At 67.7% G+C, this 112,337-nt stretch carries 100 protein-coding genes, 1 tRNA gene and 2 pseudogenes (2 of these 103 only partly in view); 43 read left to right on the top strand and 60 right to left on the bottom strand.

The window, feature by feature from the left end:
- From ACYQ7X_RS07235 to ACYQ7X_RS07180, 12 genes and pseudogenes are all read right to left on the bottom strand, one after another.
- Positions 1-431 carry the 5' end (the start) of a sugar-binding transcriptional regulator gene (locus ACYQ7X_RS07235; RefSeq protein ID WP_459696247.1) on the bottom strand. Its footprint begins 529 nt before the window's first position, so the window shows 431 of its 960 coding nt (coding positions 1-431); the start codon lies at positions 429-431; its stop codon lies beyond the left edge, outside the window.
- 10 nt (positions 432-441) lie between these two features.
- Positions 442-1,203 carry an SDR family oxidoreductase gene (locus ACYQ7X_RS07230; RefSeq protein WP_459696246.1) on the bottom strand — a complete coding sequence of 254 codons (762 nt, stop codon included), beginning with the start codon at positions 1,201-1,203 and terminating at the stop codon, positions 442-444.
- A gap of 40 nt (positions 1,204-1,243) precedes the next feature.
- Positions 1,244-2,779 carry a sugar ABC transporter ATP-binding protein gene (locus ACYQ7X_RS07225; protein WP_459696245.1) on the bottom strand — a complete coding sequence of 512 codons (1,536 nt, stop codon included), beginning with the start codon at positions 2,777-2,779 and terminating at the stop codon, positions 1,244-1,246.
- Positions 2,780-2,792: 13 nt separating this feature from the next.
- Positions 2,793-3,743 (bottom strand): substrate-binding domain-containing protein, encoded by a 951-nt coding sequence (locus ACYQ7X_RS07220; protein ID WP_459696244.1) that lies wholly within the window; start codon positions 3,741-3,743, stop codon positions 2,793-2,795.
- 74 nt (positions 3,744-3,817) lie between these two features.
- Positions 3,818-4,810: an ABC transporter permease gene (locus tag ACYQ7X_RS07215; RefSeq protein ID WP_459696243.1), complete on the bottom strand. Its 993-nt coding sequence runs from the start codon at positions 4,808-4,810 to the stop codon at positions 3,818-3,820.
- 11 nt (positions 4,811-4,821) lie between these two features.
- Positions 4,822-6,315: an FGGY family carbohydrate kinase gene (locus tag ACYQ7X_RS07210; RefSeq protein WP_459696242.1), complete on the bottom strand. Its 1,494-nt coding sequence runs from the start codon at positions 6,313-6,315 to the stop codon at positions 4,822-4,824.
- Between the two features lie 3 nt (positions 6,316-6,318).
- Positions 6,319-7,278: a transketolase family protein gene (locus tag ACYQ7X_RS07205; RefSeq protein ID WP_459696241.1), complete on the bottom strand. Its 960-nt coding sequence runs from the start codon at positions 7,276-7,278 to the stop codon at positions 6,319-6,321.
- Positions 7,275-8,150, bottom strand: coding sequence for a transketolase (locus tag ACYQ7X_RS07200; RefSeq protein WP_459696240.1), 876 nt, complete (start codon positions 8,148-8,150; stop codon positions 7,275-7,277). The genes ACYQ7X_RS07205 and ACYQ7X_RS07200 overlap by 4 nt, the downstream gene beginning before the upstream one ends.
- 403 nt (positions 8,151-8,553) lie before the next feature.
- Positions 8,554-9,513: an alpha/beta fold hydrolase gene (locus ACYQ7X_RS07195; protein ID WP_459696239.1), complete on the bottom strand. Its 960-nt coding sequence runs from the start codon at positions 9,511-9,513 to the stop codon at positions 8,554-8,556.
- Positions 9,514-9,677: 164 nt separating this feature from the next.
- Complete coding sequence (locus ACYQ7X_RS07190; RefSeq protein ID WP_459696238.1) at positions 9,678-10,541, bottom strand: alpha/beta fold hydrolase; 864 nt, start codon at positions 10,539-10,541, stop codon at positions 9,678-9,680.
- An 84-nt stretch (positions 10,542-10,625) separates the two neighbouring features.
- Positions 10,626-11,396, bottom strand: a complete 771-nt coding sequence (locus ACYQ7X_RS07185) for an enoyl-CoA hydratase/isomerase family protein (protein WP_459696237.1) — start codon at positions 11,394-11,396, stop codon at positions 10,626-10,628.
- Between the two features lie 99 nt (positions 11,397-11,495).
- Positions 11,496-12,392: pseudogene (locus ACYQ7X_RS07180) on the bottom strand (LysR family transcriptional regulator).
- 106 nt (positions 12,393-12,498) lie between these two features.
- Between ACYQ7X_RS07180 and ACYQ7X_RS07175 the strand changes: the two are divergent.
- The 4 genes from ACYQ7X_RS07175 to ACYQ7X_RS07160 all read left to right on the top strand — a co-directional run bounded on the left by ACYQ7X_RS07175 (position 12,499) and on the right by ACYQ7X_RS07160 (position 18,576).
- Positions 12,499-13,119, top strand: a complete 621-nt coding sequence (locus tag ACYQ7X_RS07175) for a glutathione S-transferase family protein (RefSeq protein ID WP_459696236.1) — start codon at positions 12,499-12,501, stop codon at positions 13,117-13,119.
- A gap of 29 nt (positions 13,120-13,148) precedes the next feature.
- Entirely contained in the window at positions 13,149-13,823 is a 675-nt protein-coding gene (locus ACYQ7X_RS07170) for a peroxiredoxin-like family protein (protein WP_459696235.1), read from the top strand.
- 65 nt (positions 13,824-13,888) lie between these two features.
- Entirely contained in the window at positions 13,889-14,605 is a 717-nt protein-coding gene (locus ACYQ7X_RS07165; RefSeq protein ID WP_459696234.1) for an SDR family oxidoreductase, read from the top strand.
- Between the two features lie 500 nt (positions 14,606-15,105).
- Positions 15,106-18,576 (top strand): heavy metal translocating P-type ATPase, encoded by a 3,471-nt coding sequence (locus ACYQ7X_RS07160; RefSeq protein WP_459696233.1) that lies wholly within the window; start codon positions 15,106-15,108, stop codon positions 18,574-18,576.
- Between the two features lie 325 nt (positions 18,577-18,901).
- Here the strand turns inward: ACYQ7X_RS07160 and ACYQ7X_RS07155 are convergent, their stop codons facing one another.
- From ACYQ7X_RS07155 to ACYQ7X_RS07130, 6 genes are all read right to left on the bottom strand, one after another.
- Positions 18,902-21,172: an acetamidase/formamidase family protein gene (locus ACYQ7X_RS07155; protein WP_459696232.1), complete on the bottom strand. Its 2,271-nt coding sequence runs from the start codon at positions 21,170-21,172 to the stop codon at positions 18,902-18,904.
- Positions 21,173-21,212: 40 nt separating this feature from the next.
- On the bottom strand, positions 21,213-22,283 hold the full coding sequence (locus ACYQ7X_RS07150) for an acetamidase/formamidase family protein (protein ID WP_459696231.1): 1,071 nt from the start codon (positions 22,281-22,283) through the stop codon (positions 21,213-21,215).
- A gap of 33 nt (positions 22,284-22,316) precedes the next feature.
- A complete protein-coding gene (locus ACYQ7X_RS07145) occupies positions 22,317-22,718 on the bottom strand; it encodes a RidA family protein (protein ID WP_459696230.1) in 402 nt (133 codons plus the stop codon).
- On the bottom strand, positions 22,715-24,307 hold the full coding sequence (locus ACYQ7X_RS07140; protein ID WP_459696229.1) for an amino acid ABC transporter permease/ATP-binding protein: 1,593 nt from the start codon (positions 24,305-24,307) through the stop codon (positions 22,715-22,717). Before ACYQ7X_RS07140 ends, ACYQ7X_RS07145 begins: the two co-directional genes overlap by 4 nt.
- On the bottom strand, positions 24,307-25,221 hold the full coding sequence (locus ACYQ7X_RS07135; protein WP_459696228.1) for an ABC transporter substrate-binding protein: 915 nt from the start codon (positions 25,219-25,221) through the stop codon (positions 24,307-24,309). The genes ACYQ7X_RS07140 and ACYQ7X_RS07135 overlap by 1 nt, the downstream gene beginning before the upstream one ends.
- 335 nt (positions 25,222-25,556) lie before the next feature.
- Positions 25,557-25,632 (bottom strand) — tRNA-Glu (locus ACYQ7X_RS07130).
- Positions 25,633-25,843: 211 nt separating this feature from the next.
- Between ACYQ7X_RS07130 and ACYQ7X_RS07125 the strand changes: the two genes are divergently transcribed.
- Positions 25,844-28,672, top strand: coding sequence for a phosphoenolpyruvate carboxylase (locus ACYQ7X_RS07125; protein WP_459696227.1), 2,829 nt, complete (start codon positions 25,844-25,846; stop codon positions 28,670-28,672).
- A 97-nt stretch (positions 28,673-28,769) separates the two neighbouring features.
- Here ACYQ7X_RS07125 and ACYQ7X_RS07120 read toward each other — a convergent pair whose 3' ends face one another.
- The 3 genes from ACYQ7X_RS07120 to ACYQ7X_RS07110 all read right to left on the bottom strand — a co-directional run bounded on the left by ACYQ7X_RS07120 (position 28,770) and on the right by ACYQ7X_RS07110 (position 31,501).
- The gene (locus tag ACYQ7X_RS07120; protein ID WP_459696225.1) at positions 28,770-29,099 is read right to left on the bottom strand and encodes a ferredoxin family 2Fe-2S iron-sulfur cluster binding protein; all 330 of its coding nucleotides are present in this window, start codon (positions 29,097-29,099) and stop codon (positions 28,770-28,772) included.
- 123 nt (positions 29,100-29,222) lie between these two features.
- Positions 29,223-30,335: a cysteine desulfurase family protein gene (locus tag ACYQ7X_RS07115; RefSeq protein WP_459696407.1), complete on the bottom strand. Its 1,113-nt coding sequence runs from the start codon at positions 30,333-30,335 to the stop codon at positions 29,223-29,225.
- 53 nt (positions 30,336-30,388) lie between these two features.
- The gene (locus ACYQ7X_RS07110) at positions 30,389-31,501 is read right to left on the bottom strand and encodes a cysteine desulfurase family protein (RefSeq protein WP_459696224.1); all 1,113 of its coding nucleotides are present in this window, start codon (positions 31,499-31,501) and stop codon (positions 30,389-30,391) included.
- 464 nt (positions 31,502-31,965) lie between these two features.
- Between ACYQ7X_RS07110 and ACYQ7X_RS07105 the strand changes: the two genes are divergently transcribed.
- Complete coding sequence (locus ACYQ7X_RS07105; protein ID WP_459696223.1) at positions 31,966-32,631, top strand: alpha/beta hydrolase; 666 nt, start codon at positions 31,966-31,968, stop codon at positions 32,629-32,631.
- A gap of 84 nt (positions 32,632-32,715) precedes the next feature.
- Here ACYQ7X_RS07105 and ACYQ7X_RS07100 read toward each other — a convergent pair whose 3' ends face one another.
- Positions 32,716-33,864, bottom strand: a complete 1,149-nt coding sequence (locus ACYQ7X_RS07100; protein ID WP_459696222.1) for an alpha-hydroxy acid oxidase — start codon at positions 33,862-33,864, stop codon at positions 32,716-32,718.
- Entirely contained in the window at positions 33,848-34,801 is a 954-nt protein-coding gene (locus tag ACYQ7X_RS07095) for a LysR substrate-binding domain-containing protein (RefSeq protein WP_459696221.1), read from the bottom strand. The genes ACYQ7X_RS07100 and ACYQ7X_RS07095 overlap by 17 nt, the downstream gene beginning before the upstream one ends.
- A 385-nt stretch (positions 34,802-35,186) precedes the next feature.
- Between ACYQ7X_RS07095 and ACYQ7X_RS07090 the strand changes: the two genes are divergently transcribed.
- The 4 genes from ACYQ7X_RS07090 to ACYQ7X_RS07075 are packed head-to-tail and all read left to right on the top strand — an operon-like array spanning position 35,187 to position 40,762.
- Positions 35,187-36,851: an ABC transporter substrate-binding protein gene (locus ACYQ7X_RS07090; RefSeq protein WP_459696220.1), complete on the top strand. Its 1,665-nt coding sequence runs from the start codon at positions 35,187-35,189 to the stop codon at positions 36,849-36,851.
- 23 nt (positions 36,852-36,874) lie between these two features.
- Positions 36,875-37,834 (top strand): ABC transporter permease, encoded by a 960-nt coding sequence (locus ACYQ7X_RS07085; protein ID WP_459696219.1) that lies wholly within the window; start codon positions 36,875-36,877, stop codon positions 37,832-37,834.
- Positions 37,831-38,724 carry an ABC transporter permease gene (locus ACYQ7X_RS07080; RefSeq protein WP_459696218.1) on the top strand — a complete coding sequence of 298 codons (894 nt, stop codon included), beginning with the start codon at positions 37,831-37,833 and terminating at the stop codon, positions 38,722-38,724. Before ACYQ7X_RS07085 ends, ACYQ7X_RS07080 begins: the two co-directional genes overlap by 4 nt.
- A complete protein-coding gene (locus ACYQ7X_RS07075) occupies positions 38,717-40,762 on the top strand; it encodes an ABC transporter ATP-binding protein (RefSeq protein WP_459696217.1) in 2,046 nt (681 codons plus the stop codon). Before ACYQ7X_RS07080 ends, ACYQ7X_RS07075 begins: the two co-directional genes overlap by 8 nt.
- Here ACYQ7X_RS07075 and ACYQ7X_RS07070 read toward each other — a convergent pair.
- Positions 40,759-41,577 (bottom strand): bestrophin-like domain, encoded by an 819-nt coding sequence (locus tag ACYQ7X_RS07070; protein ID WP_459696215.1) that lies wholly within the window; start codon positions 41,575-41,577, stop codon positions 40,759-40,761. The two genes, ACYQ7X_RS07075 and ACYQ7X_RS07070, sit on opposite strands and share 4 nt — an antisense overlap.
- 143 nt (positions 41,578-41,720) lie before the next feature.
- Between ACYQ7X_RS07070 and ACYQ7X_RS07065 the strand changes: the two genes are divergently transcribed.
- Both ACYQ7X_RS07065 and ACYQ7X_RS07060 read left to right on the top strand, forming a co-directional pair.
- Positions 41,721-42,425 (top strand): MarC family protein, encoded by a 705-nt coding sequence (locus ACYQ7X_RS07065; RefSeq protein ID WP_459696214.1) that lies wholly within the window; start codon positions 41,721-41,723, stop codon positions 42,423-42,425.
- 29 nt (positions 42,426-42,454) lie between these two features.
- Positions 42,455-43,165, top strand: a complete 711-nt coding sequence (locus ACYQ7X_RS07060; protein ID WP_459696213.1) for a MarC family protein — start codon at positions 42,455-42,457, stop codon at positions 43,163-43,165.
- Between the two features lie 6 nt (positions 43,166-43,171).
- Here the strand turns inward: ACYQ7X_RS07060 and ACYQ7X_RS07055 are convergent, their stop codons facing one another.
- Complete coding sequence (locus ACYQ7X_RS07055) at positions 43,172-44,092, bottom strand: DUF72 domain-containing protein (protein WP_459696212.1); 921 nt, start codon at positions 44,090-44,092, stop codon at positions 43,172-43,174.
- A gap of 102 nt (positions 44,093-44,194) precedes the next feature.
- On the opposite strand from ACYQ7X_RS07055, the gene ACYQ7X_RS07050 reads away from it, so the two are divergent.
- Complete coding sequence (locus ACYQ7X_RS07050) at positions 44,195-46,036, top strand: AsmA family protein (RefSeq protein ID WP_459696211.1); 1,842 nt, start codon at positions 44,195-44,197, stop codon at positions 46,034-46,036.
- Between the two features lie 12 nt (positions 46,037-46,048).
- Here ACYQ7X_RS07050 and ACYQ7X_RS07045 read toward each other — a convergent pair whose 3' ends face one another.
- Positions 46,049-46,777, bottom strand: a complete 729-nt coding sequence (locus tag ACYQ7X_RS07045) for a FadR/GntR family transcriptional regulator (RefSeq protein ID WP_459696210.1) — start codon at positions 46,775-46,777, stop codon at positions 46,049-46,051.
- 142 nt (positions 46,778-46,919) lie between these two features.
- Here ACYQ7X_RS07045 and ACYQ7X_RS07040 point away from each other — a divergent pair, with 142 nt between their 5' ends.
- The 4 genes from ACYQ7X_RS07040 to arfA all read left to right on the top strand — a co-directional run bounded on the left by ACYQ7X_RS07040 (position 46,920) and on the right by arfA (position 51,530).
- Positions 46,920-48,212: an extracellular solute-binding protein gene (locus ACYQ7X_RS07040; RefSeq protein WP_459696209.1), complete on the top strand. Its 1,293-nt coding sequence runs from the start codon at positions 46,920-46,922 to the stop codon at positions 48,210-48,212.
- A 79-nt stretch (positions 48,213-48,291) separates the two neighbouring features.
- Positions 48,292-49,170 (top strand): carbohydrate ABC transporter permease, encoded by an 879-nt coding sequence (locus ACYQ7X_RS07035; RefSeq protein WP_459696208.1) that lies wholly within the window; start codon positions 48,292-48,294, stop codon positions 49,168-49,170.
- On the top strand, positions 49,167-50,000 hold the full coding sequence (locus ACYQ7X_RS07030; protein ID WP_459696207.1) for a carbohydrate ABC transporter permease: 834 nt from the start codon (positions 49,167-49,169) through the stop codon (positions 49,998-50,000). The genes ACYQ7X_RS07035 and ACYQ7X_RS07030 overlap by 4 nt, the downstream gene beginning before the upstream one ends.
- 9 nt (positions 50,001-50,009) lie before the next feature.
- A complete protein-coding gene (arfA, locus tag ACYQ7X_RS07025) occupies positions 50,010-51,530 on the top strand; it encodes an arabinosylfuranosidase ArfA (RefSeq protein ID WP_459696206.1) in 1,521 nt (506 codons plus the stop codon).
- 33 nt (positions 51,531-51,563) lie between these two features.
- On the opposite strand, the gene ACYQ7X_RS07020 is transcribed toward arfA, so the two are convergent.
- Genes ACYQ7X_RS07020 through ACYQ7X_RS07005 form a run of 4 tightly spaced genes read right to left on the bottom strand, consistent with a single transcriptional unit; the run spans position 51,564 to position 55,646 of the window.
- Complete coding sequence (locus ACYQ7X_RS07020; protein WP_459696205.1) at positions 51,564-52,508, bottom strand: flavin reductase; 945 nt, start codon at positions 52,506-52,508, stop codon at positions 51,564-51,566.
- Entirely contained in the window at positions 52,508-54,430 is a 1,923-nt protein-coding gene (gene dxs / locus ACYQ7X_RS07015) for a 1-deoxy-D-xylulose-5-phosphate synthase (protein WP_459696203.1), read from the bottom strand. Before dxs ends, ACYQ7X_RS07020 begins: the two co-directional genes overlap by 1 nt.
- A gap of 5 nt (positions 54,431-54,435) precedes the next feature.
- A complete protein-coding gene (locus tag ACYQ7X_RS07010) occupies positions 54,436-55,347 on the bottom strand; it encodes a polyprenyl synthetase family protein (protein WP_459696202.1) in 912 nt (303 codons plus the stop codon).
- A gap of 29 nt (positions 55,348-55,376) precedes the next feature.
- Positions 55,377-55,646: an exodeoxyribonuclease VII small subunit gene (locus ACYQ7X_RS07005; RefSeq protein WP_459696201.1), complete on the bottom strand. Its 270-nt coding sequence runs from the start codon at positions 55,644-55,646 to the stop codon at positions 55,377-55,379.
- A gap of 240 nt (positions 55,647-55,886) precedes the next feature.
- Here ACYQ7X_RS07005 and ACYQ7X_RS07000 point away from each other — a divergent pair, with 240 nt between their 5' ends.
- The gene (locus ACYQ7X_RS07000) at positions 55,887-57,770 is read left to right on the top strand and encodes a DEAD/DEAH box helicase (RefSeq protein WP_459696200.1); all 1,884 of its coding nucleotides are present in this window, start codon (positions 55,887-55,889) and stop codon (positions 57,768-57,770) included.
- Positions 57,771-57,825: 55 nt separating this feature from the next.
- Here ACYQ7X_RS07000 and ACYQ7X_RS06995 read toward each other — a convergent pair whose 3' ends face one another.
- The 3 genes from ACYQ7X_RS06995 to ACYQ7X_RS06985 are packed head-to-tail and all read right to left on the bottom strand — an operon-like array spanning position 57,826 to position 60,596.
- Complete coding sequence (locus tag ACYQ7X_RS06995) at positions 57,826-58,824, bottom strand: ABC transporter substrate-binding protein (protein WP_459696199.1); 999 nt, start codon at positions 58,822-58,824, stop codon at positions 57,826-57,828.
- A gap of 60 nt (positions 58,825-58,884) precedes the next feature.
- A complete protein-coding gene (locus tag ACYQ7X_RS06990; protein WP_459696406.1) occupies positions 58,885-59,688 on the bottom strand; it encodes an ABC transporter ATP-binding protein in 804 nt (267 codons plus the stop codon).
- Positions 59,685-60,596 (bottom strand): ABC transporter permease, encoded by a 912-nt coding sequence (locus tag ACYQ7X_RS06985; RefSeq protein ID WP_459696197.1) that lies wholly within the window; start codon positions 60,594-60,596, stop codon positions 59,685-59,687. The genes ACYQ7X_RS06990 and ACYQ7X_RS06985 overlap by 4 nt, the downstream gene beginning before the upstream one ends.
- A gap of 303 nt (positions 60,597-60,899) precedes the next feature.
- Here ACYQ7X_RS06985 and ACYQ7X_RS06980 point away from each other — a divergent pair, with 303 nt between their 5' ends.
- Complete coding sequence (locus ACYQ7X_RS06980; RefSeq protein WP_459696196.1) at positions 60,900-61,790, top strand: MBL fold metallo-hydrolase; 891 nt, start codon at positions 60,900-60,902, stop codon at positions 61,788-61,790.
- Between the two features lie 82 nt (positions 61,791-61,872).
- Here ACYQ7X_RS06980 and ACYQ7X_RS06975 read toward each other — a convergent pair whose 3' ends face one another.
- Together ACYQ7X_RS06975 and ACYQ7X_RS06970 are read right to left on the bottom strand one after the other, a co-directional pair.
- A complete protein-coding gene (locus tag ACYQ7X_RS06975; protein ID WP_459696195.1) occupies positions 61,873-62,886 on the bottom strand; it encodes a zinc-binding alcohol dehydrogenase family protein in 1,014 nt (337 codons plus the stop codon).
- A gap of 29 nt (positions 62,887-62,915) precedes the next feature.
- Positions 62,916-63,728 (bottom strand): Cof-type HAD-IIB family hydrolase, encoded by an 813-nt coding sequence (locus tag ACYQ7X_RS06970; RefSeq protein WP_459696194.1) that lies wholly within the window; start codon positions 63,726-63,728, stop codon positions 62,916-62,918.
- A 245-nt stretch (positions 63,729-63,973) separates the two neighbouring features.
- Here ACYQ7X_RS06970 and ACYQ7X_RS06965 point away from each other — a divergent pair, with 245 nt between their 5' ends.
- The gene (locus ACYQ7X_RS06965; RefSeq protein ID WP_459696192.1) at positions 63,974-65,794 is read left to right on the top strand and encodes a glycoside hydrolase family 15 protein; all 1,821 of its coding nucleotides are present in this window, start codon (positions 63,974-63,976) and stop codon (positions 65,792-65,794) included.
- 98 nt (positions 65,795-65,892) lie between these two features.
- On the opposite strand, the gene cyoD is transcribed toward ACYQ7X_RS06965, so the two are convergent.
- The 4 genes from cyoD to cyoA are packed head-to-tail and all read right to left on the bottom strand — an operon-like array spanning position 65,893 to position 69,849.
- Positions 65,893-66,276, bottom strand: a complete 384-nt coding sequence (gene cyoD, locus ACYQ7X_RS06960) for a cytochrome o ubiquinol oxidase subunit IV (protein ID WP_459696191.1) — start codon at positions 66,274-66,276, stop codon at positions 65,893-65,895.
- Positions 66,276-66,899, bottom strand: coding sequence for a cytochrome o ubiquinol oxidase subunit III (cyoC, locus tag ACYQ7X_RS06955; RefSeq protein ID WP_459696190.1), 624 nt, complete (start codon positions 66,897-66,899; stop codon positions 66,276-66,278). Before cyoC ends, cyoD begins: the two co-directional genes overlap by 1 nt.
- Positions 66,889-68,889, bottom strand: a complete 2,001-nt coding sequence (cyoB, locus tag ACYQ7X_RS06950) for a cytochrome o ubiquinol oxidase subunit I (protein WP_459696189.1) — start codon at positions 68,887-68,889, stop codon at positions 66,889-66,891. The genes cyoC and cyoB overlap by 11 nt, the downstream gene beginning before the upstream one ends.
- Before the next feature lie 27 nt (positions 68,890-68,916).
- Positions 68,917-69,849, bottom strand: coding sequence for a ubiquinol oxidase subunit II (gene cyoA, locus ACYQ7X_RS06945; protein ID WP_459696188.1), 933 nt, complete (start codon positions 69,847-69,849; stop codon positions 68,917-68,919).
- Positions 69,850-70,278: 429 nt separating this feature from the next.
- Here cyoA and ACYQ7X_RS06940 point away from each other — a divergent pair, with 429 nt between their 5' ends.
- On the top strand, positions 70,279-71,388 hold the full coding sequence (locus ACYQ7X_RS06940) for a potassium channel family protein (protein ID WP_459696187.1): 1,110 nt from the start codon (positions 70,279-70,281) through the stop codon (positions 71,386-71,388).
- A 23-nt stretch (positions 71,389-71,411) separates the two neighbouring features.
- Here ACYQ7X_RS06940 and ACYQ7X_RS06935 read toward each other — a convergent pair whose 3' ends face one another.
- The gene (locus ACYQ7X_RS06935) at positions 71,412-72,188 is read right to left on the bottom strand and encodes a gamma-glutamyl-gamma-aminobutyrate hydrolase family protein (protein ID WP_459696186.1); all 777 of its coding nucleotides are present in this window, start codon (positions 72,186-72,188) and stop codon (positions 71,412-71,414) included.
- Positions 72,189-72,410: 222 nt separating this feature from the next.
- On the opposite strand from ACYQ7X_RS06935, the gene ACYQ7X_RS06930 reads away from it, so the two are divergent.
- Positions 72,411-72,962, top strand: coding sequence for a DUF2934 domain-containing protein (locus tag ACYQ7X_RS06930; RefSeq protein ID WP_459696185.1), 552 nt, complete (start codon positions 72,411-72,413; stop codon positions 72,960-72,962).
- 36 nt (positions 72,963-72,998) lie between these two features.
- On the opposite strand, the gene ACYQ7X_RS06925 is transcribed toward ACYQ7X_RS06930, so the two are convergent.
- From ACYQ7X_RS06925 to rplM, 7 genes are all read right to left on the bottom strand, one after another.
- Positions 72,999-74,102 (bottom strand): hypothetical protein, encoded by a 1,104-nt coding sequence (locus tag ACYQ7X_RS06925; protein WP_459696184.1) that lies wholly within the window; start codon positions 74,100-74,102, stop codon positions 72,999-73,001.
- A 21-nt stretch (positions 74,103-74,123) separates the two neighbouring features.
- Entirely contained in the window at positions 74,124-74,639 is a 516-nt protein-coding gene (locus ACYQ7X_RS06920) for an adenine phosphoribosyltransferase (RefSeq protein ID WP_459696183.1), read from the bottom strand.
- A 98-nt stretch (positions 74,640-74,737) separates the two neighbouring features.
- Positions 74,738-75,307, bottom strand: coding sequence for a hypothetical protein (locus ACYQ7X_RS06915; RefSeq protein WP_459696182.1), 570 nt, complete (start codon positions 75,305-75,307; stop codon positions 74,738-74,740).
- A 282-nt stretch (positions 75,308-75,589) separates the two neighbouring features.
- The gene (locus ACYQ7X_RS06910; RefSeq protein WP_459696181.1) at positions 75,590-76,138 is read right to left on the bottom strand and encodes a gamma carbonic anhydrase family protein; all 549 of its coding nucleotides are present in this window, start codon (positions 76,136-76,138) and stop codon (positions 75,590-75,592) included.
- Positions 76,135-77,049 (bottom strand): N-acetyl-gamma-glutamyl-phosphate reductase, encoded by a 915-nt coding sequence (argC, locus tag ACYQ7X_RS06905; protein WP_459696180.1) that lies wholly within the window; start codon positions 77,047-77,049, stop codon positions 76,135-76,137. The genes ACYQ7X_RS06910 and argC overlap by 4 nt, the downstream gene beginning before the upstream one ends.
- A gap of 53 nt (positions 77,050-77,102) precedes the next feature.
- Positions 77,103-77,585 (bottom strand): 30S ribosomal protein S9, encoded by a 483-nt coding sequence (rpsI, locus tag ACYQ7X_RS06900; protein WP_459696179.1) that lies wholly within the window; start codon positions 77,583-77,585, stop codon positions 77,103-77,105.
- A gap of 2 nt (positions 77,586-77,587) precedes the next feature.
- On the bottom strand, positions 77,588-78,052 hold the full coding sequence (gene rplM / locus ACYQ7X_RS06895) for a 50S ribosomal protein L13 (RefSeq protein ID WP_459696178.1): 465 nt from the start codon (positions 78,050-78,052) through the stop codon (positions 77,588-77,590).
- 182 nt (positions 78,053-78,234) lie between these two features.
- On the opposite strand from rplM, the gene ACYQ7X_RS06890 reads away from it, so the two are divergent.
- Both ACYQ7X_RS06890 and ACYQ7X_RS06885 read left to right on the top strand, forming a co-directional pair.
- A complete protein-coding gene (locus ACYQ7X_RS06890) occupies positions 78,235-78,699 on the top strand; it encodes a CoA-binding protein (RefSeq protein WP_459696176.1) in 465 nt (154 codons plus the stop codon).
- A 123-nt stretch (positions 78,700-78,822) separates the two neighbouring features.
- On the top strand, positions 78,823-79,725 hold the full coding sequence (locus ACYQ7X_RS06885; protein WP_459696175.1) for a DUF2076 domain-containing protein: 903 nt from the start codon (positions 78,823-78,825) through the stop codon (positions 79,723-79,725).
- 71 nt (positions 79,726-79,796) lie between these two features.
- Here the strand turns inward: ACYQ7X_RS06885 and ACYQ7X_RS06880 are convergent, their stop codons facing one another.
- The 8 genes from ACYQ7X_RS06880 to ACYQ7X_RS06845 form a co-directional block, all read right to left on the bottom strand.
- Positions 79,797-80,402 carry a hypothetical protein gene (locus ACYQ7X_RS06880; protein WP_459696174.1) on the bottom strand — a complete coding sequence of 202 codons (606 nt, stop codon included), beginning with the start codon at positions 80,400-80,402 and terminating at the stop codon, positions 79,797-79,799.
- A complete protein-coding gene (locus ACYQ7X_RS06875; RefSeq protein ID WP_459696173.1) occupies positions 80,399-80,989 on the bottom strand; it encodes a hypothetical protein in 591 nt (196 codons plus the stop codon). Before ACYQ7X_RS06875 ends, ACYQ7X_RS06880 begins: the two co-directional genes overlap by 4 nt.
- Positions 80,990-81,000: 11 nt before the next feature.
- Entirely contained in the window at positions 81,001-82,134 is a 1,134-nt protein-coding gene (gene dapE / locus ACYQ7X_RS06870) for a succinyl-diaminopimelate desuccinylase (RefSeq protein WP_459696172.1), read from the bottom strand.
- Positions 82,131-82,985, bottom strand: a complete 855-nt coding sequence (gene dapD / locus ACYQ7X_RS06865; protein ID WP_459696171.1) for a 2,3,4,5-tetrahydropyridine-2,6-dicarboxylate N-succinyltransferase — start codon at positions 82,983-82,985, stop codon at positions 82,131-82,133. The genes dapE and dapD overlap by 4 nt, the downstream gene beginning before the upstream one ends.
- Positions 82,986-83,038: 53 nt before the next feature.
- Positions 83,039-83,893 carry a hopanoid biosynthesis-associated protein HpnK gene (gene hpnK / locus ACYQ7X_RS06860; RefSeq protein WP_459696170.1) on the bottom strand — a complete coding sequence of 285 codons (855 nt, stop codon included), beginning with the start codon at positions 83,891-83,893 and terminating at the stop codon, positions 83,039-83,041.
- A 92-nt stretch (positions 83,894-83,985) separates the two neighbouring features.
- Complete coding sequence (gene hpnJ / locus ACYQ7X_RS06855) at positions 83,986-85,416, bottom strand: hopanoid biosynthesis associated radical SAM protein HpnJ (RefSeq protein WP_459696169.1); 1,431 nt, start codon at positions 85,414-85,416, stop codon at positions 83,986-83,988.
- A 2-nt stretch (positions 85,417-85,418) separates the two neighbouring features.
- A complete protein-coding gene (hpnI, locus tag ACYQ7X_RS06850) occupies positions 85,419-86,630 on the bottom strand; it encodes a bacteriohopanetetrol glucosamine biosynthesis glycosyltransferase HpnI (protein WP_459696168.1) in 1,212 nt (403 codons plus the stop codon).
- A 15-nt stretch (positions 86,631-86,645) separates the two neighbouring features.
- Positions 86,646-87,272, bottom strand: coding sequence for an ABC transporter substrate-binding protein (locus tag ACYQ7X_RS06845; protein WP_459696167.1), 627 nt, complete (start codon positions 87,270-87,272; stop codon positions 86,646-86,648).
- 382 nt (positions 87,273-87,654) lie between these two features.
- On the opposite strand from ACYQ7X_RS06845, the gene ispH reads away from it, so the two are divergent.
- Both ispH and hpnH read left to right on the top strand, forming a co-directional pair.
- On the top strand, positions 87,655-88,584 hold the full coding sequence (gene ispH / locus ACYQ7X_RS06840; protein ID WP_459696166.1) for a 4-hydroxy-3-methylbut-2-enyl diphosphate reductase: 930 nt from the start codon (positions 87,655-87,657) through the stop codon (positions 88,582-88,584).
- Positions 88,585-88,605: 21 nt separating this feature from the next.
- Positions 88,606-89,781 carry an adenosyl-hopene transferase HpnH gene (hpnH, locus tag ACYQ7X_RS06835; protein ID WP_459696165.1) on the top strand — a complete coding sequence of 392 codons (1,176 nt, stop codon included), beginning with the start codon at positions 88,606-88,608 and terminating at the stop codon, positions 89,779-89,781.
- On the opposite strand, the gene ACYQ7X_RS06830 is transcribed toward hpnH, so the two are convergent.
- Together ACYQ7X_RS06830 and aspS are read right to left on the bottom strand one after the other, a co-directional pair.
- Positions 89,707-90,390, bottom strand: a complete 684-nt coding sequence (locus ACYQ7X_RS06830; RefSeq protein ID WP_459696164.1) for a phosphorylase family protein — start codon at positions 90,388-90,390, stop codon at positions 89,707-89,709. The two genes, hpnH and ACYQ7X_RS06830, sit on opposite strands and share 75 nt — an antisense overlap.
- 202 nt (positions 90,391-90,592) lie before the next feature.
- Positions 90,593-92,380 carry an aspartate--tRNA ligase gene (gene aspS / locus ACYQ7X_RS06825; protein ID WP_459696163.1) on the bottom strand — a complete coding sequence of 596 codons (1,788 nt, stop codon included), beginning with the start codon at positions 92,378-92,380 and terminating at the stop codon, positions 90,593-90,595.
- Between the two features lie 208 nt (positions 92,381-92,588).
- On the opposite strand from aspS, the gene ACYQ7X_RS06820 reads away from it, so the two are divergent.
- Complete coding sequence (locus ACYQ7X_RS06820; RefSeq protein WP_459696161.1) at positions 92,589-92,888, top strand: hypothetical protein; 300 nt, start codon at positions 92,589-92,591, stop codon at positions 92,886-92,888.
- Positions 92,889-92,960: 72 nt separating this feature from the next.
- Positions 92,961-95,243 carry a glycogen debranching protein GlgX gene (glgX, locus tag ACYQ7X_RS06815; RefSeq protein WP_459696160.1) on the top strand — a complete coding sequence of 761 codons (2,283 nt, stop codon included), beginning with the start codon at positions 92,961-92,963 and terminating at the stop codon, positions 95,241-95,243.
- A 173-nt stretch (positions 95,244-95,416) separates the two neighbouring features.
- Here the strand turns inward: glgX and ACYQ7X_RS06810 are convergent, their stop codons facing one another.
- Positions 95,417-95,734, bottom strand: coding sequence for a hypothetical protein (locus ACYQ7X_RS06810; RefSeq protein ID WP_459696158.1), 318 nt, complete (start codon positions 95,732-95,734; stop codon positions 95,417-95,419).
- A gap of 160 nt (positions 95,735-95,894) precedes the next feature.
- On the opposite strand from ACYQ7X_RS06810, the pseudogene rnd reads away from it, so the two are divergent.
- A pseudogene (rnd, locus tag ACYQ7X_RS06805) lies at positions 95,895-97,076 on the top strand (ribonuclease D); the annotation flags it as partial.
- A 155-nt stretch (positions 97,077-97,231) separates the two neighbouring features.
- Here rnd and ACYQ7X_RS06800 read toward each other — a convergent pair.
- On the bottom strand, positions 97,232-97,681 hold the full coding sequence (locus ACYQ7X_RS06800; protein ID WP_459696157.1) for a hypothetical protein: 450 nt from the start codon (positions 97,679-97,681) through the stop codon (positions 97,232-97,234).
- 139 nt (positions 97,682-97,820) lie between these two features.
- Complete coding sequence (locus ACYQ7X_RS06795; RefSeq protein WP_459696156.1) at positions 97,821-99,047, bottom strand: MFS transporter; 1,227 nt, start codon at positions 99,045-99,047, stop codon at positions 97,821-97,823.
- A 139-nt stretch (positions 99,048-99,186) separates the two neighbouring features.
- Here ACYQ7X_RS06795 and der point away from each other — a divergent pair, with 139 nt between their 5' ends.
- The 14 genes from der to tilS form a co-directional block, all read left to right on the top strand.
- On the top strand, positions 99,187-100,584 hold the full coding sequence (der, locus tag ACYQ7X_RS06790) for a ribosome biogenesis GTPase Der (protein ID WP_459696155.1): 1,398 nt from the start codon (positions 99,187-99,189) through the stop codon (positions 100,582-100,584).
- A 258-nt stretch (positions 100,585-100,842) separates the two neighbouring features.
- On the top strand, positions 100,843-101,619 hold the full coding sequence (lexA, locus tag ACYQ7X_RS06785; protein WP_459696153.1) for a transcriptional repressor LexA: 777 nt from the start codon (positions 100,843-100,845) through the stop codon (positions 101,617-101,619).
- A gap of 183 nt (positions 101,620-101,802) precedes the next feature.
- Complete coding sequence (locus ACYQ7X_RS06780) at positions 101,803-102,555, top strand: YebC/PmpR family DNA-binding transcriptional regulator (RefSeq protein ID WP_459696152.1); 753 nt, start codon at positions 101,803-101,805, stop codon at positions 102,553-102,555.
- A gap of 33 nt (positions 102,556-102,588) precedes the next feature.
- Entirely contained in the window at positions 102,589-103,104 is a 516-nt protein-coding gene (gene ruvC, locus ACYQ7X_RS06775) for a crossover junction endodeoxyribonuclease RuvC (protein ID WP_459696151.1), read from the top strand.
- Positions 103,101-103,715, top strand: coding sequence for a Holliday junction branch migration protein RuvA (gene ruvA / locus ACYQ7X_RS06770; protein ID WP_459696150.1), 615 nt, complete (start codon positions 103,101-103,103; stop codon positions 103,713-103,715). Before ruvC ends, ruvA begins: the two co-directional genes overlap by 4 nt.
- Positions 103,712-104,818: a Holliday junction branch migration DNA helicase RuvB gene (gene ruvB / locus ACYQ7X_RS06765; protein WP_459696149.1), complete on the top strand. Its 1,107-nt coding sequence runs from the start codon at positions 103,712-103,714 to the stop codon at positions 104,816-104,818. Before ruvA ends, ruvB begins: the two co-directional genes overlap by 4 nt.
- Positions 104,815-105,303, top strand: a complete 489-nt coding sequence (gene ybgC, locus ACYQ7X_RS06760) for a tol-pal system-associated acyl-CoA thioesterase (RefSeq protein ID WP_459696147.1) — start codon at positions 104,815-104,817, stop codon at positions 105,301-105,303. Before ruvB ends, ybgC begins: the two co-directional genes overlap by 4 nt.
- A 13-nt stretch (positions 105,304-105,316) precedes the next feature.
- The gene (tolQ, locus tag ACYQ7X_RS06755; protein WP_459696146.1) at positions 105,317-106,033 is read left to right on the top strand and encodes a protein TolQ; all 717 of its coding nucleotides are present in this window, start codon (positions 105,317-105,319) and stop codon (positions 106,031-106,033) included.
- An 8-nt stretch (positions 106,034-106,041) separates the two neighbouring features.
- Complete coding sequence (tolR, locus tag ACYQ7X_RS06750) at positions 106,042-106,554, top strand: protein TolR (RefSeq protein ID WP_459696405.1); 513 nt, start codon at positions 106,042-106,044, stop codon at positions 106,552-106,554.
- 101 nt (positions 106,555-106,655) lie between these two features.
- Complete coding sequence (locus tag ACYQ7X_RS06745) at positions 106,656-107,846, top strand: hypothetical protein (RefSeq protein WP_459696145.1); 1,191 nt, start codon at positions 106,656-106,658, stop codon at positions 107,844-107,846.
- A gap of 22 nt (positions 107,847-107,868) precedes the next feature.
- Complete coding sequence (tolB, locus tag ACYQ7X_RS06740) at positions 107,869-109,257, top strand: Tol-Pal system beta propeller repeat protein TolB (RefSeq protein ID WP_459696144.1); 1,389 nt, start codon at positions 107,869-107,871, stop codon at positions 109,255-109,257.
- 195 nt (positions 109,258-109,452) lie between these two features.
- Positions 109,453-109,962 (top strand): OmpA family protein, encoded by a 510-nt coding sequence (locus ACYQ7X_RS06735; RefSeq protein WP_459696143.1) that lies wholly within the window; start codon positions 109,453-109,455, stop codon positions 109,960-109,962.
- 282 nt (positions 109,963-110,244) lie between these two features.
- Complete coding sequence (locus ACYQ7X_RS06730; RefSeq protein WP_459696142.1) at positions 110,245-111,099, top strand: tetratricopeptide repeat protein; 855 nt, start codon at positions 110,245-110,247, stop codon at positions 111,097-111,099.
- A gap of 71 nt (positions 111,100-111,170) precedes the next feature.
- Positions 111,171-112,337, top strand: partial view of a tRNA lysidine(34) synthetase TilS gene (gene tilS / locus ACYQ7X_RS06725; RefSeq protein WP_459696141.1) — the 5' portion only. The gene runs 150 nt beyond the window's last position; the window shows 1,167 of its 1,317 coding nt (coding positions 1-1,167); it begins with the start codon at positions 111,171-111,173; its stop codon lies off the right edge, out of view.

Here is a 112,337-nt window from a genome sequence, read left to right as displayed (position 1 = left end):
AGGATCTGCACCACCCGGCCGCCGCTGCCCTTGCGCTGCGGATGGATGTTCTCGACCGTGTGCAGCAGGGATTCGCTCCAAGAGGAGATGCCGATGATCTCGCCCGGCTGCAGCGTCGTCTCCAGATAATGCGCCGCCGCCTCCCCCATCCGACGGAGGATCTGTCCCTCACGCTCCTCGGCGCATTCGGCGATGATGACCTCCCGCAGGCCGAATTTGCGGCAAAGGCTCTCCTCACATTCCGGGAAGGTGCCGGATGGCGTCTGCACGCTGATGCGGACGATATTCTCCTCCCGCGCGCGGCGCAGGAGGCGGGAAATCGTCGCCTGCGAGATCATCAGCCGTTCGGCGATATCGGCCTGCCTCATCTCCTCCAGGTGATACATCCGGGCGACGCGCGCGATGAGGCGAAGTTCATCGGGTCTCGGCAAGATCGGTCCTTCACCAGCAGACGAAGCCGCCATCGACCAGGAGATCGACCCCTGTCACGAACGAAGCGGCGCGGCTGACAAGAAATACGGCCGGACCGACCAGTTCGTCCACCCGCGCCATGCGGCCAAGCGGCGTATCGGCCTCGAACTGCTTCACCTGATCGGCGACTTCAGGGCGGATGTTCATCGGCGTCGCCGTATAGCCAGGGCTGATCGAGTTCACCCGAATGCCGCGGTCGCTCCATTCCATCGCGAGCGACTTGGAGAGATGGATCACTGCAGCCTTGGCGCTGTTGTAATGGGCTTGCAGCAGGCCGCGATTGACGATGACGCCAGACATCGACGCGATATTGACGATCGCGCCGCGCCGCCGAGGGAGCATGACGCGCGCTTGCGCCTGGGCGGAGAGGAAAACACCGGTGACGTTGACATCGTACATGCGCTGCCATTGCGCCTGCCCCATCTCCTCCGCCGGAGCGGCATTGGCGATTCCTGCGCAATTGAGGCCGATCGAGAGGGGGCCGAGCGCCTCGGCGGCCTGCACCGCCGCCGCCAGATCTTCCGCGCGCGTCACGTCCCCGGTGGCGACTGCGGCGCGGCCCCCAAGCGCCCCGATCCGCCCGGCCGTCTCGGCCAGCCCCTGGCTTGTTGGCAGATCAAAGCAAAGAACGTCAGCACCCGCTTGGGCGAGCCCCACCGCCAGGCGCTGGCCGATGCCGCTGCCGGCACCCGTTACGAGCGCCACCTCACCTGTCAAATCGAACAGATCCATCCTTGCCCTCCCCTCCCCTCTCTCGTCCCGCGCCCACGCTTCACGCCGTCGCCAGCGCCATGACCGCGATATTGTTGGCGTCCTTGCGGTCGAGCACGCCCATCTGCCGCCCGCGCGCCAGTACCATCACCCGGTGCGACAGCCCGAGCACTTCCTCAAGGTCCGAACTCACCACGATCACCGCCATGCCGCTCCGCGCGAGATCGGCGATCACCTCGTAAATCGCCGCCCGCGCGCCAACATCGATGCCGCGCGTCGGCTCATCGAGAATGAACACTTTGGGCGCGCGGGCCACCCAGCGGGCGATCACCACCTTCTGCTGGTTGCCGCCCGAGAGATAGCGCGCCTGCTGCCCTGCCCGCCCCTTCACGCCGAGCCGTTCGATCAGCGCGGTTGCGAAGTCCCGCACCCGGCGTGGCCCGATCCAGCCGTGGCGGCCGACGCGGTCCATATTGCCGAGCGCCAGATTGTCCCCGATCGTCTGCTCCAGCAGCACGCCCTGGCCCTTGCGATCCTCCGGCACCAGCACGATGCCGGCAGCGATCGCCTCGGCGGGGCTGCGCAGCGGCACGTCCCGCCCATCAAGCGTAATGCGGCCCGCGGCAATGGGATCGGCGCCGGCGATGGCGCGCACAAGCTCCGTCCGCCCAGCACCCACGATGCCGGCGATGCCGAAGATCTCGCCCTCCCGCACGCTGAAGCTGATATCGCGAAAGGCCCCGTCGGCAGCTGTCAGTCCGCTCAAGGTCAGCACTTCGCGTGGGCGCGGCGGCGCCATGGTGGGAAAGAGCCGGTCGATACTGCGGCCCACCATGTCTTGCAGCAGAAGATCGACCGGCACCTGCGCCGTCTCGTGCTCGGCCACCTTCCGGCCGTCGCGCAACACCACCACGCGGTCGGCGATGCGGGCGATCTCTTCCAGCCGGTGGCTGATGTAGATGAAGGAATAGCCCTCCGCCTTCAGCCCCGCGATCTGGGTGAAGAGCCGGTCGGTCTCTCCGCCACCCAAGGCGGCTGTCGGCTCGTCGAGGATCAGGAGGCGCGCCTTCAGCGTCAGCGCCTTGGCAATCTCCACCTGCTGCTGCGCCGCGACCCACAGCTTGCGCACCGGCGTCTCAGGCGAGATATCGAGGCCAAGGCGGCGCAACTGCTCGGCCGCCTCCGCCCGCATGGCGGCACGATCGATGCGCCCGGCCCGCATCGGCAGGCGCCCGACGAAGACATTCTCGGCGATCGTGAGGTCCGGCAGCAGCCGCATTTCCTGGTGGATGAGGCCGACGCCATGGGCCATGGCATCGCCCGGGGAGGCCGGGGCATAGGCGCCTCCCTCCCAGGTCATGCTGCCGGTATCGGGCTGGATGAGGCCCGCGATGATGGCGGAGAGGGTCGATTTGCCGGCGCCATTCTCCCCGAGGAGGGCGACGACCTCGCCCTCCCGCACCGTCAGATCGACATCCTGCAGCACCTGGGTGCCGACGAAGCTTTTGCCCACACCGCGGACGGAAAGGCGCACCGCGCGCCCCTCCGCCGGCCGGAGCCTCGTCGCCTCGCCCGGCGCCGCCATCATCGCTTCCATGATCTGCTTACGATCAGGGATGTTGCGCGATGAGCGGCGCGACATTGGCCTTGGTCGTTAGGATCGCCGGCTGCAACTGCTGGGCCGGCACCGTCTTGCCATCCATCAAAGCGATTGCGGAATCGACCGCCATGCGGCCCATCTTCTGCGTCTGCTGCGTCATCGTGGCCGCCAGCACGCCATCCTGCACCGCCTTCAGCCCGGCGGTATCACCATCGAAGCCGACCACGATGACGGAATGGTTGAGGTTCGCGACCTTCACGGCCTGGGCCGCGCCCAAGGCCAGCGCATCGGCCCGGCCGAAGAAGATCGAGATATTCGGATGCCGCTGCAGCATATCCTGCGCGATGTTGAAGCCTTCCGCCTGGGACCATTCCTGGCTTGCCTGCTTGGCCACGAGCTTGATGCCAGGACAATTTTCCATCGCCTCGTTGAAGCCCTTGTTACGGTCGATCTCCGGCGTCGTCCCGAGCTGACCCTGGATGATGGCGAGTTCGCCCTTGCCGCCTGAGATCTTGCAGACATAGTCGCCCAGCGTATGCGCGGCCTGGACGCTGTTGGTCGCGATGAAAGTGGTCGCCGGCGCATCGGGCGGGTTGCGATCGACCGCGATCACCGGGATATGCGCAGCCTCCGCAGCCTTCACCGGCACGCCCGCCGCGGTCGCACCGGCCGGGATGTAGATCAGCGCCTTGACGCCCCGTGTGATGAGATCCTGGATCTGGTTGACCTGCGTCGCGCTATCGCCATGGGCATCAACGACGATGACCTTTAGCCCCTTGGCCTTGGCTTCCGCCTCGACCGACTGCTTGATCTGGTTGAAGAAATTCGCCTGCAGATTGGCGACCGCGAGGCCGATGGTCGGCTCCGCCGCCTGGGCGCCGGGCGCCATCAGCGGGCTCGCGGCAAACCCGAGCGCGGCAAGCGCCGACATCGCCAGAAGACGCCGTTTTGTCTTGAACATTCTCTTTCCTCTCCGTTTTTGTTTATCGTGCAGGCACGTCCATCCGCCGGCCCGGGCGGGGCGCAGATGCGCCCTCAGCTTCCCTGGCGGCGAAATTTGTCGATGGTCACGGCCGCGGCGATGACGCAGCCGATGATGATCTGCTGGATGAAGGGCGAGACGCCGACAAGGTTCAGCCCGTTGTGCAGCACGCCGATGATGAGCACGCCGACCACCGTGCCGCCGATGCTGCCGATGCCGCCTGATAGGCTCGCGCCTCCGATGACGACGGCGGCGATGGCATCAAGCTCGTAGCCGAGGCCGGCACTCGGCTGCGAACTGTCCAGCCGCGCCGAAAGCACGAGCCCGGCGAGCCCGGCGAGCACGCCGGAGACGATATACACCCAGATGGTGAGCCGCCGCACCTTGATGCCAGCAAGCCGCGCGACCTCGGCATTGCCGCCAATCGCATAGAGGCTCCGCCCCGTCGCCCGGTAGCGCAGGAAGATCGCGCCGCCGATCGCAAGCAGGATGAAGAGCGCGACCGTGACGGAGAGGAAACCCAGGTGGCGCACGGTCGCAAGCCTGGTGAACCAGTTCGGATAGCCCACCACCTGCTCACCGCCGGTGGTGAGATTGGCGAGCCCGCGCGCGACCGACATCACGGTCAGCGTCGCAATGAAGGGCGGCAGTTTGGCGCGGGTAATCAGCAGGCCGTTGATAAGGCCACAACCGCCGCCGGCGATGAGCGCGAGCAAAACGGCGAGCGGATAGGGCACGCCGTAATCCTGCGGCAGCCAGCCGAAGACCATGCAGGAGACGGCAAGAATGGAGCCGACAGACAGATCGATACCGCCGATGATGATAACGCCCGTCATGCCCAGGGCCAGGATGCCGAGCACCGTCACCTGGTCGATGACATTGAGAAAATTGCGGGTGGCGAGAAACACGTCGCTCGTCAGCGAAAACACGATGCAGAGCAGTACGAGGCCGATCAGCGGGCCCTGGCTGCCCGTCATCAGCCGGGTGAGCAGGGCGCGGCTGACGCCCTGTGCGCCGCCGCCTGCGGCTGAGGTGGAGGTGGACATCGCTCTTCCCTTCATGCGGCTCTTTCGGCCGTCTTGGTAAGCGGCACTGGGGCGCGGGCGCGGCTGACTGCATCTGCCCAAGCGGCGCGCGCATCTTTGCGGGCTGCATCCGACAGGCTGGGTGCCACGGCCTCATGCCGGCGATCGAGTGCGGCGAGTTCGTCTAGCGACCAGAAGCCCGCGCCGAGCCCCGCCATATGGGCCACGCCGAGCGCCGAGAGTTCGGCCGCTTCCGAGCGCAGGATGGTGCATCCAGCGAGATCGGCCTGCATCTGCATCAGGGCCCTGTTGCGGCTCGGCCCACCATCGGCGAAGAGGCGCGCAACACTGGCCTTGCCGCCGATCGCCTCCACCACATCCGCGACCTGATGGCCGACCGCTTCCATCGCCGCGCGTGCAAGATCGGCGGGCCCCATGTCGAGCGTCAGATTGGCGATGAGCCCGCGCGCATCTTGATCCCAATAGGGCGCGCCGAGGCCGGTGAAGGCCGGCACCAGCACGGCACCACGTCCCATCGCTGCTGCGCCAAGATCGGCCATCGCATCGACGCTCATGCCGAGCATGCGCGCCATCCAGCGGAGCGCCGCCCCCGTCGCACGAATATTGCCTTCGGCGGCGAGCGCGGGCGCCGCCTCGCCGATCTGCCAGCCGATGGTGAGGCAAAGCCCGTCGCCCAGCGCCTCCGCCTGTGGGATCAGCCCCATGACCGAGGAGCCGGTGCCATAGGTCGCCTTCACCGTGCCGGGCGCGAAGCCGCCATGGGCAAAGAGCGCCGCGTGAGAATCTCCCATCACCGCCAGCACCGGCGTGCCATCGGGCAGAGGATGGAGGCCGCGCGTCGCGGGATAAGGCCCGGTCGAAGCGCGGAGTGCCGGCAGCGCCGCGGCGGGGATGCCGAAGAGATCGCTGAGCGTCTCGTCCCACACCCCATCGGCCGTGCGCAGCAATTGTGTGCGGGAGGCATTGCCGATCTCGGTCACCGGCTCACCGCCGAAGCGGCTGAGCAGCCAGGCCTCGACGGTTCCACAGACCAGCCTGCCAGCGCGTGCAGCCGCCGCGACACCCTCATGATGACGCAATGCCCAGGCGAATTTGGCTGCCGAGAACATGGGATCGAGCGGCAGGCCGCTCAGCGCCTCTACCCGAGCGCCTGCAGGCCGGGCGGCGAGCTCCGTGCAAAGGCCGGCGGCACGCCGATCCTGCCAGCTCAAAACCGGCATCAAAGCCTCGCCGGTCATCCGGTCCCACATGACCGCCGATTCACGCTGCGCACTGAGGCCGACCGCTTCCACCGCGAAGCCCGGTGCGGCGGCCAGACAGACGCTGACAGCACTCTGTACGCTCTGCCAGATCGCGCCAGGCGACTGCTCGACGAAGCCGACTTGCGGATGCATCTCCTCCAGAGGCGCGAAACCTTTAGCCAGGATCTCGCCGGCTGGGCCCACGAGGATGGCCTTGGTGCCGCTCGTCCCCTGGTCGATCGCGAGGAGGGCGCGCCCTGTCATCGCCTAAGCCACCAATTCCCGCGCCGCGGCGGCCAGGCCTTCGGCGTTGAGGTGGAAATGATCGAGCAGGAAGTTCGTGCTGCCGGTCGGCGCAAAACCCGGCATGCCGAGGATGCGCATGGGCACGGGGCAATGACGAACCACACACTCGGCGACCGCCGAGCCGAGGCCGCCATGGATGATCGCCTCTTCCGCCGTCACGATCCGCCCCGTCTCGCGCGCGGCCGCAATCACCGCCTGCTCGTCGAGCGGCTGGATCGTCGCCATGTTCAAGACCCGCGCCGCGATGCCATCCTGGGCAAGCAGTTCGGCCGTTGCCAGCGCGCGGGAGACCATGGTGCCACAGGCAATCAGCGTCACGTCCCGGCCGTCGCGCAGCAAGCCGGCGCGGCCCGGCGTGAAGCCTGCGCCCTCCGGCGTCACGCTCGGCACCTTATGGCGGCCGATACGCATGAAGATCGGCCGCGCGGCGTCGGCCGCCCAGGTCAGCGCCGCGCGCGTCTGTTCGGGGTCCGCCGGCACCAGGATCGTCATATCCGTCAGCGCCCGCATCCAGGCGAAATCTTCCAGCGAATGATGCGTCGGCCCCAGCTCGCCATAGGCCATGCCGGGGCTCTGGCCGCAGAGCACGACGTGGTAGTTATTGTAGGCGATATCGGCCTTGATCTGTTCCAGCGCGCGGCCGGTGAGGAACGGCGAAGCACAGCTCACGAAGGGAACGAAGCCGGCATTGGCGAGGCCAGCGGCGACGCCTACCATATTCTGCTCGGCGATGCCGACATTGATGAGGCGATCCGGGAATTCTTTCTGGAATGCACCGAGATTGCTTGAACCTACTGAATCGTTGCAGACGGCGACGATCCGCTCGTCTGTCCGCGCGAGGGCGATCAGCGTTTCGGCGAATGTCGCCCGACAGTCAAAGCTCGGCGCGGCTCCTGGCGCCTCGATAACCTCCGCGCTCATGCGGACAACTCCTTCTCTGCCTGCTCAACCTGTGCAGGCGTTGGCACCTTGTGATGCCATTCCACGCGGTCTTCGATGAAGGAGACGCCCTTGCCTTTGATGGTATGAGCGATGATGCAGCGTGGCTTGTCGTCGGGCGCCGCCGTGAAGGCTTCGTAGAGTGCGGCGAGATCATGCCCGTCGATCTCGCGCACCTCCCAGCCGAAGGCGGCCCATTTATCACCGAGCGGATCGAGGCGATTGGTCTCCTCCGTGCGCGCGCCTTGCTGAAGCCGGTTGCGATCGACGATCGCGGTGAGATTGCCGAGACCACGATGCCCCGCGGCCATCGCCGCCTCCCAGTTGGAGCCTTCCTGCAACTCGCCGTCGCCGAGAACGACGACGGTGCGCCACGTCTGCCGCTTGAGGCGTGCAGCGATCGCACAACCAAGACCGATCGGCAGGCCATGGCCGAGCGGCCCTGTATTGGCCTCAACACCCGGCACTTTCCGGCGGTTGGGATGGCCGTTGAGGGCCGAGAGCGGCGCCATGAAGGTTTCGAGCGCTTCCACCGGCATGAATCCGCGCAGCGCCAGCACCGCATAGAGCGCGGCGGAGCAATGGCCTTTGCTCAGGATGAAGCGGTCTCGCTCCTCCCAGTTCGGGTTTGCGGGATCGAGCTTCAGGACACCGAAAAACAGCGTCGTCAGAATATCGGTCACAGAGAAGTCGCCGCCGATATGCCCGGCGCGCGCGCGGTCGATCGTTTTCAGGATGAGCAGGCGGACATCGCGGGCCACGCCCGCCAGCAGGGCACGCCTCTCCTCCATGGGGGCGCTGGCAAGCAGGCTCCGCAGATCCGCGCTGGGCCGCGTTATCGCATAATCCGCCATCTGGATCCGCCGCTTTCCTCGATATTAGAATAATTATTCATTGTCGAATTGAAATTCAGGATGCGCAGTCTCACCGCGCCCGTCAAGCGAAAAATCCGTATGGGGTAAGCAGCCTTCGGTTCGCCGGCGGTTTTCGGTCGCGCCGCGGTCCTTGGGCAGGATCGCGCTCGGAGAGGGGCGCGCGGGCACCGTCTCGCCCTCGCCGGGGCTTTCGGGGCCGGGCCCGGACGGTCATCAGTCGCGGCGGGACGAGTTTGAGGGTGCGCGAGGGCGGGTGGCGGCCTGACCGCCCGGCACCCCGCCGGTTGCGCGCGAGGTCCCGAGCGGTTCACCTCCACTCACGCAGCTTCTTTGCGCAAGCATCGTCGCCTGGTCGGATTATTCCATCCGACCAGGATCTGGTTTAGCGTCGGCCTGCGATGGCTGGCGCTTCAGCGTAGCGCGCGAGGAATTCCCGCGTGAGGAAAGCTACCTCGTCGGCCGCTTCATCCAACGCGAAATGGCCGGCATCGAGACGATGAAGTTCCGCGCTCGGCACATCCAGCAGATAGGCTTCCCCTCCCGGCAGGATGAAGGACGGGTCGTAGCGCCCCCAGAGGACCAGCATCGGCAATTGTCGGGCGCGCATCCACGCCTGCCAAGCCGGGTAGGAAGCGATGTTGGTGCGATAGTCGTTCAGCAGTGCCGCCTGGATCTCTTTCTGGCCAGGACGCATCAGGCTGGCATATTCGTCGGTCCAGCTATCCGGGTTGTACCGCTCGGGGTGGGGGCTGTCACCGAGATGGCGCTCGCGCGCGGCTTTCAAGGACATGAAGGCCTCGAGCTGCGTGGGATGCGCCTGCGGGTCAGCCCAATACTCGGCGATACCGCGCCACTTGGCACCGAGGCCCTCCTCATAGGCATTGGCATTCTGTACGATGAGCGATGTCACCCGTTCGGGATGCGCGATCGCCAGGCGAAAGCCGACCGGGCCGCCATAATCCTGCATGAAGAGCGCATATCGATTGAGGCCGAGCTGGCGGACCAGCCCGTCCATCGTCCTGGCCAGATTGTCGAAGCTATAGGTGTAGTCAGCCGGTGACGGCGCATCGCTATGACCGAAGCCTGGATAGTCCGGCGCGATCACGCGATAGCGATCGGCGAGGAGCGGCAGTAAAGCGTCCCACTGGCGCGAAGAAGAGGGATAGCCATGCAGCAGCAGAATCGCAGGCGCATCGCGCGGCCCGGCTTCGCGGTAGAAGACGCCCACGCCATTGATCTCGACGCGATGATAGCTGGTGGTGGATGAGACGGAGCGGAGCGCCGTCGCCTCCACACTCGCCATCGCGCGCCTGCCGGCAGGCTGCTCTTGTTCTGGTATCATTATTCTTCCTCCGTTGCGCGCAGGCTTCGCGTAGATCCCCGACAGACGAAGCAGGCTGAGCGGGAGAGATCCGCGGCAGAGCACGGCGCAGAGTCATCAACATGCACGACGATCGCGCCGGAGCGGATCGAAGGGCGCGCAAGCGACCACGAACCGCTCCCGCCTCAGGCCGCCTGGTTGCCCAGCACCTCGACGATGGCGGCCGCGATGTCGCCCGCATGCGTCTCCAGCGCGAAGTGGCCGGTATCGAGGAAGCGGATATCCGCCTGCGGCAGATCGCGGCGGAAGGCCTCGGCGCCGGGCGGCAGGAAGAAGGGATCGTTCTGCCCCCAGATCGCCAGGAACTTCGGCTGGTGCTCGCGGAAATACGCCTGGAACGCGGGATAGAGGGCGAGGTTGGTGGCATAGCTGCGGAAGAGATCGAGCTGGATTTCGTCCACCTCCGGCCGGGCGATGTACCAGGCGTCGAGCGCGGAGCCGTCCGGCGACACGGCGCTGACGTCAGCCACGCCATGCTCGTACTGCCAGCGGATCGAGGCCGGCGTCAGCAGCGCCCGCAGCGCCTCGCGGTTGGCCTCGCTCGGCTCGCGCCAGTAGCGCTGGATCGGATCCCAGCCTTCGCTCAGCCCTTCCTCATAGGCATTGCCGTTCTGCGAGACGATCGCCGTCACCCGCTCGGGGTGCGCGATCGCGAGGCGAAAGCCGGTCGGCGCGCCATAGTCAAAGACATAGAGCGCGTATCGGGCGAGGCCGAGCACCTCGGTGAAGCGGCCGATCACGCGGGCGAGGTTGTCGAAGCTATACTCGAAGTCTCTGCGGGGCTTGATCTCGGAGAGGCCGAAGCCCGGCAGGTCGGGGGCGACGAGGTGGAAACGCTCGGCGAGTAGCGGGATGAGATCCCGGAACATGTGGCTGGAAGAAGGGAAGCCGTGCAGCAGCAGAAGCGTCGGGCGGGCGCGGTCTCCGGCTTCGCGGTAGAAGATCTTGAAACCATCGACATCGACAGTGCTGTAGCGAATCTGGGTCATGGGATGCCCTCGCGGAAGAAGGAGACGGGGTCGGCGCCGCCCGGTGACATGAGCCGGGCGACGCGATTGGATCGGTCGCTCAGTCTAGCCTTGGGCTGCCATCGTGCGCGCAACCTCGGCGGCGCTGATGCCTTCGAGGGCGAGACCATAGCCGGTGCCTTCCTCGACCAGCCGCCGCAGGCGCTGCGTCAGCGCGATACGCGTATAGCTGGCGGTGAGCGGCGGCAGCGCGGCAATACCATCCGCGATCTCATGGGCGCGGGCGAGCAGGCGATCGGCCGGCACGATCTCGTTGACAACGCCCCATTCCTTCGCCGTCGCCGCATCCAGCACCTGGCGAGTGAGCAGGAAGTAGCGCCCGCGGATGGAGCCGATGACCTCGGGCCAGAGGATATGCATGCCATCGCCTGGCACAATGCCAAACTCGAAATGCGGCTTGTCCTGGAACACGGTGTCGGAGGTGGCGAGCACAATATCGGTGAGCAGGGCGTATTCGCTATGCAGCAGCACCGGCCCGTTGAGCGCCGTGATCATCGGCACCTCGATATCGAGGATATTGGTCAGCACCTTGCGGCCCTCGCGGAAGATCTTGTCATAGCCGCGGGGGGTAAAGAAATCGAAGCCCTCGGGGCTGATCGCATCCATGAAGGCATCGCCCGAGCCGGTGAGGATGACCGCGCGATTAGCGTGATCCTCGCCGATCTGGTGGAAGAGGTCCACGAACTGCTCATGCGTGTGGCCGTTGAAGACGAGCTTGCCGCCATCGGTGTGCAGCCTGACTTCCAGCACCCCGTTCGCCTTGCGGGTCAGACGGGCATTCGGGAAGGCATCGCGATAGGTTTCGAACTCGGCCATCAGGGTGATCCTTGATCTCGTGCCGGCCTCCAATGACCGGCGTGAGGATTTGCTACCCGGTTCGGCGCAGGAGCGGAGGAGATCGGGCGGCGATAAGGGTTATTCCGCGGTGGAATAGCGCCGGGCCATGGCTGCTTCCACGAAGCGGGCAAACTCCCGCGCCTTGGCGCTTGCCATGCGGCCGGCGGGGAAGACCGCCCAGAGGTCGATCGGCGGCAGCGCCCAGCCCTCCAGCACACGGCGCACCGCGCCGCTCGCGAGTTCGGGGCCGAACATTCAGTCGGACGCGATCGTCAGCCCCATATCGGCCAGCACCGCAGCACGCAGCCCCTCCGCCGCGCTGACCCGGACCCGACCGCGCACCGAGACCGAGGCTGCCGCGCCATCACGGGTGAAGGACCAGGCATCGGGAAGCTGGCTATAGGTCACCGCCTCATGGCCGGCGAGGTCGGCGGGGCTTTGCGGCTCCCCCGCACGCGCGAGGTAAGCGGGGGTTGCCAGCACCGAGCGGCCGCCCGTCGCCAGCTTACGCGCGACGGCGGAGCTGTCAGGCAGCGCACCCATTCGCAACGCAACGTCAACCCCCTCCGCAATCAGGTCGATCACCCGATCATCGAGGATCACGTCGATCTCGAGATCAGGATACTGGTCGAGGAAGTGCGGCAGCAGCGGCACGATATGCAGCCGGGCAAAGGTGGTCGCCGCCGAGACGCGCAGGCAGCCCGAGAGGCCGGCCCCCGCGCTGCGGGCGGCAAGCTCGGCCGCGTCGGCTTCCTGAATGGCGGCTTTGGCGCGCTCGTAATAGCGCTGGCCCGCCTCGGTCGGGCTCAGCCCGTGGGTCGAGCGGATGAGCAGGCTGACCTGCAGCCGGCCCTCCAACTGCGCGATGGTCTTGGAGACGGCGGGCTGGCCGATATGGAGCTGGCGGGCGGCCGCGGAGAAGGAGCCCGTCTCCACCACGCGCACGAAGGTCGCCATCGCCTGATATCGGTCCATCGCCATTCCTCCGCGGAATGAACGTTATTGCTCAGGGCCTGCTGCCGTGTCGAGCCGGCCGGCGGCATCTGATCCCCACACCATACGCAGTCCAGGGAACAAAGCCATGCTCGAGGTTTACGCTTTCGCCACGCCTAACAGCATCAAGGTGCCGATCGCGCTGGAGGAGCTTGGACTCGACTACGCGCTGCACGGCGTCAACATCCGCAAGGGCGAGCAGAAGGCACCGAGCTTCGTGGCCCTCAACCCGAACGCCAAGCTGCCTGTGCTCGTCGATGGCGATCTGGTGCTGACCGAGTCCGCCGCGATCCTCGTCTATCTCGCGGAGAAAACCGGTCGCCTGCTGCCCGCCGCCGGCGAGGCCCGGGCGCGGGTGTTCGAGCAGCTCTTCTTCCACGCCTCGGGCCTCAGCCCGGCTTTCGGCCAGTCTGGCTTCTTCCAGCGTTTCGCGGCCGAGCCGCAGCCGATCGCGATCGAACGTTTCTTGACAGAAGCGAAACGCACCGTCGGCTTGCTCGATGGGCGGTTGGCCACACACCGCTTCATGGCCGGCAATGACCTCACCATCGCCGATATCGCGCATTTCGGCTGGCTCTGGCGGCGCGACTTCGCGGGCGTCGGGCTCGACGAGGCGCCCCACCTCGCCCGCTGGTACGCCGAGATGGAAGCGCGACCCGCCGTCCAGCGCGCCGTCGCCCGCGTCAGCACGCTCGTGCCTGCCGCCTGAAAACGCCTTATCTACAAAGGACCATAACGATGATGCTGCAAGCCAAGCTCGACGCCTTCAAGGCCGATTTCGAAGCGGGCAAGCCACCCTACAACGTGCCGCCGGCGGTGATAGAGACGATGCACCGGGCGACGGCGGAACTGATCGCGAGCGGCGCCGTCACCCGCGCGCTCAAGGCAGGTGACAAGGCACCCGCCTTCACGCTCGAGGATCCGGACGGCCAGCCCGTTTCCTCGGCGGAGCTCATCGCCCAAGGGCCGCTCGTGGTGAGCTTCTACCGCGGCGTCTGGTGCCCTTACTGCAACATGGAGCTGCAAGCGCTGCAGGCGGCGCTGCCGGAGTTCCGGAAGCTCGGCGCGAACCTGCTCGCGATCTCGCCGCAGACGCCGGTGAACAGCCGCAAATCGGTCCGGCAGAACGCGCTCGATTTCGCGATCTTGTCGGACAGCCATAACACTGTCGCCGCCGCCTTCGGCCTACGTTTCGAACTGCCCGATTACCTGATCGATCTTTACAAGAGCCTGAAAAGCGATCTGCCCGCCTTCAATGGCGACCCGAGCTGGACGCTGCCGATGCCCGGCCGCTTCGTCATCGCGCAGGACGGCACCATCCTCTATGCCGAGGTCAATCCGGACTATACCCGCCGCCCCGAGCCCGAGGACATGCTGCCGGCGCTGCGCCGGGCCGCCACCATCACCGCCTGAGCCCCCTTGGCAGCCGAGCCCCGGCCACCCCGGTGGCCAGGGTTCGCACGCGAGAGATCCCCCTGATGCCCCGCACCTTCCTCGTCACCGGCGCCAGCAAAGGCATCGGCCTCGCTCTCGCCCATCGGCTGAACCGGCAGGGGCATGCCGTCATCGGCCTCGCCCGCAGCCCTGCGCCCGGCTTCCCGGGCATGCTCGTGCCCGTCGATCTGGCCGATACGCCGGCGACCGACGCCATCTTGGCCGACCTCAGGACGCGGTTCCGCTTCGATGGCGTGGTCAACAATGTCGGCCTCGTGCGCCCGCAGCGGCTCGGCGCGGTCGAGCTTCCGGCCCTTGAAGAGGTGATGCGCGTCAACCTGCATCCCGCCGTCCAGACCGCGCAGGCGCTGCTGCCAGGTATGGTGGAACGCGGCTGGGGGCGGATTGTCAACATCTCCAGCCTCACGGTCCTCGGATCGGTTGAGCGTACCGCCTATGCTGCAGCCAAGGCGGCGCTCGTCAGCTTCAGCCGCAGCTGGGCGCTTGAACTGGCAAGCACGGGCATCACGGTCAACGCGGTCTCGCCGGGCCCCACGGAGACGGAGTTGTTTCGCGCCAACAACCCGCCGGGCAGCGCCGGGGAGCGGCGCTACCTGGCGGCGGTGCCGATGGCACGCTTCGGCCAGCCGGAGGAGATCGCCGCGGCCATCGCCTTCCTGCTCTCGGAGGAGGCCGGCTTCATCACCGGCCAGACGCTGCATGTCGATGGCGGCGCGTCGATCGGCAAGGCGGCTTTCTGACCGCATCCCGCCGAAGGGAGCGCCGAAGCACAAGGCCATGTCGAAACCATCCGCCACGAGATCGCCGACATGGTCGCGCCTCACGAATTCAAGCCGCAGATGCCGATGTTTGGCCAAAAAGCCGGCGAGTGCCCGCGCGAGGATCGGAAGCTTTCGACAGATATGCGCGTCGCTACCGGGCGGAGCGGCATGCGCTGCTGCGGCTGGCGCCCGGCTGGGTCCGCACCGAGACGGGCGGCTGGGGTAAGCCGGGGCTGCGATCTGGATCGGTTCAACACACCGACACCGTGGGGATGCCGAGGGAGACGATGCCGGACATTCCGTTGCCAGAACGTCTCCGCTGCGCGCCTCGCTGTTGATCTGGAGCTGGCCGCCAGGGCGGCCGGGCCGAGGAAACTGCAAGGGCCCGCGCCAAGGCTGGCCGATTTTGATCGGCATCAATGCGCCTCGATCCCGTCCGGGAACAGTCTTGCTTCATCCCCGCAGCGTCGGACGGAAGCATGGATACCCAGACCGCCCCGCCCAGCACATCAGGCCTTACGGCCTTCGCGGGGCGCGCCCTGGTCATCCTGCTCATCGGCGCGCTGGCGCTGGCGGCCTGGCGGCTTGCCGATCTCGGCTTGCTCCTTTTCGCGGCCGTGCTGATGGCGACAGGGCTTCGCGGGGCCGCCAAGGCGCTGGTACGGGTCGCCCCGATCGGGGAGGCCGGGGCGCTCGGCATCGTCGTGCTGCTCCTCCTGGCGATGCTTGCCGGATGCTTCTGGCTGTTCGGGAGCGTCGTCGCCGCCCAGCTGGACGAGTTGGCACGGCAGATCCCGCTCGGCTTGCGCGCCGTCACGGATCGGCTCGGCGCGCAGCCCCTCGGCCGCTTCGCACTGGAGCAGGCACAAGGGATCGACCTCGGGAACCTGTCGGCATGGATGGCGGCGGCGCTCGGCCGGGCGGCGCGGATCCTGGTGCGCGACCTTGCATATGGCGTGCTGACCTTCTTCGTCGCGATCTATCTCGCGGCCCAACCGGATCTCTATCGCCAGCTTTGCCTGCGCATGGTGCCGCCCGGCGCGGGCAGCCGCGTCAGCACGTTATTCGACCGGATCGCCCATGTCCTCAGACGCTGGCTGCTCGGTCAACTCGTGGTCATGGCCACGATCGGCATTCTGTCGGGCGTGGGCCTCTGGGCGCTCGGGATCGAGGCGGCGGCCGCTCTCGGCCTCGTCGGCGGCTTGCTGACCTTCATCCCCTATGTCGGCGCAGTTCTCGCCGCCGTCCCGGCAACGCTCGTCGCCTTGACACAGAGCCCGACAGACGCCGCTCTCGTCATCCTGATGTACATGGGTGTGCATTTCGTCGAAGGGAATTTCATAACGCCCCTGGTGCAGGCGGAGGCGACCGCCATGCCGCCGGTATTGTCGCTGCTCTCGACGATCGCGTTCAGCATCCTCTTCGGCCCCGCCGGGGCGCTACTCGCCGCTCCGCTCACGCTCTTGCTCCTGCTGAGCGTGGAGGTGTTCTCCAATCAACCGGTGGTGGCGGCTCCGGCCGCAGGCGTGCGGAAATCCGAGCCCGAACCCGGGCGGCCCGCCCGACCACCGGCGCCGAAGCGCACCATCGCTGCGGCCACCCTGCCGCGCCTCGTCGATCTGCTGCTGCTTGCCATCGCGGGGGCGGGGCTTGCGGCCGGCCTGGCCGCCCGCTGGGCAGGCTGGGCCGCCTGGGCGGAGTGGCTGCTGCTGGGCGGAACCGCCCCGGTGCTTGCCGCCGTGCTGCTCGACAGCCTGACCTCTCTTGCCCGGCGCGAGGTGGGGCTCGATATCATCGCGCTACTCTCCATCGGCGGCGCCCTGGCGCTCGGTGAGAATCTGGCGGCCGCCGTGATCGCGCTCATGTTGGCGAGTGGCCGGGCGCTTGAGGACTTTGCCGAAGCCCGCGCCAAGCGCGAGATGTCCGCGCTGCTGGCACGCGTCCCCCGCAGCGCCAATCGCTACGCGAACGGCACGCTCGCGACGGTGCCGCTCGAAAGCATCCTACCCGGAGACCGTCTCCTGGTGCGCGTGGGGGAGACGGTGCCGACGGACGGGACGGTGCTTGACCGGGCCGCGGTGCTCGACGAATCCGCGCTCACGGGCGAGCCTATTCCCGTCACCCGCGTCGCCGGCACCGCGCTCCGCAGCGGCGCGGTCAACCTCGGTGCGCCCTTCGACATGGAAGCCCGGTCACGCGCCGCCGAGAGCACCTTCGCGGGCATCGTGCGGCTGGTGGCGGCGGCACAGGCGGAGAAGGCGCCTTCGAGCCGCCTTGCCGACCGCGCCGCCTTCCTCTTCACGCCCCTCGCCGTCGGGCTCGCGGGGGCGGCCTGGGCCTGGAGCGGCGACCCGGTGCGGGGCCTTGCCGTCATGGTCGTTGCCACCCCATGCCCGCTGATCCTCGGCGTGCCGGTGGCGATCGTCTCCGGCCTGTCGCGCTGCGCCAGACGTGGCGTGCTGGTGAAGGGCGGCGGCGCGCTGGAGGTGCTGGCGCAGGTCCGCACGCTCTTCCTCGACAAGACCGGCACCCTGACCGCCGGCCACGCACGCATCCTCGCGGTCGAAGCCGCGCCGGGCGCCGATCCCGACGAGGTGCTCCGCCTCGGCGCCAGCCTCGACCAAGGCTCGCAACATCCGATCGCGCAGACCATCGTCGCCGCGGCTCACGCCCGGGGGCTCTCGCTCGCCCTGCCGACGGAGGTGGAGGAGGAGGCCGGCGCGGGCGTGAGTGGCCTTGTGGAGGGCCGGCGCGTGGCTATCGGGAGCCATGCCTACGCGCTCGCCCATGCGCCCGCCGAGGGCTGGACCGACCGCCTGCTCCGGCGCATGGCCTATGAGGGGGCGACGGGCGCGTTCGTCCTCGCGGAGGGGCGGCTGCTGGGCGCCGTCCTACTCGCCGACGAGATCCGCCCCGATGCGGCCCGCGCGCTCAGGATGCTGCGCCAGGCGGGGGTCCGTCGCACGATCATGCTAACGGGTGATCGGCGCGACACGGCCGAGGCGATCGGGGCGGCGCTTGGCGTGGATGATGTCCGGGCGGAGCAAGGGCCGGGAGACAAGCTTTCGGTGATCGCCGCGTCCCGCAAGGCGGGCGAGATCTGCGCGATGGTGGGGGATGGAGTGAACGACGCCCCAGCGCTCGCCGCCGCGAATGTGGGTATCGCGATGGGCGCACGCGGCTCGGGCGCGTCTTCGGAAGCGGCGGATGTCGTGCTGCTGGTGGACCGGCTTGACCGCCTTGCCGAGGCACTGGCGATCGCACGCGGAACGCGGCGGATCGCGGTGCAGACCGTCGGCATCGGCATGGGGCTTTCGGCGGTTGCCATGATCGCCGCCGCGCTCGGCCTTCTGCCGCCGGTGGCGGGCGCGCTGCTACAGGAGGTAATCGATACGGCGGCCATTCTCAACGCGCTCCGCGTGCTGCGGCTGCGCGTCCCGGGCCGGCCGCATGCCACGCTTGCCTTGGCCGAGGTGGCGCGCCTGCAGGCTGAACACGAGCGCCTTGCCGGGCCGCTCGCGCGGCTGCGGATTGTCGCGGACCAGCTCGCCACGCTGCCCCCCGCCGAGGCGGCGGCCTCCCTGATCGCGGTGGACAAGCTGGTGCGCGAGCAACTTCTGCGACACGAGCGGGAGGACGATACGCAGCTCTATCCGCCGATCGAGCGGGCGCTTGGCGGAAACGATCCAATCGCCGCGATGCACCGGGCACATCGCGAGGTGCAGCAGCTTGGCAGCCTCCTCGCCCGGATGACGGCCGACCTGCCGGCGGAGGGGCCGGGCCCGGAAGAAGCGAGCGACTTCCGCCGCGTCCTCTACGGTCTCGATGCTATTCTGCGTCTTCATTTCGCGCAGGAGGACGAGCTCTATCACAGCCTTGCGGAAGCCGAGGCTGGAGAAGGCTCCACGAGGAGGAGCCAGGTGACGAACCCGCGCTCCGCGACGGATTGACGGGTGGGAAAGGTCAGAAGCCGGCGCGCCACCCCGCGTCACCTTGGCACAGATGCGCGATGCATCGACATGGTCTCTTGCCATGACACGAAGCTTTTGATCGTGTCGCCGGGCGTGATGTCGCCGGCCCCATGCGAGATACCGGGCGACCATCCATCCGCATCGATCGCCTGACGGTTTTTGGCTCCCGATTGGCGCCAATCCCGCCAGCCAGGATCCCGCGGTGGGGTCGGGGATGTCGGCACCACGGGCGCACGGCCGGAGGCTGGCTTACCTTCATGGAACAACTGGCAGCGCCTGCGCGTCCAGCGCGTGCGGCGTCCGCCTAAGGCTGAAACAGGGCTTTCGGTATGCTCGCATGCACGCCCCAATTCCCGTCCACCACCTGGGTGATGCCAAAATCGACTGCGACCGAGAGCAATGAAATCGCCTCGTCCTCGGTTAACGTCTGCGCCGTCATCAGGAAGCGCCGTGCCTTGCGGAAGGCATCGCGCATCGCAGCGTCAAGCGAGGATCGCTTATAGACCTCGCTCTGCGCCGTCTCTCCGAAATCGGCGAGATAATCAGGGTGGCTGAAACCCTGGATGATCCAGTGCTCCTCGGTCTCGATCAGCGGATAGGAGAGATCGCGCAACATCGGCCCTGCCGTCTCGCGCGGATGCAGCGTCAAGCGCAGCTCGCCCGTCATCGAGCATTCGATGGCGGTGCCCGCAACTTCGCCATCGCCTTGCGCCGCATGCGGGTCTCCAAGCGAGAGCAGCGCACCGGGCACCGAGACCGGCAGGAAAATGCGCGTGCCCGCGCCCAGGCGCCAATTGTCGATATTGCCGCCGAAAGCCGAGGGCGGCACGGAATCGAGCAGTCCGGGGTGATCTGGCGCAAGCCCGATGGTGCCGAAATGCGGCCGTACCGGCACATGCACGCCCGCAAGCACGCCGCCCAAACGCTCGATGGTTGAGGGATCGACCGGCACGCCGGGATAGTCGATCGTCGGGTGCAGCACGCCGGAAGGATCGCGCTGCGGGGTCCAGCGGAAGCTGTACTCGGCATGGGCGCACAGCCGGTTGCCGCAGCTCAGCACCTCGTAGAGCGTCACGACCTCGCGCGGGCGCGGCCCTGTCAGCAGTTCGTCGTAATGCCGTCCCCACCAGACCGCGGCATTGCTGCCGAAGCTCCGCCCCTCATACCCCGGGGCGCGGCTCGGCCGCGGCGTGATGGCGAGAATCTCGACCTCCAGCACGTCGCGCGGGCGCGCAGCTTCCACCGCGATGGGTCCGGTCAGGATATGCACGCCGAAGCCCTCGCCCGCGCCCCTGCCGTAGATTGAGGCATCAAGCGGCCCGGCGCCGCGCCGGTCGACCGCCTTTCGCTCAGCCGTCCAGTGAAACACGGCCTCGGCATCGGCATCCCCCAGGATCATGCGCGCCGGATCGTCGGAGGCATGTTGCGTCAAGGTCTCGACGGTGACGGTATCGCCCGAGCGGACGGTGAGTGCAGGCGCAAGGGCGCGGCTGAAATAGCCCCAATGAATGGTCTCCGGCCTGGCCCGCAGGTGGTGATGCGCTGGGCCCGTGGCGCTCGGCCTGCTCGCCTGGGCCGAGGCGGGCGGTGGCGGCGCCGGAACCTTGGCCCCCGCCTGCGGACGGCCACGGCTGCGCAGAGGCGCGGGGGCGGAAGCCGCCGCCTCGCCTTGAGCACGGTGTTGCGCGGGTGACAGGCCAAAGCGCTGTCGGAAGGCGCGGCTGAAATGCGTCGGGTCTTCGAAGCCGCAGCGGAAGCCGATTTCGGCCACGGCAAGCGCCGCTTGCGTCGGATCGCGCAGGGCATCGGCTGCGCGCGTCAGCCGCCGATGGCGCAGATGCTGGCTGAAGCTTCTCCCCTCACCCTCCAGCAGCTTCTGCACGGCACGCTCCGACATGCCTTCCTCAGCCGCAAAGCGGGAGAGGTTGAGATGCGGCTCGGCCAAGCGCCGCTCGATCGCGGCGAGGATGCGTTGGCGAAGTGCTGCGCGCTGCGCCGTGCCACCGCTCAGGGCGCCGAGGATCGTGGGCAGGATCTCGCCGAGTGCCGTCTCCAGCGCGGAGAGCACCGCCTCTGTCCCGCTGTCCAGCGCGTCCCCGATGGTGCTGAGCAGGCCAGCAAGCACCGGCTGATCGGCAAGGCGCAGCGGCTCGGCCGTCTCCGCCAGGCCCTCGGCGAGGGCCGCCCAGCGCGGGTCCCGCCGCGGCAAGTGCAGCAGGAACAGCCGGCACGGCACTCCCGGCCGCAGCAAGGGGCCAGGGCCCATGGGCCAGCAGAGAAGGTCGCGCGGGCCTAAGGGCGCCCCGCTCTCCAGCCGCGCCGTGCCGCTGAGCAGAAGGCCGAGCAGAAGAATCTCCGCGCCGGTTTCGCCCAGCCGGCCCAAGCCTTGCGCGTCCGTCGCGAGCAGCGAGAAGGCTGTGCCCCGCGGCGCCTGCCAGTGGAGCAAGCGGCCCATCGGCGGCGGCCCTTCCCCCGGCGCGCTGAGGCTGAGGCCGATGCCGCGCAGCGCCTCGCTCCAGGCCGCGTGCCGACGGTCCAGCGGAAAGGGATCGGTGGTGAAGCGCAGGATAGCCATGGCCCGTCCATCTGCAGGATGGCCGGGGCCATGCAAGAACTCAGCCCGGCGGGAAAACCGCCCGGCAGATGCGGGCATGCACGCCCTGCCGCCCATCCACCACCTGCGTCACGCTGAAATCCGTCGCCACGCTCATCAGTGAATAGGCATCATCGCGGCTCAAGCCCCGATGCTCCGTCAACAGCCGCAGCATCTCGAGGCTCGCATTCTTCATGGCGAGGTCGAGGTCCTCGTCGAAGCCATGCGTTATCCAGTATTTCGGCGTCTCGAGCAGCGGCGAGGGAAAGGCGAAGTCCCGGCGCAGGAAGATCTGCATGGTCACGTCGAGCGAGGCTTCGATCGCGGTGCCGCTGATCTCGCCATCGCCTTGGGAGATATGCGGGTCACCGATGGAAAAAAGCCCGCCATCGACCTGCACGGGGTAGAACATCGTCGCCCCCGCGCCGATCCGCCAGTTGTCGATATTGCCGCCATGCTTGCCGGGCGGCACGGTGGAGACGCGCCCTGCCTCGTCGGGGGCGACCCCCGCGGTGCCGAGATGCGGGCGCACGGGGATGCGAATGCCGGCGAGCGCAGGCTGGCGGCAGCAATTCCGCGCCTCCGTGATCGTGCCGGGGGTGAGATACTTGCCCGGGAAATCATAGGCGAAGACGGCTTCGGCCGTCTGCCCCGCCTCGTCCATTTTGTAGACCGTCACTCGCTCCTTCTCGCCAAACTCCTTGTAGAGATGGCCCCAATGGGCGGCGAGATTGGAGCCATAGCGCAGCCGCGGCGTCATCTGGAGATAGCGCACCTCCAGCATGTCGCCCGGGCGCGCGCCGTCCACGAAGATCGGCCCCGTCATGATATGCACGCCGGGATTGCGATCGGCCTCCGGCACTTCGCGGAAGATACGCTCGACCCCGGCATCGAACATGAGGTCCGGCGCATCGCCCGCATGATGGGTGATGGCCTCGGCGCGGATGATGTCGCCGCTCTTTACGGTGAGCGCGGGCGCGAGGGCGGCATCGAAATAGCCCCAATGCACGGTCTCGGGCGTCGCCGGCAGCGCGTGCAAACTGGGCTGCAAGCGCTCCCGCTCGGCCGCATGGTCATTCTGGATCAGGCTCATCTGCATCTTCCGTCAAAGAGCGGGGGGAGAGGATCAGGCGGGGATGCCGGCCACAAGGTCGATCTCGACCAGGGCGCCGACCGCGAGTGCCGTGACGCCGACACAGGTGCGGGCTGGCAGCGGCCCCTGGAACCAGCTGCGATAGGCGGCGTTGAAGGCCGCATAGTCGCGCGCGAAGTCCGTGAGGTAGACGCGCACCATCAGCGCGGAGTCCATCGTCAGCCCGAATTGCGCGAGCACGGCTTCGAGATTGCGGCGCACCTGCTCGGCCTGCGCCACCACGTCGCCCTCGATCATGCGGCCGGTTTCCGGTTGTGTCGGCATCTGACCGGTGATGTGCAGCGTGTCACCCCAGCGCACGGCATGGCTGAAGGGTGCGACACCCGGCGGCACGCCCTGGGCGGGGGTGAAGGTGAAACTCTGCTTCTCGGTCATGCTATCGCCTCGACAGGCTCGCTCGCCCCCATGATGCGCAGGAAGCGGCGGGTGAGCGGGTTCTTGGGGTGGGAGAGGATGTCCCGCGCCGGGCCTTCCTCGGCGATCACGCCGCCGGCAAGAAAGACCACGCGGTCCGCCACATCGCGCGCGAAGCGCAGTTGATGGGTCGAGATGATCATGGTCAGCCCATCCTCCGCGGCGAGGCGGCGGATGACCTCCAGCACCTCGCCCACAAGCTCGGGGTCGAGCGCGCTCGTTGGCTCGTCGAGCAGGAGCAGGCGCGGATTGGGGGCCAGCGCACGGGCGATCGCCACGCGCTGCTGCTGCCCGCCCGAGAGATGGCGCGGCAGGGCATGGGCACGATGGGCGAGGCCGACGCGGGTGAGAAGCGCCATCGCCCGCGCCTCCGCCTCTGCCGCCGGCACGCCGTGAACCCAGCGTAGCGGCCCCGCGACGTTTTCGAGCGCGGAGAGATGCGCGAAGAGGTTGAAGTGCTGGAAAACCATGCCGAGGCCAAGCTCGGCCCGGGCGCGCGCCATGGCGCGTGGCGTGACCGGCCGGCCATCGGCGCCGCGGCCAAAGGCTTGGCCCGCGATGAGCACGCGCCCATGGTCCCAATCCTCCAGCCCATCGAGGCAGCGGAGCAGCGTGCTCTTGCCTGAGCCCGAGGGGCCGAGGAGTGCGACCACCTCGCCCGCGCGCACCGAAAGGCTGACGCGGTCCAGCACCAGCTGGTCGCCGTAGAGTTTTCGCAAATCCCGTGCTTCGAGCACAATATCCCCGAAGCTGCGCGGTGCATGGGGCCGGGCTGCGCCCGGCAGGCAATCAGGCTCCGCGGGCTCCTCGGTTGTCGGCTCTTCTGGCGCCACCGGCACAGGCAGCGGGCCTTGCGCGCGATACCAGGGCATGAGGCGCAGAAGCCTGCTTTCCGACCGTCCGCGATCGAGATCGAGCGCACGTTCGGCCACCAGCTGCAAGCCGCTGACGGCACCCGTCAGCACCAGATACATGACGCCCGAGGCGAAGAAGATCGAGAAGAAGTCGAAGGTGGAGGAAGCAAGCTGCGTGCTGCGCAGCGTTAGCTCCTGCACCGAAATCACGCTGGCGAGCGACGAATTTTTGAGTGCGGAGACCGCCTCGTTGCCGAAGGCCGGCACCATGATGCGGATCGCCTGCGGGCCCACGATGCGGCGCATGAGAACGCTTGGCGTCATGCCGAGCGCCTGGCCAGCCGCGCGCTGCCCGCGATCGACGCCCAAGATCCCCGAGCGGAGGATTTCCGCGATGAAGGGCGCTTCATTGGCGGAAAGTGCCAGTGCCGCCGCCATGGCCGCACTCAGCTTCAGCCCGATATGGGGCAGCGCATCATAGGCGAAGACAAGTTGCAGGATCAACGGCGTGCCGCGGAAGATCACGGTATAGCTGCGCGCGATTGCCGAGAGAAGCGGGAACCGGGCGAGTTGCATGCTCGCCAGGATCAGCCCCAGGATCAGCCCGCCCGCCAGGCCGAGCACCGTCACCTCGATGGTGAAGACGATGCCCGTCAGCAGATAAGGCAGGCTCAGATAATGGAGGAAAAGCTGCATCAGCCCGTCACGAGATGCGGTGCGGCGACGCTGCCGGCATCGAGCGACCACTTCTTGAGAAGCATTTCCTGCGCACCGGATTTCTGAAGAGCAGTGAGTGCTGCGACAAAGGCATCGCGCATCTCGGTCTTCCCCTTGGGCACGCCGATGCCGATGTAATAGGGCAGCGTCACGGCGACCGCTTTGCTCAGCTTGTCCGGATAGGCTTTCACCGCCTGATCGACCGTATTGACATCGTTGATATAGGTATCGGCGCGTCCCGCGAGAATCGCCTGGATGCAATCGGCGTTGTTGTCATAAAGCTGCAGCTGCGGCGCGGGCTTGCCGGCAGCTTTACAAGCGGGTGCGAGGTTCTGCACCAGCGGCACTTCGACGAAGCCGGTATTCTCGGCGGCCGTCGTGCCGCAGAGCGAGGTATTGATGCCGGTGATCTTCTTCGGATTGCCCTTCGCCACGAGCACACCATCGAACACTTTGGAATAGGTGATAAAGTCGGCGGCCTTCGCGCGCTCGGCGGTCGCGTAGATGTCCGAGATCACAAAGTCAGCTTGCCCGCTCTGCAACGTCGGCAAGAGGGCGGCGAAGGCGACGGGCTTGTAGGCGACCTTGAAGCCGAGGCATTTGCCGATCGCTTCGCCGAGGTCGATGTCGAAACCGATGTATCGGCTCGGGTCTTGCGGATCGAGCGCCTCGTAGCCCGGCGTGTGCGGGTTGATCGCGTTCGTCAGCGTCTTGCCCTTGAACATCGGGTATTTCGCCTGGAGCGCGGTGCAGGCGGCAGGCGTGGGCGGCAGGCCGCTACCGGCCGCATGGGCCAGGCGTGGCGCTGCCACCCCGAGCAGACAGGCAGCACCGAGGACGGCGCGCAGCACGACGCGCCGCAGTGGCAGGGAAATGCTTTTGCCGAGCCGCATCCAGATCACTCCTCTAAGATTTCGGAGCGATTATAGGAAGCCGGCAGGGTATCTCCTTTGGAAGGGAAGGATACCTTGTTGGCAAATTTAGAGGGACAATCCGCAGTTTGCTTCTAATGTCACCGGATTTTGATGCATTGCCTTATTTTTAGGCAGACAACATTTACGCTGTGGCGCCTGCCCAACCATCAAGGCAAGGTATTGGATCCACGCCCGGCACGAGAGGCGACATTCGAACCCCTGTTACCGCCGTGAAAGAGACTGGCGTGATGCCCGTATATCGGCCAGATATTGGACACTAACCTGCCAAAAATCTCATAAATCATTGAAAAAATTGGCGTCCCGTAGGGGATTCGAACCCCTGTTACCGCCGTGAGAGGGCGGTGTCCTAGGCCTCTAGACGAACGGGACAGGCCGGCGCGGCGCTTCGGCTCGCGTGGGCCGGGTCTATAACCGCCCTCTATGCGCAGGGCAAGGGGCATTGGCTGGCAAGCCTCAGCATTTGCCGCATGGCGGGGCGGCGGCACCCTGCAGAGGCGCAGCGGGCAGAAAAATTGCGAAAAACGCCAACGAAAGCGCATCAATTCGTTGCGACCGACGCGCTGCGATGCACAATAGGCGCATGCCAGACCAGCACAGCACTGCCGACGCCCCACCCCGCCCCGAAACCCCCGCGCAGATCGCGGCGCTCGCGGCCGAGCTTCTCGGTGTCATGCGTGGCGCGCTCGAACGCGCGGCCCAGGATCCGTTCAGCAATCCGGTCATGTCCATGGCGCTCGCGATTTCACGGCGGCTGGACCAGGGGCAGCTCAGCGAAGCCGATCTCTCCGGCCTTGTCTGCTGGCTGCGCGACGAAGCCTATCAGCAGCGCGCCGCCAGACTCGCCGCTTATGTCGGCCTCGCCCAGGGCGAGAGGGCGGAAAGCGCGATGGCGACCCTCGCCGCCCGCCTCATCCGCCCCGACCCGAACGACAGCGCCCTGCCCTTCGCGCAGTTCCGCCAGGCGGTGGAGCGCACGCGCTATTCCGCCGTCTTCACCGCCCACCCTACCTTCTCGCTCCCCTATCCGGTGGCCGATGCGCTGGCCCGCGCCGCCTCGGGCGAAGAGGGCGTCTCCTGCTTTACCTCGCACCGCCCGGCGCCCGTCACCCTCGAAGACGAGTTCGCCCAGGCCCATGCCGCGATCGCCCGCGGGCGCGACGCGATCGATCTGCTGAACGGCGCCATCTTCGACGCGGCGCGCGAGACCTGGGCGCATCGCTGGCTCGATCTTTCGCCGCGCCCGATCACCCTCACGAGCTGGGTCGGCTATGATACCGACGGGCGCACCGATATCGGCTGGTGGGATACGCTGCGGCTGCGGCTGCGCATGAAGCTCTACCAGTTGCAGCGGCTGGCGGCGCAACTCGAACCCCTGCCGGCGGCCGCCGCCATCCTCGCCCGCACCGAGCGCGCGATCAGCGCCGTCGAAACCCAGATCGCCGCCGCCCCGAACGGCACCGATGTCGTCGCCGTCGGCGCTTTCGGCCAAGCCCTCGTCGGGCTGCGCGAGGAAGCGCTGACGACGCCCGAGCCGCTCCTCGCCCTCTTTCCGGCAGCCCTCGCGCAAGCCGATGAAGCCGAGCGCCGCGCGCTGCTCATCGCGCGGGCCGGCCTCGTCTCGCACAATCTCAGCCTCACGCATACGCATACGCGCCTCAACTCGGCGCAGCTGCATAATGCCGCCCGCCAGCGCCTCGGCCTTGCCGATCCGCCGGCCGATGCCTCGCGCCGCCGGGTGCTGCTCGGCGCGATCAACCAGGCGCTTGAAACGGTCAAGCCCGAGCCGATCAATTTCGGCACGCTGATGGCGGAGCAGGCCTCCGCCGCACGGCTGATGATGACGGTGGCGCAGATCGTCAAGCATATCGATGCCGCGAGCCCGGTGCGCTTCCTCATCGCCGAAACCGAAACCGGCTACACCCTGCTCACCGCTCTCTATTTCGCCCGCCTCTTCGGCATCGACGACAAGATCGAGATCAGCCCGCTCTTCGAAACCGCGGAGGCGCTGAGCCAAGGCCATCGCATCGTCGAAGAAGCGCTGCGCAGCCCGCATTACCGCGCCTATCTCCGCCGCACCGGCCGGCTCGCCGTGCAGTTCGGCTATTCCGATTCGGGGCGCTACGTCGGCCAGATCGCGGCGACCTATCTGATCGAGCGGCTTAGGCTCAAGATTTGCGAGGCGATGGTCAAGCACGGGCTCACCGATGTCGAGCTGGTGCTGTTCGATACCCATGGCGAGAGCATCGGCCGGGGCGCGCATCCGGGTTCGCTGATCGATCGCCTCGCCTATCTCTCCCCCGCCGTCGGCCGCCGCGCCTTCCAGGCGGCAGGCATCGCCTATCGGGAAGAGAGCGCCTTCCAGGGTGGCGACGGCTACCTGCTCTTCGGCACCCCCGCCCTCGCCGCCGCCACCATCATGCGCATCGCGGAATTCGCGCTCGGCGAGGTGAATGAGAAGGAAGATCCGATCTACCAGGATCCGGACTTCGCGGCGGATTTCTTCGCCACCATCCGCGGCAGCATGGAGGAGCTGGTCGAAGATCCGGGCTATGCCGCACTGCTCGGCACCTTCGGCCCGGCGCTGATCGACCGGACAGGCTCGCGCCCCGCCGCCCGGCAAAGCGATGCCTCGGGCGGCCCCGCCATCATCAGCCATCCGCGCGAATTGCGCGCCATTCCGAACAACGCCATCCTCCAGCAGCTCGGCTGGTGCGCCAATACCTTGCAGGGCCTCGGGCTTGCCGCCAGCCGCAACCCCGATCAGGTCTCGGAACTGCGGCGCACCAGCCCGCGCTTCCGCCGCGCCATGGATTTCGCCTCCCACGCCTTGCGCCATTCGCATCTTGATGTGCTGCGCGCGGTGGTCGCGACTCTCGACCCCGGCACCTGGCTCGATCGCGCGGGCCATGCGGCGATCCCCGGCCGGCGCGAGGCGCTGATGGCGGTTGCCCAAGGGCTCGAACAGCTCGGCATCTGGTCGGAGGTGCTCGCCATGTTCCGCCGCGTCAACACCGATCATCTGGCCTTGCGCGCCGCCTGGCCCGATGCGCCGCAGATGAGCGAGCGGGAATTGCTGCTGCATGCGCTGCGGCTGGCCGCCATCCACCGCATCTGGATCCTCACGGCGATGATCCCCGATTTCGCGCCCCGCCTCGGCGTCATGCGCACGGGGCTACAGCAGCGCCTGCTCCGGCTCGACGTGCCGGCGGCACTGGCGACGCTCGGGCGGATTTTCCCCTCCGCGCCGGACGACACCGCCGGGACCGATTTCGGCGAGCCCGGCTCCTCCCCCAATAGCCTCGGCTACGGGCGGGAACATGCCGAGATCTTCACCCCGATCGGGCGCTATTTCGAACTCGTGCGTGAAATCAGCACCGCCATCTGCCATGAGGTCGGCGCCTTCGGGTAAGCCCCGAGCGACAGAAGGGGCCCGGCGGCCGGGGTGCGATGCTCAAGGCCCGCCGCCGCGCGCTTTTCGCGGATGTAACGACGGCCGGCGCGTCCGGTTAACCCTGGGCGTTGCGCACGCCGGAGGGCAGGCGCACAACCAGCCCGTCGAGGCTATCGTCGATCACGATCTGGCAGCCAAGGCGCGAGGTCTCTTCCAGGCCGAAGGCGAGATCGAGCATGTCTTCCTCGTCCTCGCTCGGCGTGTTGAGCTTGTCGAACCATTCCGGATCGATGATGACGTGGCAGGTCGAGCAGGCGAGAGAGCCTTCGCACGCGCCCTCGAGGTCGATCCCGTGCTTATGCGCCACTTCGAGCACAGAAAGACCGCGCGGCGCATCGACCTCGCGCCGGGTTCCGTCTCGCTCCACGAAAGTCATCTTCGGCATCGGCTCTTGCTTTCCTCGAAAACGGGGCCCCGGGCGGCCTTCGCATCCGTCTGGCGAAGGCGGCCAGCGCCCCCGCCCCTGGGAGAGGCGCGTCTCCGCGGCCCACCCTCACCGGGCTCTGCTCTAGCCCGCCACCGCCTCTGCCGCGACCCGGCGCGCGGCTTCGGCAAGGGCCGCGGCGGCGGTAGCGATATCCTCCGCCGAGGTCAAGCGGCCGAGCCCGATGCGGAGGCTCCGGCGGGCCGCTTCCGGCGCAAGGCCGAGCGCCGTCAGCACATGGCTGGCCCCTACGCCGCCATCCGGCCCGCTGGTGCAGGCGGAGCTTGAGGAGAGGCAGAGATCGGGCGCCGCCGCGAGCAAGGTCGAGGCGCTGCCGGCGGGAAAGGTGAGGTTGAGGTTGCCCGCCACCCGCCGCTCGGGATGGCCGTTGAGGATGACGCCCGGGATCGCGCGCGTGAGCCGGGCATGCAACTCGGCCGCGAGGGCGCCGAGGCGGGCGGCTTCCGCCGGCCCCTCGCTCCGCGCCAGGCGCGCGGCCTCCCCCATGCCGATGATCAGCGGCACCGGCAGCGTGCCGGGGCGCAAACCCCGCTCCTGCCCGCCGCCCGCCATCAGCGGGCTGATCCGCATGCGCGGCCGCCGGCGGATATAGAGCGCACCGATCCCCTTGGGGCCGTACATCTTGTGGGCGGAGAGGGAGACGAGATCGGCGGCGAGCGCGCGCATGTCGAGCGGAATGCGCCCCGCCGCCTGGGCGGCATCCACGTGTAGGGCCGCCCCCGCCCCCTTTACCATCGGCGCCAGTGCAGCCAGATCCTGCACCACGCCGATCTCGTTATTCACCGCCATGATGGAGACGAGCAGCGTCGGCACGGCCAGCGCATCGGCCAGCCGCTCGGGGTCGAGCAGACCGTCGGAGCGCACCGGCAGCACTACCGGCTCGAACCCCTCTTCGGCGAGGCCGGCCACCGGGTCGAGCACGGCATGATGCTCGGTCGCGAGGGTGATGACGCGGCGGCGCGGGTTACCGAGCTGCCGGGCGAAACGGGCGGCACCGAGGATCGCCAGATTGTTCGCTTCCGTCGCCCCCGAGGTGAAGATGATCTCCTCCGGCTGCGCCCCGATCAGGCTCGCCACGGCATCGCGCGCGCCCTCCACCGCCTCGGCCGCCTGCCGGCCCATGCCGTGCTCCACGCTGCCGGCATTGCCGAAGCAGTCGGAGAACCAGGGCAGCATGGCGGCGAGGACGCGGGCATCGCATGGGGTCGTCGCATGATGGTCGAGATAGATCACGCAGCATGCCTCCCAAGGCGGGTTACCATGGCGGCATAGGCCGAAGCAAAGGCGGCGGCATGCTCCGCGCCCGCATTCCACGGAAGGGAAACCCGGATCGCCTCGCCGGCGAGGGGGCCGAGGCCCATCGCCTCCAGCACATGGCTGCGCGCGACCTTGCCGGAGGAACAGGCGGACCCCGCCGAGACGGCGAGGCCGGCGAGATCGAGCGCGATCACCTGCGCCTCGGCCCGCACGCCGGGGAGCGCGAGGCAGGTGGTATTGGGCAGGCGCGGGGCCCCGGCCCCAAGGACGACGCCGCCGGCCTCACGGGCCGCCGCCTCGATCGCATCGCGCAACGGGCCGAGGCCAGCGGCCGCGGCAGGCGCCGCCGCTGCTGCCGCCGCGGCGAAACCGGCGATCGCTGGCAGGGCATGCGTGCCGCCGCGCCGCCCCCGCTCCTGCCCGCCGCCGGCGACCAGCGGGGCGAGACGGTCCGCCGCTTCCGGCGTCAGCAGGAGCGCGCCGACACCGGGCGGCCCGCCCAGCTTATGGGCCGAAAGGCTGAGGGCATCGGCGCCCGATTCGGCCAGGGAAAGTGCCAGCCGCCCGGCGCCCTGCACCGCATCGACATGCAGAACCGCCCCCGCCGCGCGGCAAAGCGCGGCGATCGCCGCGATCGGCTGGATCGCGCCGGTCTCGTTATTGGCAAGCATGACGGAGACGAGGGCGGGCCCTCTGCGCAGCATGGCCTCCAGCCGATCGAGGCGGACCACCCCTTCGGCATCGACCGGGATGACGCCCGCCTCAGGCCCGGCCGCGGCGATCACCGCCGCATGTTCGCTGGCACCCCGCAGGATCGGCAGGCCGAGCGCGTGGCCAAGGCCGTGGATCGCCAGGGCATCTGCCTCCGTTCCGCCTGCGGTGAAGACGAGGTTGCGCGGCGCTCCGCCGAAGCGCCGGGCGATGGTTTCGCGGCAATCCTCCAAAAGCCGCCGCGCCGCCCGCCCCTCCCCATGGATCGAGGAGGGATTGCCGAGCGTATCGAGGGCGAGCAGCATCGCCGCCCGCGCTTCGGGGCGCAGCGGCTCGGTCGCATTCGCGTCGAGATAGTAGCGGGGGGCTGTCATGGCGCGGCCGGGCCCTGCGGTGCCGCGTTGCAGCGGTGGGCGCGAAGCGGCCGAGCGGCCGTGCGGTCAGGGCTTGCGCGCAGAAACATGCAGGCCATGCGACATTTCCATATGAATCCGCTCATCCATCGCCTTATTATCGCCTTCGTCCTCGACAGATGAAAGGCTTTGCCGAGGCGGCTGCCATCCCTTCCCGCCTTCCCCCACCCTGCCCGCAGAGGCGCCGCGGACGGCGTTTCGTCCTGCGTTCCTCCTGGGCCATGCCATCGCTCGCCAGCCTCCTCGGAGACTGCCGCAGCCATGACGGTGCGGCATGTGGGGGTTTCGAGCGTGGCGCGGTGAGGCCGCGCTGGTTACTAGTGGATGCAGTTCGCCCATGAGCCTCTTTCGCGGGAATGAGCTTTGGTCGGTCGTCCGAGTGATCGGGGGGCCCAATCGCTATCTAAAAATAGGTTTAGAGCGCCATGCCTGAAGTGATGTTCGCCGGCCCTGACGGTCGTTTGGAAGGCCGCTACCACCACAGCAAGGAGACGGGCGCGCCGCTCGCCCTCGTGCTGCATCCGCATCCCCTGCATGGGGGCACCATGAACAACCGGATCACCTACGGGATGTTCCAGGCGTTCCAGCGGCTCGGCTTCTCCGTGATGCGGTTCAATTTCCGCGGCGTCGGCCGCAGCCAGGGCCGCTACGATGGCGGAATCGGCGAGATCAGCGATGCCGCTGGCGCGCTCGACTGGATGCAGTCGATCAACCCCAATTCCTCGGGGCTGTGGATTGCCGGCTATTCCTTCGGCGCCTTCGTCGGCATGCAGCTGCTGATGCGCCGGCCGGAGATTTCGGGCTGGATCAGCGTCGCCCCGCCGGCCACGCATTACGATTTCGGCTTCCTCGCCCCCTGCCCCACTGGCGGGCTCATGATCCATGGCGATGCCGACGAGCTGGTGGCCGAATCGGGCGTGCGCAAGCTCGTGGACAAGCTCAACACCCAGAAGGGCGTCTCGATCGACTATCGCGTCTATGAGGGCGCGGATCACGTGATGGCCAATTACGCGGATCGTATCGGCCAGGATCTGGAGGACTATGTGCGCACGACGATGGCACGCAAGCAGATGGCCCTCGCCGCCGACTGAGAGGCAGCGCATAAAGGCATAAATATATGTTTATGTCCGCATGACTATCGAGGCCGGGTGCCGCAAAGCGCCCGGCTTTTTTGTTCAGAGCATGTGCAGCACCGAGCGGCCGCGATCGCGGAGTTCGGCCACACTCGCAAGACCCATGAGCGCCAGGGTCGCATCAAGTTCGGACGCCAGCATGGCGATGACGCGGGCGACGCCGGCCTCACCCCCGGCCGCCACGCCCCAGGCCTGCGGCCGCCCGATGGATATGGCGGAAGCGCCCAGGGCCAGCGCGATCGCCATATGGGCGCCGCGGCGGAAGCCGCCATCGATCAGCACCTCCATCCGGTCGCCGACTGCGTCCACCACCCGCGGCAAGGCCATGATGGTGGAAGAGGCGTAATCGAGCTGCCGCCCGCCATGGTTCGAGACCACCACGGCATCCGCCCCGAGATCGGCCGCCCGCCGCGCATCCTCGGCTTCGAGGATACCTTTGATGACCAGCTTGCCCCGCCAGCGCCCGCGCAGCCATTCGACATCCGCCCAGGAAAGTCCGGGGTCCATCTGGCGCGAGAGATTGCCCGCCTGCTCCATCACACCCTTGCCGAAGCCACCCTCCCGCGCGACGCCGACCTGCGGCATGCCATCGGCCACCATATCGAGGCACCAGCGCGGGCGGGTCAGCATATCGAGCCACTGGCTGAGGGTCGGGCGCGTGAGATCGCGAAAGCCGTTCCGCGTATCCCGCTCCCGCAAGGGCGTCACGGCGGTATCGACGGTGAGGAACAGCGCCTCTACCCGTGCGCCTTCGGCACGCGCGATCATCCTCTCGGTGTTCTGCCGGTCCCGCAGCACGTAGAGCTGGGAATAGACGGCGGTGTTGGGCGCTTCCCGCGCCACCTCGTCCACCGGGCAGATGGAAAAGGCGGAGACGCAGGAGGGAATGCCTGCCGTGGCTGCCGCCCGCGCGGCCTGCACTTCGCCCTTGCGGGCGAACATGCCGAGGAAGCCGACCGGCCCCAGCATCAGCGGCAAGGCATGCTCACGGCCGAGGAACGCGGCCGAAAGATCGCGCTGCGCAACATCCCGCAGCACGTGCTGGCGCAGGCGGAAGGCGGCGAAATCCGCCTCGTTGGCGGCCATGGTAAGTTCCGCATTGGCGCCGCCATCGATGTAATCGAAGAAGATGCGCGGCAGGCGGCGGCGTGCGAGGCGGCGCAGATCGGCGATGTTATGGGCGTTCTTCATTCTCTGTCCGGCCGATGGGTTTGCGGGGCTGGCGGCCGAGGCGGCCGATCATCCAGGAGCGGAAGAGGCTGATCACCGGATCGCCGAGGTCTTCCGAATGGAAGGTGAGGTAATAGCCGAAACCGTCCTCGCCCGTCGCTTCATAAGGCTGCACCAGGCGCCCCGAGGCGATCTCGGGGGCGAACATGTCGATATCGGCCAGCACAACGCCGTGGCCGGCCATGGCGAATTGCACCGCGAGGGTGACCGTATCGAAGGCCATGCCGCGCCGGGTATCGAGGGCGAAGCCCTGGGCACGGGCGAAATGCGCCCAATGCGCGCCGATCGGCTCGCCCTGCAGCTTCACATGCAGCAGTTCCTGGCGCCCGAGGAAGGCCGACAGGTCGATCCCCTGGCTCGCCGCCGCCACCGATGGCGCGCAGACCGGCGCGACGCGCACCAGCCAGAGCAGATCGCGCACCGTGCTGCCCGCCTGCGGCCGATCGTAAACGACGGCGACATCCACCTCCCCCGCCGGCAGGCCGGTGCCCAGGCTGGTCGAAACATCGATGAGGATATCCGGGAAGGCGCGGCGGAAATCGCCGAGGATAGGCAGCGCCACCTGATGCAGGAAGGACGGCGGCATATGCACCCTGAGGCGCCGCTGATGCCCCGCCTCCTCGCGCAGGATGTCGTTCATCACCTCTTCCAGTCGATCAAAGGATTTCTGCACCACGGGCAGCAGCGCGGCACCCGCAGGCGTCAGCGCAAGGCCGCTCGGGCGGCGTTCCAGGAGCGGGCGGCCGAGCAGATCCTCGAGCGCGGCGACATGCCGGCTCAAGGCACTCTGCGTCACCTGCAGGCGCTGAGCGCCGCCGGTGAAGCTCAGCTGGCGCGCCACCGCTTCGAAAGCGCGCAGCGCGTTGAGCGGCAGCCAGCGGCGGTCGATCACAGCCATCGGTGGGGTCCATACCAGGCGCTGCGGCACGGCAGACGCGCCCTTGCCGTTTAGGCATCTGATGAAGCGGCGGGCAAGCCCTGCCTGCTTCGCCGCCAGCTGAGCCCGCTCCGCCCTGCGGCGCGATCAAGCCGCGCGGCCGCCGGCGGCTTGGCATCGTCCTTGCTGGAGACTCTGCCGCAACCTTTCCGCAAGCACCTGATCCCGCATGGAAACCCCCTCTCGCGGCGGCATCGGGCGCGAGACGAATTGACAGAGAGTGAAATTCCCGCCGAGATGCCATTCCCAAAGCGCATAGGAAGACGCACGCTTCCCCCACCGGCGAGCCAGGTCTCGGACTTCACCCAAAGCAGGCCGCCCAAGGCGGCACATCGACGAGGTTGCAATGTCTCAGCGTGATCAGTTCATCTCCCAAATCCGGCGCAATCTCGGCGAGGCAGAGAATGATCTGCTCGACAATGCGCTGGCCGGGCGCGTCGATCGGCGCAGCTTCCTGGCGCACGGCACGCGGCTCGGCCTCGCCCTGCCGCTGCTCGGCGGCCTTGCCGGCGCGATGGGCATGGGCGGCATTAGCCGGGCGCGGGCTGCCGGCAAGCCCGGCGGCACGCTTCGTGTCGCGCTGACGGTGCCGGCCGGCGCGATCGACCCGGTGACGATCGCCGATGATGGCGGGCTGATGGTCGCCATGCAGACGGCGGAATATCTTTGCGTTCTCAACCCTGACTTCACCCTCCGCCCCGTGCTCGCCACCAGCTGGTCCCCCAACAAGGACGGCTCGGTCTGGACTTTCAAGATCCGCCAGGGTGTCAAATTCAGCAATGGCGCGCCGCTCAACGCCGATGCGGTGGTGACGAGCGTGGAGCGCCTCGTCAACCCGAAGAACGGATCGAACGCGCTATCCGCCTTCAAGGGCGTGCTCTCGCCCGGGGCCAGCCGGAAGGTCGATGATTATACCGTCGAATTCCATCTCGATGCGCCGAACGGCAATTTCCCCTACGTGCTCTCCTCCGACAACTACAACCTCTATATCCTGCCGGCGAACTATGCCGGGGATTTCGAGAAGACCTTCGTCGGGACCGGGCCGTTCAAGCTCGAGAAGTATATCCCGAAAGTCGGCTGCTCCTTCGTGCGCAACGAAGAGTATTGGGGCCCGAAGGCGCTGGTCGATCGGGTGGAGATGACCTTCTACACCGATATGCAGCCGCAGGTGCTGGCGCTCCAGGGCGGCCAGGTGGACATGCTGGCGCAAATGTCGGTCGCCGCCGGGCGCGCCATCCTGCACAACCCGCAGTTCAAGGTCATCCGCTGCAAATCGAGCGCGCATGAGCAGGTCCATATGAAATGCGACGTGGGCCCCTTCAAGGATAAGCGCGTGCGCCAGGCGCTGGCGCTCTCCCTCAACCGGAAGGCGCTGATCCGCGGCCTCTTCCAGGGCTATGCCGATATCGGCAATGACAGCCCCTTCTGCCCCGCCTTTCCGTCCTCCGATCTCTCGATCCCGCAGCGGGACCAGGATCTGAAGAAGGCGCGCCAGCTTCTCGAACAGGCGGGGATGGGCCATGGCTTCTCGGTGACGCTGACGACCGAGCAGTTCATCGAAATTCCCGATTACGCGGTGCTGATCCAGAGCTTCGCCAAGAAGATCGGCATCAACATCAACCTGCATATCGAAAGCCAGGACGCTTATTACGGCAAGGCGGTGCCCGGCCAGTCCGACTGGCTGGACAGCCCCCTCGGCATCACCGATTACGGCAACCGCGGCGTGCCGAACGTCTTCCTCAGCGCGCCCCTGCTGTCGAGCGGCACCTGGAACGCGGCGCATTTCAAGAACCCGACCTATGACGGCCTGGTCGCCGATTACGTCAAGGCGCTCGATCTTTCGAGCCAGCGCGCCGTCTCCGGCAAGATCGAAAGCCTGCTGCTGGACGAAACGCCCGTCATCTTCGCCTATTTCTACAACTATCTCTACGCGACATCGAAGGCGGTCTCGGGCCTGCCGGCCGTCGCCGATCGTCCGCTGCTGCAATACGCCAGCATCGCACAGAGCTGAAGGATCGGGGGGGCGGCCGCGGCATGGGCTTGTATCGGGCAATTCTCTATCGGCTCGCGCTCGCGGTCGTCACCCTCTGGCTGCTCAGCCTCATCGTCTTCGCGGGCTGCCAGATCCTGCCGGGCGATGTCGGCCGCGCGATCCTCGGCCCCTTCGCCGATGCCCGCGCGGTCGCCGCACTCAATCACCAGCTCGGCGTCGATCGCCCGCTGCCCGTGCAGTATTGGCACTGGGTCAGCGGCATGATGCAGGGCGATATGGGCACCTCCTATACCTACCGTGCGCCGGTCGGGCCCTTCATCGCCCATGCGCTGTGGAACTCCCTCAAACTTGCCGCTCTCGCCTTCATCCTCGTCGTGCCGGCGGCGATCGCCGGCGGGATATGGGCCGCCTTGCGGGCCGGCAGCTGGATCGACCGCACCATCGTGATCGCCGGGCTTTCGGCGACGGTGGTGCCGGAATTCGTCTCCGGCATCGTGCTCATCATGGTCTTTTCGATCTGGCTGCATGTCTTTCCGCTGACCGCGACCGCCCCCGGCCGGGCGGGTTTCGGCGAGCAGCTCTACTATCTGCTGATGCCCTCCATCCCGCTGTTCATGATCCTCTTCGGCTATATCGCGCGCATGGCGCGCGCCGGCATGATCGAGGCGCTGGCGGCGGATTATACCCGCACCGCCGTGCTCAAGGGCCTCAGCCACCGGCAGGTGATCGGGCGCCATGTGCTGCGCAACGCGCTGCTGCCGACGATCACCGTGATCGCAACCCAGACGGGCTATCTCATCGGCGGCCTCGTCGTCGTCGAGACGCTCTTCAATTATCACGGCATCGGCAGCCTCATCTTCACCGCCGCCAAGGCGAAGGACTTCCCGATGCTTGCCGCCGGCATCCTGGTGGTCGGCACGGTCTATGTCTGTGCCAATCTCGTCGCCGATCTGCTCTATTCCGCGCTCAACCCGCGCATCTCCTTCGGGCGCCGCAAATGAGCGCCGCCGAAGCCCGCGACGCGGCTACCCCGCTTGCCGCCCCGGCCGCCGAAACGCCGGCGCGCATCCGCCGCGAGAAGCTGGGGCTGCTTTTCCGCAACATCCCCTTCATGGTCGGCCTCACCATCCTTCTCTTCTGGGTGGTGATGGCGATCGCCGGCCCCTGGATCGTGCCCTATGGGCCGGACGATACCGACCTCCTCAACACGCTGACCGGCCCGAGCCTGCAGCACTGGTTCGGCACCGATCAGTTCGGCCGCGATATCTTCTCGCGCGTCATCGTCGGCTCGCGCGATATCCTGATCGTGGCACCGCTCGCCACCCTGCTCGGCACCGTCGTCGGCACCATCCTCGGGTTGATCACGGGCTATGCGCGCGGCATCACCGATGATGTCATCAGCCGCATCGTCGATGCCTTCCTGGCCCTCCCGCTGCTCATCCTCGCCATGCTCGTCATCACCGCGCTCGGCATCTCCAACACCACCGTCATCCTGGTGATCGGCCTCTCCTTCGGCCTCATCGTCGGCCGCACGGTACGAGCCGCCGTGCTCGGCGAGCGGGATCTCGACTATGTGGCTGCGGCGCATCTGCGGGGCGAGGCGCCGATCTATATCCTCTTCATCGAGATCCTGCCGAACGTGATGCCGCCTATCCTGGTCGAGACCACCGTGCGCCTCGGCTACGCCATCTTCACCGTCGCCGCGCTCAGCTTCCTCGGCCTCGGCATCCAGCCGCCCTCGCCGGATTGGGGGCTCTCGATCTCGCAGAATTACGGCCTTATCGGCGGCGGCTTCTGGTGGACGGTGCTGTTCTACGCGCTCGCCATCGGCAGCCTCGTCGTCGGCGTCAATCTCACCGCCGAAGGGGCGCAGGGTGTGCTCGATGCCTGAAGCCCCGATGATCCCGCAGGGGACCGAGGCCGCCGCGCTCGCGGTGCGCGATCTCGATATCGCCTATCGCGTGCGCGGGGCCGACCGTCAGGTGATCCGCGGCCTCAGCTTCACCATCGGCCGGGGCGAGACCTTCGGCCTGGTCGGCGAATCGGGCTGCGGCAAATCCACCGTCGCCCTCGCCGTCGCGCGCTACCTGCCGAATAATGGGCGCGTGCGTGCAGGCTCCATCCAGATCGCCGGGCAGGATGCGCTGACCATGCAGGGGGAGGCGCTGCGCGCCTTCCGCGCCCGTAGCCTCGCCATGGTCTATCAAGACCCCGGTCGCGCGCTCAACCCCTCCATCCGTATCGGCCCGCAGGTCGCCGAGGTGTTCGAAATCGCAGGCGTGCCGGCGGCGGAGCGGATGGACCGCGTGCGCGCCATCCTGGAGCGCGTGCGCATCGTCGATGCCGGGCGCGTCATGGGCCGCTACCCGCACGAGCTTTCGGGCGGCATGCTGCAGCGCGTCGTCATCGCCATGGCGCTCGCAATCGACCCGACGCTGCTCATCCTGGACGAGCCGACCACCGCCCTCGATGCTACGGTGGAAGCGGAGGTGCTGGATCTCATCGAGATGCTGCGAGCGGAAATGGGCGCCTCCGTGCTCTTCATCGGCCACAACCTCGCCGTCATCCGCCGCATGTGCGCCCGCGTCGGCGTGCTCTATGCCGGCACGCTGGTCGAGGAAGGGCCGACGCGGGAGGTCTTCGCCGCGCCCCGCCATCCCTATACCCTGGGCCTGCTCCGCTGCCTGCCGCAGCCGGGCGCCTCCAAGCGCGATGCGCGGCTCGATACCATTCCGGGCTTCCTGCCGATGCGGCTGAGCGAGGTGCCGGCCTGCGTCTTCGCCCCGCGCTGCGGCCTCGCCCAGGAGATCTGCCACCGGGAGGAACCGCCGCTCATCCCGCTTTCGGCCGATCGCCGCTCCCGCTGCCATTTCCACGAGCAGGCGCCCCATCTGCCGCGGGCGACGCCGCCGGCGCCCACCATCCGCGCCGCCCGCCGCCCCGCGGTCCGCCCGGTCATCCGCGCGGCCGGGATCAGCAAGACCTTCGGCAGCCATCCGCCCATCCAGGCGCTGCGCGATATCTCGGTCGAGATCTGGCCGGGGGAGACGCTCGGCCTCGTCGGCGAATCCGGCTCAGGCAAGACGACGCTCGCCAAGATCATCATGGGCCTCACCCCGCCCGATGCGGGCGGCGTGATCGAGCTTTCGGGCGAGCGGCTGGCAGGTGTGGCGACGCGCCGCCAGCCGGCGGAGCTGCAAGCCCTGCAAATCGTCTTTCAGAACCCGGATGCGGCGCTCAACCGCAGCCAGACCATCCGGCGCATCATCGCGCGGCCGATGAGGAAACTCGGAGGGTATCGCGGCCCGCAGTTGCGCGAGCGGCTCTCCACCTTGATGGATCATATCCGCCTCGCCGAACGCTATCTGCCGATGCGGCCGCGCCAGCTTTCCGGTGGGCTCAAGCAGCGTGTCGCGATCGCCCGCGCCTTCGCGGGCGACCCGCGCATCGTCGTCTGCGACGAGCCGACCTCGGCGCTCGATGTCTCGGTGCAGGCGGCGATCCTCAACCTGCTCGCCGATCTGCAGGCCGAGCAGGGGGTAAGCTACCTCTTCGTCAGCCATGACCTGCGGGTGGTGCGCTACATTTCGGATCGCATCGCCGTGCTCTATCTCGGCCGGCTGATGGAGGTGGGGCCGGCGGAAGCGGTCTTTGCAGGCCCGCACCACCCCTATACCGAGAGCCTGCTGGCAGCCTCAGCCGAGGAAGAAGCCGGCAGCGCGCTCCGTCTTTCGGGCGAAATCCCTTCCGCCGCGCGGCCGCCCTCGGGCTGCGTCTTTCACACCCGCTGCCCGCGCAAGATCGGCGCCGTCTGCGAAACCACCGAGCCCGCGCTCATCCAGCACCAGGGGGACCACGCCATCCGCTGCCATCTGCCGCTGGCCGAGATGGGCGGGGCCGCCCGACCCGCCGCCCCCGCCGGGGCTTAAGGAACCGCTTTCGGGTAATCCATCGTCATCACCGCGCGGGAGAGCGCCTGGAAGGGCTCGACCGAGACATGGCTCGCCCCGAGAAACGGGTTGTCGAGCAGAACGATCACCACGAGCACGAGCCCGATGGAGGCGCCGAGCAGCGCCACCAGCACCGCATGCATGGCGAGACTGGGCGCCCCGAAAAGGCAGCTGAAGCCGATCAGGATGGCGGCGCCGAGGATGAGGTTCCACCAGACGACCGCCGGCAGATCGGACTCGGCGGCGTGGAAGCGGCCGCGCCGCGCATCGTAAAGCTTCGCCAGGGTCGCGAGCATCTCGGCCTGCTCCGCCTGCGCGGTCGGCGCCGTCGGCGCAAAACCGACGAGCTTGACATGGAAATCATCGAGGATACGCCAACCGCCGAGATGCGGCGGCATCGCCGCCTCCATGCGCGGCCATTCCTTGCCCACCACCGTTTCGGTGTATTTGTAGAGATCGCGCCGCAGCGCCGCGGCGAGGTCCGGCGGCAGGCTGATCGTCTCGCGATAGAGATCGTCCACCAGATTGGCTTCGGTCTGCACGAGATCGCCGACCGCCGTATAGCTCTCCCAGACGGCGACGGCGATGAAGGCCAGCAGCACGGCATAGATCACCCCGATGATGGCCAGCACGAAGCCCGCCAGGTCGTTATGCCGGCTGCGCAAGGGATGCGGCACGAAGCGATGGGTGATGATGAGCAGCAGGACCGAGAGCAGGGCCAGACCCAGCGCCGAGATCAGTACGGCGACGAAGGTGGGCAGCAGGCTGAGCCAGTGAGCGAACCCCATCAACATGCGCGGCGCACTCCCCTGGAGAATGGGCGCCATCGAAGCAGCACGGCAGGGCGGCGGCAAGGGGCCGGGCGCCGGCTGCCGGGCCTTGACCCTGGCGAGGCTCCCGTTTTTCATGCGTGCCGTGCCGCGCCGAGGGGGTGTCGATGCTTGCAAACCTGTTGCCCGGCCCGGTGAGCAGCGCGCTCGATACCTTCCTGCTCGCCTTCTCGGCGCTCTTCGCGATCGTCAATCCGATTCTCAATACCCTCATCTTCGCTGGCATCACCGCCGATCGCAGCCATGCCGAGCGGCTGCGCCTGGCGCGGCGCGTCGGCCTCTACTCCTTCCTCCTGCTGCTGCTCTCGATCTGGGCGATCTCCTATGTGCTGAACTTCTTCGGCGTCACCCTCGGCGCCTTGCAGGTCGCCGGCGGACTGACCATCGCGGTCGGCGCCTGGCGCATCCTGCATGCGCCGGAACGGCAGGAGGCGGTGAAGGAAAGCCAGGCGCTGCATGACGGGCGCACGATTTCGGCCAGCAGCGTGAACGACATCGCCTTCTTTCCGATGAGCATTCCCTTCTCGATCGGGCCGGGCACCATCTCGGTCTGCATCTCCTTGAGCGCCGACCGGCCGGCCCAGCGGGCCTGGCTCTATCTGCTCACACTCACCGCGGCGGGGCTTGCCATGGCCTTGGTGATCTGGGGGCTGTTCAGCTTCGCGGACCGTATCAGGGCTTTCATCGGCCGCACCGGCGCGCGGGCGCTCACCCGCCTCTTCGCGCTGCTGCTCCTCTGCATCGGCGTGCAGATCATCGCCGCCGGCGCCGAGACGCTGCTCACGCCGATCATCGCCGCGGCGCACGGCTGAAGCGGCGCGGAGGGGGGAGCGTAAGCGGCATGGATCTCTTCGCCCTTTTCAGCCATGCCTCCAACCTCGTGCAGGGCATCCTGATCGGCTTCCCGGCGCTCTTCTCGATCACCGATCCGGTCGGCAATGCGGTGATCTTCAGCCAGATGACGGCTGACCGCACGGAAGCTGAACGGCGGCTGATGGCGGCCCGCGTCGGGCTCTATACGCCGCTCTTTCTGCTGGCAGCACTCTGGGCCGGCTCTCCGGTGCTGCATTTCTTCGGCGTCACCCTCGCCTCGCTCAAGATCGCCGGCGGGCTCGTGGTCGTCGCCACCGGCTGGCAGCTCCTCTACGGCGCCGCCTCGGAAGAAGCCTCGGGCGATGCGGCGGCAAGGCTATCCGCCCAGCCTTCGGCTGCCGATTATGCCTTCTTCCCTCTCACCATGCCGCTCGTCGTCGGGCCCGGGGCCATTTCCGTCTCGATCACCCTCGGCGTCGCGCGGCCGGGTGCCTCGCTCGATCTTCCCTTCATGCTCGGCGTCTCGATCGCCGCCCTCATCGTCTCGGCGATCATCGCGCTGCTGTTCCGCTACGCCGGGCTGCTGGCCCGGGCGCTGGGCCCCCGCGGCTCGCTCGCGGTGCGGCGTATCGTCGCCTTGCTGCTCATCACCATCGGCGTGCAGATCGTCGCGATCGGGCTGCAAGATACGCTGGTGCCCTTCCTGCGTGGCACGATCGCCCACCACCTGCGGCCCTGACGCGGGTTACGAGCGGCGGGGGAGGGGCGCGCCGGCGCTGGAAGGCACAAGGCCCAACAGGGCCATCAGCCGCGCGGCATCGGCTGGCGCCCGCACCTTCCGATCATTGTCGAAATAGACAAAAACATCCCGCGCGGCCGGGTTGGCCGCCGCCGGCCCGACGCGCTCGGCATCCCGCGGCTCGCCCCCTCGCGCCCAAGCACGCACGCGCCGTGCCCAGTCCGCCAGCGCTGCATCGTCATAGCCGCTCGCGTACAGCTCCTCCGCCCCATGCAGGCGGCAATAGACGATACGGCCGGTGACATCCATGAGGCGCGGCCAACTCACCGTATCGGCGCATACAAGGGCGACGCCCCGCGCCCGTAGCATCTCGATGAAGCGGAGATCGCGAAAGCTCTCGTGCCGGATCTCGATCGCGTGATGCAGCGGCCGATCGGCATCGGTGGAGCAATCCACATCGCTTCCCATCCGCCCGTCATGCCGGCGGGCCAGGCGTGCCGCCTCGGCCGTGCTCATCGGCAGCAGATCGAGAAAGGCCGCGAGACGATCCGCCTCGAAGCGGAAACTCGGCGGCAGCTGCCAGAGGATGGGGCCGAGCTTGCGGCCGAGGCCGAGCAGCCCGCTCGCCATGAAATTCGCGACCGGCACCTCCACCTCGCGCAAGCGGCGGAGATGGGTGATGAAGCGTGGCGCCTTGACCGCGAAGACGAAACCCTCCGGCACGGCGGCGGCCCAGGCAGCGAAGCTCGCCGGCTTCTGCCGGCCGTAGAAGGTGCCGTTGATCTCGATCGAGCTGACCTGGCGGGCGGCATAGGCAAGCTCGTCCTTCTGCCGCAGCCCCTTGGGGTAGAAGACGCCGCGCCAGGGCGGATAGGTCCAGCCCGAAATGCCGATGCTGATCCGGCCGCCTTTCCTTTGATGCGACATCCGCATGACGCTTCCGCCCCCCTCTTGCTCCGGCGCGCCTGCCCCCTTGCGCACGCAGACAAGGCAGATGAGAAAAGAGCGTCGTTCAGAAAGGGCCGGCTGGTGAAAATATCGAAGACCCGCATCATCATCCCGTCAGTGGTCGTGCTGCTCGCGCTGGCGGCAGGCGGCGCGCAGCTCTGGGGGCAGCATGTCGCCCGGCTGCGTGTCGATGCCGCATTGGCGAGCCTGCCCGGCGGCGCCCGCGGCCAGTATGGCAGCCTGCATTATAACGTCTTCACCCGCACCCTGCGGCTCAAGCATCTTCGTATCGAGAAGGGCGGCGCCCCGGTCCTCACCGCGACCGATGCGGTGATGCACCACCTGCACGGGGCCGGCACGACGGCGGACCCGTACGCGGCGGGCAAGCTGCGGGTGGATGGCCTGCAGGTCTGGCGGCTCGGCCATCATCTCACCGCCTCCTATGTGATCGGCTCGAAGATCGCCCTGCTCGCCCCGGGCATCGCGCCGCCGGCCACCACGCCTCTTTGGCTGGCCCGGCCGAGCGTCGGCACCCTGCTCGCCGCCCAGTCCATCGAGGCCGCAGCCATCACCTTCGATGACGGGTCGAGCATCGGCGCGCTGACGGCCACCGGCTACAAGGACGGTGTTTTGCAGCAGGCGAGCCTGCGCAGCTTCGCCGACCGCACCGGCGACAAGATCGGCAGCATCAACGGCACGGATATCGACCTCAACGGCCTCGACCGCGTCTTCGATACCGGCCGCTACCGGCCCGGTGCGCCGGTCTGGCCGGCGCCGCGCAGGTTGATCGGCCATCTCGACCTCTCGGGCATCGCGGGCGAGGACCAGGGCAACCGCCTCGGCATCGAACATATGGCGGCGGATGATTTCGCCGCCCGGCCCTTCGCCCTCTCGCCGACCGGGCAGAACACGCAAAAGCGTGCCTTCATCCTCGATGCCGCCCAGGCGCTCAGCCTCGGTTCCGCCTCGCTCAGCGGCCTGTCCTTCACGGATGGCGCGAGCAAGACCGCTGGCACGCTCGGCGCCTGGAACCTGATGGGCTATGGGGGCGGGAAGCTCGCCCTCACCTCTTTCCGGGATCTCGCGATCCGCCGGGCGGGTGTGCCCCTCACCAGCATCGGCGGCTTCCGGCTGGCCGGGGTGAATGCCGCGCCTCTGCTGCAGATGCCGCCCGACGCCACGCTCTACGACTGGCTGCGGAGCTTGCAGAGCGGCAAGGTGAGCATCGGCAAGCTGCAATTCAGCTCGGTCGCCCTCGCCATAGGCCCGCAGGCAACTGTGACGATGAAGAATTTCGAAGAGACGCTGGACGGCGGAACGCCGCTGCGCGGCAGCCTCACCCTCCAGGGCCTGGTGCTGCCCGGCAGCCTTTCGCCCGAGCTGGCGGCCATACTCACGCCGATCGGCCTGCACCGCCTGGTGCTCGACCTGCAGGAGACCGCGGATTTCAACTATGACAAGCGGGACTCGACCATCGACCCCCTGGTGCTGACGGCGGAGGGTCTCGGCAGCCTGAAATTCTCCGGCTATATCGCGGGCCTGCCGGTAACGAACTCGCCCACGGAGGATCCGACCGTCGTCCTCGGCGAACTCGGCTCCGTCGCCCTCGGCCCCTTCACCCTCACCTTCACCAACCAATCGCTGGTGCAGCGCATCCTCGCGATGATGGCCAAGCAATCGGGCAAGACGCCGGAGGAAGTCGCCTCCGAAGCCGGGGTTGCCGCCTCCTTCTTCGCCGCCACCGTCGCGCCGAGCCAGCCCGATGCCGGGCCGCAGGTCGCGGCATTCATCGCCCATCCGGGCGAGTTGACGCTGACCGCCGCCCCTGCGAGCCCGGTGAAGGTTCAGGATCTGATGGGCGCGGATCTGCGGGCGGCGCAAGCCGCGCTCAATCTGCGGCTCACCGCGAATGGCGGCAAATAAGCGCCCGCACCCTCACGGCCGGGGCTCCGCCGGCGGCAGATAGCGGCGCTGCCAGTTGAGGAGCAGACGTTCCATGGCGGCGGCGGCTTCAAGCCCGGCACGGGCGAAGACAGCCGCCGCCACGCTTTCATGGAGCGCGACATCCTCCGCCGGATCGGTCGCTTCCCCGCGCGGATGATCGAAGGACAGCCGGAGCGCGGATTTCACCGCGCTGCCGATGGTGATGAAAAGCCCGTTGCGCGAGGCGTTGATCACACCAAGATGAAAGGCGAGCGCCGCTTCCGCGCAATCGCGCGGCGGCAGCTTCTCGGCATAAGCCGCGGCGAGTTCGCCGCAATGGCGGCGGATCACCGCATGGTCCTCGGCCAGCCCGTCGCGAGCGGCGAGGAAGGCGGCGCGCGGCTCGAAGCAGAGGCGCATCTCGAAGATATCCTGAAGGATCTTGCCGTCGGACTGCGCGGACAGCCGCCAGGCCAGCACATCCCGATCGAGCAGGTTCCAGTCGTGAAACGGCAGCACCCGCGTGCCGACGCGGGGTGAGACCTCCACCAGCCGCTTGGCGATCAGCGCCTTGACCGCCTCGCGAATGACTGTGCGGCTGACACCGTAGATCTCGCAAAGCTCGCCCTCCACCGGCAGGCTGCCGCCGGGCGCAAACTCGCCGGCGACGATGCGCATGCCGAGGCTGCGCTCGATCCGCGCGCTCATCGTTCCACCGATGACGAGATCCCGTTCCAGCATCGCCTTGTCCCCTCCCCGCTGATCCCGTTTCGGTGAAAAGGGATCGACAGGCTGAATGGCAATATGATAATACCATTGATCAAGAAGGGAAAGGCAGGCGCTCTGCGCCGCACGATCCCCATAAAACATGAGGAGGAAGCTCATGAGAAGAAAAGGCCTCTGGGCCGCGGCGTTTCTCGTGGCCGCATTGGGAAGCGGGGCGGCGTCGGCGGCGCCCAAAATCCATGTCGTCTGGTGGGATTTCCTGAGCGGCGGCGATGGCGCGCGCATGAAGGCGATGATCCGGGAATTCAACGCCACCCATCCGGATATCGAGATTGACGCGACAACGCTGCAATGGGGCACCCCCTTCTATACGAAGGTGCAGACCTCGGCGGCCGTCGGCCAGGGCCCCGATATCATGACCTATCACCTCTCCCGCCTGCCGCTTGGCGTTTCGACCGATACGCTGAGGCCCTTCACCCGCTCGGACCTCGCGCAGATGGGCCTTTCGGGCAAGGATTTCGTGCCGGCCGATTGGGCGGCGGCGCATGTCGGCGGCAAGCTCTACGCCATCCCGCTCGATATCCACTCGATCATTCTCTACTACAACAAGGATCTGCTGCAGAAGGCCGGGCTTCTGGGCAAGGACGGGCTGCCCCAGGGGCTGAACGGCATCCAGAACTTCGACGCCGCGCTTAAAAAGCTCACGGGGGCGAACGGCGCCGAATACGGCGTCTCCTTCGCAAGCGATGATAATGACGGCGCCACCACCTGGCGCATCTTCTACACCCTCCTCAACCAGATGGGCGGCACCTTCCTCAAGGGCGATCAGATCCTGCCGGGCGATAGCACGCAGAAGGCGGTGAAGGCGACGGAGGCAATCGCCGATTGGATCAAGCAAGGCTGGGCACCGAAACTGACCGACTACCCAGCCTCCATCGCGCTCTTCACCTCCGGCAAGGCCGCGATGCACATCAACGGCGTGTGGGAAGTGCCGACCATGGTGGACCTTGCCAAATCCGGCAAGCTTGGCTTCCAATGGGGTGCGGTGCAGATCCCGGTCTTGTTCAATCAACCGGCGACCTGGGCGGATTCGCATTCCTTCGCCATCCCCAACCGGCGCGGCAATCCGGTTCCTCCGGAGAAGCTGAAGGCGGATTTCACCGTCATCGCCTGGATCGAGCATCATGCCATCATGTGGGCCGGGGCTGGGCATATTCCGGCCTACCTGCCGGTGACGGACAGCACCGCCTTCAAGCAGATGCAGCCGAACGCGACCTATGCCTCGCTCGAAAAAACCGCGGTCTTCGATCCGCGCTCCAAGATCGCGGGCGTCGCTTCGCCGGTGTACGAGGCGAGCCAGAACTTCATTCAGCCCGCGATCAACGGCCAAATCCCCGCGAAAAAGGCCATCCCGATGCTGAAGGACAACCTCGAACAGGATATGCAGTGAGATGCCGGGGGGCGCCTCCGTCCCCATGGCACGGCACGCGCGCAGGGAAGCCGCGGCAGGGCGGCGGAGCACGCCGCGCGTGAGGGGGCGGCGCGGCCAGGGCCGCACCGCCATCCTCTTCGTGGCGCCCTTCCTGCTCGTCTATCTCGTCATCTTCATCTACCCGAGCCTCCGGATGCTCTATATGAGCTTCACCCGCGCGCCGCTGATCGGGGCGGGGCATTTCGTCGGCCTTGCCAATTACCGCCGGCTCTTCCGGGATGATCTGTTCCAGGGCTCCGTCATCCATACCGGCTATTTCGTGCTGCTCACGGTTGTGCCGACGACGCTGCTCGGCCTCGGCATCGCGCTCATGGTCTCGCGCCTTCGCGGCTGGCTGCAAAGCCTCGTCCTCGCCTGCTTCTTTCTGCCCTATATCCTGCCCGTCACCGTCGTCACACAGATCTGGCAATGGATGCTCGATCTGCAGTTCGGCATCGCGCAGCATCTCATCCGGCTCTTTGCGCCGCAGGGCATTTCCGTCTTCGCGAGTCCGGGCTGGGCCATGCCGATGGTAGCGGTCGTCACCATCTGGTGGACGAACGGCTTCAACGTGCTGCTCTTCATCGCCGGGCTGCGGAATATCCCGCAGGATTACTACGATGCCGCGGCCCTCGATGGTGCCGGCTCCCTTGCCCGCTTCCGCAGCATCACCTGGCCGTTAATCTGGCCGGTCACCGCCCTCGTGCTGACCATCCAGCTCATCCTGCAGCTCAAGATCTTCGATCAGGTCTATCTGCTGACGGCGGGCGGGCCTTTCGATTCCACCTATGTGCTGGTGCAGTATATCTACCACCAGGCTTTCGTGCTCAACCACGGCGGCTACGGCGCGGCGGTCGCGGTCTTTCTCTTCCTGCTCATCATCGTCTTCTCCGTGCTGCAATATCAGCTGCTGCGCCTCAGGGGAGAGGCAAGATGAGGCGCATCCTCGCCCGCCCGCAGGCGACGCTCGCGACGCTGCTGGCCCTGGTCTGCGCCGCGGTCTGGGTCTTTCCGCTCTATTGGGCGATCGTCACCTCGCTGCAGCCGGAATACGATGTCGTCCGCCCCGGCATCCATTTCCTGCCGCGGCTCTGGACACTGGCCTCCTATCTCTACGTCTTCGCCCATACCGATATCGGCCGCTGGTATTTCAACGCGCTGGTGACATCGGTGATCATCACCGCCCTCGTCATCCTCATGAGTGCCGCCTGCGGCTATGCCATCTCGCAGCTGCGCTTTGCCGGTCGGCGGATGCTGTTCGGAATGATCCTGGCGAGCTTCATGGTGCCGATGCAGGCGCTGATGATCACGCATTTCATCCTGATGAACAATTTCGATCTCGTCGATCGGTGGGGCGGCGTCATCCTGCCGCAGCTCGTCGTGCCGGTCGCCGTCATCGTCTACAAGCAGTTCTTCGATTCGATCCCGCGCGAATTCCGCGAAGCGGCGGTGGTGGACGGCGCGGGCGAATGGCGCCTCTTCCTCGGCGTCTATCTGCCGATGAACTGGGGCATCACCACAGCACTCGCCATCATTACCTTCATCGCCGCCTGGAACAACTTCCTCTGGCCCTTCCTCGTCACCAGCACCAACCGCGCGATGACGGTCACCGTCGGCATCGTGCAGGTGCATGATGCCTTCGGCGTGCAATACGCGCGCAACATGGCCTCCGCGGTGCTGGCCGCACTGCCCGTCGCCATCGCCTATCTCATCTTTCAGCGCCGTGTCACCGAGGCGGTCATGCTCTCGGCCGGCATCAAGGGATAAGACAACGCCATGCCTGAAGCGAGCCTCGTCGTCGATCGTGATTTCGTCATCGCCGATCTCGACCGGCGGATTTTCGGTGCCTTCGTCGAACATATGGGGCGCTGCGTCTATACCGGCATCTACGAGCCCGGCCACCCGGAGGCCGATGCGGAAGGCTTCCGCGAGGACGTGCTGGCGCTGACGCGCGAGCTTGGCCCCACCATCATCCGCTACCCCGGCGGCAACTTCCTCTCAGGCTATGACTGGCGGGATGGCGTGGGCCCGCTGGAGGAGCGGCCGGTGCGGCGGGATCTCGCCTGGTTCTCGACCGAGACCAACCGCTTCGGCACCAATGAATTCATCAACTGGTGCCGCAAGGCCGATATCGAGCCGATGTTCGGCGTCAACCTCGGCACCAAGGGGCCGGACGAGGCACGGCAGTTCCTCGAATACTGCAACCATGCCGGCGGATCGGCGCTCTCCGATCTCCGCCGCGCCCATGGTTGGGAAAAGCCGCATGACGTGAAGTTCTGGTGCCTCGGCAACGAGATGGATGGCCCCTGGCAGATCTGCCACAAGACGGCGGCGGAATATGGCCGCGCGGCGCTGGAGACGGCGAAAGTCATGCGCTGGGTCGATCCCACCGTGCAACTCGCCGCCTGCGGCTCCTCGCATCGCAATATGCCGAGCTTCGGGGCCTGGGAATACGAGGTGCTCGACCACTGCTTCGACGAGGTGGATTTCATCTCGCTGCACACCTACTTCCGCAACGATGCCGATGATATCGGAGAATATTTTGGTGTCATCGAGCTGATGGACACCTTCATCCGCGAGGTTGTCTCGATCGCCGATGCGATCGCCGCCAAGCGCCGCTCGCGCAAGCGCATCATGCTCTCCTTCGACGAATGGAACGTCTGGTATCGCACGCATCAGATCGAGCATATGCGCCGCCCCGGCTGGCCGGAGGCGCCGCGGTTGATCGAGGAGGTCTATAATGTCGAGGATGCGCTGATCGTCGGCGGCGCGCTCATCACGCTCATGAACAATGCGGATCGGGTCAAGGCCGCTTGCCTCGCCCAGCTCGTCAACGTCATCGGCCCGATCATGACCGAGCCGGGAGGGGCTGCCTGGCGGCAGACGATCTTCCATCCCTTCGCCCTTGCCAGCCGCCACGGCCATGGGCGCGTCATGCAGGCGCGCGCCACCTCACCCGGCTACAGCGCGAAATCCTTCCCCGAAATCCCCTATCTGCTGGCGACCGTGATCGACAATCCGGCCGACGGCACGACGACGATCTTCGCCATGAACCGCCACCAGAGCGAACCGCTCGACCTGCATGCCATCCTGCGCGGCCTTGGGCAGGAGCGTCAGCTGGTCTCGGCCATGGAAATCAGCGATCCGCATCTCAAGACGGTCAACACGCGCGAGCGGCCGAACGCGGTGGCGCCCCGCACGCTTGCCGCGGTGCGGGTGGAGGGCGAGACGGTGCGGGCGCAACTCAAGCCCTGTTCCTGGAATGTCATCGTCACCCGCGCGGGCGGGCGGGGCTGAGCCGGCGCGCGTGAGTGGAGGAGCAGGGCCCGCTTAGCCCTGCTCGTCGCCTGCGCCGATCCGCTCCAGGAAGCGGCGGAGCAGGCGGCGCTCCTCGCGCGTGAAGCTGCCGAGCGCCCTATCCTCGATGCGGCCGATCTCCTGCGTCGCCGCCTCGATCGCGGCATGGCCCGCCTCGGTCAGGGCGATCGCGCCACCCTCCTTGGGCGCCTGCACGAGGCCGCGTTCCGCCAGCCCCTCCACCAGCAGCAGGGTCGCGGTTTCGGGCGCGGGGCCGGCCCAATCCTCCAGCTGCTCCAGCGTCAGCGGCAGGTCGATCAGGCTGCGGAGGATTTCGTATTCGCCGAGCGTGACGCTGCCAGGCCCATCCTCCTCGCCCAGCCGCGCCTCCACCTGGCGCAGCAGCGCATCCTCGGCGCGCACGAGCAGTTCGGAAAGCAGTGCGATCGAGCCCTCGCCGCCGGCCGTGGTCGCGCCCTGCGGCTCGTTATGGATGAAGGTGCCGTAGCGGCCGCCATGAAAGGCCAGCGGCGGGTGGCCGTCATGATCGAAATGATCGACCGCGCCCACCAGGATGATATGGTCACCGCCCTCATGCCGATGGGTGATGCGGCATTGGAAGCGCGCGGCGCAGCCGGTCAGCAGCGGCACCCCGCCCTCGCCGCGCTCCAGCACGAGGCCGGCGAAGCGGTCGTTCCCAGGCCGGGCAAAGCGGCCGGAAAGACCTTCCTGCTCGACCGAGAGGATATGCACGGCGAAGCGCTCCGCCTCCATGAAGGCGGCGAAGCAGGAGGAGGTTTTCGCCAGGCTCCACAAGACCATCGGCGGATCGAGCGAGACGGAATTGAAGCTATTCGCCGTCATCCCGATATCGGCGCCCTCGGCGCTCCGCGTGGTCACGATCGTCACGCCGGTCGCGAAGGAGCCGAGCGCGTTGCGGAACAGCCGCGCGCGGTCGAGCACAGCGGCGGCTGGCATCAGGCCCGCACCGCGCCGGCACCGGCACCCTGGCCGAGGGCGGAGAGCGCCGTCTCCACGATATCGCGCGCGGTGAGCTTCGCCTCGATCGACTGGCCGGCCGGGCTGTTATGGTCGATCAGCCGGTCGGGGATCACCATCGGGCGCACCTTCACCCCCGTCTCCAGCAAGCCCGAGACCGCCATGTGGTGCAGCACCGCGGCGCTGAAGCCGCCGGCGACGTTATCCTCGATGGTGATCAGCACCTCGTGATGGCGCGCCAGCTGGTTCACCAGCGCGGTATCCAGGGGCTTCATGAAGCGGGCATCGGCGACGGTGGTCGAAAGCCCGCGCGTCGCCAGTTCCTCGGCCGCCTTCATCGCCTCGTAGAGCCGCGGGCCGAGCGCGAGGATGGCGATCTTGCTGCCTTCGCGCATCACCCGCCCGCGCCCGAGTTCAAGCACCTCGCCGCGTGCCGGCAGTTCGAGGCCAAAGCCCTCGCCGCGCGGATAGCGGAAGGCGCTCGGCCGGTCGTCGATCGTGGCGGCGGTCGCCACCGCATGCATCAGCTCCACCTCGTCCGCCGGCGCCATCACCACCATGCCGGGCAGGCAGCCCATGAAGCAGCGGTCATAGACACCGGCATGGGTATGGCCGTCGGCGCCGACCATGCCGGCGCGGTCCATCGCGAAGCGCACCGGCAGGCTCTGGATCGCCACGTCATGCACCACCTGGTCGTAGCCGCGCTGCAGGAAGGTGGAATAGATGGCGACGAAGGGCTTCATCCCCTCGGTCGCCATGCCGGCGGCGAAGGTCACCGCGTGCTGCTCGGCAATGCCGACATCGAAGGTGCGGGAGGGAAATTTCTTGGCGAAAGCATCGAGCCCGGTGCCCGAGGGCATGGCCGCCGTCACCGCGACGATCGTGGGGTCGCGCTCCGCCTCGATGGCGAGTGCCTGCGAGAAGACCTTGGTATAGCTCGGCGGGCCGGGCGGCGCCTTGCCGAGCTCGCCGGTCACCACATTGAAGCGGGTGACGCCGTGATACTTGTCCGGGCTCGCCTCGGCGGGGGCATAGCCCTTGCCCTTCTGCGTCACCACATGCAGCAGGACGGGGCCGCCCTCCTCATGGTCGCGCAGATTGCGCAGCACCGGCAGCAGGTGGTGCATGTTGTGCCCGTCGATCGGGCCCACATAGTAGAAGCCGAGTTCCTCGAACAGCGTGCCGCCGGTGAGGATGCCGCGGGCGTATTCCTCGGCGCGCTTGGCCGTCCGCTCGATCGAGCGGGGGAAGCGCTTCGCCATCTTGGCGGCGAGATCGCGCAGGTTGAGGAAGGAGCGGGAGGAGATGAGGCGGGAGAGATAGGCGCTCATCGCCCCCACCGGCGGCGCGATCGACATATCGTTGTCGTTGAGGATGACGATGAGGCGGCTTTTCATCGAGCCCGCATTGTTCATCGCCTCATAGGCCATGCCGGCGCTCATCGAGCCATCGCCGATGACGCAGATGATCTGCTGGTCGCTCCCTGGCTCCTTCAGATCCCGCGCCACCGCCATGCCGAGGCCGGCGGAGATCGAGGTGGAGGAATGGGCGGCGCCGAAGGGGTCGTATTCGCTTTCGCTGCGGCGGGTGAAGCCCGAAAGGCCGCCCGGCTGGCGCAGCGTGCGGATGCGATCGCGCCGGCCGGTCAAAATCTTGTGAGGATAGGCCTGATGGCCGACATCCCAGATCAGCCGGTCGCGCGGGGTTTCGAAGACGGCATGGATCGCGACGGTCAGTTCGATCACGCCGAGCGCCGAGCCGAGATGCCCGCCGGTGACGGAGACGGTATCCACGACCTCGGCCCGCAGCTCTTCCGCGAGTTCCGCCAGCTGATCCGCCGAGAGATTGCGCAGATCGGCCGGGTAGCGCACGCGGTCGAGCAGAGGGGTATGCGGGGGCATGGGCGTCAACTCCGTCTCGAAACCACGAAATCGGCGAGGGCGGTAAGAGTGGACGCCTTTTCGCCGAAGCTCGCGAGGTAATTGGCCGCCTGCTCGGCCAGCATAACGGCATGGGCGCGGGCCTGCTCGATCCCCATGATGGAGACCATCGTCGCCTTGCCGGCGGCGGCATCCTTGCCCACGGTCTTGCCGATCTCCTCCTCGGTGCCTTCGCTATCGAGGATATCGTCGGCGATCTGGAAAGCGGCGCCGAGGTCGCGGCCGAAGGCCGCGATCAGATGGCGCTGATGGGCGGGCGCACGGCCGAGGATGGCGCCCGCCTCCGCACTATATTGGATGAGGCGGCCGGTTTTCAGCGCCTGCAGGCGGGTCACCTCAGCGCCGGAAAGCTGCTGGCCTTCGGCGAGCATGTCGATCATCTGGCCGCCGACCATGCCGCGCGCGCCCGCCGCGGTGCCGAGGGCGGCGACGAGTTCGCAGCGCGCCTGCGGGTCCGAATGGGTGTCGATATCGACCAGAACCTCGAAGGCGCGCGTCAGCAGCGCGTCGCCGGCGAGGATCGCCGTCGCCTCGTCGAAGGCGCGGTGGCAGGAGGGCTGCCCGCGGCGCATATCGTCATCGTCCATGGCGGGCAGATCGTCATGAACCAGGGAATAGGCGTGCAGCATCTCGACCGAAGCGGCGACCCGCGCGGCACAGGCCGGGGCGACCGAGAAGAGCCCCGCCACCTCCATCACCAGGAAGCCGCGCAGGCGCTTGCCACCGCCGAGCACGGCGTAGCGCATGGCCTCGATAAGGCGCTTTTCCTGGCCATCCGGCAGCGGCAGCAGAACGTCGATCGCATGCTCGACCTCCTGCGCCCGCCGCTTCATCAATTCGGCGAGCCTGGACGCCTGCTCGCTCTCCATTGCCTTCATCCGCGTTTCACTCTCGGTTCAAAAGCCTGTCATTCGACCGCGCGGGTCGCGAGGGCGCCATCCGCACGCTCGACGATCGCCTGGATTCGCGTCTCCGCCTCGGCGAGCTTCGCCTCGCAATGGCGGCGGAGTTCGCTGCCCCGCTCGAAAGCGGTGACCGCATCCGCGAGCTTCTGCTGGCCGCTTTCCAGCCCACGGACGATACGCTCAAGCTCGGCCAGGGCGTCTTCGAAGGATAAATGCGCGACATTGCCGTCCAAGGCGGCGGCAGGTGTCGGGTCCGGGGGCGGGGCGGCCATCAGGCGCTCTCCGCGGGGAGGGGGAAGCAGGAATCAAACATGAGCATTCTCGTAATCCTTTTGCCGCGGCAGCGCCAACCCCTCCTTTCCGCAAAGCCATTCTTCCGCGGGAAGACCGATCCGCCTGGGCCTGGGCCGGCCCGGAGCGCAACGCACCCCTCCCCTGTTCTCCTTTCGCTCGCGATCTGCGGCAAATTTAGGCTAGGAAGCGCCTCTCCTTACGTGGAAATCCAAAGCAATATGCCTTTCAGTACCCCCCACGCCGCTCTGGCGGAGGCTCTCGCGGCGCGCGGCTACACCGAACCCACCCAGGTTCAGGCGGAAATCCTGGCCGCCGAGCCGGGGCGGGATCTGCTGGTCTCCGCCCAGACCGGCTCGGGCAAGACCGTCGCCTACGGTCTCGCCTTCGCCGATAGTCTCTTCACCGCCGAAGACCGCCTGCCACCGGCCAGCGCCCCGCTCGCGCTGATCATCGCACCAACGCGCGAACTCGCCCAGCAGGTGCATGCCGAGCTGACCTGGCTCTACGGCAAGGCAGGGGCGCGGGTCGTCGCCTGCGTCGGCGGGATGGATGCGCGGAGCGAGGCGCGGGCGATGGCACGCGGGGCGCATATCATCGTCGGCACGCCCGGCCGGCTGAAGGACCATCTGGAGCGCGGCCAGCTCGATCCGGCGCGGCTCGCCGTCGTCGTGCTCGACGAGGCGGACGAGATGCTCGACCTCGGCTTCCGCGAGGAGCTGGAATTCATCCTCGACGCCACCCCGGCGGACCGGCGGACGCTGCTCTTCTCGGCGACCATCGCGCGCGAGATCGCGATGCTCGCCCGGCGCTATCAGAAGGATGCGCTGCGGATCGACACGGTCGATCGCAGCCAGCCGCATGCCGATATCGAATACCGCGCGATGAAGATCGACGCCTCTCAGGTGGAGGCGGCGACCGTCAATACCCTGCGGCTGATCGATAGCCCCGCCATCATCTTCTGCGCCCGTCGCGATGGCGTGCGCAGCATGGCGGCTTCGCTCATCGCCCGGGGGTTCACCGCCGTCGCCCTTTCCGGCGAGCTCTCCCAGGCCGAACGCAACAATGCGCTCGCCGCCATCCGTGATGGCCGGGCGCGCGTCTGCGTCGCGACCGACGTGGCGGCGCGCGGGATCGACCTGCCGGAGCTCGGCCTCGTCATCCATGCCGACCTGCCGACGAACAAGGAGACGCTGCTGCACCGCTCGGGCCGCACGGGCCGCGCCGGGCGCAAGGGCATCTCGGTGCTCATGGTGCCGCATTCGCGCCGCCGCCGGGCGGAACTGCTGCTCTCCTCCGGCGGGCTTCAGGCACGCTGGAGCACGGCGCCCTCGGCCGAGGAGATCCGCGAGCAGGATCGCGCCCGCATCCTCAATGACGCGATCATCACCGAGCCCACCGCGGAGGAGGATGCGGCGCTGGCCTACCAGATGGCCGAGCGCTACGGCGCCGAGGCCATGGCGGCCGCTTTCATCCGCCTCCGCCGCCTGTCGCTGCCGACGCCTTGCGAGATCGACGGCGCCCGGCCGGGCTTCGAGGAGCCGCGCGCCGGCGGCTATAAGGAGCGCGATCGGGATCGCCGGGACCGCCCCGAGCGGGGCGAGCGGTTCGACCGGGCGGAGCGTCCGCGCGCACCCGCTTTCGAACAAAGCGGCGAACCGATGGTCTGGTTCCGTGCCGCCGTGGGCCGCACCAAGCGGGCCGACCCGAAATGGCTGCTGCCGCTGATCTGCCGCCTCGGCAATGTCAGCAAGCGGGAAGTCGGCGCCATCCGCATCCAGGAGTATGAGACGCGGTTCCAGATCCTCGCCGAGGCGGCAGAGGGTTTCATGACCGCGCTGCGCGATGCGGGCGAGAACGAGATCCGCATCGAGACCGCCGATGGCCCGCCGCCCCGCGAGGCGGGTGGCAGCTTCCGCCCGCGCAGCGAAGGGGGCGGCTATCGCGAGGGCGCGCCGCGCGGCGCCCGGCCGGCACGGCGGGAAAGCACGGGCGGCGAACGCCCGGCGGGGGACCGGGCGGAGCCTGCCCGCAAGCCCCGCTTCTCCCGCGATGGAGACGCCGGCGGCTATAAAAGCCGGCTGCGCAGCCGCGCGAAGGGATAGGCCGCCGCGCCTCTCCACCGCTCGTCACCCCGCGGGTGACGAGCGGTCTGCCAGGCTACTTCTGATCCACGAAGCTCGGATCGACCACATCGGCGTAGGTGATCGGCATCTGGATCTTGGAGAGCTTGCTCCAGATCTGCAGCCCGAGTTTGACGACCTTGGCCGCCGGCCCGGGGTTTTGCAGCGTGCCGAAATACTCCTTGTTCATCGCCGCCGTGTAGAAATTCACGCCGGCCGCGGCATCGGCAAAATCCTTCGGGTTGGAGAGATAGCCGCCGACGCTCTTCGCCATATCGGCATAAGCCTCCTTCGGATGCGCCTTGGTGTAATCGACCGCCTGGAGGATGCCATCCACCATCGCCTGCACGTCCTTCGGATGGTTCTTGATCGTATCGCAGCGCAGGATGAGCACATCGACGATCACGCCCGGGGTCGCGGCGGAGTTGACCAGCACCTTGCCCTTGTCATGCTCCTTGATGAAGGAGAGGTTGGGCTCCCAGGTCACAGCCGCCGGCACGCGGCCGGCGATGAAGGCGGCCGCCGCATCATCCGCCGTCATATTGACGACCTTGAATTCGCTCTGCGTCATGCCCTGCTGGGCGAGCAGATAGTTGAACCAGAACTGGCTGGTCGAGCCTTCGTTCATGGCGATCTTATCGCCCTTCAGCTGGGCGATGCTGGTGATGTTCTTGCCCGTCACCATGCCGTCCGCGCCGTGGCTATCGTCCAGCGCCGCGACCGCCTTGAAGCAGAAGGCGGGGGAGCGGTATTTGAGGATCTCGTCCAGCGTCACCGCCGCGCCCTGGATCTGCCCGGCGGCCATCGCGCTCATCGCGAGCGTCGAATCGCTGACGATGCGCAAATTCGCATCCAGCCCGCCCTTCTTGTAATAGCCGAGGTCGCGCGCCAGGAACATCGGGCCATAGCCGACCCAGACCGTCATCGAAACGTTCAGCTTGCCGGCGAAGGCCGGCTTGGCGCCGAGCCCGAAGGTCGCGGCGAGCGCCAGCGCCATGGCGGCACCACCCAGGCGGCGGAGGCCTTGCAGTTTCATCCTCATCTCATTCCTCGTGTTAGGGGGTTTCTGGTCAGCAAAGGGGGCAACGTTGCGCGTTCAATGATCCTCGTCGATCTCGTCATGCAACAGCCCCATGATCTGGCGCTTGAGGGCGATGAAGGGCGGATCGAGCATCATTTCGAGCGAACGGGGTCGGGGGATCGTGACATCGATCGTCGCCTTCATCCGGCCGGGACGCGCGGTCATCACATGCACGCGGTCACCCAGGATGATCGCCTCGTCGATATCATGCGTCACGAAGAGCACGGTCTTGTGGCTATGCTCCCAGACGCGGAGGAGCAGCTTCTGCATCGTCGCCCGCGTCTGGCTGTCGAGCGCGCCGAAAGGCTCGTCCATCAGCAGGATCTTGGGATCGTTCGCCAGCGCGCGGGCGATCGCCACCCGCTGCTTCATGCCGCCTGAAAGCTCCTTCGGATAATGGCCGGCGAATTGCGAGAGACCCACCTCGTCGAGGTAATGCTTCACGATCTCCCCCCGCTCCCGCGCCGGAACACGGCGGCGCTTGAGGCCGAAGGCGACGTTCTCGGCGACCGTGAGCCAGGGGAAGAGCGTATAGGCCTGAAAGACCATCCCACGGTCCCGCCCCGGGCCGGTCACCTCCGCGCCGCCGACGACGATCTCCCCGCCCGTACTGTCGAGCAGCCCGGCCGCGAGATAGAGCAGGCTCGACTTGCCGCAGCCCGAGGGCCCGACGATGACGGCAAATTCCTTCTCCCGCACGTCGAGCGAGACGTCATCGAGGGCGAGGACCGAGGTTTTGCCGCGGGCGTAGCGAAGTTCGACGGAACGCGCCTCGAACAGCGCCGCCTCCTCCGGCGGCCTCGTCGCCACCGCGCTCATGCCGCCCACCGGGCGAGCTTCGCGCGCAGCAGACGGAAGAAGCTGTCGGTGATGAGGCCGAGGATGCCGATGATGCCGATCGCGAGGAAGATCTTGTCCACCTGGAAGCCGCGCATCGCCTGCATGCTCATGAAGCCGAGGCCGCTATCGGCGGCGACGAGTTCGGCAACCACCAGATAGGTCCAGGCCCAGCCCATGGTGATGCGCAGCGTGTCGATGATGCCGGGCTTGGCCGCCGGCAGCAGCACATGGGCAAGCACGTCCCGCCGGGAGCAGCCGAGCGTGTAGGAGGCGTTGAGCATATCCTCCGGCACGTTGCGCACCACATCCATGATCATGACGATCTGCTGGAAGAAGGTGCCGAAGATGATGATGGCGACGCGCTGGGAAAGGCCGAGCCCGATCCAGAGGATAAAGAGCGGCACGAAGGCCGTGACGGGCAGGTAGCGGATGAAGTTCACCAAAGGCTCCAGCGCCGCCTGGACGATGCGGAAGGTGCCCATGAGCAGGCCGAGCGGCACCGCGACGACCGAGGAGATGAAGAAGCCGAGCAGGATGACTTCGACCGAGGCCCACATATTCGGCCAGAGCGAGCCATCCGCGATCATCTGCACGCCGCGCGCGATGACCGAGGAGGGCGAGGGCAGGAAGATATCCGGCATCGCGCCGCCATAGGTCAGCCCCGACCAGATGCCGAGCACGATGACCCAGACGCTGATCCCGGCGATGAGGCTGGCGCGGGGGGAAATGGGGGCGCGCGGGGTCAAGGCGCGGTCGATAAAGCGCCGGGGGCGCTTGGCGCGCGGGTGCGGAACGGGAGCCGGCGCCATCGCGCGCGGGGTGGCGGCGAGCGGGGTCTCTGCGGCCGCACTCCGATCATCCAGGGTCGCTGTCTTATCCATGGTCATGCTGCGGTTTCATCGCCCCGTGCCACGCAAGAACCGTTCCACCTTAGGGCACGCGCGGGAGAGGCAGGAAGAAGAAAGCGCCCCGCCTTCCGCGCGGAGGCGGCCTGAGCCCAAGCTTTAGGCATCCGCCTCGGATCGGCGCGCTCACCCGCTCGTGATCGGCGCCGGCCGTCCGGCCGCCGCTCGGGCGGTTCGCCGCGTGCAGGAAGGCGGGTAGAACCCTCGGGGAGAGCGGGCGGGTAAGCCGCCTGCCGCTCGGGCGGTTCCCACGCCACGCCATCTATCGAGCCCAGGAGAGAAATCATGTCTCAGAGCACCACGGCCGGCACGCAGGCGCCGGGCTTCTGCACCTTCAAGCTCGGCGCCTTCGAGATGATCGCGCTCCACGAGGGCGTGTTGATACGCGACATGCCGCCAGGCTTCGTGCCCGATGCCAGCGATGCCGAGGTCACCGATGCCTATGCCACTGCCGGCATGGCGCGCGACAAGCTCACCATCACCTTCAACCCGCTCGCCGTGCGCGGGCCGGAGGGGGTGGTGCTGATCGATACCGGCTTGGGCGAATTCGGCCCACCCGGCACCGGCCAGCTGCGCGGCAATCTCGCTGCCGCCGGCATCCGCCCGGAGGAGGTGACGAGTGTCATCATCAGCCATTTCCATGCCGATCACATCCTCGGCCTCAACCGCAAGGCGGGCGGCCTCACCTTCCCCCGCGCCAAGATCTTCGTGCCGGCCAAGGAATGGGCCTATTGGATGGACGAGGCGAACAAGGCCTCTGCGCCCGCCGCGGCGCAGGATAATTTCGGCCTCTGCCAGCAGGTCTTCGGCAAGCTTGCCGATCAGGTCGCTCTCTATGAGTGGGAGACGGAGGTCCTGCCCGGTTTCACCTCCGTCCGTGCCAATGGCCATACGCCCGGCATGTCGGCGATCCGCATCGCCTCGGGCGGCGAGGCGATGATGTATGTCGCGGATATCACCAACAACCCGCTCGTCTTCCTCCGCCATCCGGACTGGGTCGCCGCTTTCGACATGGACCCGGCCGAGACCATCGCGACCCGCCGCCGCATCCTCGACCAGGCGGTGGCGGAAAAGCTGCGCGTCTCCTTCTACCACGCGCCCTTCCCGGCCACGGGCTATATCGCGCGCAATAGCGATGGGTATGAGTTCCTGCCGGCACTCTGGCGGGCGGTGTAACGCAGTCTCGCCTTCGCCAGCCGGTGGACCCGCGGAACACATCCGCGGGTGCCATGCTGATGTAGCCCCGCGCGGCCGCGCCTCAGAACCCTTCCAGCACGATCTTGCCGACCGCCTTGCCGCTTTCCAGCATCGCATGGGCGCGGCGCAGGTTCCCGGCATTGATCGCGCCGTAATGCTCGCCAAGCGTGCTGCGGATCGCGCCCTCCTCCACCAGCCGGGAGACCGCGTTCAACAGTGCCCCCTGCTCCGCCATATCGGCCGTCGCGAACATCGAGCGGGTGAACATGAATTCCCAATGGGTCGAGACGCTCTTGCGCTTGAAGAGCGTCACGTCCAGCGGGCCCGGATCGTCGATCAGCACGAAGCGGCCTTGCGGGGCGATCAGCGCGCCGATCTCGGAGAGGTGCTTGTCGGTCTGCGTCGTCGAATAGACGAAGCCGGGCTGGCCGAGGCCGAGTGCCGCGAGTTCGGCCGCCAGAGGCTTGGTGTGGTTCACCACATGATCGGCGCCCAAAGCGCGCACCCACTCGGCGGTCTCGGGCCGGGAGGCGGTGGCGATCACCGCGAGATCCGTCAGTCGCTTGGCGAGTTGGATTGCAATCGAAGCCACGCCGCCGGCGCCGCCGATGATGAGGATGGCGCGGGCCGCGCCGGGCACCGGGCGCTTCACGTCCAGCCGATCGAACAGCCCTTCCCAGGCGGTGATGGCGGTGAGCGGCAGGGCGGCGGCTTGCGCGAAGCTCAGGCTCTCTGGCTTGCGCCCGACGATCCGCTCGTCCACCAGATGAAACTCCGCATTGGTGCCTGGGGCGTCCAGCGCGCCGGCGTAGAAGACGGCATCGCCCGGCTTGAACCCCACGACATCCGGCCCCGTCTCCGCCACCACGCCCGCGGCATCCCAGCCGAGCACGCGCCAGCCGCCATCGGCCGCCCCGCCCCGCATCCGCACCTTGGTATCGACCGGGTTGACGGCGATGGCGCGAATCTCGACCAGCAGATCCCGCCCCTCGGCGCGCGGCCGCGGCAGCGTGATATCGACGAGCGCCTCGGGGTGATCGATCGCCTGCGGAACCTTGTAGCCGACGGCGCGCATAGGGCCCTCTCCTCTTTCTCTCTCTCACATCACCGCAGCACGTAGCGGCGGATCGCATCGGCCCAGCCGCTTTCGTCGTTCGTGCCGGTCACCACATCGGCCGCGGCCTTCACGCTCTCGGCCGCATTGCCCATGGCGATGGCAAGCCCCGCCACCTTCAGCATCGGGATATCGACATTCATATCGCCGAGGCAGGCCATCTCCGCGGCCGAAACCCCGGCGATGCGCGCCAAGGCTAGAGCGGCGTGCCCCTTATTGGCATCGACATGGGTGACATCACAGTAATAGCTCGACGAGCGGTTGACGGAGGCTTCCGCCCCGAGCCGCTCCTGCAGCTCCGCCTCGACCCGGCCGACCAGGTCGAAATCCCGCGAGGAAGACATGATCTTGTTGGCGCTCGCCAGGAAGGGCGCGAAATCATCCACCACGGTGAAGTGATTATGCGTCACCTCCGCCTCATGCGCGACATAGGGGCCATTGGGGCTCCGCACATACCAGCCGCTGCCGGCATAGACCCAGACATCGAGCCCGGCCGCGCTCATATGCGAGACCGCGAGGCGCGCGGCCTCTTCCGGGATCGCGAGTTCATCGAGGATCGTCTTGTTGTCGCCCGCCACGATCTGGCCGCCGTTGAAGCCGGCATGGGGCGCGGTGATGCCCAGCGGTTCGAGGAACATCTCGATCCCGCGCGGCGGCCGGCTGGAGACGAGGCAAAGCGTGATCCCCGCCGCCTTCAGCTCCTGCGCTGCCTTGATCGTTTCGGGATGCAACGATTTGTCGTGCCGCACCAGGGTGCCATCGACATCGCTGACGACAAGGCGGATGGGCTTCGCTTCGGTCATGCCGCTCTGGCTCCGGTTGCTGCTGGCTGGGAAAGAAACCACAAAAAGCGCATGCCGGCCCTGGGTCAAGGCAAGGAGGCATGACAGGTGGCGCCTGCGGCCTGCGCGCCCGCGGCCCCCGCGGCGCTTGTCGCCTCGCCTCGCCCGGTTCAATTTCGGGCGCGCGACCCAAGATCCCTATGGCGCCGGCGGCGGGGGCTGATTTCCACCCACGCTCCGGCGCTTTTCTCAAGGAGGCTCGCCTGATGCCTGACGCCCCTGCCGCTCCTGCGCGCATCGAAGATTACGCCGTGATCGGGGATTGCCACACGGCCGCGCTCGTCAGCCACGATGGCTCGATCGACTGGCTCTGCCTGCCGCGCTTCGATAGCGGCGCCTGCCTCGCCCGGCTGCTCGGCAACGAGGAGAACGGCCGCTGGCGGATCGGCGCGACCGACCCCGAAGCCCGCATCAGCCGCGCCTATCGCGATGGCAGCGTCATTCTCGACACCACCATCGAAACCGCCGACGGCCGCGCGCGGGTGACCGATTTCATGCCGGTCAAGGGCGAGCACAGCACGATCATCCGCATCTGCGAGGGGCTCTCCGGCAGGATCGAGATGCGGCTCGACCTCACCCTTCGTTTCGACTATGGCAGCGCCGTCCCCTGGGTCGTCGGCCTTGGCGATCAAAGCGGCTTTGAGGCGATCTGCGGCCCGGACCGGGTGACGATCTTCTCTTCCATCCCGCTGATCAGCGAGCATATGGCGACTGAGGCGGTCTTCACCCTCCGCCCGGGGGAGCGGCAGGTCTTCATCCTCGTCCACAACCGCTCGCACCGGGAGCGGCCCGAGCGGCCGGACCCCGACGCGGCGCTCAGCGCGTCCATCGCCTTCTGGGAGAACTGGTCCAAGCTCTCCAGCTACGAAGGCCGCTGGCCGGAGCAAGTGCGCCGCTCGCTCATCACCCTCAAGGCGCTGACCTATGCGCCGACGGGCGGCATCGTCGCCGCGGCGACGACCTCCCTGCCCGAGCAGATCGGATCGAGCCGCAACTGGGATTACCGCTATTGCTGGGTGCGGGATGCCTCCCTCACCCTCGGCGCCTTCCTGCGCGCCGGCTATCTCGACGAAGCGACCGACTGGCGGGACTGGCTGATGCGGGCCGCCGCGGGCATGCCGGAGCAGATCCAGATCATGTACGGCCTGGCCGGGGAGCGGCGGCTGGACGAATGGGAAGTGCCCTGGCTCGATGGCTACGAGGGGTCGAAACCCGTGCGGATCGGCAATGCCGCGGCCGGGCAATTGCAGCTCGATATCTATGGCGAGGTGATGTCCGTCCTCTCCGAGGGCCGGCGGCTCGGCCTTGCCGACCGTCCCGATGGCTGGGGCCTCCAGCGCGCGCTGGCTGACCATGTCTGCGAGATCTGGCGAGAGAATGACGATGGCATCTGGGAAGTGCGCAGCGGCCGCCAGCCCTTCGTGTTTTCGAAGATCGGCTGCTGGAGCGCGCTCGACCGGTCGATCAAGGACGCCGAGGCGCATGGCTTCGCGGCGCCGCTCGATACCTGGCGGGAGAACCGCGAGGCGCTGCGGGCGGAGATCCTGGCGCGCGGCTTCAACCGCAAGCTCAACAGCTTTACCCAGGTCTATGATGGGGAGGAGCTGGATGCGAGCCTGCTGCTCATTCCGCGCTCGGGCTTCATCACGGCGAATGATCCGCTGATGCTCGGCACCGTCGCCGCGATCGAGCGGCACCTCATGCCCGAGGGGCTGGTGCAGCGCTACGATACGCGCAAAAGCGCCGATGGGCTGCCGGCGGGCGAAGGCGTCTTCCTCGCCTGCAGCTTCTGGCTCGCCGATAACTACGCCTATCAGGGCCGGATCGCGGAAGCGACGGCGCTGTTCGAGCGGCTGCTCGGCCTGGCGAACGATCTCGGCCTGCTGGCGGAGGAATACGACCCGAAGGCCGCGCGCCAGCTCGGCAATTTCCCGCAGGCCTTCACCCATGTCGCGGTCGTCAATACCGCTTTCGCGATCGCCGGCGGCCGGAAGGGCGCGGGCGAGGCGCATAAGGCCGATGGCTAGCGGCTGACCTGCCCGCCCTTACGGAGCGGAAGGCGATTGGCCAAGAAAAAGGGAGCCTCGCGGCTCCCTTTCGCTTGACGCCATCCTGGCCGAAAGCCTCAGGGCTGCTGCTGCATGCCCGGCATCGGGCCCACCGGGATCATCCGGTCCGTCATATTGTGCATGATCCAGAGCGAGCCGAGGATCACGATGAAGACCACGAGGATCGCGAAGGCGAAGGCCGTCACATTCCAGCGCTGTTCCGAGCTGAAGTTGAGGTGCAGGAAGAAATAGAGATGCACGCCGATCTGCACGATCGCGAGGGCGAAGATCCCGAAGATCGTCGCACTCGGGGACAGCGCATGCCCCATCACCAGCCAGAAGGCAGCGGCGGTGAGGATGACGGAGAGGACGAAGCCGATCGCGTATGAGGCGAGCGTGCCATGGGCGGCACCGGCCGCATCGGTATGGCCGTGCCCGTGGTCAGATAAGCTGCGGTCCATCAGGTCATCACTCCCAGAAGATACACCACCGTGAACACGCCGATCCAGACGATGTCCAGAAAGTGCCAGAACAGGCTGAGCATGGTGAGGCGGCCCATATAGACCGTGTTCAGCGGCTTCTTCATCACGCCGAGCTGGACCATCAGCGTGGACATCCAGAGCAGGCCGGCCGTCACGTGGCAGCCATGGGTCGCGACGAGGAGGAAGAAGGAGGAGAGGAAGGCGCTCCGCCCCGGCCCGTTGCCCTCGGCGATGAGCTTGTGGAACTCGGTGACTTCGAGCCCGAGGAAGCCGAGGCCGAACAGCGCGGTGATCGCCAGCCACATCAGCACGCCCTGCTTGTTATGGCGGTGGGCCGCCAGCATGGCGAAGCCGTAGGTCACGGAGCTGATGAGCAGGCAGGCGGTTTCCAGAATGACGCCGTTGAGCTCGAAGACATCCCGGCCCGTCGGGCCGCCGGCGTAGGAGTGGCCGTTCACGGCCACCCCCGCGAAAGCGGTCGCGAAAAGCACGCAGTCGGTCATCAGGTAGAGCCAGAAGCCGAAGACCTTCTGGTCCATCTGATGCTGGGCGTGGTCGTGATGGCCGTGGCCGCTATGGGCGGCGGCCGCATCAATCGGCATGCTGCTTCTCCGTCTCGAGCGAGGCGACCTGGAGGAAATGTGCGTTCTCGATCCGCGCCACCTCCTCGCCCGGCACGTAGTAGTCGATATCGTCGTTACAGGTACGGATGATCAGCGTCACCACGATCCCGATCGCGCTGAGGATCGCGAGCCACCACATGTACCAGATCATCGCGAAGCCGAAGACGCCGGCAAACATCGCGATGATGAAGCCCGCCCCCGTATTCCGGGGCATGTGGATCTCTTCGTAATGATCCCGCGCCTGATGTTCGATCGTGCCGCGCTGCTTGGCATCCCACAGCGGCTCGGGGTCATGCACCTCGGGGGTCGTCGCGAAGTTGTAGAAGGGCGGCGGCGAGGAGATCGACCATTCGAGCGTGCGGCCGTTCCAGGGGTCGCCCGTCACGTCCCGCAGCTTGGCGCGGTCGCGGATCGAAACCACGATCTGCAGCAGGTTGCAGGCGATGCCGCACATGATGAGGATCGCACCGCAGAGCGCCACCCACATATAGGGCACCCATTGCGGGTTGTCATAATGCTCCATGCGGCGCGTCGCACCCATGAAGCCCAGGCAGTAGAGCGGCACGAAGGCGACGTAGAAGCCCACAAGCCAGAACCAGAAGGCCCGCGTGCCCCACTTCTTCTCCAGCCGGAAGCCGAACATCTTCGGGAACCAGTAGTTGAGGCCGGCGAAGGAGCCGAAGACCACGCCGCCGATGATGACGTTGTGGAAATGGGCGATGAGGAAGAGGCTGTTATGGACCACGAAGTCGATCCCGGGGATCGCCATCATCACGCCCGTCATGCCACCGATCGTGAAGGTGATCATGAAGCCGATGGTCCACAGCATGGCCGGCTCGTAGCGCACCCGCCCGCCATACATCGTCCAGAGCCAGTTGTAGATCTTCACGCCGGTCGGGATCGCGATGATCATCGTCGAGATGCCGAAGAAGGCGTTCACATCCGCACCCGACCCCATGGTGAAGAAGTGGTGCAGCCAGACGACGAAGGAAAGGAAGGCGATCGCCAGCGTCGCGTAAACCATCGAGGTGTAGCCGAACAGCCGCTTGCCCGAATAGGTCGAGACCACTTCGGAGAAGATGCCGAAGACCGGCAAGACGAGAATGTACACCTCCGGATGGCCCCAGGCCCAGATGAGATTGACGTACATCATCTGGTTGCCGCCGCCGGTATTGGTGAAGAAGTGGAAGCCGAGATAGCGGTCCAGCGTCAGCATGCCGATCGTCGCCGTCAGCACCGGGAAGGCCGCCATGATGAGCACGGCGGTGCAGAGGATGGTCCAGCAGAAGACCGGCATCCGCATCCAGGTCATGCCCGGGGCGCGCATCTTCACGATGGTGACGAAGAAGTTCACGCCCGTCAGCAAGGTGCCGATACCGGAGATCTGAAGGGACCAGATCCAGTAGTCGATACCGCTGCCGGGGCTGTATTGCAGCTCAGAGAGCGGCGGATAGGCGAGCCACCCGGCCTTGCCGAACTCGCCGATGGCGAGCGAGAGGTTCACGAGCGCCATGCCGACGAAGGTCAGCCAGAAGCTGATCGAGTTCAGGAACGGGAAGGCCACGTCCCGCGCGCCGATCTGCAGCGGAACGGCCACGTTCATGAAGCCGATCACGAAGGGCATGGCGACGAAGAAGATCATGATGACGCCGTGCGCCGAGAAGATCTGGTCGTAATGCTCCGGCGGCAGGTAGCCGTGGCTCGCGCCGTGGCTGAAGGCAAGCTGGGTGCGCATCATGATGGCATCGACGAAGCCGCGCAGCAGCATCACCAGCGCCATCAGGATGTACATGATCCCGATCTTCTTGTGGTCGATCGTGGTGATCCACTCTTTCCAGAGATAGGCCCACAGGTTGTACCGGGCGATGAAGCCCAGCACGATAAGCACGACGATACCCATGAAGCCGACCGCACCCATTTCGATGGGATTGTCGAGCGGGATCGCCGACCAGGTTAATCTTCCGAGCATGTCACTGCACCCTTATCTTGCTGCCTCTCACATACCGCTCGTGCCGCTCGTGCTCTTCGAGGCAGCGTGAGTAGCGTCGGCTTTGGTATCGTTCATGGACATCTTGGGCCCCAAGAAAGCCCTGATCTGGTCGGCGAAGATGTCGCCCTGCACCGTCCCGTAATAGCTGGGCTTGACGTATTCGGACGGCTTGGAAAGCTCGGCATAGGTCGTCTTGTCCAACACCTGGGCCGATTGCCGGACCTTCTGAACCCAGGCAGCGAAACCTGCCTGATCGACCGCGTGCGCCTGGAAGGTCATGCCGGAAAAGCCGTCACCGCTGAAATTGGCCGAGAGCCCGCGATAGATACCGGGGTGATCGGCCATCAGATGCACCGCCGTCTGCATGCCGCCCATGGCATAAATCTGGGTGCCGAGCTGGGGGATGAAAAAGGCGTTCATCACGGTCGCCGAGGTGATGTGGAAATTCACCGGCGTGCCGACCGGCATCGCCATCTCGTTCACCGCCGCGATATGCTGCTCGGGATAGACGAAGAGCCACTTCCAATCGAGCGCGATGACGTCGATGTCGAGCGGCTTGGCATTCGCTTCCGTGGGCAGCGGCTTGTAGGGGTCGAGCTGGTGGGTCGTCACCCAGGTCACGATGCCGAGCACCAGAATGATGAAGCAGGGGCCGCCCCAGGAGAAAATTTCGATGATCGTCGAATGATGGAAGTCGGGCCGGTATTTCGCCTTGGTGTTGCCGGCGCGGAAATGCCAGGCGAAGGCGAGTGTCGCCAGGATGACGGGGCCGACGACAAACACCACCAGACCGATGAGGGTATAGAGGATGATCTTCTTTTCCTCCTGACCGACAGGCCCCTGGGGATCCATCAGCGCCCAATGACAGCCGGAGAGAAGCAGCAGGGGCATGAGGGCGAGCGGCTTGAACCGCGCCCCCCGCCGGAGGAAGTCTTTCATCGTGGATCTCTTGCTGTTTCAATCATTCTTGTAATCTGCGGTACTCTTGAACGCGACACCGGGCCGACAGGTCAAGAACGGAGCAGCGCCCTTCCGCACCTTGGCTGCATGGGTGGAATGCAGTTTCGGCAGCGGCGCATTTTCCGCCCCTCAACTTCACCCCGGTGTCATTCGTGAACAATCGTCAATCTACCAGATAGGCCGGCGGAAGGTGTCTTTTTTTGCCCCCTGCCTGTCAACATTCATGAGCGCGGGAGCAGGCCCCCGGCGCGCTTCCGCCACCTGCTTTTCCGCGCATGCCGCCGTCTTTTGCCGCGTCTCTCTCTGCCTCATGATAGGGGTGAGCGGCGCGCGGGCCGGCATGGCCGCGGCCTAGCCCAGCATGCGGGGGAACAGCTTGTCGAAATACGAAGGCGCACGCTTCGCCCCATGAGAAAGCCCCGCCGGCATCCGCCCTTCGCGCCGCGCGCGGTCCCCCTCGCCCAGGTCATCCGCCAGGTTCTCGCTTCCCCGATGCGCAACCTCGTCTTCGGCGGGCTCTTCGTCTTCACCATCTGCCTGCTCGCCATGATCGGCTATCTGCTGGCCGGCTGGAGCTTCAGCGATTCGCTCTATATGGTCGTGCTGACCATCTATACCGTCGGCTATGACGAGGTCCGGGCGATCGACACGCCCTTCCTGCGCGCCAATACCATGATGCTCATCATCCTCGGCTGCACGGGGATGATCTTCCTGACCGGCGCGCTCGTGCAGTTCATCACCATCACCCAGTTCCAGCAGCTCATCGGCAGCAGGCGCATGAAGCAGGATATCGAGAGCCTTTCCGGCCATGTCATCATCTGCGGCTTCGGCCGCATCGGCGCCATGCTCGCCCAGGAGCTGACGGCGGGGCAGGTTCCCTTCGTCGTGCTCGAACGCCAGGAGCGGCGCTTCGCCGAAGCGCGGGAGAGCGGCTATCTCGCGATCCAGGCCGACGCGACGGAGGAGGTGACGCTGCAGGTCGCGGGTGTCGCGCGTGCCCGGGTGCTCGCGAGCGTCCTGCCCGACGATGCCGCCAATGTCTTCATCACGCTGAGCGCCCGCAGCCTCAACCCCGCGCTCGAGATCATCGCGCGCGGCGAGGTTGCCTCGACCGAGCGCAAGCTCCTCCAGGCCGGGGCCAACCGCGTGGTGATGCCCGCCCATATCGGCGCGGAGCGGATCGCTCAGATCATCCTCTTTCCGGAACGCGACCGGATGCTGGAGGATAGCGACCGCATGCGCGTCTTTCAGCGGGAATTGCAGGGCCTCGGGCTCAAGGTCTTCACCCATCCGGTGGCGGCGGGCAGCCGGGCTGAGCAGCGGCCGCTCGGCGAGATCGAACGCGAAGCGGCGGGCAGCTTCTTCGTCCTCGGGATCGAGCGACCGGGCCGCCGCAGCCTCGAACGTCCGCCGGGGGAGACGATCCTGCAGGCGGGGGATGGCGTCGTGCTGCTGGCGCGCGATGGCCATGCCGAGGCCATCGCTCAGTTATTCGGCGCTGCCTTCAGCACGATCTGACCGGCGCCGCGGGCCGGGCGCGCTCAGTCCGCCGCGACGGAGAGCGCCGGCTCGCCCGCGCGATAGGCCCGCACCGCTTCGGCGAAGGAGAGGAAGATCCGGCGAGAAACGGCGTCCGTCTCCATGTCGTATTCCGGGTGCCATTGCACGGCGGCGGCGAAGCCGGGCGCCTGCGGCAAGGTGAAGGCTTCGATCGTCCCGTCCGGCGCGAAACCCTCTGGCCTCAGCCCGGGGGCCAGATGCTCCACCCCCTGATTATGGAGGGAATTGACGGCGATCTCCCGCGCCTGCGCCATGCGATGCAGCCAGGTGCCGGGTTCCACCCGGAGGCGATGCGCCTTGCCGTGGCGGATGGCGGCGATCGCCTGCATCGGCGTCGAATGATCGAGCCGCCCGGGCAGATCCTGCAACCGCTGATGCAGCGTGCCGCCGAGTGCCACGTTCATCTCCTGAAAGCCCCGGCAGATGCCAAGCAGCGGCACCCCGCGCGCCACCGCCGCACGGATGAGCGGGATCGTCACGCCATCCCGCCCGCGATCCTCCACCGTCTCAGCCGGATGCGGCGGCCCGCCGTAGCGCGCCGGCTCGACATTGGAGGGGCTACCGGTGAGCAGGATGCCGTCCAGCCGGTCGATCAGGCAAGCGATATCGGCGCGGTCGCCATTGGCGGGGATGAGCAGCGGCACCGCGTCCATCACCTCGCCCACCGCGCGGACATAGGTATCCGATACTCCGTGGTTCAGCATCGCGAACCGGCCGAAGGTCTTCTGGCAGCAGGAGATCCCGACGATAAATTTCATTTGAACGACAATGGGACAGACTTGCAGGCTATGGAAGCGATTCTCACGAAGGGCAAGTCAGAATTGAGGCAGAGGCGTGACGGCCGGTGCCCAAATCAAGGCTTCCCTTCCCGCCCTCGGCAGGCGGTAATTGGCGATCCAGCATGACCCTCCATCTAGCGTTCGAAGCGGGACGCGTGGCGGCGGGGAGACGCTACGGCACTCATTCGGATGGAGAGAAGCATGACCAACCCCCTGAAGTTCGACGCGGCGCGCGAGGAGCGCATCCGCACACGCGCCTACCACATGTGGGAGAACGAGGGCCGGCCGGAGGGCCGCGCCGCCGAGTTCTGGGAGCGCGCGGCGGAATTGGAGATGATGGAGGAGAGCGGCAAGACCGGCCAATTGCCCAACCCGATCGCCGCCGGGATCGACCCTTCGGCGCCGACCGGCGTTGAGGAAGCCTTCATCCAGGAAAATCTCGGCGAGTTTCCGGGTCAGCTCACCGATCAGGGCGATGCGCAGCCGACGCCCATCGCGCCCAAGCGCAAGCCGGCGGCAGCGGCGGAAAGCCCGGCCAAGCCCGCGAAACCGGCCAAGCCCGCCAAGAAGGAGGCAGCACCGGCCATAGCGAACGGAGCGCCCCATCCGGCGCCTGCCGCCCCCTCCGCCCCCTCCGCCCCAGCGGCGGCGGCGGCACCCGCTACCGCCGAAAGCTCTGGCAAAATGGCGCCCAAACCCGCCGCGGCCAAGAAACCGGCCGCCGGCAAGGCCGCGACCAAGAGCGGGAAGTAGCAGCCGGGCGAAGCGCGGTTCGGCGCCGCTCTTCGTCTAGGAGGCGCGCCAGCCGAAGCGATGCAGCAAGGTGGCGCGGAGCGAGGCGGCCGCACTCGGCGAGCCGGTCGCCCTGCGCATCAGCACCTCCGCGCAGCGCCCGGTCTGGAAGCGAATTTCCTGCTGGGTCGCAACCGCCGCGAGGGAGAGATTGTCCGCGACCATCTCTGCCCCGCGCCGCCAGGCAGAGACGGTTGCCGGCCGCACCAGATCGGGCAGTACGGCGGCAAAGCAGATCGAAGCGGCGACCGCCGCCGCTTCGAAAGCGCGGAGCCGGATGTCGTTCGGCAAGCCGGCGTCCAGGGCAGCGACCAGTTCCAGGAAGGTCGGAACATCGGGCAGCAGGTCATCCCGCGTCGCGGGGCCGGTGCAGGCGGCCGAACTCGGCGCCAGCAGGCAGAGCGGCTGGGCGCCCTTGGCCGCAGCCTCCGCCAAGGCCTCACGGATCTTCGGCCCGCTCAGCAGCGCGACATCGACATGCCCGCGGCCGAGCGCCTCGCTCAGGCTCTTCGGGTCGGTCTCGCCATAGATCGGTGCCACGGGAATGCCGAGCAGATCGAGCGCCGCGATCGCGGCGAGTTCCGGCCCGATCGGATTGCTGGCCCCGAGCCGCAGCGCCCGCCGCTGCGTCATATGCTGGGAGAGCGGGGTGGTACCGACGAGAACCACGGGGCCGGTGCCGATCAGCGCCGGCACCCAGCGCGCGGGGTCGTATTTGACGCGGCTATCCCCTTCCAGCCAGGCGAGCATCGCGGCACCGGGGGCGACCATCAGCGTGCTGCCGTCCGGGTCCATCCGCGCGCCGAAGGCATTGCAGACGGTCACGCCGTCCGGCCCGCCCATCGCCTCGAAGCTCGATCCGATATTGGGCGGCAGGCCCTGGAGAAGCTGCGGCAAAAGCAGCTTCGCCCAGCCGGCGATATAGCCGTAAGCCGGGCCGCTGCTCAGCACCGTCACGCCCTGGGCAAAGACCGGGTCGGTTGCCGCCGCCTCTGCCGCGCGCGAGACGAGGCCGAGCGCCCCGGCGGAGCCGCCGAGGGTCGCGAGACCGGTGCCGAGCAGGCCCAGCAGGGCGCGGCGTGATGCGAGAGGGTTCGGCATGGGTTCCCGCCGCGGCAGCTCCTAACTGTCGTAGCGCAGGAGGGACTGGAAGGGCACGTCGAGCCGGTCGCGGCCGCGGAGAAAATCAAGCTCGATCAGCGTCACCGCGGCGGGCACCTCGGCCTTCAGCATGCGCAAGAGGCGGATGCCGGCGGCGAGCGTGCCGCCGGTCGCCAGCAGATCGTCCACCACCACCACGCGCGCGCCGGGCGGCACGGCATCGGCCTGCACCTCGATCCGGTCGGAACGGTATTCGAGCGTGTAATCCAGCCCCACCACCTCGCCGGGCAGCTTGCCGGGCTTGCGCAGCATGAGGAAGCCGCAATCGAGCTTGAGCGCGAGGGGGGCTGCGAAGAGGAAGCCGCGGCTTTCCAGCCCGGCCAGATAATCGGGCTTATAGGCGGCGATGATCGCCGCCATCTGGTTCATCGCCTCGCTCCAGGCGCCGGCATGCCGCAGCAGGGTCGAGATGTCATAGAACAGGATGCCGGGCTTGGGAAAATCCGGGATCGACCGGATGTGATCTTTGAGGTTCATGGCGGCTGTATAGCGGAGCCTGCCGCGCTGGCAAAGCAGGCTCCCGCCGATTTCCCCCCGAAGGCCGCCGCCGCCATCCGGCCGAACCGCGCCGAAACTCAGCCCGGCGGCAGGTTGGGGCCGAGGGCATAGGCCGCGGCATGGGTTGTCGCGTTGGTGACACTCGGCATCGAGGGCAGATCGGCCAGGCGCGCGGCCGTCTGCTGCGGGCCGAGGGTGAAGAAAGGCTCGGAGAGGATCTGGGTCACCTGAGCCTGATCGCCGGCGCGATAGGCGGCGGCGAGGGCGAGCATGGCATCGACCACCTGCTGCGAGGGCACCGCGCTGCCAATCCCGAGATAGGCTCGCACCTGCTCGCGCGCGCGCAGCATGTTCAGCCGGAAGATCGACGGCATCGTCGTGATCCAGCGCGGCGCGGTATTGAGCTTGCCGCCCATATAGTCGAGCGTGGCGACGGCTTCCGCCGCCATCGCCGGATCTCCCTGCATCTGGCGCCAATGGCCGAAATCATAGCCCGCGATGTTCAGCGCCTGCACATCCACATCGCCATTGGTGTGCAGCGCCGCCGGCTGGATGACCGCCGTGCTCGGATCGCGCACATGCACGTCCGCGCAGGCGGCAAGCGTGAGGCTGGAGGCGAGTGCGAGGGAAATGCCAAGGCGTTTCATGGACTGGCCCTTTCGTTGGGGATGCCTCAGGTGAGCGCAGCGGCGGCGGGATGCACCGGGCCGCGCCGAGGCGGCGCAATCAAGCAGTATAGCGCCTGGCCGCCGCACGACGCAGCGGCCGGACAGTCATGACACGCGCGGGCCTCCCGCTCGGATGCAGCGGCGGGCGCGTCCCTTATCCGCGCGGCGCGCGGCCGCGGTGAAAACCACGCCGGCACTTCCATTCTCCCGGATGACGCCGACCGGCCAAACCCCGGTGCCGCGCCAAGCCAGGCCGGTCACTCAGCCCGGTCGCCGGCCGCCATCGGAGGCCCGGTGCCGCCCGGCGAGCGCCACGTAATGCGTGCCGGTGGCGGCGAACTGCGCCCGCTCCTCCGCGCCGAGCGTGCGGACGAAGCGCGCTGGCACCCCGGCCCACAGCTCCCCCGCGCCGATCCGCTTGCCGGGGCTCAGCAGGGCATGCGCGGCGAGCACCCCGCCCTCCTCCACCACCGCGCCATCCAGCACCGTCGCGCCCATGCCGATGAAGCCCCGATCATGCACGGTGCAGGCGTGAACGATCGCCGCATGCCCCACCGTCACCTCGTCCCCCAGGATGCAGGGGAAGCTCTCCCGGTTGACGTGCAGGATGCTGCCATCCTGGATATTGGTGCGCGCGCCGATGCGGATGAAATTGGTGTCTCCGCGCAGCACGCAATGGAACCAGACGGAGGACTGCGCCCCGATCTCCACATCGCCGATGATCGCGGCGGTCGGCGCGATCCAGGCAGTGGGGTCGATCCGCGGAATCACCCCCTCGAACGGCAGGATGGCCGCGCCCCCTCCGCTCATCCGGCGAGGCCCAGCATGAGGCGGAGGTTCTGCACCGCCGCACCCGAAGCGCCCTTGCCGAGATTGTCGAGGCGCGCCACCAGCACCGCCTGGCGCCGCGCTTCGCTACCGAAGACATGTAGCGAGAGGCGGTTGGTGCCGTTCAGCCCCTCGGGTTCGAGGGTGGTCAGATTATCTGTCCCCACCGCGATGTCCGGCGCCTGGGCATAATGCGCCTCCAGCACCGCGGCGAGGTCGCCGAGGCTCGGCCGGCCGGGCAGTTCGTCGAGATGGAGCGGCAGGGAAACCAGCATGCCGCGCAGGTAATGGCCGACGGCGGGGGTGAAGATCGGCCGCCGCGTAAGGCCGGAATGGGCCATGATCTCTGGCACGTGCTTGTGTTCGAGGCCGAGCGCGTAAAGCTCGAAGGGCGGGCCGCCGGCCGCCTCATGCGCCTCGATCATCTGCCGCCCGCCGCCCGAATAGCCGCTGATGGCATTGAGCGAGAGCGGCATGTCGCGCGGAATGACGCCGGCATCGATGAGCGGGCGGAGCAGCGCGATCGCCCCCGTCGCATAGCAGCCGGGGTTGGAGACGCGGGCAGCCGCGCGGATCGCCTCGCCCTGGCCGGGGGCGAGTTCGGGAAAGCCGAACACCCAGCCGGGTGCAGTGCGGTGCGCGCTGCTCGCATCGAGGATACGGGGGGCAGCATCGCCAAGCCCGGCAGCGAGCGCCACCGCTTCGCGGGCGGCGGCATCGGGCAGGCAGAGGATGAGGAGATCGGCCTCGGCCATCAGCCCCCGGCGGGCGGCCGGGTCCTTGCGCAGCTCCGGCAGGATGCTGATGAGGCGGATCTCCGGCATGGTGGAGATCCGCTCGCGAATGAGGAGGCCGGTGGTCCCGGCCTCGCCATCGATGAAAACCTTCGGCAACCTCTCTCCCCTCTCGAAAGCCGATCCGGCGGGAGAAGGTGCCGAACAGGCGGTTAGCGCTTGCTGAACTGGAAGCTGCGGCGGGCTTTCGCCTTACCATACTTCTTGCGTTCCACAACGCGGCTGTCCCGCGTCAGGAAGCCGGCAACCTTGAGGATACCGCGCAGCTCCGGCTCGTAATTGGTCAGCGCCCGGCTGATGCCATGGCGCACCGCGCCTGCCTGGCCGGAGAGCCCGCCACCGGTGACGGTGCAGATGACATCGAACTGGTTGTAGCGGTCAGCCACCAGGAAGGGCTGGGTGATCAGCATGCGCAGCACGGGGCGCGCGAAATACTGCGCCGCCTTCTTGCCGTTGATGGAGATCTCGCCCTTGCCGGGCTTGATCCAGACGCGGGCGACCGCGTCCTTGCGGCGGCCGGTGGCGTAGGAGCGGCCGAAGGCATCGCGCTTCGGCTCGGCGCGCACGGGGGCGGCGTCGGTGCTGGTCGCGATCGGGGCGGTGGCGAGATCGGCGAGGGTGCGGGTCTCGGACATGATCAGGCCCTCCGATTCTTGGCGTTGAGCGCGCCGACATCCAGCTTCACCGGCTGCTGGCCATCATGCGGATGGGTATCGTCGGGATAGACGTAGAGATGGCCCATCTGCTTGCGCTGCAGCGGACCGCGCGTGATCATGCGCTCCACCGCCTTCTCGATCACCCGCTCGGGGTGGGCGGAGGCGAGGCGCTGGCCCACGGTGCGGCCCTTGATGCCGCCGGCATAGCCGGTGTGGTAGTAGAAGACGGACTGCTCGGCCTTCTTGCCCGTCACCCGCACCTTGCGCGCGTTGACGACGATGACATGGTCTCCGCAATCGACATGCGGGGTGAACTGGGGCTTATGCTTCCCGCGCAGACGGTTGGCGATCACGACCGCGAGGCGGCCGAGCACCAGACCTTCAGCGTCGATGAGCACCCAGTTCTTCTGAGCCTCGGCGGGCTTCAGGGAGAGGGTTGTCTTCATCTGGTCACTCAATTCCTTTCAGAGTGGGCGGCTTATGGCGGCTCGGCCTTGGCCGGTCAAGGCTTTCCGTATGTGGTATTTGGATACCACATACGGGGACGTGATTGCTGGAGCCTTGCGTATTCCCTCACGGAGAATCGCTGAAATCCGCTAAACTGCTGGTCTGACGAGGGAGAAACGCCATGGCGATCGAGCGCCAGGAACCAGAAGCCGGCCGGCCGCCAGGGCCGCTCGCTTCGGATGAGACGATCCGCGCGGTGCTGACCGGCTTCAAACGCATCGCCCTCGTCGGTGCTTCGAACAAGCCGGAGCGGCCGTCCTACGGCGTCATGGGCTTTCTGCTCCGCCAGGGCTTTCAGGTAACGCCGGTCAATCCGGGCCTTGCCGGCCAGCAGATTCACGGCCAGCCGGTGGTCGGCAGCCTTGCCGAGGCCGGGCCGCTCGACATCGTCGATATCTTCCGCAATGCCGATCAGGTCGGGCCGGTGGTGGACGAGGCGATCGCGCTCGGGGCGCGGGTCATCTGGATGCAGCTCGGCGTCGTCAACCGCGCGGCCGCCGAGGCTGCCCGCGCCGCGGGCCTCACCGTCGTCATGGATCGCTGCCCGGCGATCGAATGGCCGCGCCTCGGCCTTGGGCGCGGCTGAGGCTCGTTGCAGGCGCGGAAGGTAACGCTCTGCTCTCTTTTCGGTAAGATGATCCGGTTGCGATAGACAATGCCCGCGCCGGACCCCAGATTCCGGCCCAAGAGTTTCACAGAGGATCGTTTCATGACCCCCGAAGAACGCGACATCATCGCCCGCTTCGTGCAACGGGTTTCCGGCGCGCCGTCGGGCGGCTCGGTTCCGGCGACGCAGCCCGCCGCCCTTCCTCCCGTCGATCCGGAGGCGGATCGCCACCTCGCCCAGCTCTTCGACCAATATCCGGAAGCCCGCTACCGGATGACGCAGTTCGCCTTCGGCCAGGAGCAGGCTCTGCAAGGGGCGGCGCAGCAGATCCAGGCGCTCCAGCAGGAGAATGCGGCGCTGCGGGAGCAGGCGAGTGCTGCCGGCGCGCAGCAGCAGGCGCCCGGCCAGGGCGGCGGCTTCTTCAGCCGCATGTTCGGCGGCGGCCAACAGGCGCCGCAGCAGGCGCCCTATGCTCAGCGCTATGCGCAGCCGGGCTATGGCCAGCCGGGTTACGGCCAGCCGGGCTATGGCGCGCCGCCGCCGGGCTATGCGCAACAACAGCCGGGCTTCGGCGGCCCGCCGCCGGGCTACGGCTACGGGGCGCAAGGCGTTGCCCAGCGCGGCGGCAGCGGCTTCCTGGGCTCCGCGCTGACCACTGCGGCGGGGGTTGCGGGCGGGATGCTCGCCTTCAACGCGATCGAAGGCCTCTTCTCCAACCGGGGCGCGGAACAGGCGGCCTCCGGCTTCGCCGGTGGGGTCGATCCGATGGGCGGCGGCTTCGATCAGACCGGCTGGGCCAATATGCCGCCGGATCAGGGGGCGGATAGCTCCGGCTGGGCCGGCGGCGCGGATAACAGCGGCTGGCAGACGATGCCGGACCAGAGCACCGACAATACCGGCTGGCAGAACGATCCGAATGCCGGCGGCGGTGGCGGCAGCGGCTGGGACGATTCGGGCAGCGGCGGCTGGGACAATAGCGGCGGCGGCAGCGACGACTGGGTCTGACGCCCCGCCCCAGCATAACGCTTCGGGAAGCGCGCGGCCCGCCCGGCCGCGCGTGACCTGTCCGGAGCCGCCTAGATGTGCAGAACCGGAAGCTGGACCAGCGGCAGCAGCGCCACGATCGCCCCGAAGCCGACATCGGCGGCCACGATCATCGCCGCATTGAGCCCCGAAGTGCCGAGCGCCAGGCGCGTCACATACCATTCGAGCCAGAGCGCCCAGCCATAGCCGACGAGCGCGGCCGTCTGCCCGAGGATCTGCGGAAGATGCAGCGCAAGCGGCAGTGAGGTCAGGATCAGCAGCAGATATTGCGCGAGATTGCTCCAGTTCCAGGCGGCGATATAGCGCGGCCAGAGCCCCTCCAGCCCCAGCCAGCGCAGGATCGGCAGGGCGAGAAGGGCGAAGCCGGCCCAGGAAATCGGGAAGGTCAGCAGATCGAGGATGAAGGCATGGGCATCCTCGGGCGGCGCCGCGCCGGAGAGCAGATCGAGGTAGTGGAAGGCGAGAAAGACGGGGAAGGCCAGCACTGCCGCGAGGAAGCTGCGGCGCGCCATGCCGCGGTCATTCTCGAAAGCGCGGATGCCCTCCGCCTCGCCGAAGGTCAGGCGCGCGATGCCGCGCAGGCTCGCGCCGATCTCCCGCCCATGGCTGCGGCAAGCGGCAAGGAGGCTGCCCATCATCCCCCGCCCGCCGCCTGGCCGCCGGCCACCAGCATCTGGGCAAGTTGCGGCCCCCCCACCAGGATGAGCGTCGAGACGTTCATCACCACCACCAGGAGCAGGGCCCGCCCGCGGGCGAGGCCGAGGGCATGGCGCGCGAGGAACCAATGCAGCCAGAAGGCATAGGCGAGCAGAAGCGCGCAGAGGCCGAGCACGGTCGGCTTCATCGGCAGGCCGAACTGCACGAAGAGGCTGCCAATGACGACGAGGAGCACGCCGAGGATCGGCAGAACCCACTGGCACCAGTTGAAGGCGGTGGCGAAGCGCAGCCAGCCCGCGGTCTTTCCCCAGGGCCGGGCGATGCTGTAGGCGATCAGCGGCGGCGCCAGAATGGCGATGATGGAGGCGAGGAAATCCGTGAGCCCTTCCCGCACCATGCCTTGCGCCACCATCAGACCGCAGCCGACGAGCGGAAAGGCGATGAGCGGGGCGAGGCTGGCGAGGAAGGCATCGGGCACCGCGCCGATATCGCTCAGCCCGCGCGCATCGCCCCGGCAGAGCAGGATGACCCCGCGCAGGATATTGCCCGCCCTCGGCCGTGCATTCATCCCCTGCCCCATCATGCGGTGAACCCGGCCAGAATGGCGGCATAGGCCGCGGCCAGCCGGCGCAGATCGGCAACCGCCGTCCGCTCATCCACCTTGTGCATGCTCTGGCCGACGAGGCCGAATTCGGCGACCGGGCAGAGATGGGTGATGAAGCGGGCATCCGAGGTGCCGCCGCCGGTATCGAGCCGCGGCTCGGTCCCGAAGATCGCGCCCACCGCCTGGACGAGACCTTCCACCTCGGGCCCGACCGCGGTGAGGAAACTATCGCCCGAGGCCTGGAAGCGGATCTCCGCCCCCGGCGCCAGCCGCGCCGCCTCCTCCAGGATCCATGCCTGCAGGCTCTCGGCGCTATGCGCGTCGTTATAGCGGATGTTGAGCTTGGCGCTGGCGGCGGCCGGAATGACATTGGTCGCCGGATTGCCGACGTCGATGCTCGTCACCTGCAGGGAAGAGGGCTGGAACCAGCGATTGCCCTCGTCGAGCCGGCGGCCAAGCAGCGCGCCGAGCAGGGCGACGAGCTTATGGACGGGATTGTCCGCCAGATGCGGATAGGCGGCATGCCCCTGCACGCCAGGCACGGTGAGGAAGGCCGAGAGGCTGCCGCGCCTGCCGATCTTGATGATCTCACCGAGCCGATCGGGGTTCGTGGGCTCACCCACGAGGCAGAAATCCGGCACCTCGCCCTGCTCACGCATCCAATCGACGACGCGGGCCGTGCCGTCCAACGCGGGGCCTTCCTCATCCCCGGTGATGAGGAGCGAGACGGAGCCCGGCAGGCGGCCCGCTTCCCGCGCTTGCGCCACGCCCGCGACGAAAGCCGCAATTGCCGCCTTCATGTCGCAGGCGCCGCGGCCATAGAGCACACCCTCTTCCACCACTCCACCGAAGGGATCGTGGCGCCACCCCTCGCCCGGCGGCACCACATCCGTATGGCCCGCGAAGCAGAAATGCGGCCGGCCGGTGCCAAGCCGGGCATAGAGGTTCGGCGTCTCGCCGAAGGTCAGCCGGTGGATGGTGAAGCCGAGCGCGCCGAGCGCGTCCGCCAGCACATCCTGCGCACCGGCATCGGCCGGCGTCACGCTTGGGCAGCGCAGCAGCGCCTGGGCGAGCGGCAGCGGATCGGTAAGGTCGGCCGCGCCGCTCACGCCCGCAGCAACTCGTTGACGGAGGTCTTCTCGCGCGTGCGCTGATCGACCCGCTTGACGATGACGGCGCAGGCAAGGCTCGGCCCCGGCGTGCCATCTGGCAGCGGCTTGCCGGGCAGCGTGCCCGGCACGACGACGGAATAGGGCGGCACCCGGCCCTGGAAGACCTCGCCCGTCGCACGGTCGATCACCTTGGTCGAAGCGCCGAGGAAGACGCCCATGGAGATCACCGAGCCACGCTCCACCACGAAGCCTTCGGCGACTTCCGAGCGGGCGCCGATGAAACAGTCATCCTCGATGATCACCGGCCCGGCCTGCAACGGCTCCAGCACGCCGCCAAGGCCGACGCCGCCCGAGATATGGCAGTTCTTCCCGACTTGCGCGCAGGAGCCGACGGTGGACCAGGTATCGATCATCGTCCCCTCACCCACATAAGCGCCGACATTGACGAAGCAGGGCATGAGCACGACGTTCCGCGCGATGAAGGCCGAGCGGCGGATGATCGCCCCCGGCACGGCGCGGAAGCCGGCATCGGCGAAGCGGTTCTCGCCCCAATCCTGGAATTTGAGCGGCACCTTGTCGAAGCCCGGCGCACCGCCGCCAGCCCCCGGCATGACGGCGCTATCAGCCAGGCGGAAGGAGAGCAGCACCGCCTTCTTCAGCCATTGATTGACGCGCCAGCCGCCCTCGCCCGGCTCCGCGACGCGGGCTTCCCCCGCTTCGAGCAGCCCGAGCGCCGCCTCCACCGCTTCGCGATCGGCCCCCGCCGTCTTGGCCGAAATCTCTGCCCGGCGTTCCCACAGCAAATCGATCGCCGCAGCGAGGTCGGAAGGGGGAGCGGCAGGCGTCATCAATCTCTCCATAAGGGCCGAGCGGCGGACCATCAGGCGCGCGGCTCCTTCTGTCAACGCGGCTCAGCCGCCTCCTGCCACGTCGTCCGCGCGATGCCGGCTGCAGCCAAGGCCGCCGCGAGCGCCGGGCTCATCAGCGCACGCATCTCGGCCTCGTGCTCGTACTGCGGCATCAGCCGGTCGAGCAGCGCATCCCGCCCGGCCGCCGGGTGGAAATAGAGCTCCGAGAGGCCCGGCGGCAGGCGGGGGATAAGGCGCAGCAGCCGCTCCTCCGTCATATGCCCGCTCCAGGCGATGCCGAAGGCATGGTCGTTGACGGCGAGGCCCGCGCGCCGCGCCCGCCAGCGCAGCCCCTGCGTCCAGAGGAGCAGCGCCCGGGCGCCGATGCCCGGCGGTTCGCCGAGGGAGGCGAGAACGCCGGCAGGCTCCGCCGGCACGCGCATGGCGCGGAGCCCATGCGCCCGGCCCTCGGCCACCATCCGTGCGGCGACGAAGGGATGCAGGTGCATATGTTTATGTGCGTTGGCGTGATCGAGCGGCAGACCCGTGGCCGCGAAGGCGCGGAACTGGGCGGCGATCTCGCGCGCCAGCGCCGCGCGGGTGCGGCGGCTGAAGGCGTAGCGGAGCCCGAGGTCGAGCTGGTCCGATGGGATGCGGGCCTCGGCATCGAGAAGAGCCGCGATCTCGGGCGGCGGCAGCACCGCCGGCCCTTCGATGGCGACGAGATGCAGCCCGACCTTGAGCCCCGGCAGCCGCCGGGCGCGGCGCACGGCATCGGCCGCCGCCTCCCCCGCCACCATCAGGCTGGCGGTGGAGAGCAGCCCCTGCGCGTGCGCCCGCTCGATCCCTTCATTGACGGCGAGCGAGAGGCCAAAATCATCGGCCGAGATGATGGCGCGGCGGTTCATCTGCGTCACCCGAGGGCATGACCCGCGGGTCTATCCGCCAGGGCGCCCGAACCTCTGGATCCCCGACACAAGACCGGGGATGACGTAGCTGATCACGCCGCGATCTTGTGCCGCTCGCGCAGGAACTGGAAGAATTCCACGCCCTCGCGCAGCCTGCGCACCAGCATCTGGCGGCTGCCGAGCATCTCGCCCACGATCGAGGCGATCTTCGGCGCGCGGAAGTAGAAGCGCTTGTAGAAGGTCTCGACGTTGTCGAAGATCTCGGTATGGCTGAGATGGTCGTAGCTCAGGGGCGCGATCTGGATGCCGCTTTCGTCGATCAGCTCGGCGTGCTTCGCATCCAGCCAGCCATTTTCCAGCGCCTGCTTGTAGAGCGCCGTGCCCGGATAGGGGGCGGCCAGCGAGACCTGGATGGTATGCGGGTTGATGCGCGTCGCGAAGCGGATGGTCTCCTCGATCGTCTCCTTCGTCTCGCCGGGCAGGCCGAGGATGAAGGTGCCGTGGATCTTGATGCCGAGGTCATGGCAATCGCGGGTGAATTTCTCGGCGACCTCGACCCGCATGCCCTTCTTGATGTTGTGCAGGATCTGCTGGTTGCCGCTCTCATAGCCCACGAGCAGCAGGCGCAGCCCGTTCTCCTTCAGCACCTTGAGCGTCTCGCGCGGGACATTCGCCTTGGCATTGCAGGACCAGGTGACGCCGAGCTTGCCGAGTTCGCGCGCGATCGCTTCGGCCCGCGGCAGATTGTCGGTGAAGGTATCGTCGTCGAAGAAGAATTCCTTCACCTGCGGGAAGGCGGCTTTCGCCTGGCGGATTTCCTCGGCAACATGCTCGGGGCTGCGCACCCGGTAGCGATGGCCGCCCACCGTCTGCGGCCAGAGGCAGAAGGTGCAGCGGGATTTGCAGCCGCGCCCCGTATAGATCGAGATATAGGGGTGCATCAGGTAGCCGATGAAATAATCCTCGATCTTGAGATCGCGCTTATAGACATCGGTGACGAAGGGCAGCTGGTCCATATCCTCAAGGATCGCGCGATCCTTGTTATGGACGATCTGGCCGCCGGCATCGCGGTAGGAGATGCCGTCCACCTCCGCCCAATCCCGCCCCTCGGCGATTTCCTTGATCGTGAAGTCGAACTCGTTGCGCGCCACGAAATCGATCGCCTCCGAGGCGGCGAGGCTCTCGGCCGGCTGGACGGCGACCTTGGCGCCGACGAAGCCGATCTTCACCGCCGGATTGGTGGCCTTGAGCTGCTGCGCCACCTTCACATCGTTCTGGAAGGAGGGGGTCGAGGTATGGATGATGACGAGATCGCGGCCGCGCACATCCTCGAGGATCGGGCCCATGCCCATGCGCGCCGGCGGCGCGTCGATCAGCCGGCTGCCGGGAACGAGGGCGGCGGGCTGGGCGAGCCAGGTGGGGTACCAGAAGGATTTGATTTCCCGCCGCGCCTGGTAGCGGGAGCCGGCACCGCCGTCGAACCCGTCGAAGGAGGGCGGCTGGAGGAAGAGTGTTTTCATCATTCTCAATTGATACCCCGAGAAAATCGGCCTGTCTTGAGGAAACCGAGCTTGAAGAGTCGCGGCCGGGCCTGGGCACGGATGCGGGCGGGGCGCTTGAGCTGCCGCCGATCGTCCGCCGCCGTCATCCGCGCGCCCCGCCACTCCACCCGATTGCCGAAATAGCTCGCGATCAGCACCAGGAAGGTCAGCGCCTCGCGCAGCGGCAGCAGCCAGCCCGAGAAGCTGCCGCGCCCCAGCTGGCGGGCAACCGCGCGGGCGATCATCGCGCGCAGCAGCCAGACGGCGAGGAAGAACACCCCGAGCCCGAGCGCCAGCCCGCCGAGCAGGAAGGTGACGGCGGCCCAGAGGATGGGGAGCTGCAGGATGGTCGTCGCATAGGTCACGGGTTCGAGGGCACGGATGGTGCGCGCCCAGCGCAGTTCATGGCGGAAGAGATCGCGAAACCGGCTCTCGCCCACGGTGGTGACGACGAGATTGGCCGCCAGCGCCACCTTGCCGCCCTGGCGGCGGACGAGATGGCCGAGTGCCGCGTCATCGGCGAGATAGGGCAGCAGCGCTGGCAGCCCGCCTATCTTGGCGAGCATCTCGCGCCGGATGGCGACCGCGGCGCCGAGGCAATCCTGCCGGCCGAGCACCCGGCCGACGAGCACGCCCGAGAGGAAGATATGGTTGATCTGCGCCGCACCAAAGCGGCCGGCCGGGCTCTGGCTGGCGGGCAGGCCGGCATAAAGCGTGGTCACCACCCCGACCCCGGGCTCATCGAGCGCCGCGACGATGCGTTCCAGGAAATGCGGCGTGACATGCACATCCGAATCGGCCAGGACGATCACGTCATGCTTGGCGGCCGGCCACATGTTGACGAGGTTGGCGATCTTGCGATTGCCGCCATGCGCCGTCTCGTCCACCACGAGCGCGATATCCCGCTCCGGGAACAACGCCTGCAGCCGGCGCACCACGGCGATGGCCGGATCATGCGCATCCTGCACGCCGAAGACGAGCTGATAATCGGGATAGGATTGGGTGCAGAAGGAGGCGAGCGCCGCCTCCAGCAAGGGCTCGTCGCCCTTGAGCGGCTTGAGGATGGAGACCGGCGGCAGGCTGAGGCTCTCGGGCCGCGGCCGGCGGTTGAAGGCCTTGAGCGCCGATAGCCCGGCCCGGGCCTGCACCAGCCCCACCACCGAGAAAGCGGCCGTCAGATGCGCGAGGAGAGACAAGGCCTGCCCCTTGGATCAGGAGGTGATGGCACCGGAGGAAAGCGTCGCGACCTTCTGCTCCAGGCTGGCGATGAGCCTGGATGCGTCGCCGGCCGAGAGCAGCGAGGCGAAATCGGAGCGCTGCACGGCGACGCGGCTGATCGTGCCGTCGAGCAGGATGTCCTGGATCTTCCAGCCGCTCGGCGTCTGCCCCATGACATAGTCGATTCGCAGGTCGTCACCCGAGGGCTTGGCCAGCGCGCTGGTGACGACGACCTGCTGGCCCACGCTCCGCGTCGTGGGCGAGACCTTCGACACCTCGCCGTTGTAGCTATGGAAGTTCGCCACATAGGTTGCCACGATGAAGCTGCGAAAGACCTGCAGGAGCTTCTGCTGCTGCGCCGGGGGCAGCGTGCCCCAATAGGCGCCCACCGAAAAGCGCAGAATCCGCGGCAGATCGAAGACCTGGTCCACGACCGGCGCGAGCATCTGGTAGCGCTTGGCGAAAGGCGTGCCGTCCCCCGCCTTCATCACCGCGATCAGCGCCTGGTTAAGGGTTTCGATCGGGGCGATCGGGGAGCCCTGGGCCGCCTGGGCCCATCCTCGGGCCGGAAGCAGCACGGCCGCGCCGAGCGCGGCGATGACCATCCGCCGAGAGGCCATATGTCCAATCCTTTGGGGCAATGTGCCACCTTCCATGTTTCACCTGCGCCACTTGCCGCGCCAGTATCGTCTCGGCAGGCTATCTGGGGTCCGCCCCCGGGCTTTCCATGGGGGCGGCGGCGCCCCCGATCGGGGGCAAGCGGGCCGCGATGGAACGGCCTTGTAAAGAACGGGAAGTTGAAAACAAGTGTGCGGCGCACCGGGCAAGCCCTGCCGCCAAGACAGGCTTGCGTGATCCGCACGGCGCAATGCAGCAAAACCTTGCTCTTACCCGGCCAATTGCTTATCCGCTGGTATGAATGAAGTGCGGGCGATGAGGGTTTTCCCGCGGCTCGCGAACCGCGCGAATGCCTGCCCGACGAATTGGAGAAGACCAGACAGCATGCTTGTCCTCCTGGCTCAGCCGCGCGGCTTCTGCGCCGGTGTGGTGCGCGCGATCGATATCGTCGAGCGTGCGCTGAAGAAATACGGCCCGCCGATCTATGTGCGGCATGAGATCGTGCATAACCGCCACGTCGTGGAAGACCTCCGCCAGCGCGGCGCCGTCTTCGTGGACGAACTGCACGAGGTGCCGGAGGGCGCCATCACGGTCTTCTCCGCCCACGGGGTCGCCAAGAAGGTGCAGGACGAGGCAGTGACCCTCGGCCTGCCGGTGATCGACGCCACCTGCCCGCTGGTCGCCAAGGTGCATGCCGAGGGCCGCCGCTACGCCGCGCAGGACCGTGAGATCGTGCTCATCGGCCATGCCGGCCACGCCGAGGTAGAGGGCACGGTCGGCCAGATCCCCGCCAAGGTGCATCTGGTGCAGACGGTCGAGGATGTGGCGGCGCTCGATGTCGCCGACCCCGAGAAGCTCGCCTATGTCACGCAGACGACGCTCTCGGTGGACGATACCCGCGGCATCATCCAGGCGCTGCAGGAGCGGTTCCCGAGCATCATGGGGCCGGATGTACGCGATATCTGCTACGCGACCCAGAACCGCCAACAGGCGGTGCGGGATCTCGCGCGCCAGGTCGATGTCATCCTCGTCGTCGGCTCGCGCAATAGCTCGAACTCCAATCGCCTGCGCGAGTTGGGCGAGGAGCTGGGCTGCCCCTCCTACCTGATCGACGATGAGGAGGGCCTGCGTGCCGAATGGTTCGAAGGCGTCGCCCGCGTCGGCGTCACCGCCGGGGCTTCCGCACCGGAAGTCCTGGTGCAAAATGTCTTGACCGGCCTGCGCCGCTTTGGCGAGGTCGAGGTCGGGCTGCTCGAAGGCGTGCCGGAAGACGTGCGCTTCCGCCTGCCGCCCGAAGTCGCTGACGTCGCTTAAAGATAGAGGGGCTGACCACTGATGGGTGTTCCACTCAACCAGGCGATCCGCGTTGGCGCCTATGTCGTCAAGCAGCATCTCATGGGGCGCAAGCGCTACCCGCTGGTGCTGATGCTCGAGCCGCTGTTCCGCTGCAACCTCGCCTGCAACGGCTGCGGCAAGATCGATTACCCGGCACCGATCCTCAACCAGCGCCTCTCCTATGAGGAATGCATGGAAGCGGTGGACGAGTGCGGCGCACCGGTCGTCGCCATCGCCGGGGGCGAGCCGCTGCTGCACAAGGAGATGCCGCAGATCGTCGAAGGGCTGCTGAAGCGGGGCAAGTTCGTCTATCTCTGCACCAATGCCCTGCTGCTCGAGAAGAAGATCGATCTCTACAAGCCGCACAAGAACTTCGCCTGGGATATCCATCTCGATGGCGACCGCGAGATGCATGACCATGCGGTGAGCCAGGAAGGCACCTATGATGTCGCGACCCGCGCCATCCAGGACGCCAAGAAGCGCGGCTTCCGCCTCTGCATCAATACGACGCTGTTCGACGGTGCAGAGCCCGAGCGCGTCGGCCGCTTCATCGACGATGCCATGGGCCTCGGGATCGACGGGGTGATGATCTCCCCCGGCTACGCCTATGAGCGCGCGCCGGATCGCGAGCATTTCCTCAACCGGCAGAAGACCAAGGAGCTGTTCCGCGGCATCTTCCGCTATGGGAAGGGCCGCAAGTGGAAGTTCAACCAGTCCGCCCTCTTCCTCGATTTCCTCGCCGGCAACCAGACCTTCCATTGCACGCCATGGGGGAAGCCCACGCGCAACGTCTTCGGCTGGCAGCGCCCCTGCTACCTGCTCGGCGAGGGCTATGCCAAGACCTTCACCGAGCTGATGGCGACGACGGATTGGGACAAATACGGCACCGGCAATTATGAAAAATGCGCCGACTGCATGGTCCATTCCGGCTATGAGGCGACAGCGGTGATGGAAGCGATCCGCCATCCGATCAAGATGGCCGCGGTCGCCTTCCGCGGCCCGAAGACCGAGGGCGCGATGGCCAAGGAGATCCCGCTCGACCGGCAGCGCCCGGCCGATTACGAGGTCTTCTCCCGCCATGTCGAAGAGAAGATGCGCGAGCTAGAGGCCAAAGGTCCGGCGAAGGTTCGCGTCACCCGCAGCAAAGGCAGCGAGGCTTTCGGCGCCGCGGATTAAGGCGCGCCGCGCCCGGGCGGCATCCCGCCCGAGCGCGATGAGGCCAAAGATGTCGCGCGGATGGCGGGCGAGGCTGGCCGCCATCTTCATCGGCGCGATCCGCCCCGCCTCGTCGAGCGCCGTGACCGCCGTACGCGGCAGATTCCGCCCCGCAGGGTCGCAGATGGCGCGGAGGGCGAGGAAGGGAATCCCCTCCGCCGCGGCGACCACGGCGACCGCGCCGCTTTCGAGATCGACCGCGCCGGCCGCCGTCGTCTCCCACAGCCGCCGCTTCTCGGCCGCCGAAGCGATCACGCTCTCGGCTGCCAGAATATGCTCGATCCCGACCGCGCCGCCGCCGATCGCTTCTCGCAGCACCGGATCGCAGGGGAGTTCCTTGCCGCCGTAGATCACGCTGCGCGGCACCACCAGCGCCCCAGGCCTCAGCGCCGGATCGAGCCCACCGGCGAGGCCGAAGCTCACCAGCCCCGTCGCGCCATCGGCGACCAGGCGTTCGGCCATGCGGCGCGCGCCGAGCGGCAGCCCGCCGCCGATCGCAACGGCGCAGCCGCTGGCCCGGGCGATCCGCGCCTCCGCCAGCATCCCGACCACAATGCCCAGTCTTCTCATCGCCGGCCCTTCGATCCCTGAGGCCGGTTTCGCCGGACGCGGGAACTTTACCCCTGGGTGAAACGATACACGATCGCAGCCGCCAGCCTAGCACCACAGCCGGCCGGGAGCAGCAGGGGGGCGAGGATGGTAACGATTTGCAAAAAGAGACGAGCGGGAGGCCCGGCGGGGACGCGCCCGGCCGCGCCTCGCCGGCCGCGCCTCAGCTCTTCACCACCTTGGGCGGCAGCACGATTTGCAGCGAAAGCTCGCGGAGGCGCTCGGGTGGCACCTCGGCGGGCGCTCCCATCATCAGATCCTCGCCCCCCTGGCTGAGCGGGAAGAGGATGACCTCGCGGATATTCGGCTCATCGGCGAGCAGCATGACCATGCGGTCGATCCCGGGTGCCGAGCCGCCATGCGGCGGCGCGCCGTAGCGGAAGGCCTGCAACATGCCGCCGAACCGCGCCTCGACCTCGGACGCCGGATAGCCCGCGATTTCGAAGGCGCGCAGCATGATATCCGGCCGATGGTTGCGGATGGCGCCGGAGGACAGCTCGATCCCGTTGCAGACGATATCGTATTGGAAGGCCTTGATGGTCAGCGGGTCCTGACCATTGAGCGCTTCGAGCCCGCCTTGCGGCATGGAGAAAGGGTTGTGGCTGAAATCGATCTGCCCTGTCTCCTCGTTCAGCTCATACATCGGGAAATCAGTGATCCAGCAGAAGCGGAAGGCGTTCTCTTCGATGAGGCCAAGCTCGGTGCCGAGCTTCGTCCGCACCGCGCCCGCGAATTTCGGCGTCACGTCCGGCTTGCCGGCGGCGAAGAACACGGCATCGCCTGGCTTCAGGCCGCAGTCGGCTGCGATCGCCGCCGCGCGCTCGGCTTCCAGATTCTTGGCGATCGGCCCTTTCGGCCCTTCGGCATCCCAGGTGATATAGCCCAAGCCGCCTGCACCCTCGGCGCGTGCCCATTCATTGAGCTTGTCGAAGAAGCTGCGGGGGTTGCCGCCGGCCCCCGGCGCCGGGATCGCGCGGACGATGCCGCCCGAGGCCGCGATCTTGGCAAAGAGCCCGAAGCCCGAGCCCGCGAAATGCCCCGTCACATCGGTGATGCGGAGCGGGTTGCGCAGGTCCGGCTTGTCCGACCCATAGGTCAGCAGCGCCTCCGCATAGGGGATGCGCGGGAAGGGTGCGGGCGTGACCGCCCGGCCCTGGCCGAACTCCTCGAAGACGCCGGCCATCACGGGCTCCAGCGTCGCGAAGACATCCTCCTGCGTCACGAAGCTCATCTCGAAATCGAGCTGATAGAATTCGCCTGGGGAACGATCTGCCCGCGCCGCCTCGTCCCGGAAGCAGGGGGCGATCTGGAAATAGCGGTCGAAGCCGGCGACCATGGCGAGCTGCTTGAACTGCTGCGGCGCCTGGGGCAGCGCGTAGAACTTGCCGGGATGGTTGCGTGCCGGCACCAGGAAATCCCTGGCCCCTTCGGGGCTGGAGGCCGTCAGGATCGGCGTCTGGAATTCGACGAAGCCCTGCTCCGTCATCCGCCGGCGAAGCGAGGCGATGACCTCGGCGCGCAGCATGATGTTGCGATGCACGCGCTCGCGCCGCAGATCGATGAAGCGGTATTTGAGGCGCAGTTCGTCCGGGTAGGTCTGATCCCCCGCCACCTGGATCGGCAGCACATCGGCCGCGGACTGCACGGCGAGGCTCCGCACCCGGATCTCGATCCCGCCCGTCGGCAGCCGGGGGTTCACGGTCGCCGGCTCCCGCAGCACCACCTCGCCGGTGATCGTGATGACGCTTTCGACGCGCAAGCTGTCCGCCGCCGCGAAAGCCTCGGAGCCTGCGGGAAAGACGCATTGGGTAAGGCCGAAATGGTCCCGCAGGTCGATGAAGAGCAGGCCGCCATGGTCACGCTTGCTGTGCACCCAGCCGGAAAGCCGCACGGTAGTGCCGGCATCGGCGGTGCGCAGCGCGCCGCAGTGATGGGTCCGATAGGTATGCATGAGCCTGGTCCTGACGATCGACAACGCCTTTGGGGGCGGCAACAAGGGCCGCGCCGCCGCCGCTCTGTCAAGCGGGCGGGCGGAGAAAGCATGGCAGCAGTTGGGGATGGCGCGTCTGCCCGCATCGCAGGCCTCGCGCCGGCGGCCGCCATATCCGCGGCAGCCCGCCCCGTCTATCCTGGCCGCAACCGCCATGCGAGGAATGTCGATGGACAATGATTCCGGCTGGGCCGCGCGGGAGATCACCCTCTCGGCCAAGGCGGCGGGCCAGGCGCCGGCCGAAATCACCCTGCCCTGCCGCTGGGTGGAACTGGTCCAGGCCTGGAACGGCGTCGCGGACTCCTATTTCCTCGTCTCCGGCGTGCCGGAGCAGCCGCTGCCGGACGCGGCTTGGGACGAGCTGAGCTTCCACGATGCCGCCGGCCGGGCCCGGCGCTTCCCGATCGCCCGCGTCCTGCGGGCCGGCCCTGCGCTGAAAGTGATGCGCTACCGCGGAACTTCGGGCTGAGGCGCGGCGCGCTTCATTGCAGTTGCGCCTCGCATCCCCATCTCGGCTGCATCCCAAGGCAGGCGAGGCACAATGGAGATGGGCATGTACGGCAGCACGATCAGAGAGGGCTTGCCCTATCCACTGGGCGCGACATGGACGGGGCTTGGCGTCAATTTCGCCCTCTATTCGGCCAACGCGACCAAGGTAGAGCTTTGCCTGTTCGACGAGTCGGGCGAGCGGGAGATCGAGCGCATCCCGCTGCCCGAATACACGAACGAAATCTACCACGGTTTCATCCCCGATCTGCGGCCCGGTACCTTCTACGCCTATCGCGTGCACGGGCCCTACGAGCCCGAGGCCGGCCACCGCTTCAATCCGAACAAGCTGGTGCTCGATCCCTACGCGAAATCGGTGGTGGGGGAGATTACCTGGAACCCCGCTCTGTTCGGCTACACGATCGGCCATGCGGATGCCGACCTCTCCTATGACGAGCGGGACAGCGCCGCCTTCATGCCGCGCTGCCGGGTGATCGACCCGGCCTTCACCTGGGGGCAGGACCGCCCGCCGGCGACGCCCTGGGAGCGGACGATCATCTACGAAGCCCATGTGAAGGGGCTGACCAAGCTGCATCCCGAACTGCCGGAGGAGACGCGCGGCACCTTCCGCGGCCTCGCCTCCCCGCCGCTGCTGCGCCATTTCAAGCGGATCGGCGTCACCACCATCGAGATCCTGCCGATCCACCGCTTCGTCGATGACAGCTACCTGGTGGAAAAAGGCCTCACCAACTACTGGGGCTACAATACCCTCGGCTTCTTCGCGCCTGCCCGCCGCTACGCCCAATTCGCCGAGACGGCCTATTCCGAGTTCAAGGAAATGGTGGCGCGGCTGCATGATTCCGGCCTCGAACTCGTCCTCGACGTGGTCTACAACCACACGGCGGAAGGCAATGAGCTCGGGCCCACCCTCTCTTTCAAGGGTATCGACAACGCAACCTATTACCGCCTGATGCCGGACCAGCCCCGCTACTACATCAACGATACCGGCACCGGAAATACCTTCAACCTCTCGAACCCGGCCGCCATCCGCCTGGTGATGGACAGCCTCCGCTACTGGGTGACGGAGATGCATGTCGATGGTTTCCGCTTCGACCTCGGCACCATCCTCGCGCGCGAGCCGCATGGCTTCGACGAGCAATCGGGCTTCCTCAAGGCGGTGCAGCAGGACCCGGTGCTGAGCGCCGTCAAGATGATCGCAGAACCCTGGGATTGCGGCCCCGGCGGCTATCAGGTGAGCGGCTTCCCGCCCGGCTGGGCCGAATGGAACGACAAGTACCGCGATACCGTGCGCGCCTACTGGAAGGGGGATGACGGCAAGATGGCGGAGCTTGCCTCCCGCATCACGGGCTCGGCCGATCTCTTCGGCCGGCGCGGCCGCAAGCCCTGGGCGACGATCAACTTCCTTACCGCCCATGATGGTTTCACCCTCGCCGATCTCGTCAGCTACAACGACAAGCACAACGAGGCGAATGGCGAGGACAACCGCGACGGGCATTCCAACAACCTCAGCTGGAACTGCGGCGCCGAGGGCGAGACCGACGATCCGGAGGTCAATGCGCTGCGGGACCGGCAGATCCGCAACATGCTCGCGACGCTCCTCCTCTCCAAGGGCACGCCGATGCTGCTGGCGGGGGACGAGATGGCGCGCAGCCAGGGCGGCAACAACAACGCCTACTGCCAGGATAACGAGATCAGCTGGGTGAACTGGGAGCCGGGCGCGCGGCGCGATGCGCTCGTCCGCTTCACCGCCCGGCTGACCGGGCTGCGCCGCCGCTTCCCCCTCCTCACCCGCGGCCGCTTCCTCAACGGCCAGTGGGACGAGACGCTCGGCCTCAAGGATGTCACCTGGCTCGGGCCGGACGCGACGGAGATGAGCGACGAGCAATGGGGCGAGGGGCATGCCCGCTGCATGGGCGTGCTGCTCGACGGGCGGGCGCAGGAAACCGGCATCTACCAGCGCGGCCGGGATGCGACGCTGCTCCTCATCGTCAACGCGCATCACGACATGGTGGAGTTCCAGCTCCCCGAGGTGCTGGGCGGCCGCGAGTGGCGGCTGCTGATCGACACCAACCAGGAGGAAGCGGCGGCCGAGGCGGAGCCGCTCTTCGCCTTCGAACACGCCTATGCCGTCACCGCCCGCTCGCTCCTGCTCTTCGAACTGGTGCTGGATCCGAGCTATGGCAGCGCCCGCACGAGGCAGCGGGCGAAGCATGCGCCGGCCGCCGAGCGGAAGCAGGCGGATGCGGAAGCCGCGCAGAAGCAACCGGCGGCGGAAACCCCGGCCAGGAAGCCTGAGCGTGAGGTGGTCGGCAGTTAGAGGCAAAGCACCCGGTCAGGCCGCCGCGTCTGACCGGGCGCCGCGCTGGCCGCGAGGCCCGGAGGCCGGGGCGGCCGGCGGGGACGTGACGAGGGGACGCGAGGCACAGCAAAAAGGCGGCCCTCCCGCCCGGGAAGGCCGCCTTTCCTGTGCTCGGCCGGAGCGGGCGCCGGTTACGGCACCTCGTGGAAGCCCGCGGTATCCGCTTCCATCTTGCAGGCGAAGAAGCCGCGGCCCTTGGCCTGGGTGGGAGACTGCACCACGTGGTAGGTGAGGTTCACGCCATTCGACCAGACGATGGTATCCCCCGGGCAATGGGCTTGGGCGGCGGCGACGCTGGTGAAGCGATGATGGGCGCCGAGGCCGGTGGTCGCCCCCTGGTCGAGGCTTTGCTGGGAGGCGGTCTGCGCGAAGGCCGCGCCGCCCGCCATCATCCCCCCGGCCAGAACCGCCGCCGGCAGCAGCTTGCCGAATTTCGTGCTCAATCGCATGACGTGTACTCCTGTTCACTGAAGCGTGCCGCCGAAGCGGCGCGCTGTCCCGCCCGCGGCGCGCGGGCTATGCCCGGGAATTGGCCGAACCGCGGTTTTTTGCAAGGGGGCACGGCCGCCGTGGCTTTGACAGGCAAGCCCGCCCCGGTAGAAAGGGTCTATGTCCCGCCCGCCCCGCACCGAATTTCCCGCCCCCGTCTTCATCTCGGATAACGAGGCGCTCTCGGCCCTCTGCGCCCGCCTGGCGGCGGAGCCCTTCGTCACGATCGATACCGAATTCATCCGCGAGCGCACCTATTGGCCGGAACTCTGCGTCGTCCAGCTCGGCGGCCGCGCCGATGTCGCGGTGATCGATGCGCAGGCCGAGGGGCTGGATCTCGCCCCGCTCGGCGCGCTGCTCGCCAATCCGGCGGTGGTGAAGGTGTTTCATGCCGCGCGGCAGGATGTGGAGATCTTCCTGCTGCTGTTCGGCGCCCCGCCGCGGCCGATCTTCGACACGCAGATCGCCGCCATGGTCGCGGGCTTCGGCGATCAGGTGGGCTACGATTCGCTCGTCGGCTCCCTCACCGGCGCACAGATCGACAAATCCCACCGCTTCAGCGACTGGTCGGCCCGGCCGCTCTCGCCCTCGCAGATCGCCTATGCCGCCGCGGACGTGACCTATCTGCGCCTGGTGTACGAGAAGCTCCTCGCGCGCCTCGCCCGCGAGGGGCGGGCGGAATGGGTGGAGGAGGAGATGGCCGGCCTTGCCGACCCTGCCCTCTACCGCGCCGACCCCGAGGCGATGTGGCTGAAGCTCAAGCTCCGCCCGAGCAACCGGCGGCAGGCGGCGGTTCTCCGCGCGATCGCCGCCTGGCGGGAGCGGGAGGCGCAGCGCGTGAACATCCCGCGCGGCCGCCTGCTGAAGGATGACGCGATCCCGGAAATCGCGGCCCTTGCCCCGGAGGATGCCGAGGCATTGGCGCGCGCCCGCGGCATCACCCGCGGCTTCGCCGAGGGCAAGAGCGGCGCCTCCCTGCTCGCCGCCATCGCCGAGGCCCGCGCACTGCCCGAGGCGGCGCTGCCCGTGCTCGCCCCGCGCGCCGATCGGGATGGGCCGCGGCCCTCTCCCGGCCTCGTCGCTTTGCTCCGCGTGCTCCTGGCCGCCAAGAGCGAGGAGCACGGCGTGGCACCCAAGCTTCTCGCCTCGGCCGAGGATATCGACCGTCTGGCGAGCGAAGATGCTCCCGATATCCCAGCCGCCCATGGCTGGCGGCGGAAGATTTTCGGCGAGGATGCGATGGCGCTGAAGAGCGGGCGGATCGCCCTTGCCGCCCGCGGCAAGCGGATCAGGCTGGTGCCGCTCGGCCCGCCGGGCGCGGCAGAGCAGGCGGAGGAGCAGCCGGAGCCGCTTGGGCCGGCTGCCGAGCAGCCGCATGATCCGCAGGAGGCTGAAGCCTAGCCTTTCAGCTGATGACCGGCCGGCCGGCTCCGCCGCCTGGCGGAGCCGCGCTGCCCTCAGCCGACGCCCTCGGCGGAATTTTGATCGGTGCCGGCGACATGGTTCGCCCGCGGTCGGGCGCCCCGCTCCCCCCGGCCGCCACGCGCACCCGGCGCTTGCCCGCCCTCTTCCTGCCGCGCCTGGCGTTCCGCCCGCCGTTCCATGCTCTGCAGGCGCAGCGTGAGCGAATCGAGCTGCTCGGCCGCTTCCACATAAGCCACGCGCAATTCCTTGTTCTTCACGCGGAGCGTGGCATTCGCCCGCTCGAGCTTCTCGACCCGCAGCTTGAGTTCTTCCTTGCTGAAGGCCGGGGCGGCCGGGGTTAGGCTACGCCCTACCCGGGCGCGCGATCCACTGCTGCTGCCCTTGGCCATACCACGCGGCTTGGCCGCTGCCGGCGCCTTAGCGGAGCCCGCCACCCCGCTGCCCCGCCGCGCCTTGGGCGTGAGAGCCGTTTCACGAGCCATATGATCCATCTCCTATGCTGACCACCGGCGACAAGAGAGAGCACTCAATCATATGGCAATCAACCCCGAGTTTGCGGCGCTTTTCAGCGCCGATCCCTTATTTCTCTTCAAGATCAGCGGAGCGCGGCCCCGTGCCGCCTCAGCCAGGGCGCGGGGTTTTGATATGCGGCAGAAACATCGCAAGCAGGCCGATCACCGGGAGAAAGGAGCAGATTTCGTATGTGGTTACTATTCCGAAATGATCTGCGATGACGCCAATGGCCGCCGCCCCCAGCCCACCCATGCCGAAAGCGAGGCCGAAGAACAGGCCCGAAATCAACCCCACGCGGCCGGGTACCAGCTCCTGCGCATAGACGATCATCGCCGGCATGGCGGAGGAGAGCACGAAGCCGATGATGAAGGAGAGCACCACCGTCGTTGTCAGCCCGACATAAGGTAACGCAAGTGTGAACGGCAGCACGCCGAGGATCGACACCCAGATGACGAGCTTGCGGCCGATCCGATCCCCGATCGGCCCGCCGAAGACGGTGCCGAGCGCCGCGGCGCCGAGAAAGACGAAGAGCAGCAACTGCGCCGTCTGCACCGGCAGCCCGAACCGATGGATGAGGTAGAAGGTGTAGTAGCTGGAGATGCTGGCAAGGTAGAAGAACTTGGAGAAGACCAGGGCCACCAGGATCGCCATGGTGATGACGAGCCGCGCGCGGGGCAGCGCGTCATGCGGATGCATGGCTGCCCGCGGCCGCCGCCGGGCGCTCGCCATGCGCTGCTGATACCAGCGCCCGACGCCGCCGAGCACCACCATGCCGAGCAGCGCGATCCCTGAGAACCAGATGATGCTGCCCTGCCCGTGCGGCACCACGATGAAGGCGGCGAGCACCGGGCCGATCGCGGTGCCGGCATTGCCACCCACCTGGAAGACCGATTGCGCGAGCCCGTGCCGCCCGCCCGAGGATGCGCGGGCGACGCGCGAGGATTCCGGGTGGAAGATCGAGGAGCCGATGCCGATCATGCCGGCCGATACCAACAGCATCGAAAAGCTCGCCGCCTGCGAAAGCAGCACCAGGCCGCACATGGTGAAGCCCATGCCGACGGGCAGGGAATAGGGCTGCGGGCGCTTATCCGTCACCATTCCGACGAGCGGCTGCAAGAGCGAGGCGGTGACCTGAAAGACGAAGGTCATGAGCCCGATCTGCACGAAGTTGAGGTGGAAGGCCGTCTTGAGGTTCGGGTAGATCGCCGGCAGGAGGGACTGCATCGTGTCGTTGAGGAAATGGGAAAAGCTCACCGCGAGCAGCACCGCGAGCACCAGCCCCTCGCCGCCGACCGCCGGGGCTGCCGGGCGTTGCGCGCCTGTCGTCGTGCTCATGCCGTTACCTTTCTCGCTTATGATCAGCGGATTGCGGGCTGCCCCGTCTGGCCGCGCGGCCAAGCTCGGCCGACGCCGGGCACGCATGCCCATATTTCTCTTAACCGCGGGCGGCCTCCGGCAGTATTGCCCCTAGCGCATGGAAACCCCGCTTGTCGTGATCGCCGGCCGCCCGAATGTCGGCAAAAGCAGTTTGTTCAACCGTCTCGTCGGGCGGCGCCAGGCGCTGGTCGCCGATCAGCCCGGCCTCACGCGGGACCGGCTGGAGGCCACCTGCACGGTGGGCGGCCGCAAGATCCGCCTCGCCGATACCGCGGGGCTGGAGGAAGCGCCGCCCGAGAGCCTCGCCGGCCGCATGCGGGCGGGCGCCGCCTCGATCCTCGAACAGGCGGACCTCATCCTCTTCGTGGTCGATGCCCGCGCCGGCATCCTGCCGCCCGATCAACATTTCGGCACCTGGCTCCGCCGGCTCGGCCGGCCAGTGCTGCTCATCGCCAACAAGACTGAGGGGCGGGCCGGCTTCAACAATGCGCTCGATGCCTATGCGCTCGGCTTGGGCGAGCCGCTGCTGGTCTCGGCCGAGCATGGCGAGGGCATCAGCGCGCTGATGAGCGGGATCGCCGAGGCGCTGCCCCCGGCGCCGGGCGAGGATGGGACGGCCGCGGATCCGGATGCCGAGGCCGCGGAGGCAGACGCCCTCGGCGCCGATGGCAAACCGCGCAAGCCGCTCCGCCTCGTCATCCTCGGCCGGCCGAATGCCGGCAAATCCACTCTCGTCAACCAGTTGCTCGGCGAGGAGCGGATGTTGACGGGGCCCGAGCCCGGCATCACCCGCGATGCGATCACGCTACGGATGACCGATAGCGAGGGCTGGGCCTACGAACTCGTGGATACCGCGGGGCTGCGCCGCCGCGCGCGCGTGCAGGACGAGATCGAGCGCATGTCCACCGGCGCCAGCCTGCAGGCGATGCGCTTCGCCGAGGTCGTCGTTCTCGTCGTCGATGCGGTGGACGGCATGCACGATCAGGATCTCCAGCTTGCCCGCCTCGTGGAGCGGGAAGGCCGGGCCATGGTCGTCGTCCTCAACAAGTGGGATGCGGTGGAAGATCGCGACGCGACCCGCAAGGCGGTCTCCGATCGGCTGGAGCGCAGCCTCGCCCAGCTCAAGGGCATTCCCGTCGTCACCATGAGCGCGCTGACCGGCGCCAATCTCCGCCGCCTCTTCCCCGCCGTGCGCCAGGTTTACGAGACCTGGAACAAGCGGGTGACGACCTCGGCGCTCAACCGCTGGTTCGAGGATGCCGTCAGCCGCCATCCGCCGCCGACGGTGCAGGGGCGCCGGCTCAAGCTGCGCTACGTCACGCAGGCAACCGCCCGGCCGCCCACCTTCGTCGTCTTCGGCACGCGTGCGGAAGCGACGCCGGAGGATTATCGCCGCTATCTTATCAACGAGTTGCGCGAAATCTTCCACTTGCCGGGAACGCCGATCCGGCTCGATTTCCGCGGCACCGTCAATCCGTACGACGATAAGGACTGAAGCGGCGCGCAGCCCGAGGCCGGGTTGCCCCGGCCGGCTGCTGCTGGTGCCTGCGGCGCTTCACCACGCTCGTCGCCGCACGCCGCGCTTGACGCGGCGCGGAGCTAACCCCTAGAACGCCAATGGTTTCTGCTTTGTTCGTGATCCGATCCCTGAACATTACGGAAGCGTAGGGCAAGGTCTGCGCTCCGTTCTCGTTCCGAGGCTTCGGCGCAAGCGCGGCAGGGGCATCGCCTGTCATGGCCCGAGGGGTTCCGCATGTTGACGCGCAAGCAGCACGAACTGCTCATGTTCATCGACCGTCACCTGAAAACGACGGGCTATTCGCCGAGTTTCGATGAAATGAAGGAGGCGCTGAGCCTCCGCTCCAAATCCGGCATCCACCGCCTCATCTCGGCGCTGGAGGAGCGTGGCTTCCTCAGCCGTCGCCACCATCAGGCCCGCGCGCTCGAAGTGCTGCGCCTGCCGGGCCAAGCGCCGGCCGCGATCGCGCTCGTCCCGCTGAGCGCGGAGCCGGCGCCCCTCTCCGCACCCGCGGGCCCGCCCGCGCTGCCAGCCGCCCCCGGCAGGCGGGAAAGCGGCTTTGCCCCCCGCGTCATCCAAGGCGATTTCACTTCGCGCCTGCCCGGCCTGCGCACCGCCGTCGAAGCCTCGGCGGTGCAGTTGCCGCTCTACGGCCGCATCGCCGCCGGCCTGCCGATCGAGGCGCTGCGCGATACCTCGACCTTCCTGGAAGTGCCGGTCGCCATGCTCGGCCCGGGGGAGCATTACGCCCTCGAAGTCGCAGGCGATTCGATGATCGACGCCGGCATCTGGGATGGCGATACCGTCATCATCCGCCGCTCCGAAACGGCCGAGAGCGGGCAGATCGTCGTCGCCCTGGTGGATGACGCGGAAGTGACCCTCAAGCGTCTCCGCCGCCGGGGCAATTCGGTGGCGCTGGAGCCCGCCAATCCGCGCCATGAAAGCCGGATCTTCCCGGCCGAACGGGTGCGCGTGCAGGGCCGGCTCGTCGGCCTCATGCGGAGTTACTGAGGGGCGAGACCCGATCGTCTGGACATGCGGACAGGTCTGAACCGGCCGGTCCGCCGCGATCAACCGGGTTGCGCCTTGTCTCGCCTGCCCGGCGCCGCGGTGTAACGGCGCTTGACGCCGCGGCCCGGCTTGGCGGAGACACCATCGCACGAAACGAGATCACCTGCCTTCCGGAGCCTCGCCATGGCCGGCCATAGCCAGTTCAAGAACATCATGCACCGCAAGGGCGCGCAGGATGCCCGCCGCGCCCGGCAATTCGCCAAGCTCATCCGCGAAATCACCGTCTCGGCGCGCCAGGGCCTGCCGGACCCCGCCTCCAACCCGCGGCTGCGGGCGGCGATCCTCGCCGCACGCAAGGAGAACATGCCGAAAGACACTGTCGATCGCGCCATCAAGAAGGCGAGTGCGGCCGGCGGCGGCGGGGATGATTACGAGGAGATCCGCTACGAGGGCTACGGGCCGAGCGGCGTCGCCGTCATCGTCGAGGCGCTGACCGACAATCGCAACCGCACCGCCTCCGAGGTTCGCGCCGCCTTCAACAAGCACGGCGGGGCGCTCGGCGAGACCAATTCGGTGAGCTTCATGTTCGAGCGTCTGGCCGTCATCCGCTATCCGGCGGCCGCCGCCTCGGCCGATGCCATGCTCGAAGCCGGGATCGAGGCCGGGGCCGACAATGTCGAGAGCAGCGAGGAATGGCACGAGGTCACCGGCGCGCCGGAAAGCCTCGTCGCCATGCAGGAGGCGCTCGAAGCCCGCTTCGGCGGGGCGGAGAGCGCAAAGCTCGATTGGCGGCCGCGCACCACCGTGCCGCTGGATGAAGAAGCGGCAAGCTCGGTGCTCAAACTGCTCGAAGTGCTGGACGAATCGGACGACGTGCAGAATGTCTATGCCAACTTCGACCTGCCCGAATCGGTTCTGCAGAAACTCTCCGCCTGATCCTCAAGCCCCGCGCAGGATGTCGCCCGACCCTTGATCCGCATCTTAGGCATCGACCCCGGGCTTCGCTTCACCGGCTGGGGCGTGGTGGAAGCCGATGGCAACCGCCTGCGCCATATCGCGGACGGGGTGGTGACGACCGATGGCGAAGCCTCGGTGCCTGAGCGGCTGCGGGCGCTGCACGCCGCCCTCCTCGCCCTCATCGCCGAGCACGGGCCGCAGGAGGCGGCGGTCGAGGAGACTTATGTCAATGTGAACGCGACGGCGACGCTCAAGCTCGGCTATGCGCGCGGGGTGGCGCTGCTCGCACCCGCCGTGGCCGGCCTCGTCGTCGCTGAATATGGCGCCAAGACGGTCAAGCTCTCGGTCGTCGGCACCGGCGGCGCGGACAAGACCCAGGTCGGCCTCATGGTGCGCCGCCTGCTGCCGGGGGCGACGCTGCGGCGGGCGGATGCGGCGGATGCGCTGGCGGTCGCCATCTGCCACGCCCATCATCGCGCCAGCCGCCGCGCCTGGAGTGCCGCGGCGGTGATGGGAGGCCGGGGATGATCGGCAGCCTGCGCGGCATCCTCAGCGCCCAGGATGAAGGGCACTGCGTGATCGAGACGGCGGGCGGCGTCGGCTATCTCGTGCAGGCCTCGTCCCGCACGCTCGGCAGCCTGCCGCCGGCCCCGGCCGAGGTGCGGCTGCTGATCGAGACCTTCGTGCGGGAGGACGCGATCACCCTCTATGGCTTCGCGAGCAATGCCGAACGCGCCTGGTTCCGGCTGTTGACGACGGTGCAGGGGGTGGGGCCGAAAGTGGCCCTCGCGATCCTCTCGGCGCTGTCGGCTGATGATCTCGCGCGGGCGATTTCCGCCGGCGACCGGGCGGCGCTCGGCCGTGCCCCGGGCGTCGGGCCCAAGCTCGCCGCCCGCCTCGCCCTTGAACTCAAGGAGAAGGCGGGCGCCCTGCCGCTGCCCGTCTCCCTCGCCGAAGGCATCGCAGCCCCCGCGCCGCTCGCCGCCGGGCCGATGGAGGATGCGCTTTCCGCCCTCGTCAACCTCGGCTACCGGCGCCCCGAGGCTCTCGCCGCGCTCGGCCGGGCGGAGGCCAAGCTCGGCGAGGGGGCCGATGTCGCGGCCCTCATCCCGGCCGCCCTCAGGGAGCTTGCGCGATGACCGCCCGCCCCCGCGGCCGCAAGCCGGCGGCTTCCGCGCCCGAGGCGGAGACGGAGGAGCGCCCGCTCTCCCCCGCCCGTGCTTTCGAGGATGCCGGCGAAGCGAGCCTCCGCCCGCAGACGCTCGCCGATTTCATCGGCCAGGAGGCGAGCCGGCAGAACCTCGCCATCTTCATCGAGGCGGCGCGGGCGCGCGGCGAAGCGCTGGACCATGTGCTGCTGCACGGGCCGCCGGGCCTCGGCAAAACCACGCTCGCGCAGATCGTGGCGCGCGAACTCGGAGTGGGCTTCCGCGCGACCTCGGGGCCGGTGATCCAGAAGGCCGGCGATCTCGCCGCGATTCTCACCAACCTGCAACCGCGGGACGTGCTCTTCATTGACGAGATCCATCGCCTGCAGCCGGCGATCGAGGAAGTGCTCTACCCGGCGATGGAGGATTTCCAGCTCGATCTCGTCATCGGCGAAGGTCCGGCGGCGCGTTCCCTACGAATCGATTTGCCGCCGTTCACGCTCGTGGGCGCGACCACCCGCTCCGGCTTGCTGGCAACGCCCTTGCGGGATCGCTTCGGCATACCGCTGCGGCTCATCCTCTACACGCCCGAGGAACTCACCATCATCGTCGCCCGCGGGGCGCGGCTGCTCGGCTTCACGCTGACCGAGGATGGCGCGCGGGAGATCGCCCGCCGCAGCCGCGGCACGCCGCGCATCGCGGGGCGCCTCCTCCGCCGCGTGCGGGATTTCGCCGCCGTCGCGGGGGAAGCGGCGGTCGATCGCGTGATCGCGGATGCGGCACTGACGCGGCTCGAAGTCGATCAGCGGGGGTTGGACGCGATGGACCGGCGCTATCTCAGGCGTATCGCCGAGCATCATGCCGGCGGGCCCGTCGGCGTCGAGACGCTGGCCGCCGCACTCGCGGAAGCGCGGGATACGCTCGAAGATGTCATAGAACCCTATCTCATCCAGGAGGGCTTCGTGCTCCGCACCAGCCGCGGGCGCATGCTGGGCGAGCCGGGGTGGCGGCATCTCGATCTCACGCCGCCGCCGGCAAGCCCCATGGCGGCGCCCGATCTCTTCGCCCCGCGCAGCCCGGAGGAAGGCGCATGACCGCACCTGCCGCCCCGCCCCCCAGCGCAGGCGCCGGCGCTGGCGCCGCCGCGCATCGCTACGGCCTGCGCGTCTATTTCGAGGATACGGATGCCGGCGGCATCGTCTATCACGCGAGCTACCTGCGCTTCGCCGAGCGGGCGCGGACGGAAGCCCTGCGTGCCATGGGCCTGCCCCATTCCGAGATGATGCTGCGACACGGCATGATCTTCGTGGTGCGGCGCGCCGAGTTGGATTATCAGCGCCCTGCGCGGCTCGATGACTGGCTGGTGGTCGAAACCACGCCCCGGGCGGTCGGCGGGGCCTCCACCACGCTGCGCCAGACGGTGCGGCGCGGCGATGAGGTGCTGGTGATCGTGGATGTGACGCTGGTCAGCGTGCGGCAGGAAACCGGGCGAGCGGATCGTATCCCGGCCGAATGGCGCGCGGCATTAACGGCTATGGCCGAGGCCCCGGAGAGCAGCCGGGCTTCGGGCGACAGATAAGGGGTTTCGTGATTTGGATCAGGCAGTCAATGCCACGCAGTTGGCGGCACCCGGTGCCAGCCTCTCGCTCTGGGGCCTGTTTTTGCAAGCCGATATCGTCGTCAAGCTGGTGATCCTCGCCCTGCTGGCGGCCAGCATCTGGGTCTGGGCGATCATCTTCGAAAAATGGTCCAGCCTGCGGCGCGCCAATCGCGAGGCCAATATCTTCGAGGATCGCTTCTGGTCCGGCGGCAGCCTGGAAGATCTCTACGAGCAGGACGGGCAGAAGCCCGGCAACCCGATGGCCGCCGTCTTCGGCGCGGCGATGGGGGAGTGGCGGCGCACCGCGCGCGTCGCCGGGGCCGAGATCGGCCATACCGCCGTGCGCGAGCGGGTGGACCGCGCGATGAACATGACGATCCAGCGCGAGATGGAGCGGCTGGAACGCTGGATGATCTTCCTCGCCTCGGTCGGCGCCACAGCACCCTTCGTCGGCCTCTTCGGCACCGTCTGGGGCATCATGCACAGCTTCTCCGCGATCGCCGCCATGCACAACACCAACCTCTCGGTGGTCGCACCCGGCATCGCGGAGGCGCTCTTCGCCACCGCGATCGGCCTTGTCGCGGCGATCCCCGCGGTGCTCGCCTATAACGCGATCAGCACCGATCTCGCCCGCTTCGCAGCCCGGCTCGAAGCTTTCGGCACCGAATTCAGCGCGATTCTCTCGCGCCAGACCGAAGAGAGAGCCTGACCATGGCCATGGGCCCGATCGGCGGCGGCACTGGCGGGCGGCGCGGCCGCTACCGCCCGCTCGCGGAAATCAACGTCACGCCGCTGGTGGATGTGATGCTCGTGCTGCTCATCATCTTCATGGTAACGGCGCCTTTGATGACCTCCGGCGTCAATGTCGATCTGCCGAAGACGAGCGCCAATCCGGTCAATACCGACAGCACGCCGATCACCATCTCGGTCAATTCCGAAGGTAAGGTTTTCGTCCAGAACGATCAGGTGGCCGTGGCCGATCTGGTGGCCAAGCTCCAGCAGGTGACGCAGGGCAAGACCGATCGGCGCATCTTCGTGCGCGGCGACCAGTCGATCTCCTACGGCCAGATCATGCAGATCATGGGCACGATCGTGACCGGCGGCTTCACCAAGGTCGCGCTTCTGGCCCAGCAGCCGAGCAGCCCCCCGCCCGGCGCCGCCGCGGCCCCTGGCACAACCGCCCCCGGTGGCACGAGCGCGACCGGCACCTCCTCCCCCAGCGGCCCATAGGCCGCTGATCGCCCTGGCGCCGCACAGATCATGAATAACGCCTTGCCCATCGCCCACGCGCTGCGCGGCCGCCTCCGGGGATTGCGCCGATGAATCCCCCGATGCGTCGCGCAACCCTCGTCTCGGTCGTCCTGCATTTCCTGCTGCTGGCAGCCCTCATCATCTCGCTGCCGTCCAGCAAGCCGCCCGAGGCGCCGGATCTCACCGCCGTCTCCGTCGATTTCGTGGGCCCCGCATCGCAGGTGCGGCAATCGGACGTGACGGGCAAGACCGCAGCACCGCAGAAGACGCAGGCGACGACCAATGCGCCGCAGGCGAGCCAGGCGCCGACCCCGCAGCCTTTGAGCGACGCGCCGCCGCCGCCCCCCCCGCCGCCGCCGCCGCCTTCGGAGACGCCGGCCAACCAGCCGCCGGTGCCCACCCCGCCGCCGCCCGCACCCGCGCCGCCGCAGCCGCAAGCGCCGGCGACCCCGCCGCCGCCTGCGCAGACGCCAACTCCGCCGGCACCGACGACCGCGCCCGCGCCGCAGACGACGCCGAGCCCCTCGGCCGAACCGCTGCCGCCACCGCCGCCGCCAGCACCGACGCCGCCGCAGCCCCAGCAGCCGGCCAAGCCCCTGGTGAAGCCGACGCCGCCCAAGCCCACGCCGCCCAAGCAGCCGACGACGCCGCAGACGCCAGCGACGCCGACGCCGCCGAGCAAGACGACGACGCCCGCCCCGCCCTCCCCGCAGACGACGGCGGAGGCGACGCCCGCGCTGCCGATGCCGCCGCCGCCCGCTCCCCCGGCGCCGCCCGCGCCGGTGAGCCCGACGACGCAGCCGAACCCGACGCAGAACCCGGCGGCACTCAGCCAGAGCGTGCTCAACACGCTCGACAAGCTGCGGTCTTTGAACCAGAAGCAGCAGAAGCCGACATCGCGCTACAATCCGGCCCAAGGCGGCGCGCCCGATGCCGGCGGCCAGCGGGTTGGCGATTCCACCTCGTTGCTGACCGCCGCCCAACGTGGCGAAATCGGCAAGAAGATCGAAGGTTGCTGGTTCATCGACGGCGGCGCGCCGAACGTGCAGCAACTCTCCGTCATCCTCCAGGTCAAGACGCGGCCGGGTGGCGAGGTGTATGACGCGCGGGTCGCGCCCCAGGATCAGGCGCGGGTGAACGCCAATCCGGTGCTGCAAGCCTTCGCGATGCGCGCCATCAACGCCGCCGAGAACGCCCAGTGCAACCCCTTGCCCTTGCCGGCGTCGCTCTCAAATGCGCCGCAGACCTTCACCATTCGGTTCAAGCCGTGACACGGAAGAAAGCAGAGCTAAGATGACTGAGATCTCCCGCTTCCCGAGCGCCCTTGAGGATGTCGCCCCGCGCGAGCCCGGCCTTATCCGCCGGATCACCCGGCGCGGCCTGATCGGCACGACGCTCGCGACCGGCCTCGCCGCGCCCGCCTTCGCCCAAAGCGCGGCGCCGCCTGCCGCGGCCAGCGGCAGCGCGCCCGATTCCGCCGTGATCGATGTCAGCCACGCGCGGACGGCACCGATCCCGATCGCAATCCCGCCCTTCCAGGGAACGGCGAGTGCCGGCGATCTCGTGAGCGTCATCTCGAACGATCTCAGCGGCTGCGGCCTCTTCCGCATCGTCGATGCCTCCGCGGGCCCGGCGACGGCGCCGGGTGCAGCGCCCGATTTCGGCGCCTGGAAGGGCACCGGCGCGCAGGCGCTCGTCACCGGCAGCGTGAGCCAGTCCGGCGATCAGTTGCGCGTCGAATTCCGGCTGTGGGATGTCCTGCCCGGCACGCAGCTGCAGGGCACCGCCTATACCACCTCCGCCTCCAACTGGCGGCGCATCGCCCATATCATCGCGGACGTGATCTACCAGCGCCTGCTCGGCGAGAAGGGCTATTTCGACACCCGCATCGCCTATATCTCGACCACCGGCTCGAACAGCCATCCGATCAAGCGGCTCTGCATCATGGATCAGGACGGCGCGAACAACCGCTTCCTGACGGATGGCAGCTGGACGGCGCTCGGCCCCCGCTTCAGCCCGACGCGTGATCAGCTCGCCTTCATCAGCTATGTGAACAAGGTGGTGCGGGTCTATCTCTTCGATCTCGGCAGCGGGCAGCGCTCGCTCGTCGGCAATTTCCGCACCATGACCTTCGCGCCGCGCTTCTCGCCCGATGGCAACCGGATCATCATGTCGCTCTATCAGAACGGCGGGGCGAACATCATCACCTGCAATCTCAGCGGCGGCGATGTGCAGACGCTGACGAATTCCGGCGCGATCGACGCCAATCCGTGCTACAGCCCGGACGGTAGCCAGATCGTCTTCGAATCCGACCGCGGTGGCGATCAGCAGCTCTACGTCATGGGGGCCGATGGCTCGAACGTGCGGCGCATCAGCTTCGGCGCCGGCCGCTATGCCGATCCGGTCTGGTCCCCGCGCGGCGATCTCATCGCCTTCACCCGCCTCGGCAGCAGCTTCGCGGTCGGCGTGATGGCGCCGGACGGGTCGGGCGAGCGCATCCTGTCCGAAGCCTATGACGTTGAAAGCCCGACCTTCTGCCCCAATGGCCGGGTCATCATGTTCCAGCGCGGCAGCGGCATCGGGTCGCGCCTCGTCACGATCGACATCACCGGCTTCAACGAGCAGGCGGTGCAAACGCCGACCAGCGCCTCCGACCCGTCATGGTCTCCGCTACTCTCCTAAAAGCGTTGCATTTTTCTCACGAGGGGCTGCATTTCCGAGAATGAACTCCACATTGCTTGACCGATAACCTCGGCAGGCTGTAAGCGCGGTTCCGCCTGATAATCCCGCTTTGCAAGGTCGATTTTCCGGTTGGCTCGCTTTTTTTAGTTGTTTTGTCTTTCTCACCTTGAACCCCTCCATAGGGATAGGACCGAAATGAACATCAAGCTGCTCGGCGCTTTTGCCGCCGTTGCTCTTCTCGCCGCCTGCGCCAAGCCCGCTCAGACGAGCATGGCGACCGGCACCGGCGCGAACGTCACCTCGGGCCCCGCTCCGGGCAGCGAGGAAGACCTGGTGGCCAATGTTGGCGATCGCGTTTTCTATGGCTTCAACAAGTCCAACCTGAACGCCGACGCCAGCGCGACCCTCAGCAAGCAGGCCGCCTGGCTGCAGAAGTATCCGAGCGTCGCCGTTCTCGTCGCCGGCAACTGCGACCCGCGCGGCACGGAGCAGTACAACCTCGCTCTCGGCCAGCGCCGCGCCGACGCCGCGCGTGATTATCTCGTCGCGCAGGGCGTGAGCGGCAGCCGCATCCAGACCATCAGCTACGGCAAGGACCGGCCGATCTCCCCGGGCCAGACCGAGGCTGACTACGCGCAGGATCGCAATGCGATCACCTCCGTGCAGGGCCACAACCCGCAGGAAGCGATGTCGCCCTCTTCCTGAGGATAGGATGCGGGCCGCGGGCCGCGAGGCCTCGGCCCTCAGCAGGGCCGGCGGGGCGAAACCTCCCCGTCGGTCTCTCTGCGAGACGAACGAGAGAGGCGGGCGCGGCAACGTGCCCGCCTCTTTTTGTGCCCGGCAGTCTTCTGATAAAGGCTCGGGCGTCCCGCAGCAGGGCTTGCCGCGCCCGGCGGGATGCAATCATTTGGCAAGCTTGTCATCATGACGCGGCGCCGCGCTGATGCTAGAAGCGCAGGCTGCCTTGCCGTGGAGAAACACCCCCTGATGAAGAAGTCCCTGCTCGCTGGGCTTTCAGCAAGCCTCCTCTGCCTCATGCTCTCCACCGGTCTGGCGCGCGCCCAGGATCCGGGTGTCACCAGCCGGGAGGGCATCGCCTTGCAGAATCAGATCCTCGGCCTGCAAAACCAGTTGCAGCAGCTGCAGGCGAGCGTGCAGCAGATCCAGGCCAATGGCGGCGGGGGCGGCGGCAACAGCGCCCCGGTGAGCGAGGGCAATGGCGGCAATGGCGCGCTGACGACCCAGCTCCTCCAGCGCGTCGGCACGCTTGAGCAGCAGGTGCGCGATCTCACCGGCCAGTTGCAGCAGCTGCAGAACCAGGTGAATACCCAGAACGCGCAGCTCACCAAGCAGATCGGCGATCTCTCCTTCCAGATGCAGAATGGCGGCAAGGGCGGTGCGCCGGCCGGTTCTGGCGCCGCGGTCGCCACACCCACGCCCCCGCAGGCGGTGGTGGCGCCCACGCCCGAGACCCTGCTGCAGCAGGGCAACCTCGCGCTCCATCAGGGCAACTACAAGCTCTCCGAAGGCATCGCGCGCGAGATCATGGCCAAATATCCGCGCTCGCCCCGCGCCTATGAGGCGCAGTTCCTGCTCGCCCAATCGCTCCAGGGGCAGCAGCGCTATCAGGAAGCGGCGCTCGCCTTCGACGATGCCTATAACCGCAACCACAAGGGTTCCAAAGCGCCGAACGCGCTCCTCGGCCTCGCCATGACCCTCGGCGCCATCAACCAGAACGCGGCGGCGTGCAGCACGCTTAAAACCCTGCACACCCAGTTCCCGAAGCCGCCCGCTTATCTGAATGGGGCGATCGCCAATACCCATAAGCGGTTGGGCTGCTGAGAGGCGGGCACCCCGCTTCCGCCGCAGAGGCCGAGACCGGCCCGGTCTCGGCCTCTGAATTCGCGGCGCTGATGGCGCCCTTCGGCCCTTTCCCGCCAGGCGCGCGGCTCGGCCTCGCGGTATCGGGCGGGGCCGATAGCCTATGCCTCGCCTTGCTCGCCGCCGGCTGGTCGCCACCCCGGCAGATCGCCTTGCAGGCCTTCATCGTCGATCACGGGCTGCGGCCGGACTCGGGCGCCGAGGCGGCGGAGACCGCCGGGCGCCTCGCCAGCCTCGGCCTCGCGGCCGAGATCCTCCGCCTCAGAGACTTCTCGCCGGGCCCTGCCCTCTCGGCCCGGGCGCGGGCGGCGCGCTACGCGGCGCTGGAAGCGGCCTGCCAGCAGGCCGGCATCCTCGACCTCATGCTCGGCCATCACCGTGCCGACCAGGCGGAGACCGTGCTGCTCCGCGCGCTCGGCGGCAGCGGGCCGCACGGCCTCGCCGGCATGGCGCCGCTGGTGGAGACGCAGGCGCTGCGGCTGCTGCGGCCGCTGCTGACGCTTCCCCCCGGGCGGCTACGCGCCACCCTCGCGGCCCTCGGCCTCGGCTGGGTGGAAGACCCGAGCAACCGCAGCCCCCATTTCACCCGCGCGCGGCTGCGCGCCTTGCGCGCCGATCACGCCGGCATGGGCGTGGCGACCGTGGCGCTCGGCGCGGCCGCGGCCGCTCATGCCGCGGCGAGCACGGAGGAAGATCGTGCCGCCGCTCTTTGGCTCGCGCGGCACGCGACCCTTTCGCCCTTCGGCTTCGCCCTGCTGCCGCGCTCATCCGGGGCTTGGGCCACACCTTGGCCGCCGCGCGCCCTCGCCCAGGTGATCGGCATGGTCGGCGGGCGCGCCTATCCGCCGCCGGGGCGGGCCCTCGCCCGGATCGCGGCGGACCCGGAAGCCGCGATCGGGCGCGGCATCACCCTCGCCGGAGTGCGGCTGATGCCGGCCGGGCGACTCGGCCCCGGCTTTCTGATCTGCCGGGAAGCGGTGGCCATGGCCCCTGCCATTCCCGCCACGGCCGGCGCGGTCTGGGATGGCCGCTTCCGGCTCGCCCTTTCGAGGCCGCCGCAGGCCGATAGGGATGACGGGCCGCTGGCCGATGTGATGGAGCTGCCGCCCGGCAGCCGGCTCGGCCCGCTCGGCCGGGATGCACCGCTGTTCCGCGCGGCCCTCGGCCTGCCGCGCGCCGTGCTCGAAACCATCGGCTGC

Source organism: Acidisoma sp. C75 (assembly GCF_054665095.1).
The sequence above is the reverse complement of the archived record's forward strand: the minus strand, read 5'-3'. Positions and strand labels throughout refer to the sequence as shown.

Bases quoted from the DNA above. Each gene is read 5' to 3' on its own strand.
- ACYQ7X_RS06730 (WP_459696142.1), top strand. From the start codon at position 110,245: ATGAAGAAGTCCCTGCTCGCTGGGCTTTCAGCAAGCCTCCTCTGCCTC.
- ACYQ7X_RS07010 (WP_459696202.1), bottom strand. From the start codon at position 55,347: ATGAAGGCAATGGAGAGCGAGCAGGCGTCCAGGCTCGCCGAATTGATG.
- ACYQ7X_RS07225 (WP_459696245.1), bottom strand. From the start codon at position 2,779: ATGGAAGCGATGATGGCGGCGCCGGGCGAGGCGACGAGGCTCCGGCCG.
- ACYQ7X_RS07165 (WP_459696234.1), top strand. From the start codon at position 13,889: ATGCCCCGCACCTTCCTCGTCACCGGCGCCAGCAAAGGCATCGGCCTC.
- ACYQ7X_RS07230 (WP_459696246.1), bottom strand. From the start codon at position 1,203: ATGGATCTGTTCGATTTGACAGGTGAGGTGGCGCTCGTAACGGGTGCC.
- ACYQ7X_RS07030 (WP_459696207.1), top strand. From the start codon at position 49,167: ATGAGGCGCATCCTCGCCCGCCCGCAGGCGACGCTCGCGACGCTGCTG.
- ACYQ7X_RS07210 (WP_459696242.1), bottom strand. From the start codon at position 6,315: ATGACAGGGCGCGCCCTCCTCGCGATCGACCAGGGGACGAGCGGCACC.
- ACYQ7X_RS06795 (WP_459696156.1), bottom strand. From the start codon at position 99,047: ATGAGCACGACGACAGGCGCGCAACGCCCGGCAGCCCCGGCGGTCGGC.
- ACYQ7X_RS07065 (WP_459696214.1), top strand. From the start codon at position 41,721: ATGCTTGCAAACCTGTTGCCCGGCCCGGTGAGCAGCGCGCTCGATACC.
- tolR (WP_459696405.1), top strand. From the start codon at position 106,042: ATGGGCCCGATCGGCGGCGGCACTGGCGGGCGGCGCGGCCGCTACCGC.
- rplM (WP_459696178.1), bottom strand. From the start codon at position 78,052: ATGAAGACAACCCTCTCCCTGAAGCCCGCCGAGGCTCAGAAGAACTGG.
- ACYQ7X_RS06875 (WP_459696173.1), bottom strand. From the start codon at position 80,989: ATGAATGCACGGCCGAGGGCGGGCAATATCCTGCGCGGGGTCATCCTG.
- dxs (WP_459696203.1), bottom strand. From the start codon at position 54,430: ATGCCCCCGCATACCCCTCTGCTCGACCGCGTGCGCTACCCGGCCGAT.
- ACYQ7X_RS06925 (WP_459696184.1), bottom strand. From the start codon at position 74,102: ATGCCGAACCCTCTCGCATCACGCCGCGCCCTGCTGGGCCTGCTCGGC.
- ACYQ7X_RS07140 (WP_459696229.1), bottom strand. From the start codon at position 24,307: ATGCAGCTTTTCCTCCATTATCTGAGCCTGCCTTATCTGCTGACGGGC.
- ACYQ7X_RS06980 (WP_459696196.1), top strand. From the start codon at position 60,900: ATGTCTCAGAGCACCACGGCCGGCACGCAGGCGCCGGGCTTCTGCACC.
- cyoB (WP_459696189.1), bottom strand. From the start codon at position 68,889: ATGCTCGGAAGATTAACCTGGTCGGCGATCCCGCTCGACAATCCCATC.
- ACYQ7X_RS07155 (WP_459696232.1), bottom strand. From the start codon at position 21,172: ATGGCTATCCTGCGCTTCACCACCGATCCCTTTCCGCTGGACCGTCGG.
- ACYQ7X_RS07100 (WP_459696222.1), bottom strand. From the start codon at position 33,864: ATGAAGAACGCCCATAACATCGCCGATCTGCGCCGCCTCGCACGCCGC.
- ACYQ7X_RS07195 (WP_459696239.1), bottom strand. From the start codon at position 9,513: ATGATACCAGAACAAGAGCAGCCTGCCGGCAGGCGCGCGATGGCGAGT.
- ACYQ7X_RS07105 (WP_459696223.1), top strand. From the start codon at position 31,966: ATGCCTGAAGTGATGTTCGCCGGCCCTGACGGTCGTTTGGAAGGCCGC.
- ACYQ7X_RS06880 (WP_459696174.1), bottom strand. From the start codon at position 80,402: ATGATGGGCAGCCTCCTTGCCGCTTGCCGCAGCCATGGGCGGGAGATC.
- ACYQ7X_RS07020 (WP_459696205.1), bottom strand. From the start codon at position 52,508: ATGCCAGCCGCCGCTGTGCTCGACCGCGCGCGGCTGTTCCGCAACGCG.
- ACYQ7X_RS07125 (WP_459696227.1), top strand. From the start codon at position 25,844: ATGCCAGACCAGCACAGCACTGCCGACGCCCCACCCCGCCCCGAAACC.
- ACYQ7X_RS07095 (WP_459696221.1), bottom strand. From the start codon at position 34,801: ATGGCTGTGATCGACCGCCGCTGGCTGCCGCTCAACGCGCTGCGCGCT.
- ACYQ7X_RS07075 (WP_459696217.1), top strand. From the start codon at position 38,717: ATGCCTGAAGCCCCGATGATCCCGCAGGGGACCGAGGCCGCCGCGCTC.
- ACYQ7X_RS06885 (WP_459696175.1), top strand. From the start codon at position 78,823: ATGACCCCCGAAGAACGCGACATCATCGCCCGCTTCGTGCAACGGGTT.
- ACYQ7X_RS06975 (WP_459696195.1), bottom strand. From the start codon at position 62,886: ATGCGCGCCGTCGGCTACAAGGTTCCGCAGGCGATCGATCACCCCGAG.
- ACYQ7X_RS07070 (WP_459696215.1), bottom strand. From the start codon at position 41,577: ATGTTGATGGGGTTCGCTCACTGGCTCAGCCTGCTGCCCACCTTCGTC.
- ACYQ7X_RS07145 (WP_459696230.1), bottom strand. From the start codon at position 22,718: ATGACCGAGAAGCAGAGTTTCACCTTCACCCCCGCCCAGGGCGTGCCG.
- ACYQ7X_RS07135 (WP_459696228.1), bottom strand. From the start codon at position 25,221: ATGCGGCTCGGCAAAAGCATTTCCCTGCCACTGCGGCGCGTCGTGCTG.
- lexA (WP_459696153.1), top strand. From the start codon at position 100,843: ATGTTGACGCGCAAGCAGCACGAACTGCTCATGTTCATCGACCGTCAC.
- ACYQ7X_RS07085 (WP_459696219.1), top strand. From the start codon at position 36,875: ATGGGCTTGTATCGGGCAATTCTCTATCGGCTCGCGCTCGCGGTCGTC.
- ACYQ7X_RS06800 (WP_459696157.1), bottom strand. From the start codon at position 97,681: ATGGCTCGTGAAACGGCTCTCACGCCCAAGGCGCGGCGGGGCAGCGGG.
- hpnK (WP_459696170.1), bottom strand. From the start codon at position 83,893: ATGAACCGCCGCGCCATCATCTCGGCCGATGATTTTGGCCTCTCGCTC.
- hpnJ (WP_459696169.1), bottom strand. From the start codon at position 85,416: ATGATGAAAACACTCTTCCTCCAGCCGCCCTCCTTCGACGGGTTCGAC.
- ACYQ7X_RS07205 (WP_459696241.1), bottom strand. From the start codon at position 7,278: ATGAGCGCGGAGGTTATCGAGGCGCCAGGAGCCGCGCCGAGCTTTGAC.
- cyoC (WP_459696190.1), bottom strand. From the start codon at position 66,899: ATGCCGATTGATGCGGCCGCCGCCCATAGCGGCCACGGCCATCACGAC.
- ACYQ7X_RS07040 (WP_459696209.1), top strand. From the start codon at position 46,920: ATGAGAAGAAAAGGCCTCTGGGCCGCGGCGTTTCTCGTGGCCGCATTG.
- ruvB (WP_459696149.1), top strand. From the start codon at position 103,712: ATGACCGCCCGCCCCCGCGGCCGCAAGCCGGCGGCTTCCGCGCCCGAG.
- ACYQ7X_RS06915 (WP_459696182.1), bottom strand. From the start codon at position 75,307: ATGAAACGCCTTGGCATTTCCCTCGCACTCGCCTCCAGCCTCACGCTT.
- hpnH (WP_459696165.1), top strand. From the start codon at position 88,606: ATGGGTGTTCCACTCAACCAGGCGATCCGCGTTGGCGCCTATGTCGTC.
- ispH (WP_459696166.1), top strand. From the start codon at position 87,655: ATGCTTGTCCTCCTGGCTCAGCCGCGCGGCTTCTGCGCCGGTGTGGTG.
- ACYQ7X_RS06935 (WP_459696186.1), bottom strand. From the start codon at position 72,188: ATGAAATTTATCGTCGGGATCTCCTGCTGCCAGAAGACCTTCGGCCGG.
- ACYQ7X_RS07185 (WP_459696237.1), bottom strand. From the start codon at position 11,396: ATGGCCGAGTTCGAAACCTATCGCGATGCCTTCCCGAATGCCCGTCTG.
- ACYQ7X_RS07150 (WP_459696231.1), bottom strand. From the start codon at position 22,283: ATGAGCCTGATCCAGAATGACCATGCGGCCGAGCGGGAGCGCTTGCAG.
- ACYQ7X_RS07120 (WP_459696225.1), bottom strand. From the start codon at position 29,099: ATGCCGAAGATGACTTTCGTGGAGCGAGACGGAACCCGGCGCGAGGTC.
- der (WP_459696155.1), top strand. From the start codon at position 99,187: ATGGAAACCCCGCTTGTCGTGATCGCCGGCCGCCCGAATGTCGGCAAA.
- ACYQ7X_RS06985 (WP_459696197.1), bottom strand. From the start codon at position 60,596: ATGACCATGGATAAGACAGCGACCCTGGATGATCGGAGTGCGGCCGCA.
- ACYQ7X_RS07170 (WP_459696235.1), top strand. From the start codon at position 13,149: ATGATGCTGCAAGCCAAGCTCGACGCCTTCAAGGCCGATTTCGAAGCG.
- ACYQ7X_RS06940 (WP_459696187.1), top strand. From the start codon at position 70,279: ATGAGAAAGCCCCGCCGGCATCCGCCCTTCGCGCCGCGCGCGGTCCCC.
- ACYQ7X_RS07090 (WP_459696220.1), top strand. From the start codon at position 35,187: ATGTCTCAGCGTGATCAGTTCATCTCCCAAATCCGGCGCAATCTCGGC.
- rpsI (WP_459696179.1), bottom strand. From the start codon at position 77,585: ATGTCCGAGACCCGCACCCTCGCCGATCTCGCCACCGCCCCGATCGCG.
- ACYQ7X_RS07110 (WP_459696224.1), bottom strand. From the start codon at position 31,501: ATGACAGCCCCCCGCTACTATCTCGACGCGAATGCGACCGAGCCGCTG.
- ACYQ7X_RS07055 (WP_459696212.1), bottom strand. From the start codon at position 44,092: ATGTCGCATCAAAGGAAAGGCGGCCGGATCAGCATCGGCATTTCGGGC.
- ACYQ7X_RS06735 (WP_459696143.1), top strand. From the start codon at position 109,453: ATGAACATCAAGCTGCTCGGCGCTTTTGCCGCCGTTGCTCTTCTCGCC.
- ACYQ7X_RS07000 (WP_459696200.1), top strand. From the start codon at position 55,887: ATGCCTTTCAGTACCCCCCACGCCGCTCTGGCGGAGGCTCTCGCGGCG.
- tolB (WP_459696144.1), top strand. From the start codon at position 107,869: ATGACTGAGATCTCCCGCTTCCCGAGCGCCCTTGAGGATGTCGCCCCG.
- ACYQ7X_RS06970 (WP_459696194.1), bottom strand. From the start codon at position 63,728: ATGACCGAAGCGAAGCCCATCCGCCTTGTCGTCAGCGATGTCGATGGC.
- dapD (WP_459696171.1), bottom strand. From the start codon at position 82,985: ATGACGCCTGCCGCTCCCCCTTCCGACCTCGCTGCGGCGATCGATTTG.
- ACYQ7X_RS06780 (WP_459696152.1), top strand. From the start codon at position 101,803: ATGGCCGGCCATAGCCAGTTCAAGAACATCATGCACCGCAAGGGCGCG.
- cyoD (WP_459696191.1), bottom strand. From the start codon at position 66,276: ATGGACCGCAGCTTATCTGACCACGGGCACGGCCATACCGATGCGGCC.
- ACYQ7X_RS06965 (WP_459696192.1), top strand. From the start codon at position 63,974: ATGCCTGACGCCCCTGCCGCTCCTGCGCGCATCGAAGATTACGCCGTG.
- ACYQ7X_RS06830 (WP_459696164.1), bottom strand. From the start codon at position 90,390: ATGAGAAGACTGGGCATTGTGGTCGGGATGCTGGCGGAGGCGCGGATC.
- ACYQ7X_RS06910 (WP_459696181.1), bottom strand. From the start codon at position 76,138: ATGAGCGGAGGGGGCGCGGCCATCCTGCCGTTCGAGGGGGTGATTCCG.
- ACYQ7X_RS07215 (WP_459696243.1), bottom strand. From the start codon at position 4,810: ATGTCCACCTCCACCTCAGCCGCAGGCGGCGGCGCACAGGGCGTCAGC.
- ACYQ7X_RS06890 (WP_459696176.1), top strand. From the start codon at position 78,235: ATGGCGATCGAGCGCCAGGAACCAGAAGCCGGCCGGCCGCCAGGGCCG.
- ACYQ7X_RS07220 (WP_459696244.1), bottom strand. From the start codon at position 3,743: ATGTTCAAGACAAAACGGCGTCTTCTGGCGATGTCGGCGCTTGCCGCG.
- ACYQ7X_RS07190 (WP_459696238.1), bottom strand. From the start codon at position 10,541: ATGACCCAGATTCGCTACAGCACTGTCGATGTCGATGGTTTCAAGATC.
- ACYQ7X_RS07060 (WP_459696213.1), top strand. From the start codon at position 42,455: ATGGATCTCTTCGCCCTTTTCAGCCATGCCTCCAACCTCGTGCAGGGC.
- ACYQ7X_RS07045 (WP_459696210.1), bottom strand. From the start codon at position 46,777: ATGCTGGAACGGGATCTCGTCATCGGTGGAACGATGAGCGCGCGGATC.
- ACYQ7X_RS06930 (WP_459696185.1), top strand. From the start codon at position 72,411: ATGACCAACCCCCTGAAGTTCGACGCGGCGCGCGAGGAGCGCATCCGC.
- ACYQ7X_RS07160 (WP_459696233.1), top strand. From the start codon at position 15,106: ATGGATACCCAGACCGCCCCGCCCAGCACATCAGGCCTTACGGCCTTC.
- ACYQ7X_RS06745 (WP_459696145.1), top strand. From the start codon at position 106,656: ATGCGTCGCGCAACCCTCGTCTCGGTCGTCCTGCATTTCCTGCTGCTG.
- ybgC (WP_459696147.1), top strand. From the start codon at position 104,815: ATGACCGCACCTGCCGCCCCGCCCCCCAGCGCAGGCGCCGGCGCTGGC.
- ACYQ7X_RS06845 (WP_459696167.1), bottom strand. From the start codon at position 87,272: ATGGCCTCTCGGCGGATGGTCATCGCCGCGCTCGGCGCGGCCGTGCTG.
- ACYQ7X_RS07200 (WP_459696240.1), bottom strand. From the start codon at position 8,150: ATGGCGGATTATGCGATAACGCGGCCCAGCGCGGATCTGCGGAGCCTG.
- ACYQ7X_RS06810 (WP_459696158.1), bottom strand. From the start codon at position 95,734: ATGCGATTGAGCACGAAATTCGGCAAGCTGCTGCCGGCGGCGGTTCTG.
- aspS (WP_459696163.1), bottom strand. From the start codon at position 92,380: ATGCATACCTATCGGACCCATCACTGCGGCGCGCTGCGCACCGCCGAT.
- arfA (WP_459696206.1), top strand. From the start codon at position 50,010: ATGCCTGAAGCGAGCCTCGTCGTCGATCGTGATTTCGTCATCGCCGAT.
- ruvA (WP_459696150.1), top strand. From the start codon at position 103,101: ATGATCGGCAGCCTGCGCGGCATCCTCAGCGCCCAGGATGAAGGGCAC.
- ACYQ7X_RS07175 (WP_459696236.1), top strand. From the start codon at position 12,499: ATGCTCGAGGTTTACGCTTTCGCCACGCCTAACAGCATCAAGGTGCCG.
- ACYQ7X_RS07005 (WP_459696201.1), bottom strand. From the start codon at position 55,646: ATGGCCGCCCCGCCCCCGGACCCGACACCTGCCGCCGCCTTGGACGGC.
- glgX (WP_459696160.1), top strand. From the start codon at position 92,961: ATGGAGATGGGCATGTACGGCAGCACGATCAGAGAGGGCTTGCCCTAT.
- ACYQ7X_RS06995 (WP_459696199.1), bottom strand. From the start codon at position 58,824: ATGAAACTGCAAGGCCTCCGCCGCCTGGGTGGTGCCGCCATGGCGCTG.
- ACYQ7X_RS06920 (WP_459696183.1), bottom strand. From the start codon at position 74,639: ATGAACCTCAAAGATCACATCCGGTCGATCCCGGATTTTCCCAAGCCC.
- ACYQ7X_RS07115 (WP_459696407.1), bottom strand. From the start codon at position 30,335: ATGCTGCCCTGGTTCTCCGACTGCTTCGGCAATGCCGGCAGCGTGGAG.
- cyoA (WP_459696188.1), bottom strand. From the start codon at position 69,849: ATGAAAGACTTCCTCCGGCGGGGGGCGCGGTTCAAGCCGCTCGCCCTC.
- ACYQ7X_RS06990 (WP_459696406.1), bottom strand. From the start codon at position 59,688: ATGAGCGCGGTGGCGACGAGGCCGCCGGAGGAGGCGGCGCTGTTCGAG.
- ACYQ7X_RS06820 (WP_459696161.1), top strand. From the start codon at position 92,589: ATGGACAATGATTCCGGCTGGGCCGCGCGGGAGATCACCCTCTCGGCC.
- ACYQ7X_RS07080 (WP_459696218.1), top strand. From the start codon at position 37,831: ATGAGCGCCGCCGAAGCCCGCGACGCGGCTACCCCGCTTGCCGCCCCG.